At 72.5% G+C, this 114066-nt stretch carries 97 protein-coding genes and 2 riboswitches (2 of these 99 running past the window's edge); of the genes, 41 read left to right on the plus strand and 56 right to left on the minus strand.

Features of this window, described 5'->3' with window-relative positions; genetic code table 11:
• From gatB to ACZ50K_RS07365, 10 genes are all read right to left on the minus strand, one after another.
• Positions 1–638: the beginning of an Asp-tRNA(Asn)/Glu-tRNA(Gln) amidotransferase subunit GatB gene (gene gatB, locus ACZ50K_RS07320; RefSeq protein ID WP_468898633.1), read on the minus strand. 874 nt of this gene lie to the left of the window's left edge; 638 of the gene's 1512 nt are visible here — the first part of the coding sequence; it begins with the start codon at positions 636–638; its stop codon lies off the left edge, out of view.
• A gap of 16 nt (positions 639–654) precedes the next feature.
• Positions 655–894: a hypothetical protein gene (locus tag ACZ50K_RS07325; protein ID WP_468898635.1), complete on the minus strand. Its 240-nt coding sequence runs from the start codon at positions 892–894 to the stop codon at positions 655–657.
• The gene (gene gatA / locus ACZ50K_RS07330) at positions 891–2384 is read right to left on the minus strand and encodes an Asp-tRNA(Asn)/Glu-tRNA(Gln) amidotransferase subunit GatA (protein ID WP_468898638.1); all 1494 of its coding nucleotides are present in this window, start codon (positions 2382–2384) and stop codon (positions 891–893) included. The genes ACZ50K_RS07325 and gatA overlap by 4 nt, the downstream gene beginning before the upstream one ends.
• 5 nt (positions 2385–2389) lie before the next feature.
• A complete protein-coding gene (gatC, locus tag ACZ50K_RS07335; RefSeq protein ID WP_468898643.1) occupies positions 2390–2686 on the minus strand; it encodes an Asp-tRNA(Asn)/Glu-tRNA(Gln) amidotransferase subunit GatC in 297 nt (98 codons plus the stop codon).
• Between the two features lie 119 nt (positions 2687–2805).
• Positions 2806–4980, minus strand: coding sequence for a putative bifunctional diguanylate cyclase/phosphodiesterase (locus ACZ50K_RS07340; RefSeq protein ID WP_468898646.1), 2175 nt, complete (start codon positions 4978–4980; stop codon positions 2806–2808).
• A 388-nt stretch (positions 4981–5368) separates the two neighbouring features.
• On the minus strand, positions 5369–7570 hold the full coding sequence (ligA, locus tag ACZ50K_RS07345; protein ID WP_468898649.1) for an NAD-dependent DNA ligase LigA: 2202 nt from the start codon (positions 7568–7570) through the stop codon (positions 5369–5371).
• A 21-nt stretch (positions 7571–7591) separates the two neighbouring features.
• On the minus strand, positions 7592–8596 hold the full coding sequence (locus ACZ50K_RS07350; protein ID WP_468898651.1) for a methionine synthase: 1005 nt from the start codon (positions 8594–8596) through the stop codon (positions 7592–7594).
• Positions 8593–9282: an SDR family oxidoreductase gene (locus ACZ50K_RS07355; protein WP_468898654.1), complete on the minus strand. Its 690-nt coding sequence runs from the start codon at positions 9280–9282 to the stop codon at positions 8593–8595. Before ACZ50K_RS07355 ends, ACZ50K_RS07350 begins: the two co-directional genes overlap by 4 nt.
• A gap of 106 nt (positions 9283–9388) precedes the next feature.
• Positions 9389–12784, minus strand: a complete 3396-nt coding sequence (locus ACZ50K_RS07360; RefSeq protein ID WP_468898657.1) for a S8 family peptidase — start codon at positions 12782–12784, stop codon at positions 9389–9391.
• 88 nt (positions 12785–12872) lie between these two features.
• Entirely contained in the window at positions 12873–13925 is a 1053-nt protein-coding gene (locus ACZ50K_RS07365) for a GlxA family transcriptional regulator (RefSeq protein WP_468898660.1), read from the minus strand.
• Between the two features lie 125 nt (positions 13926–14050).
• On the opposite strand from ACZ50K_RS07365, the gene ACZ50K_RS07370 reads away from it, so the two are divergent.
• Positions 14051–14974 (plus strand): NADP-dependent oxidoreductase, encoded by a 924-nt coding sequence (locus ACZ50K_RS07370; protein ID WP_468898663.1) that lies wholly within the window; start codon positions 14051–14053, stop codon positions 14972–14974.
• A gap of 37 nt (positions 14975–15011) precedes the next feature.
• On the opposite strand, the gene mnmA is transcribed toward ACZ50K_RS07370, so the two are convergent.
• The gene (mnmA, locus tag ACZ50K_RS07375; RefSeq protein WP_468898666.1) at positions 15012–16148 is read right to left on the minus strand and encodes a tRNA 2-thiouridine(34) synthase MnmA; all 1137 of its coding nucleotides are present in this window, start codon (positions 16146–16148) and stop codon (positions 15012–15014) included.
• A gap of 71 nt (positions 16149–16219) precedes the next feature.
• On the opposite strand from mnmA, the gene ACZ50K_RS07380 reads away from it, so the two are divergent.
• Complete coding sequence (locus ACZ50K_RS07380; protein WP_468898668.1) at positions 16220–16915, plus strand: N-acetylmuramoyl-L-alanine amidase; 696 nt, start codon at positions 16220–16222, stop codon at positions 16913–16915.
• A gap of 6 nt (positions 16916–16921) precedes the next feature.
• On the opposite strand, the gene ACZ50K_RS07385 is transcribed toward ACZ50K_RS07380, so the two are convergent.
• The 11 genes from ACZ50K_RS07385 to ACZ50K_RS07435 form a co-directional block, all read right to left on the minus strand.
• Positions 16922–18085, minus strand: coding sequence for a cysteine desulfurase family protein (locus ACZ50K_RS07385; protein WP_468898671.1), 1164 nt, complete (start codon positions 18083–18085; stop codon positions 16922–16924).
• A gap of 81 nt (positions 18086–18166) precedes the next feature.
• Positions 18167–19024, minus strand: coding sequence for a thioesterase family protein (locus ACZ50K_RS07390; RefSeq protein ID WP_468898674.1), 858 nt, complete (start codon positions 19022–19024; stop codon positions 18167–18169).
• A gap of 54 nt (positions 19025–19078) precedes the next feature.
• Entirely contained in the window at positions 19079–19744 is a 666-nt protein-coding gene (locus ACZ50K_RS07395; protein ID WP_468899855.1) for a trimeric intracellular cation channel family protein, read from the minus strand.
• Between the two features lie 104 nt (positions 19745–19848).
• Positions 19849–20946: an ABC transporter ATP-binding protein gene (locus ACZ50K_RS07400; RefSeq protein ID WP_468898677.1), complete on the minus strand. Its 1098-nt coding sequence runs from the start codon at positions 20944–20946 to the stop codon at positions 19849–19851.
• Complete coding sequence (locus ACZ50K_RS07405; protein WP_468898679.1) at positions 20943–22028, minus strand: ABC transporter ATP-binding protein; 1086 nt, start codon at positions 22026–22028, stop codon at positions 20943–20945. The genes ACZ50K_RS07400 and ACZ50K_RS07405 overlap by 4 nt, the downstream gene beginning before the upstream one ends.
• Positions 22025–23026 (minus strand): ABC transporter permease, encoded by a 1002-nt coding sequence (locus ACZ50K_RS07410; protein ID WP_468898681.1) that lies wholly within the window; start codon positions 23024–23026, stop codon positions 22025–22027. Before ACZ50K_RS07410 ends, ACZ50K_RS07405 begins: the two co-directional genes overlap by 4 nt.
• Positions 23027–23143: 117 nt before the next feature.
• Positions 23144–24913 (minus strand): ABC transporter substrate-binding protein, encoded by a 1770-nt coding sequence (locus tag ACZ50K_RS07415; protein ID WP_468898684.1) that lies wholly within the window; start codon positions 24911–24913, stop codon positions 23144–23146.
• 42 nt (positions 24914–24955) lie between these two features.
• The gene (locus ACZ50K_RS07420; RefSeq protein WP_468898686.1) at positions 24956–25951 is read right to left on the minus strand and encodes an ABC transporter permease; all 996 of its coding nucleotides are present in this window, start codon (positions 25949–25951) and stop codon (positions 24956–24958) included.
• A 401-nt stretch (positions 25952–26352) separates the two neighbouring features.
• A complete protein-coding gene (locus tag ACZ50K_RS07425) occupies positions 26353–27093 on the minus strand; it encodes an enhanced serine sensitivity protein SseB C-terminal domain-containing protein (protein ID WP_468898688.1) in 741 nt (246 codons plus the stop codon).
• Between the two features lie 100 nt (positions 27094–27193).
• Complete coding sequence (locus ACZ50K_RS07430) at positions 27194–27928, minus strand: enhanced serine sensitivity protein SseB (protein ID WP_468898690.1); 735 nt, start codon at positions 27926–27928, stop codon at positions 27194–27196.
• Between the two features lie 120 nt (positions 27929–28048).
• Positions 28049–28666, minus strand: coding sequence for an AAA family ATPase (locus ACZ50K_RS07435; RefSeq protein ID WP_468899857.1), 618 nt, complete (start codon positions 28664–28666; stop codon positions 28049–28051).
• Between the two features lie 349 nt (positions 28667–29015).
• Positions 29016–29121, plus strand: a riboswitch (glycine riboswitch).
• A gap of 186 nt (positions 29122–29307) precedes the next feature.
• On the opposite strand from ACZ50K_RS07435, the gene gcvT reads away from it, so the two are divergent.
• The 8 genes from gcvT (at position 29308) to ACZ50K_RS07475 (ending at position 37035) form a co-directional block, all read left to right on the plus strand.
• The gene (gene gcvT, locus ACZ50K_RS07440; RefSeq protein ID WP_468898693.1) at positions 29308–30423 is read left to right on the plus strand and encodes a glycine cleavage system aminomethyltransferase GcvT; all 1116 of its coding nucleotides are present in this window, start codon (positions 29308–29310) and stop codon (positions 30421–30423) included.
• A 79-nt stretch (positions 30424–30502) separates the two neighbouring features.
• A complete protein-coding gene (gene gcvH / locus ACZ50K_RS07445; protein ID WP_468898695.1) occupies positions 30503–30880 on the plus strand; it encodes a glycine cleavage system protein GcvH in 378 nt (125 codons plus the stop codon).
• 35 nt (positions 30881–30915) lie between these two features.
• Positions 30916–32172 carry a serine hydroxymethyltransferase gene (gene glyA, locus ACZ50K_RS07450; RefSeq protein ID WP_468898697.1) on the plus strand — a complete coding sequence of 419 codons (1257 nt, stop codon included), beginning with the start codon at positions 30916–30918 and terminating at the stop codon, positions 32170–32172.
• Between the two features lie 168 nt (positions 32173–32340).
• Positions 32341–34020, plus strand: a complete 1680-nt coding sequence (locus tag ACZ50K_RS07455; protein WP_468898700.1) for an APC family permease — start codon at positions 32341–32343, stop codon at positions 34018–34020.
• Between the two features lie 137 nt (positions 34021–34157).
• Entirely contained in the window at positions 34158–35540 is a 1383-nt protein-coding gene (locus ACZ50K_RS07460; RefSeq protein WP_468898703.1) for an L-serine ammonia-lyase, read from the plus strand.
• Between the two features lie 140 nt (positions 35541–35680).
• Positions 35681–36091 carry an SsgA family sporulation/cell division regulator gene (locus ACZ50K_RS07465; protein ID WP_468898705.1) on the plus strand — a complete coding sequence of 137 codons (411 nt, stop codon included), beginning with the start codon at positions 35681–35683 and terminating at the stop codon, positions 36089–36091.
• Positions 36092–36214: 123 nt separating this feature from the next.
• Positions 36215–36745: an AMIN-like domain-containing (lipo)protein gene (locus ACZ50K_RS07470; protein WP_468899860.1), complete on the plus strand. Its 531-nt coding sequence runs from the start codon at positions 36215–36217 to the stop codon at positions 36743–36745.
• Between the two features lie 32 nt (positions 36746–36777).
• Positions 36778–37035: a Scr1 family TA system antitoxin-like transcriptional regulator gene (locus ACZ50K_RS07475; protein WP_468898708.1), complete on the plus strand. Its 258-nt coding sequence runs from the start codon at positions 36778–36780 to the stop codon at positions 37033–37035.
• A 1-nt stretch (position 37036) separates the two neighbouring features.
• Here the strand turns inward: ACZ50K_RS07475 and ACZ50K_RS07480 are convergent, their stop codons facing one another.
• Positions 37037–37606: a DJ-1/PfpI family protein gene (locus ACZ50K_RS07480; RefSeq protein WP_468898711.1), complete on the minus strand. Its 570-nt coding sequence runs from the start codon at positions 37604–37606 to the stop codon at positions 37037–37039.
• 74 nt (positions 37607–37680) lie between these two features.
• Positions 37681–37874: riboswitch (cobalamin riboswitch) on the plus strand.
• 30 nt (positions 37875–37904) lie between these two features.
• Here ACZ50K_RS07480 and ACZ50K_RS07485 point away from each other — a divergent pair.
• The 5 genes from ACZ50K_RS07485 (at position 37905) to ACZ50K_RS07505 (ending at position 41639) form a co-directional block, all read left to right on the plus strand.
• The gene (locus ACZ50K_RS07485; RefSeq protein WP_468898713.1) at positions 37905–38594 is read left to right on the plus strand and encodes an energy-coupling factor ABC transporter permease; all 690 of its coding nucleotides are present in this window, start codon (positions 37905–37907) and stop codon (positions 38592–38594) included.
• Positions 38594–38929, plus strand: coding sequence for an energy-coupling factor ABC transporter substrate-binding protein (locus ACZ50K_RS07490; protein WP_468898716.1), 336 nt, complete (start codon positions 38594–38596; stop codon positions 38927–38929). The genes ACZ50K_RS07485 and ACZ50K_RS07490 overlap by 1 nt, the downstream gene beginning before the upstream one ends.
• 4 nt (positions 38930–38933) lie before the next feature.
• On the plus strand, positions 38934–39695 hold the full coding sequence (gene cbiQ / locus ACZ50K_RS07495; RefSeq protein WP_468898718.1) for a cobalt ECF transporter T component CbiQ: 762 nt from the start codon (positions 38934–38936) through the stop codon (positions 39693–39695).
• Positions 39686–40516 carry an energy-coupling factor ABC transporter ATP-binding protein gene (locus tag ACZ50K_RS07500; RefSeq protein WP_468898729.1) on the plus strand — a complete coding sequence of 277 codons (831 nt, stop codon included), beginning with the start codon at positions 39686–39688 and terminating at the stop codon, positions 40514–40516. The genes cbiQ and ACZ50K_RS07500 overlap by 10 nt, the downstream gene beginning before the upstream one ends.
• Before the next feature lie 496 nt (positions 40517–41012).
• Entirely contained in the window at positions 41013–41639 is a 627-nt protein-coding gene (locus tag ACZ50K_RS07505; RefSeq protein WP_468898732.1) for a PadR family transcriptional regulator, read from the plus strand.
• Between the two features lie 70 nt (positions 41640–41709).
• On the opposite strand, the gene ACZ50K_RS07510 is transcribed toward ACZ50K_RS07505, so the two are convergent.
• The 9 genes from ACZ50K_RS07510 to ACZ50K_RS07550 all read right to left on the minus strand — a co-directional run bounded on the left by ACZ50K_RS07510 (position 41710) and on the right by ACZ50K_RS07550 (position 51223).
• Positions 41710–41919, minus strand: a complete 210-nt coding sequence (locus ACZ50K_RS07510) for an EF-hand domain-containing protein (protein WP_468898734.1) — start codon at positions 41917–41919, stop codon at positions 41710–41712.
• 73 nt (positions 41920–41992) lie between these two features.
• Positions 41993–43183, minus strand: coding sequence for a YVTN family beta-propeller repeat protein (locus tag ACZ50K_RS07515; protein WP_468898737.1), 1191 nt, complete (start codon positions 43181–43183; stop codon positions 41993–41995).
• Positions 43180–43983, minus strand: a complete 804-nt coding sequence (locus ACZ50K_RS07520; protein ID WP_468898739.1) for a polysaccharide deacetylase family protein — start codon at positions 43981–43983, stop codon at positions 43180–43182. Before ACZ50K_RS07520 ends, ACZ50K_RS07515 begins: the two co-directional genes overlap by 4 nt.
• 391 nt (positions 43984–44374) lie before the next feature.
• Positions 44375–44878 (minus strand): ATP-binding protein, encoded by a 504-nt coding sequence (locus tag ACZ50K_RS07525; protein ID WP_468898740.1) that lies wholly within the window; start codon positions 44876–44878, stop codon positions 44375–44377.
• A 116-nt stretch (positions 44879–44994) separates the two neighbouring features.
• Positions 44995–45762, minus strand: a complete 768-nt coding sequence (locus ACZ50K_RS07530; protein ID WP_468898742.1) for an enoyl-CoA hydratase/isomerase family protein — start codon at positions 45760–45762, stop codon at positions 44995–44997.
• 55 nt (positions 45763–45817) lie between these two features.
• Positions 45818–47044 (minus strand): L,D-transpeptidase, encoded by a 1227-nt coding sequence (locus ACZ50K_RS07535; protein WP_468898743.1) that lies wholly within the window; start codon positions 47042–47044, stop codon positions 45818–45820.
• A gap of 140 nt (positions 47045–47184) precedes the next feature.
• On the minus strand, positions 47185–47907 hold the full coding sequence (locus ACZ50K_RS07540) for a L,D-transpeptidase family protein (protein WP_468898744.1): 723 nt from the start codon (positions 47905–47907) through the stop codon (positions 47185–47187).
• Between the two features lie 112 nt (positions 47908–48019).
• Positions 48020–49813, minus strand: a complete 1794-nt coding sequence (locus ACZ50K_RS07545; RefSeq protein ID WP_468898746.1) for a choice-of-anchor A family protein — start codon at positions 49811–49813, stop codon at positions 48020–48022.
• A gap of 153 nt (positions 49814–49966) precedes the next feature.
• Positions 49967–51223 (minus strand): L,D-transpeptidase, encoded by a 1257-nt coding sequence (locus ACZ50K_RS07550; RefSeq protein ID WP_468898748.1) that lies wholly within the window; start codon positions 51221–51223, stop codon positions 49967–49969.
• Positions 51224–51394: 171 nt separating this feature from the next.
• On the opposite strand from ACZ50K_RS07550, the gene glgX reads away from it, so the two are divergent.
• The 3 genes from glgX (at position 51395) to ACZ50K_RS07565 (ending at position 55752) form a co-directional block, all read left to right on the plus strand.
• Positions 51395–53677 (plus strand): glycogen debranching protein GlgX, encoded by a 2283-nt coding sequence (gene glgX / locus ACZ50K_RS07555; RefSeq protein WP_468898751.1) that lies wholly within the window; start codon positions 51395–51397, stop codon positions 53675–53677.
• A gap of 110 nt (positions 53678–53787) precedes the next feature.
• Entirely contained in the window at positions 53788–54984 is a 1197-nt protein-coding gene (locus ACZ50K_RS07560) for an MFS transporter (protein ID WP_468898753.1), read from the plus strand.
• A gap of 45 nt (positions 54985–55029) precedes the next feature.
• Complete coding sequence (locus ACZ50K_RS07565) at positions 55030–55752, plus strand: CDP-alcohol phosphatidyltransferase family protein (protein WP_468898755.1); 723 nt, start codon at positions 55030–55032, stop codon at positions 55750–55752.
• Here ACZ50K_RS07565 and ACZ50K_RS07570 read toward each other — a convergent pair.
• The gene (locus tag ACZ50K_RS07570; protein ID WP_468899863.1) at positions 55733–56212 is read right to left on the minus strand and encodes an FAD synthase family protein; all 480 of its coding nucleotides are present in this window, start codon (positions 56210–56212) and stop codon (positions 55733–55735) included. The genes ACZ50K_RS07565 and ACZ50K_RS07570 overlap by 20 nt on opposite strands.
• A 172-nt stretch (positions 56213–56384) precedes the next feature.
• Here ACZ50K_RS07570 and ACZ50K_RS07575 point away from each other — a divergent pair, with 172 nt between their 5' ends.
• Genes ACZ50K_RS07575 through ACZ50K_RS07585 form a run of 3 tightly spaced genes read left to right on the plus strand, consistent with a single transcriptional unit; the run spans position 56385 to position 60534 of the window.
• On the plus strand, positions 56385–57590 hold the full coding sequence (locus ACZ50K_RS07575; protein WP_468899865.1) for a glycosyltransferase: 1206 nt from the start codon (positions 56385–56387) through the stop codon (positions 57588–57590).
• A complete protein-coding gene (locus tag ACZ50K_RS07580) occupies positions 57587–59305 on the plus strand; it encodes a lipopolysaccharide biosynthesis protein (protein ID WP_468898757.1) in 1719 nt (572 codons plus the stop codon). The genes ACZ50K_RS07575 and ACZ50K_RS07580 overlap by 4 nt, the downstream gene beginning before the upstream one ends.
• Positions 59302–60534 (plus strand): MATE family efflux transporter, encoded by a 1233-nt coding sequence (locus ACZ50K_RS07585; RefSeq protein ID WP_468898760.1) that lies wholly within the window; start codon positions 59302–59304, stop codon positions 60532–60534. The genes ACZ50K_RS07580 and ACZ50K_RS07585 overlap by 4 nt, the downstream gene beginning before the upstream one ends.
• Here ACZ50K_RS07585 and ACZ50K_RS07590 read toward each other — a convergent pair.
• Positions 60501–62021 (minus strand): hypothetical protein, encoded by a 1521-nt coding sequence (locus ACZ50K_RS07590; RefSeq protein ID WP_468898763.1) that lies wholly within the window; start codon positions 62019–62021, stop codon positions 60501–60503. The two genes, ACZ50K_RS07585 and ACZ50K_RS07590, sit on opposite strands and share 34 nt — an antisense overlap.
• Before the next feature lie 106 nt (positions 62022–62127).
• On the opposite strand from ACZ50K_RS07590, the gene ACZ50K_RS07595 reads away from it, so the two are divergent.
• Complete coding sequence (locus ACZ50K_RS07595) at positions 62128–62670, plus strand: WcaF family extracellular polysaccharide biosynthesis acetyltransferase (RefSeq protein ID WP_468898765.1); 543 nt, start codon at positions 62128–62130, stop codon at positions 62668–62670.
• Positions 62667–63776 carry a glycosyltransferase gene (locus ACZ50K_RS07600; protein ID WP_468898767.1) on the plus strand — a complete coding sequence of 370 codons (1110 nt, stop codon included), beginning with the start codon at positions 62667–62669 and terminating at the stop codon, positions 63774–63776. The genes ACZ50K_RS07595 and ACZ50K_RS07600 overlap by 4 nt, the downstream gene beginning before the upstream one ends.
• A gap of 84 nt (positions 63777–63860) precedes the next feature.
• Here the strand turns inward: ACZ50K_RS07600 and ACZ50K_RS07605 are convergent, their stop codons facing one another.
• The 3 genes from ACZ50K_RS07605 to gmd all read right to left on the minus strand — a co-directional run bounded on the left by ACZ50K_RS07605 (position 63861) and on the right by gmd (position 68675).
• A complete protein-coding gene (locus ACZ50K_RS07605; RefSeq protein ID WP_468898770.1) occupies positions 63861–64550 on the minus strand; it encodes a hypothetical protein in 690 nt (229 codons plus the stop codon).
• 91 nt (positions 64551–64641) lie between these two features.
• Complete coding sequence (locus ACZ50K_RS07610; RefSeq protein WP_468898773.1) at positions 64642–67425, minus strand: CBM96 family carbohydrate-binding protein; 2784 nt, start codon at positions 67423–67425, stop codon at positions 64642–64644.
• Positions 67426–67661: 236 nt separating this feature from the next.
• Positions 67662–68675, minus strand: a complete 1014-nt coding sequence (gene gmd, locus ACZ50K_RS07615; protein WP_468898775.1) for a GDP-mannose 4,6-dehydratase — start codon at positions 68673–68675, stop codon at positions 67662–67664.
• Positions 68676–68920: 245 nt separating this feature from the next.
• Between gmd and ACZ50K_RS07620 the strand changes: the two genes are divergently transcribed.
• Entirely contained in the window at positions 68921–69877 is a 957-nt protein-coding gene (locus ACZ50K_RS07620; protein ID WP_468898778.1) for a GDP-L-fucose synthase family protein, read from the plus strand.
• Positions 69878–69914: 37 nt separating this feature from the next.
• Here ACZ50K_RS07620 and ACZ50K_RS07625 read toward each other — a convergent pair whose 3' ends face one another.
• A complete protein-coding gene (locus tag ACZ50K_RS07625) occupies positions 69915–71390 on the minus strand; it encodes a sugar transferase (RefSeq protein ID WP_468898780.1) in 1476 nt (491 codons plus the stop codon).
• 380 nt (positions 71391–71770) lie between these two features.
• On the opposite strand from ACZ50K_RS07625, the gene ACZ50K_RS07630 reads away from it, so the two are divergent.
• Both ACZ50K_RS07630 and ACZ50K_RS07635 read left to right on the plus strand, forming a co-directional pair.
• Positions 71771–74041 carry a M4 family metallopeptidase gene (locus ACZ50K_RS07630; protein ID WP_468898782.1) on the plus strand — a complete coding sequence of 757 codons (2271 nt, stop codon included), beginning with the start codon at positions 71771–71773 and terminating at the stop codon, positions 74039–74041.
• 206 nt (positions 74042–74247) lie between these two features.
• Positions 74248–75699: a beta/alpha barrel domain-containing protein gene (locus tag ACZ50K_RS07635; RefSeq protein WP_468898785.1), complete on the plus strand. Its 1452-nt coding sequence runs from the start codon at positions 74248–74250 to the stop codon at positions 75697–75699.
• 28 nt (positions 75700–75727) lie between these two features.
• Here ACZ50K_RS07635 and ACZ50K_RS07640 read toward each other — a convergent pair whose 3' ends face one another.
• From ACZ50K_RS07640 to glgP, 3 genes are all read right to left on the minus strand, one after another.
• The gene (locus tag ACZ50K_RS07640) at positions 75728–76330 is read right to left on the minus strand and encodes a hypothetical protein (RefSeq protein WP_468898787.1); all 603 of its coding nucleotides are present in this window, start codon (positions 76328–76330) and stop codon (positions 75728–75730) included.
• A 112-nt stretch (positions 76331–76442) separates the two neighbouring features.
• Positions 76443–77969 carry an MFS transporter gene (locus ACZ50K_RS07645; RefSeq protein WP_468898790.1) on the minus strand — a complete coding sequence of 509 codons (1527 nt, stop codon included), beginning with the start codon at positions 77967–77969 and terminating at the stop codon, positions 76443–76445.
• 117 nt (positions 77970–78086) lie between these two features.
• Positions 78087–80738, minus strand: a complete 2652-nt coding sequence (glgP, locus tag ACZ50K_RS07650; RefSeq protein ID WP_468898793.1) for an alpha-glucan family phosphorylase — start codon at positions 80736–80738, stop codon at positions 78087–78089.
• Positions 80739–81326: 588 nt separating this feature from the next.
• Between glgP and ACZ50K_RS07655 the strand changes: the two genes are divergently transcribed.
• From ACZ50K_RS07655 to ACZ50K_RS07675, 5 genes are all read left to right on the plus strand, one after another.
• On the plus strand, positions 81327–83315 hold the full coding sequence (locus ACZ50K_RS07655; protein WP_468898796.1) for an alpha-1,4-glucan--maltose-1-phosphate maltosyltransferase: 1989 nt from the start codon (positions 81327–81329) through the stop codon (positions 83313–83315).
• Positions 83312–85006 (plus strand): maltose alpha-D-glucosyltransferase, encoded by a 1695-nt coding sequence (gene treS / locus ACZ50K_RS07660; RefSeq protein ID WP_468898799.1) that lies wholly within the window; start codon positions 83312–83314, stop codon positions 85004–85006. The genes ACZ50K_RS07655 and treS overlap by 4 nt, the downstream gene beginning before the upstream one ends.
• A gap of 219 nt (positions 85007–85225) precedes the next feature.
• Positions 85226–86671: a maltokinase N-terminal cap-like domain-containing protein gene (locus tag ACZ50K_RS07665; protein ID WP_468898801.1), complete on the plus strand. Its 1446-nt coding sequence runs from the start codon at positions 85226–85228 to the stop codon at positions 86669–86671.
• Complete coding sequence (glgB, locus tag ACZ50K_RS07670; RefSeq protein ID WP_468898803.1) at positions 86668–88956, plus strand: 1,4-alpha-glucan branching enzyme; 2289 nt, start codon at positions 86668–86670, stop codon at positions 88954–88956. Before ACZ50K_RS07665 ends, glgB begins: the two co-directional genes overlap by 4 nt.
• 316 nt (positions 88957–89272) lie before the next feature.
• Positions 89273–89896 carry a helix-turn-helix domain-containing protein gene (locus ACZ50K_RS07675; protein ID WP_468899868.1) on the plus strand — a complete coding sequence of 208 codons (624 nt, stop codon included), beginning with the start codon at positions 89273–89275 and terminating at the stop codon, positions 89894–89896.
• A 149-nt stretch (positions 89897–90045) separates the two neighbouring features.
• On the opposite strand, the gene ACZ50K_RS07680 is transcribed toward ACZ50K_RS07675, so the two are convergent.
• A complete protein-coding gene (locus tag ACZ50K_RS07680; protein ID WP_468898805.1) occupies positions 90046–91071 on the minus strand; it encodes an ATP-dependent 6-phosphofructokinase in 1026 nt (341 codons plus the stop codon).
• A 240-nt stretch (positions 91072–91311) separates the two neighbouring features.
• Between ACZ50K_RS07680 and pta the strand changes: the two genes are divergently transcribed.
• From pta to pyk, 3 genes are all read left to right on the plus strand, one after another.
• Positions 91312–93399, plus strand: coding sequence for a phosphate acetyltransferase (gene pta / locus ACZ50K_RS07685; protein WP_468898808.1), 2088 nt, complete (start codon positions 91312–91314; stop codon positions 93397–93399).
• Between the two features lie 30 nt (positions 93400–93429).
• A complete protein-coding gene (locus tag ACZ50K_RS07690; RefSeq protein WP_468898811.1) occupies positions 93430–94638 on the plus strand; it encodes an acetate kinase in 1209 nt (402 codons plus the stop codon).
• 63 nt (positions 94639–94701) lie between these two features.
• The gene (gene pyk / locus ACZ50K_RS07695) at positions 94702–96132 is read left to right on the plus strand and encodes a pyruvate kinase (protein WP_468898813.1); all 1431 of its coding nucleotides are present in this window, start codon (positions 94702–94704) and stop codon (positions 96130–96132) included.
• Positions 96133–96236: 104 nt separating this feature from the next.
• On the opposite strand, the gene ACZ50K_RS07700 is transcribed toward pyk, so the two are convergent.
• The 4 genes from ACZ50K_RS07700 to ACZ50K_RS07715 form a co-directional block, all read right to left on the minus strand.
• Positions 96237–97619 carry a hypothetical protein gene (locus tag ACZ50K_RS07700; protein WP_468898816.1) on the minus strand — a complete coding sequence of 461 codons (1383 nt, stop codon included), beginning with the start codon at positions 97617–97619 and terminating at the stop codon, positions 96237–96239.
• Complete coding sequence (locus ACZ50K_RS07705) at positions 97609–98157, minus strand: DUF6114 domain-containing protein (RefSeq protein ID WP_468898819.1); 549 nt, start codon at positions 98155–98157, stop codon at positions 97609–97611. Before ACZ50K_RS07705 ends, ACZ50K_RS07700 begins: the two co-directional genes overlap by 11 nt.
• 110 nt (positions 98158–98267) lie before the next feature.
• Positions 98268–98912: a DUF6230 family protein gene (locus ACZ50K_RS07710; protein WP_468898822.1), complete on the minus strand. Its 645-nt coding sequence runs from the start codon at positions 98910–98912 to the stop codon at positions 98268–98270.
• Positions 98913–99494: 582 nt separating this feature from the next.
• Positions 99495–100466 (minus strand): tetratricopeptide repeat protein, encoded by a 972-nt coding sequence (locus ACZ50K_RS07715; protein WP_468898823.1) that lies wholly within the window; start codon positions 100464–100466, stop codon positions 99495–99497.
• A 271-nt stretch (positions 100467–100737) separates the two neighbouring features.
• On the opposite strand from ACZ50K_RS07715, the gene ACZ50K_RS07720 reads away from it, so the two are divergent.
• Positions 100738–101379: a TetR/AcrR family transcriptional regulator gene (locus ACZ50K_RS07720; RefSeq protein ID WP_468898825.1), complete on the plus strand. Its 642-nt coding sequence runs from the start codon at positions 100738–100740 to the stop codon at positions 101377–101379.
• Between the two features lie 24 nt (positions 101380–101403).
• Here ACZ50K_RS07720 and ACZ50K_RS07725 read toward each other — a convergent pair whose 3' ends face one another.
• The 5 genes from ACZ50K_RS07725 to ACZ50K_RS07745 form a co-directional block, all read right to left on the minus strand.
• Complete coding sequence (locus ACZ50K_RS07725; protein ID WP_468898827.1) at positions 101404–103104, minus strand: acyl-CoA mutase large subunit family protein; 1701 nt, start codon at positions 103102–103104, stop codon at positions 101404–101406.
• A 115-nt stretch (positions 103105–103219) separates the two neighbouring features.
• Positions 103220–103555 carry a DUF3817 domain-containing protein gene (locus ACZ50K_RS07730; protein WP_468898830.1) on the minus strand — a complete coding sequence of 112 codons (336 nt, stop codon included), beginning with the start codon at positions 103553–103555 and terminating at the stop codon, positions 103220–103222.
• A gap of 86 nt (positions 103556–103641) precedes the next feature.
• Positions 103642–104154 carry a MarR family winged helix-turn-helix transcriptional regulator gene (locus tag ACZ50K_RS07735; RefSeq protein WP_468898833.1) on the minus strand — a complete coding sequence of 171 codons (513 nt, stop codon included), beginning with the start codon at positions 104152–104154 and terminating at the stop codon, positions 103642–103644.
• 21 nt (positions 104155–104175) lie between these two features.
• Positions 104176–105507 (minus strand): MFS transporter, encoded by a 1332-nt coding sequence (locus ACZ50K_RS07740; protein ID WP_468898836.1) that lies wholly within the window; start codon positions 105505–105507, stop codon positions 104176–104178.
• Positions 105508–105631: 124 nt separating this feature from the next.
• On the minus strand, positions 105632–106387 hold the full coding sequence (locus ACZ50K_RS07745; protein ID WP_468898839.1) for a tyrosine-protein phosphatase: 756 nt from the start codon (positions 106385–106387) through the stop codon (positions 105632–105634).
• Between the two features lie 109 nt (positions 106388–106496).
• Here ACZ50K_RS07745 and ACZ50K_RS07750 point away from each other — a divergent pair, with 109 nt between their 5' ends.
• Both ACZ50K_RS07750 and ACZ50K_RS07755 read left to right on the plus strand, forming a co-directional pair.
• Positions 106497–107495, plus strand: a complete 999-nt coding sequence (locus ACZ50K_RS07750) for an ArsR/SmtB family transcription factor (RefSeq protein WP_468898842.1) — start codon at positions 106497–106499, stop codon at positions 107493–107495.
• A 36-nt stretch (positions 107496–107531) separates the two neighbouring features.
• Entirely contained in the window at positions 107532–108704 is a 1173-nt protein-coding gene (locus tag ACZ50K_RS07755; RefSeq protein ID WP_468898845.1) for a glycoside hydrolase family 6 protein, read from the plus strand.
• Between the two features lie 71 nt (positions 108705–108775).
• Here the strand turns inward: ACZ50K_RS07755 and ACZ50K_RS07760 are convergent, their stop codons facing one another.
• The 5 genes from ACZ50K_RS07760 to ACZ50K_RS07780 form a co-directional block, all read right to left on the minus strand.
• On the minus strand, positions 108776–109408 hold the full coding sequence (locus ACZ50K_RS07760) for a TetR/AcrR family transcriptional regulator (RefSeq protein ID WP_468898848.1): 633 nt from the start codon (positions 109406–109408) through the stop codon (positions 108776–108778).
• The gene (locus tag ACZ50K_RS07765; RefSeq protein ID WP_468898851.1) at positions 109405–110085 is read right to left on the minus strand and encodes a DUF4166 domain-containing protein; all 681 of its coding nucleotides are present in this window, start codon (positions 110083–110085) and stop codon (positions 109405–109407) included. The genes ACZ50K_RS07760 and ACZ50K_RS07765 overlap by 4 nt, the downstream gene beginning before the upstream one ends.
• A complete protein-coding gene (locus tag ACZ50K_RS07770) occupies positions 110082–110807 on the minus strand; it encodes a hypothetical protein (RefSeq protein ID WP_468898853.1) in 726 nt (241 codons plus the stop codon). The genes ACZ50K_RS07765 and ACZ50K_RS07770 overlap by 4 nt, the downstream gene beginning before the upstream one ends.
• 177 nt (positions 110808–110984) lie before the next feature.
• Complete coding sequence (locus ACZ50K_RS07775) at positions 110985–111278, minus strand: MTH1187 family thiamine-binding protein (protein WP_468898856.1); 294 nt, start codon at positions 111276–111278, stop codon at positions 110985–110987.
• The gene (locus ACZ50K_RS07780) at positions 111275–111640 is read right to left on the minus strand and encodes a DUF3817 domain-containing protein (RefSeq protein ID WP_468898859.1); all 366 of its coding nucleotides are present in this window, start codon (positions 111638–111640) and stop codon (positions 111275–111277) included. Before ACZ50K_RS07780 ends, ACZ50K_RS07775 begins: the two co-directional genes overlap by 4 nt.
• A gap of 151 nt (positions 111641–111791) precedes the next feature.
• Between ACZ50K_RS07780 and ACZ50K_RS07785 the strand changes: the two genes are divergently transcribed.
• The 4 genes from ACZ50K_RS07785 to ACZ50K_RS07800 all read left to right on the plus strand — a co-directional run.
• On the plus strand, positions 111792–112430 hold the full coding sequence (locus ACZ50K_RS07785) for an AIM24 family protein (protein ID WP_468898862.1): 639 nt from the start codon (positions 111792–111794) through the stop codon (positions 112428–112430).
• Complete coding sequence (locus ACZ50K_RS07790; protein WP_468898865.1) at positions 112430–113080, plus strand: AIM24 family protein; 651 nt, start codon at positions 112430–112432, stop codon at positions 113078–113080. Before ACZ50K_RS07785 ends, ACZ50K_RS07790 begins: the two co-directional genes overlap by 1 nt.
• A gap of 14 nt (positions 113081–113094) precedes the next feature.
• Complete coding sequence (locus tag ACZ50K_RS07795; RefSeq protein WP_468899871.1) at positions 113095–113901, plus strand: AIM24 family protein; 807 nt, start codon at positions 113095–113097, stop codon at positions 113899–113901.
• Positions 113902–113982: 81 nt separating this feature from the next.
• Positions 113983–114066 carry the beginning of a MarR family winged helix-turn-helix transcriptional regulator gene (locus ACZ50K_RS07800; RefSeq protein ID WP_468899874.1) on the plus strand. It continues 393 nt past the right edge of the window, so 84 of the gene's 477 nt are visible here — the first part of the coding sequence; it begins with the start codon at positions 113983–113985; its stop codon lies beyond the right edge, outside the window.

Raw genomic sequence — 114066 nt, forward strand, 5'->3', positions numbered from 1 at the left:
TTGTCCATCCGGGCCTCGGACACGCCGAGGGCCTTGATGACCTCGCGGAGCTCCGCGACGTACGCCTTGGCGACCTCGGGGGCGCGGGCGCCGGCGCCCTCGATCGGCTTGGTGACGATCTCGATGAGGGGGATGCCGGCCCGGTTGTAGTCGAGCAGCGAGTGGGACGCGCCGTGGATGCGGCCGGTGGCGCCGCCGACGTGCGTCGACTTGCCGGTGTCCTCCTCCATGTGGGCGCGCTCGATCTCCACGCGGAAGACCTCGCCGTCCTCCAGCTGGACGTCCAGGTAGCCGTTGAAGGCGATCGGCTCGTCGTACTGGGAGGTCTGGAAGTTCTTCGGCATGTCCGGGTAGAAGTAGTTCTTCCGGGCGAAGCGGCACCACTGGGCGATCTCGCAGTTCAGCGCGAGACCGATCTTGATCGCGGACTCGATGCCGATGGCGTTGACCACGGGCAGGGAGCCGGGCAGGCCCAGGCAGACCGGGCAGGTCTGCGAGTTGGGCTCGGCGCCCAGTTCGGTCGAGCAGCCGCAGAACATCTTGGTGCGGGTGCCCAGTTCGACGTGGACCTCAAGGCCCATGACGGGGTCGTACGACGCGAGTGCCGCGTCGTAGGACAGCAGTTCGGTGACAGTCACGGTGGAACTTTCCCTCTCAGCCCAGCAGGACGTCGTCGTCGCCGAGGCGCTTCAGCTCGCGGTACAGGATCGCGAGACCGGTGACGATGGCGGCGGCGGATACGACGGCGTCGACCAGCTGGAGCGTGTCGTGCTCCGTGCGGGCCTTGCGGACCTGCTTGATCACGCTGAAGGCACCGAAAGCGGTGGTGCCGATCGACAGGTAGGTGCCGGACTTCGACTTCTTGAAGCCCTTGGCCTTGGTCAGTGCGCTCACAGCGACGGTGCCTCCTCCAGCAGCGGGTGACCCCAGCGGGCGACGAAGGCTGCCTCGACGGCGGCGCCCACCTTGTACAGGCGGTCGTCCTTCATCGCGGGGGCGATGATCTGCAGACCGACCGGCAGGCCGTCCTCCGGGGCCAGGCCGCAGGGCAGCGACATGGCGGAGTTGCCGGCCAGGTTGGTCGGGATGGTGCACAGGTCCGCGAGGTACATCGCCATCGGGTCGTCGGCGCGCTCGCCGATCGGGAAGGCGGTGGTCGGGGTCGTCGGGGAGACGATCACGTCCACGGACTCGAAGGCCTTCTCGAAGTCCTGGGTGATGAGGGTGCGGACCTTCTGGGCGGAGCCGTAGTACGCGTCGTAGTAGCCGGAGCTGAGCGCGTACGTGCCGAGGATGATGCGGCGCTTGACCTCGGGGCCGAAACCGGCCTCGCGGGTCAGGGCGGTGACGTCCTCGGCGGAGCGGGTGCCGTCGTCCCCGACGCGCAGGCCGTAGCGCATGGCGTCGAAGCGGGCCAGGTTCGAGGAGGCCTCGGACGGGGCGATCAGGTAGTACGCGGCGAGCGCCAGGTCGAAGGACGGGCAGTCCAGCTCGACGATCTCGGCGCCCAGCTCCTTGAGGAGCTCCACGGACTCGTTGAACCGCTGGACCACACCGGCCTGGTAGCCCTCACCGGCGAACTGCTTGACCACGCCGACGCGCATCCCGGCGACCGAGCCGTTGCGGGCCGCCTCGACGACCGGCGGGACCGGGGCGTCGATGGAGGTGGAGTCGAGCGGGTCGTGGCCGGCGATGACCTCGTGCAGCAGGGCCGCGTCCAGGACCGTGCGGGCACAGGGGCCGCCCTGGTCGAGGGAGGAGGAGAAGGCCACCATGCCGTAGCGGGAGACCCCGCCGTACGTGGGCTTGACGCCGACGGTGGCGGTGACGGCGGCGGGCTGGCGGATGGAGCCGCCGGTGTCCGTGCCGATCGCCAGCGGTGCCTGGTAGGAGGCCAGGGCGGCGGAGGAGCCGCCGCCGGAGCCGCCGGGGATCCGGGTGAGGTCCCAGGGGTTGCCGGTGGGGCCGTAGGCGCTGTTCTCGGTGGAGGACCCCATGGCGAACTCGTCCATGTTGGTCTTGCCGAGGATGACGACGTCGGCCTCCTTCAGCTTGCGCGTCAGGGTGGCGTCGTACGGCGGGATCCAGCCTTCGAGGATCTTCGAACCGACGGTGGTCGGAACCCCGACGGTGGTGAAGATGTCCTTCAGGGCGAGCGGGACGCCGGCCAGCGGGCCGAGCTTCTCGCCGGCGGCGCGCTTGGCGTCCACGGCGCGGGCCTGGGCCAGCGCGCCCTCGCGGTCGACGTGCAGGAAGGCGTGCACCTTCTCGTCGACGGCCTCGATCCGGGCCAGGTGGGCCTCGGTCACCTCGACGGCCGTGAGCTCGCCGGAGGCGATCTTCTCGGCGGTCTGGGCGGCGGTGAGCTTGACGATCTCGGTCATGATGATTAGTCCTCCCCCAGGATCTGCGGCACCTTGAAACGCTGCTGCTCCTGTGCAGGGGCGCCGGAGAGCGCCTGCTCGGGGGTGAGCGAGGGACGGACCTCGTCCGCGCGCATGACGTTGGTCAGCGGCAGCGGGTGGGAGGTCGGCGGGACGTCTTGGTCGGCGACCTCGGCGACGCGGGCGACCGCGCCGATGATGTCGTCGAGCTGTCCGGCGAAGTGGTCGAGCTCGCCTTCGGCCAGTTCCAGACGGGCCAGACGGGCGAGGTGGGCGACCTCCTCGCGCGTGATGCCAGGCATGCAGCGATCCTCTGGGGGTGGGTGGGTAGGTGGTCCGGCCCCAATCCTATGGGGCCGGGCCCCGGACCCGTGAAACGGATCCGCCACCCCCGGTCCGGGCCCCCGGTCGGGGCCCCCGGTCAGGGGGCCGGGGAGTCCGTCAGTTCGGCCGTGATGTCGGCCGGCCGGCGCCAGCCGCGTTCGCCCCGGGCCAGCAGCCAGGCGGTGGCCTCCTGCGGGGGCATCGCGGCGGCCACCAGCCAGCCCTGGACGGCGTCGCAGCCGAGGTCGCGCAGCCGCTCCCAGGTCTCGTCGTCCTCCACGCCCTCGGCGACGACCAGCAGGCCCAGCGAGTGGGCCAGGTCCACGGTGCAGCGGACGATCTCGGCGTCCTGGGCGTCCACGGCGAGCCGGGCCACGAAGGAGCGGTCGATCTTCAGTTCGCTGACCGGGAGGCGGCGCAGATGGACCAGGGAGGAGTAGCCGGTGCCGAAGTCGTCCAGGGACATCTTCACCCCGTGGCCGGTGAGGCCCGCCATGGTGTCGGCGGCCCGCTGCGGGTCCTCCAGCAGCACGTGCTCCGTTATCTCCAGCTGGAGGGCGCCGGCCGGGACCCCGTGGCGGGCCAGCCGGGCGGCGACGGCGCCCGCGAAGCCGGGGGTGTGCACGTCACGCGGGGAGACGTTCACGGCCACCGGGACCTTCAGTCCCTGGGCGCGCCAGCGGGCGACCTGGGCGAGGGCGGTCTCCAGGACGTACTCGGTGAGGTGCGGCATCAGCCCGGAGGTCTCGGCGATGGCGATGAACTCGTCCGGGGGGACCCGGCCGCGCTCCGGGTGCACCCAGCGGACCAGGGCCTCCAGGCCCGCGACATGGCCGTCGAAGCGGACCTTGGGCTGGTAGTGGAGCTCCACCTCGCCGGCGTCCAGGGCCCGGCGCAGGTCGCCGAGGAGGCCGAGCCGGTCGGGGGTGTTGCTGTCCCGCTTGGACTCGTAGACCTCGACCCCGGTGCGGTCCCGCTTGGCCTGGTACATGGCCACGTCGGCGCGGCGGAGCAGGCCCTCGGCGTCCAGGGCGTGGTCGGGGAAGACGGCGAGTCCGGCGCTGGCCTCCAGGACCAGGGTGAGGCCGTCCAGGTCGAGGGGGGAACCGAGCTCGGCGACCAGGTGGCGGGCGACCCGCTGGGCGCTGGTGGTGGAGTCGGTGGTGGGGAGCAGGACGGCGAACTCGTCGCCGCCGAGCCGGGCGGCCTCGGCCTTCGGCGGGAGGGCCTGGCGGAGGCGTTCGGCGATCTGCAGGAGGAGGCGGTCCCCGGCGAGGTGGCCGAGGGTGTCGTTGACGGCGCGGAAGCGGTCGAGGTCGATGAGGACCAGCGCGGACCGGGTGCCGGAACGTTCGGCCTCGTCCAGGGCGGACCAGGCGCGCTCCAGCAGCCACTGCCGGTTGGGCAGGCCGGTGAGCGGATCCCTGAGCTGCTCCTCGGCGCGGGCGCGGGCGATCCAGAGGGTGGAGTCCAGGGCGATCAGGGGGACCGCGAACAGCGGCAGCAGCACCGGCTGGTGGACGGCGACCACACAGATCAGCGGGGCGATCCCGAGCAGGGCTGCGGCGACTAAGGCCTGCCGGAGCAGGGCGGTCCGGGCGATGGTGGGCAGTCCCCCGTCCCGGGCGGCCAGCGCCAGCCAGAGCAGCACCCGGGTGACGGCCAGATAGCAGACGGCCGCCAGGATCACCTGGGGGACGGCGGAGGCGCCCCATTCTGCGGGGCCCCAGGGGGTGCGCACGCTGGGGGTCCGGCCGAAGGCGTCGAGGACCAGCGCCCCGGCGGCGATGCCGATGATGTCGGCGGAGCCGTGCAGCAGGCCCTGCCGCCAGCGGCGCCGGCGGGCGGCGCCGACCAGCAGGATCACGGAGAGCGAGACCAGTCCGGCGGGCAGCCTGCCGTAGAGGAGGAGGACGCCGAGGGTGAGGGCGGCGCCGGACCCGGTGCCGCCCCACCAGCGGTCCCGGCCGAGGGCGACCAGGTGGGCGACGATGATGCCGGTGAGCAGGGCGAGGGCCCAGCCCGCCGTGCCGCCGGGGAACAGGGGCTGACGGTCGCTCAGGGCGTCGGTGAGGGCGAGCAGGAGGAGCACGCCGGCCAGGCCGACGACGGCGTGCGGCAGGGCGGATCGCCAGCCGCCGGTCGCGGTCCCGGTGTCCGGCGGGCGGCTGCGGGGCGCCCCGGATCCCAGGATGCCGAGCCGGCCCGTCCGTACCGACGGGTGGTTCCCGCCTGATTCAGGTGACGGGTCGGCGCTTTCGGTGGGTTTCATGCCCGTCCCTCTCACAGCCGGCGATGCCGATGCCACGTGATGGCCCCGATGCCATGCCATCACGGCCGGAAAACGCTCCATGGCGGCCGCGCACGACAGGCGCACCCCTCAACAGTAGGACGCGGAAGGCTCCCAGGGGCAGCAGTCTGCGGCGGTTACCCGAATGCGACCCGGCCATCGTCATCAGTACGGTATCCGCCGAACGGGTGAGGATGGACCAGGACCCCCCTGTCACCCGTCCGATGATCCGACAGGTCACCGCCCGGTGGCCAGGCTGCTACCGGCCGTTCGCCCCGCCGGCCGCGCCCGGCGTGCGCCCGCCCGCGGGGGCGGGCGGCGCGCATCCGTTCGCCTTCGCTATCGGAGTGCCCCCCGGCGCCGGTCGGTGCTACTCGGCGGCCGGCTGCTCCTCCACCGGGAGGGCCGCCTCGCGGGCGGCCTCCGGGCCCTGGGTCAGCAGGACTTCGAAGCCCGCGTCGTCCAGGACGGGCAGCTTCAGCTGCATCGCCTTGTCGTACTTGGATCCGGGGTTCTCGCCGACCACCACGAAGGAGGTCTTCTTCGACACCGAGCCGGTCACCTTCGCGCCACGGCTCTGCAGGGCGTCCTTGGCGCCGTCCCGCGTGTGGCTCTGCAAAGTTCCGGTGACGACCACGGTGAGCCCCTCCAGCGGGCGCGGGCCCTGGTCCTCCTCGGAGACCTCGTCCTCCATCCGGACCCCGGCCTCCCGCCACTTGCGGATGATCTCGCGCCGCCAGTCCTCGGCGAACCACTCCTTCACCGAGGCGGCGATGATCTGGCCGACCCCGTCGGTGGCCGCGAGCTCCTCCTCGGTGGCCTGGTCGATGGCGTCGATCGAGCGGAACTCGCGGGCCAGGGCGGCCGCGGCCACCGGGCCGACGTGCCGGATGGAGAGGCCGTTGATGAACCGGGCCAGCGGGCGGCCCTTGGCCTCCTCGATGTTGGCGAGCATGGCCACGGTGTTGGTCTTGGCCTCGCCCTGCTTGTTGGCGAAGAAGGTGACCACCTTGGCCTCGCCGGTCCTGGGGTCGATCTTGGGCTGGCCGGAGTCCTGGTCGCGGACGTAGCTGGTGATGGGCAGCAGCTGTTCCAGGGTGAGGGAGAAGAGGTCGCCCTCGTTCTCCATCGGGGGTTCGGCGGGCTCCAGCGGCTGGGTGAGGGCGGCCGAGGCCACATAGCCGAAGTTCTTGACGTCCAGGCAGGCGCGGCCCACCAGATAGAACAGCCGCTCGCGCAACTGGGCCGGGCAGGTGCGGGCGTTGGGGCAGCGGAGGTCGATGTCGCCCTCCTTCATCGCCTTCAGCTCCGTCCCGCACTCGGGGCAGTGCGAGGGCATCACGAACTCGCGCTCGGTGCCGTCCCGGAGGTCCACCACCGGGCCCAGGATCTCGGGGATCACGTCCCCGGCCTTGCGGAGCACCACGGTGTCGCCGATGAGGACGCCCTTGGCCTTCACCACCTCCTGGTTGTGGAGGGTGGCGAACTCCACCTCGGAGCCGGCCACGGTGACCGGTTCCACCTGGGCGTAGGGGGTGACCCGGCCGGTGCGGCCGACGCCCACCTTGATGTCGACCAGCTTGCTGTTGACCTCTTCGGGGGCGTACTTCCAGGCGATGGCCCAGCGCGGGGCGCGGGCGGTGGAACCGAGCCGGCCCTGGAGCGGGATCTCGTCGAGCTTGACGACCACCCCGTCGATCTCGTGTTCCACCGAGTGCCGGTTCTTCCCGAAGTGCTCGATGAACTCGCGGACTTCGGCGAGGCCGGAGACCACCTTGTTGCGGCCGCCGGTGGGCAGTCCCCAGGCGTGGAGCAGTTCGTAGGCCTGCGACTGGCGGTCGATGGAGAAGCCCTCGCGGGCGCCGATGCCGTGCACCACCATGTGCAGCGGGCGGCTCGCGGTGACCTTGGGGTCCTTCTGGCGGAGCGAACCGGCGGCGGCGTTGCGGGGGTTGGCGAAGGGCTTGTCCCCGGCCGCGACCAGCCGGGCGTTCAGCTCCTCGAACTTCTCCATCGGGAAGTAGACCTCGCCGCGGATCTCGACCAGGTCCGGGACCCGGTCTCCGGAGAGGCGGTCGGGGATGTCGGCGATGGTGCGGACGTTGGGGGTGATGTCCTCGCCGGTGCGGCCGTCGCCGCGGGTGGCGGCGCGGGTCAGCCGGCCCTTCTCGTAGGTGAGGTTGACGGCCAGGCCGTCCACCTTGAGCTCGCACAGGTAGTGGAAGTCGGGGGTGCCGACGTCCCGGGCCACCCGCTCGGCCCAGGCCGCCAGCTCCTCGTCGTCGAAGGCGTTGTCCAGGGAGAGCATCCGCTCGCGGTGCTGCACGGAGGCGAAGTCCGTCTCGTACGCCCCGGCCACCTTCTGGGTGGGCGAGTCGGGGGTGCGGAGCTCCGGATACTGGTCCTCCAGGGCCTCCAGGGAGCGCAGCAGCCGGTCGAACTCGGCATCGCTCACGACCGGCTGGTCGTTCACGTAGTACCGGAAGCGGTGCTCCTCGACCTGCTCGGCGAGGAGGGCGTGCTGTTCGCGTGCCGCGACCGGCACCCCGCTGTCCTGCTGTTCGGCTGCCATGCCCCAGATCCTCCGTATCGCTCACTCAGGGTTGTCGGCGAGCGATCTCGCCGCCCTGACGCAGTGCGCCTGCACCGCACGGGCGTAGGCGGGCGAAGCGCCCGCCAGACCGCACGACGGGGTGACCACCACGGACTCCGCCAGAGTCCCCGGGGCCAGCCCCAGCCTGCGCCAAAGCTTCCTGACACCCATGACGCTACCGCCCGGGTCGGACAACGGGCCGTCGGTGCCGGGCACCACTCCGGCGAAGAGTTTCGTGCCGGCTTCGACGGCCTCCCCGACGGCGTCGTCCTCGCGCTCGGTGAGCAGAGAGAAATCGAACGAGACTCCTGTGGCGCCGGCCCGGCGGAGCAGGCCGAAGGGCACTTCGGGGGCGCAGGAGTGGACCAGGACCGGCCCGTCGGTGACGGCGAACAGCTCCCGCAGGGTGGCCTCGACGACCTGCCGGTCCACCGCCCGGTAGGTGCGGTAGCGGCTGGCGCTGCGGACCCGGCCGAGCAGCACGGCGGTCAGCGAGGGCTCGTCGATCTGGAGGAGGACCTCGGCGCCGGGGATCCGCTTGCGGACGTCGGCGAGGTGCTCGCGCAGGCCCTCGGCGAGGGATCCGGCCAGGTCCCGGACGGCCCCGGGGTCCTGGAGGACGGCCTCGCCGCCGCGGAGTTCCAGGGCGGCGGCGAGGGTCCAGGGGCCGACCGCCTGCACCTTGAGCGGGCCCTGGTGGCCCTGGGTGAACTCCTCCAGGGCGTCCAGGTCCTCGCCCAGCCAGGACCTGGCCCGCCGGGTGTCCCGGCCGGGCCGGTCGCTGATCCGCCAGCCGCTGGGCTCCACGTGCGCGAACAGGTCGACGAGCAGACCCAGGGAGCGGCCGATCATGTCGGCGCCGGGGCCGCGGGCGGGCAGTTCGGGCAGGTAGGGGAAGCCCTCGGAGCCGCCGAAGGTCCCGGTGACCTCCTTGGCGGCCTCCCGGGCGTCCCCGCCGGGCAGCGAGCCGATCCCGGTGGCCCCGTGCGCTCCGTACGGGCTCACCGGCCCGGCCGGACGGTCAGGTCGGGGATCTCGGCGTCGCGCGGCAGGTCCAGGGCGAGCTGCACGGTCGAGGCCACCGACTCGGGGCTGATCCAGTCGGCCGCGTCGTAGTCCTTGCCCTCCTGGGAGTGCACCTTGGCCTGCATGGGGGTGGCGGTGCGGCCCGGGTAGACGGTGCTGACCCGGACCCCGTGCGGGCGCTCCTCGCCGCGCAGGGAGTCGGCGAGGGCCTTGAGGCCGTGCTTGGAGGCGGCGTAGGCGCTCCACTCGGGGTGGGCGTTGAGTCCGGCTCCGGAGTTGACGAACACCACCTGGCCGCGGGCGGCGCGCAGCGAGGGCAGCAGCAGCCGGGTCAGTTCGGCGGGGGCGACCAGGTTGACGTTCAGCTGCTGGTGCCAGGTCTTGGGGCGGAGCTCGCCGACGGGTCCGAGGTCGACGATGCCGGCGCTGTGCACCAGGGAGTCCAGCCGGTCGGGCAGGGCCTGGTGGGAGAAGGCCCAGGAGATGCGCTCGGGCTCGGCGAGGTCGGCGACCAGGGCGCGGGATCCGGGGTAGCGGGCGGTGAGCTCCTTGCCGCGGGCGGCGTCCCGGGCGAGGAGGACGAGCTCGTCGCCCCGGGCGTGCAGGCGGTCGGCGACGGCGGCGCCGATGCCGGAACCGGCACCGGTGATGAGGTGTATGGCCATGGCATCCATGCTCCCACCCCGGCACGGGTGCCGGGGCCGGGCGGGCCCCCGGAGCGGTCTGCTCCGGGGGCCCGTCCCGCCGGACCGGCGGGCGGAGAGGTGCTGGTCAGCCGGCCAGGTAGGCCCGCAGGACGGTCACCTCGGACTTGTTGCCGGCCTTGTCCAGCACGGTGCCGCGGAGCGAGACGTGGCCGTTCTTCGCCGGGTTCTTCACAGCGACCTTGCCCGCGGTGACGGGCAGGGTCTTCCAGGTGTAGCCGTCGTCGTAGGAGACCTGGACGGTGAGCGACTTCAGGTTCCCTCCGGCGGCCGCGCCCTGGACGGTGACGGGCACCTGGACGGTGCGCAGCGCCGGGGAGGTCCCGGTGAGGGACAGTGCCGGGGTGAACCGGACCGCGGACACCGGGAGCGCGGAGACCTTCGCGGTCCGCGCCGAGGTGAACCACCAGGTGGCGGTGACCTTGGAGGAGACCCGGGAGACCGCGGCGGGCTGCTCGGTGCGGGTCACCAGCTTGTACTGGGCGGAGGCGGCGGGGAGGGTGAAGGGGTCGCCCTCGCGGAGGTCGCCGGACCGGGAGCCGAGGACCACGCCGTTGCGGTAGAGCACGGTGTGGCCCTTGGCGAGGAAGGAGGCGCCGTTCTGGCCGAGGCCGTCGGCGAGCAGCGGCACGGAGCCGCCGAGGAGGTCGCCCTCGCGGTAGACCCCGAGTTCGGCGCCGGTGTCCACGGCCGGTCCGAAGACCCCGGTGTTGAACCGCTCGCCGTAGGTCTTGCCGGCCTGGTAGGCGCGGGGGGCGCCGGCCGTGTACCAGTTCTCCTCGACCGGCCAGCCGTCCTGGTCCACGCCTCCGGTCTGGCCGAAGGACAGCTCCCAGCGGGCTCCGCCGACGGCGGACAGGTGCAGGGTGGTGCTGGTCGGCAGGTCGCGCTGGATGCTGAGGCCGGTGGCCGAGCTGGCGCCGGGCAGCCAGCCGTAGGCCGTGACGGCCCCCTTCTTGCCGGGGGCCGGGGCGCCCTGGCCGACCTTGACGGTGGCCAGCTCGGTGGCCTTCAGGTGCCGGGTGTAGCCGGCGGCGAGGCGGGTGACGGGTCCGCCGAGGGTGACGTGGTACTCGTGGTCCGCGCCGTCGAGCCAGTGCCCGTCCCAGGTCTGGACGAGGGTGCCGGGGGCGGCGGCGGGACCGTTGTGGGCGGTGCGCAGCCCCTGGTAGGAGTCGAGGAACCAGCCGAAGGAGAAGCTGTTGGGTCCGGCCTTCACCTCGTAGAAGGGAGCCGCGAACTGGGAGACGGCGGTGCGGGAGGGCACGGTGAGGTCCACCGGGCGGGCGGTGCGGGCGTCGACGGTGACGGTGGTGTCGCCGGTGACGTCCAGGCGGGGCCGGGCGATCCAGTCGACGCCCCGGGTGACGTCCTCGGGGTCGACGAGGATGTTGGCGTCGAGCAGGTAGGAGCCCTTGGGCACGCGGACGGTGGCGGGGCCGGAGCCGTCGGAGAAGGTGTACCGCCTGTCCGCCGTGATGCCGGCGGTGCCGAGGGCGGTGGTCCCGAAGGTGGTGGCCGGCTTGCCGTCGCGGCCGAGGTGCTTGACCGTCAGGTTGTACGACTCGACCTCGCGTTCGGCGGCGATGGCCGTGCGGACGCTCTGGCCGGCGCCGGTGGCGACGGCGTACCCGGAGTAGGTGCCGTCGACCTTGCCGCCGAGCCGGGTGTTCACGGTGAGGTCCACCGAGGCGGTGCCGCCGGCCGGGACGGTCAGCCGGGGCTTGGCGGCGGTGAGGAAGCCGGCCGGGGCGGGCTTGCCGTCGGGGCCGGTGGCGGTGACGGCCAGGTCGAGGGTGACCGGGGCGGTGCCGAGGTTGCGGTAGGAGAGCTTCCTGGTCTGCGGGGTGTCGTCGGTGTGCGGCCAGGGCTGGCCGGCGAAGGCCAGCGAGACCGGTTCGGCGATCACGTTCTGCTTGAGGGCCTGGTCCACGGCGATCCGGCCACTGCCCTGCTGGAACACGGTGTAGGCGCCGGGCTTGGTGGAGGCGGTGAGCACGCCCTTGAGCTGGGCGCCGGTCCACTTGGGGTGCTGCTGCTTGAGGAGGGCGGCGGCGCCGGCGGCGTGCGGGGCGGCCATGGAGGTGCCGGAGATGCTCAGATAGCCGGGCGGGTTCTGGCCGACCTCGCGTTCGATGACGCTGCCGGGGGCGGCGGCCGCGGTGATGTCCACGCCGGGGGCGGTGACATCGGGCTTGACGGCGCCGTCGCCGGTGCGCGGGCCGATGCTGGAGAAGTCGGCGAGGGCGTCCCGGTCGTCGACCGCGCCCACGGTCAGGGCCGCTTCGGCGCTGCCCGGGGAGCCGATGCTGCCGGGTCCGGCGTAGCCGCTGTTGCCGGCCGAGATGGCGAACAGCACGCCCTTGTCGGCGGAGAGCTTGTTGACGGCCGCTTCGAGCGGGTCGAGTTCGGGTCCGTCGGGGCCGCCGAGGCTGAGGTTGACCACCTGGGCGCCCTGGGCGACGGCCCACTCCATGCCGGCCAGGATCCCGGAGTCGTCCCCGGAGCCGCCGTCGTCGAGCACCTTGGCGTTGAGGATCTTCGCTCCGGGGGCGACCCCCTTGAGCCTGCCGCCCGACTTGGCGCCGGTGCCGGCGGCGATGGAGGCGACATGGGTGCCGTGGCCGTAGCGGTCGACGGCGTCCGGGGCGGCGGAGAAGTTCTTCGCGGCCAGCACCTGCCCGGAGAGGTCCGGGTGGGTGGCGTCCACCCCGGTGTCCAGCACGGCGATCTTCACGCCGGTGCCGTCGTAGCCGGCCTGCCAGGCCTTGTCGGCGCCGATCTGCCGGACGCTCTTGTCGAGGTCGGCGGTGCGGACGCCGTCCAGCCACACGGTGGCGATCCCGGCGGCGGCGGTCCGGCCGCCCGGGCCGCCCGCGTCCCGGGTGAGGGCGTCCCAGACGGCGGCGGCCCGGCCCGGTCCCGCGGTGACGGCCTCGGCGCCGAGGAAGGCGTACGTCCGGGTCACCCGGAGTCCGCCGGCGGCCCGCAGGGCGGCCTTGGCGCCGGCCGCGGTCCCGCCCTCGTAGCGGACGATCAGCTGGAGTCCGCCGGCCGCCGAGGAGCCGCGGGCGGTGCGGTACTCGGGGCGGGCGAGCTCGGTGAGGTCGAACAGCCGGGGGTCGAGCCGGCCGGAGTCGATCAGGCGCCGGGCGTCGTAGGGCACCACGCTGGTGTGGCCCCGGACGGTGCGCACCGAGACGGGTATCCTCTCGCGGCCCTCGGCCGGCTCGAATCCGAGCGGGCGGCCCTGGGCGTCGACGGTGACCCGGTCGCCGGTGATCAGGGTGATGCGGGTGGTGCCCTTCGCGGGCCGGTCCTGCTTGGCGGCTGCGAACGGTGTGGAGCCGCCGGCGGCTCCGGGCGCGGCCCCGGCGGGCGTGGTGAGGCCCGCCGCGAGCGCGATGGCGGCGGTGGCGGCCAGAGCGGCCGCCCCCGTCCGCCGGTTGCGGTGTGAACGCACGTCGATTCCCCCTGGATGAGTGCGGAGCGCCCGCGCCACGGATCTCGTGCCGCGGGGCCCGCAGTATCACCCGGGGTCCGAGGTGTGATCAACGGCGGCTCTCGGCCAGGGAGTTGGCCTGATCCGCAGCGGGGTCGGCGGGCCGGAAGGTGTGCCGGTAGGCGATCGGCGAGACCCCGTACGCGGCGCGCATGTGGGCGCGGAGGGAATTCGCGGAACCGAATCCGGCCCGGTGGGCCACCAGATCGACCGGAAGGTCACTGGTCTCCAGCAACTGCCGGGCGAGGTCCAGTCGCTGGGCGGTGAGCCACTGCACGGGGGTCTTGCCGACCTCGTCGCGGAACCGGCGGGTGAAGGTCCGCAGGCTCATCCGGGCGTGGTCGGCGAGCTCGGCCAGCGAGAGCGGTTCGCCGAGCCGCTCCAGCGCCCAGGCGCGGGTGGCGGTGGTGCTGGCGACGGTGGATTCGGGGACCGGGCGGTCGATGTACTGGGCCTGGCCGCCGTCCCGCCAGGGCGGGACCACGCACATCCGGGCGGCCCGGTTGGCGACCGCGCTGCCGTGGTCGCGGCGGATCATGTGGAGGCAGAGGTCCACTCCGGCGGCCACCCCGGCCGAGGTGAGGACGTCCCCGTCGTCCACGAACAGCACCTCCTCGTCGAGCCGGACCCGGGGGTAGGCGCGGCGGAACTCGGGTGCCAGGTTCCAGTGGGTGGTGGCGGGGCGGCCGTCGAGGAGTCCGGCGGCGGCGAGCACGTAGGAGCCGGTGCAGATGGAGACCAGCCGGGTGCCGGGGCGGATGGCGGCGATGGCGGCGGAGACGGCCGCGGGCAGCGGCCCGCCCTCGGTGAGCTCGGGCATGGCGTGGGTGGGCGGCACGATCACGGTGTCGGCGGCGGCGAGGGCCTCGGGGCCGGCCGCGGGCTGGACGTGGAACCCGGCGTCGCTGAGCACCGGGCGGCCGTCGGCGGTGCAGACGGCCACCTCGTAGAACGGCTGTCCGGCCTCGTCCACGGCGCTGCCGAAGACCCGGGAGGGGATGCCCAGCTCGAAGGGCGGGACCCCGGGCAGGGCGAGCACCGCGATCCGGTGCCGCCGGTCGGCCGGCGCGGCCTCCGCCCCCGTACGGTGCGAAATGTCCATGGCCAGATCCTGTCACAGGGTGGCCGGACGGCCAACACCGGAGGCGGGACCGGTCCCGCAGAGTGAGGAACGCGGCGCCGGGAGGTCCGGCGCCCCGGTGATCGAGACGGAATGAGGCGGACGGCATGCGCGCGGTGGTCGTGGAGCAGTGGGGCGGGGCGGAGAACCTGGTCGAGCGGGAGCTGGAGCGCCCCGAGCCCGGTCTCGGCGAGGTCCTGGTCCGGGTCCGGGCGGCCGGGGTCAACCCGGTGGACTGGAAGACCCGGCAGAGCGGCGGGCTGATCGCATGGGGCGCGGTCCCGATGGTGGGCTGGGACGTCTCGGGCACGGTGGAGGCGGCCGGGCCCGGGGTGACGGCCTTCCGGCCCGGTGACGAGGTCTTCGGGATGCCGCTGTTCCCGCGCCAGGCCGGCGGCTACGCCGAGTACGTGGTGGCCCCGGCCCGGCAGCTGGCGGCCAGGCCGGAGTCGCTGACCCACGAGGAGGCCGCGGCGCTGCCGCTGGCCGCCCTCACCGCCTGGCAGGCCCTGGTGGACACGGCCGGGGTCGGGCCCGGGGACCGGGTGCTGGTGCACGCGGCGGCCGGCGGGGTCGGCCACCTCGCGGTGCAGATCGCCAAGGCCCGCGGGGCGTACGTGATCGGCACCGCCAGCGCGGCCAAGCACGACCTCGTCCGCTCGCTGGGCGCGGACGAGGTCGTGGACTACCGGGCGGTGCGGTTCGAGGACGCGGTCACCGGGGTGGACGTGGTGCTGGACGGGCTGGGCGGGGAGACCGCCGAGCGCTCGCTGAAGGTGCTGCGGGACGGCGGCCGGCTCATCACCCTGCCCGGACCGGACGACGTCCCGGCCGAGCCGGGCGCCGTACACGCCGAGTGGATGCTGGTGGAGCCCGACCAGGCGGGTCTGCGGGAGATCGCCGCGCTGGTGGCCGCGGGCCGGCTGAAGCCGGTGGTGGAGACGGTCCTGCCGCTGGCCGAGGCGGCCCGCGCGCACGAGCTCGGCGAGACCGGCCGCACCACCGGCAAGATCGTCCTGACGGTGGCCTGACGGGCGGACCCGCGGCCGCCGCCGTGACCGCCGCCGGTCAGACGGCGGCGGTCCGGGCCCGGGTGGTGGTGGCGATGGTGGCGGAGCCGACCACCCGGGTGCCGTCGTAGAGGACGATCGCCTGGCCCGGGGCGACCCCGCGCACCGGCTCGGCGAAGACCACCCGCAGCTCGCCGTCGACCAGCTCCGCCGACACCTCGGTCTCGCCGCCGTGGGCGCGCAGCTGGGCGGTGTAGCCGGCCGGGCCGTCGGCGGGCGGGTTGCCGCACCAGCGGGGGCGGATCGCGGTGAGCGCGGTGACGTCCAGGGCCTCCACCGGGCCCACGGTCACGGTGTTGTCCACCGGGGAGATGTCCAGCACGTAGCGCGGCTTGCCGTCGGCGGCCGGGTGGCCGATCCGCAGGCCCTTGCGCTGGCCGATGGTGAAGCCGAAGGCGCCCTCGTGGGTGCCCACCTTCGTGCCGGCCTCGTCCACGATGTCGCCCTCGGCCTTGCCGAGGCGGCCGGCCAGGAAGCCCTGGGTGTCGCCGTCGGCGATGAAGCAGATGTCGTGGCTGTCGGGCTTCTTGGCCACGGCCAGCCCGCGGCGCTCGGCCTCGGCCCGGATCTCGTCCTTGGTGGTGACCGTGTCGCCGAGCGGGAACAGGGCGTGGGCCAGCTGCCGGTCGTCGAGCACGCCCAGCACGTACGACTGGTCCTTGGCCATGTCGGAGGCGCGGTGCAGCTCCCGGGAGCCGTCCTCGTTGAGCACCACCGTGGCGTAGTGGCCGGTGCAGACGGCGTCGAAGCCGAGGGCCAGGGCCTTGTCGAGCAGCGCCGCGAACTTGATCTTCTCGTTGCAGCGCAGGCAGGGGTTCGGGGTGCGGCCGGCCTCGTACTCGGCGATGAAGTCCTCGACCACGTCCTCGCGGAAGCGTTCGGCCAGGTCCCAGCAGTAGAAGGGGATCCCGATGACGTCGGCGGCCCGCCGGGCGTCCCGGGAGTCCTCGATGGTGCAGCAGCCGCGGGCCCCGGTCCGGAAGGACTGCGGGTTCGCGGAGAGCGCGAGGTGGACGCCGGTCACCTCGTGCCCGGCTTCGACGGCGCGGGCGGCGGCGACGGCGGAGTCCACACCGCCGGACATGGCGGCCAGGACGCGCAGCGGACGGGAGCGGGGCGGCAGGTTCTCAGTCATAGCACCGTCCAGGGTACGGGGAACCGCGCGGGGGTCCCAGCGCGTTCCTCCGGAGGACGGGGGTGGTGGGCGTGGACCGCAGGGCCGGCAGGGACGGCAAGGACGCCAAGGACCGCACGGGGTCGCGGACGACCAGGCGTGTGGTGCTGCTGGGCGGGCTGGGGCTGCTGGGTGCGGCGGCGCTGGCGAAGCGGGAGGAGATCGAGCGCGGTTACTGGCTGCTGCCCGGGGTGTCCAAACCGCGCAAGGAGGGCGAGCTCGACCACGCGGGCGCGGGGTGGACGGCCGCCTCCCCGGCGAACTGGCGGCTGGCGGACCGCCCCGACGACTACCGGGTGGACCGGATCGTGGTGCATGTCACCCAGGGCGGCTTCAAGTCCTCGGTGGACGCCTTCCGGAACCCCTGGCACAAGGCGTCGGCGCACTACATCGTGCGCGGGGACGGCCATGTGGAGCAGATGGTGCGCGAGCTGGACGTGGCCTTCCACGCGGGCAACCGCTCGATGAACGAGCGCAGCGTGGGCATCGAGCACGTCGGCTTCGTGCACCGCCCCAAGGACTTCACCACCGCGATGTACGCGGCCTCGGCGCGGCTGGCCGCGGACATCTGCCGGCGGTACGACTTCCCGGCGGACCGGAAGCACATCGTGGGCCATTCCGAGGTGCCGGGCGCCGACCACACCGACCCCGGCCCGCACTGGGACTGGGACCGCTATCTGGCCCTGGTCCGCGCCGAGCTCGCCAAGCCGCCGACGGCGGCCGGCTGATCCGGCCTAGCTGAGGCCGGCGGTGCGGGCCCGGGCGACGGCCGGGCCGATGGCGGCGGCCAGCGCGGCCACGTCCTCCGCGGTGGAGGTGTGGCCCAGCGAGAAGCGGAGGGTGCCGCGGGCCAGGTCCGGATCGGTGCCGGTGGCCAGCAGGACATGGCTGGGCTGGGCGATGCCCGCGGTGCAGGCGGAGCCGGTGGAGCAGGCGATGCCCTGGGCGTCGAGCAGCAGCAGCAGGGAGTCGCCCTCGCAGCCGGGGAAGCTGAAGTGCGCGTTGGCGGGCAGCCGGTCCACCGGGTCGCCGCCGAGGACGGCGTCCGGGACGGCCGCGCGGACCGCGGCCACCAGGGTGTCGCGGAGGGCGCCGACCTCCCGGGCGAAGGCCTCCCGGCGCTCCGCGGCGAGGGTGGCGGCGACCGCGAAGGCGGCGATGGCGGGCACGTCCAGGGTGCCGGAGCGGACGTGCCGTTCCTGGCCGCCGCCGTGCAGTACGGGCACGGGGGTCTGGTCGCGGCCGAGCAGCAGGGCGCCGATGCCGTAGGGGCCGCCGATCTTGTGGCCGCTGAGGGTCATCGCGGCGAGCCCGCTGTCCCCGAACCGGACGTCGAGCTGGCCGACGGCCTGGACGGCGTCGGAGTGCAGCGGGATGCCGAACTCCCGGGCCACCCCGGCGAGGGCGGCGACCGGGAGGACCGTGCCGATCTCGTTGTTGGCCCACATCACGGTCGCCAGGGCGACATCGTCCGGGTTGCGTTCGACGGCGTCCCGGAAGACCTCCGGGGAGACCCGGCCGTGGGCGTCCACGGGCAGGTACTCGACGGTGGCGCCCTCGTGCTCGGCGAGCCAGTGCACCGCGTCGAGCACCGCGTGGTGCTCGACCGGGCTGGCCAGCACCCGGGTGCGGGCCGGATCGGCGTCCCGCCGGGCCCAGTAGAGGCCCTTGACGGCGAGGTTGTCGGCCTCGGTGCCGCCGGCGGTGAACACCACCTCGCTGGGCCGGGCGCCGAGGGCTTCGGCGAGTGCCTCGCGGGCCTCCTCGACGGTCCGGCGGGCCCGGCGGCCGGCGGCGTGCAGGGCGGAGGCGTTGCCGGTGATGCCGAACTGGGCGGTCATCGCGGCGGCCGCCTCCGGCAGCATCGGGGTGGTCGCGGCGTGGTCGAGGTAGGCCATGATCCCCCGATTCTACGGTCGCGCCCGGCGGGCCCGTACCCCGCCGGGGCTTCGTCCCACGACCCGGTACGGGCCGGGCCCTCAGGTGCGCGGGGCGCGCGCCAGTTGGCGGGACTGGGCGACCAGCCGGTCGGCGGAGTCCCACACCTCGGCGTCCTCCTCCAGGAAGCCGCCGGCCAGGTTGCGGGTGGTGATGGAGACCCGCAGCGGGCCGGGGGCGGGCCGGCAGCGGACGTGGGTGGTGAGCTCCACGGTCGGGGTCCAGCCGAGCAGGCCCAGGTCGAAGGAGGTGGGCGGCAGGGCGTCGACCACCAGCAGCAGGGACACCGGGTCCGCGTCCCGGCCGTCGGCGAGCTCGAACCAGGCCCGCATCTCGCCCTTGCCGGAGGGGGCGCCGACGGCCCAGCCGGCGGTGGCCGGGTCCAGCCGGAGCCGCAGCCGGTCCACGATGTCGGAGCTGCCGGGGATCGGGGCCGGGCCGGCCTCCGCGCCGAGGCAGTCGGCGTACGGGGGGATGGCCGGCGGGCGGGCGGTGGTGCGGACCTCCTCGGACAGGGAGTCGAGGTCCCCGTAGGAGGCGAGGACCCGGATCCGCTCGATCTCGGCGCCGGTGGCCGGGTCGTACTGGAACAGCGAGGCCTGGCCGGTGGAGAGGGTGCGGCCGGCCCGGACCAGCTCGGTGCGGATCACCGCGGGGCCGGGCACGGAGGCGCTCAGGTAGTGCGCGGAGACGGTGAAGGGGTCGGGGTGCGGCAGCGCGTGCGACAGGGCGCGGCCGAGCAGGGCCAGCAGGTATCCGCCGTTGACCGCGGTGATGATCGTCCATCCGGCGGAGAGCTCCGCGTCGTAGACCCCGGGCGTCCCCGGACGGGGGGTGACGGTGGTGTCGCGGTCGAACTCGCTGTCGCCGATGGATGCCTGGGCCGCTGCGTATGACATGTCTAGGAAGGTACACCCGGGTGCTACTAAGCGGTAGCTTTTCCCGTCGGCCGGCTAGGGAACCTCCTGGGATTCGGAGACCGAGGAGCGGCGGTTCCAGGCCAGCGGGGCGCGCCAGTGCCAGTGGATGGCCATCAGCCGCAGCACGAAGGTGAGCACGATCGCGAAACCGCTGGTGAGGGCGTTGAGGGTGTCGTACTTGATGCACAGCGCGACCACGGTGGCGCCGACCAGGGCGGGCACCGCGTACATCTCCCGGTCCCGGAGCAGCGAGGGCACCTCGTTGACCAGCACGTCCCGCAGCACACCGCCGCCCACGGCGGTCATCACCCCGAGCGCGGCGGAGGCGGTCAGGCCGAGCCCGTACTCGTAGGCCTTGGTGGTGCCGGTCACGCAGAACAGGCCGAGGCCGGCCGCGTCGAACACGTTGATGGCCCGGTTGATCCGCTTCACCTCGGGGTGGAGGAAGAAGACCAGCCCGGCGGCGACCAGCGGGGTGACGAAGAAGCTCAGCTCGCCGAAGGCGGCCGGCGGGACCGCGCCGATGACCAGGTCCCGGAACAGCCCGCCGCCCAGCGCGGTGACCAGGGCGAGCACCGCGATCCCGAAGACGTCGAAGTTCTTGCGGACGGCGAGCAGGGCGCCGGCGGTGGCGAAGACGAAGATGCCCGCGAGGTCCAGTGCGTGCTGGACGCCGGGCGGGAAGAGATCGTGGAACAGCACCGGCCCATTGTGCCTTTCGCCTGGCGGCGGGCCGGGCGACGGCCACCGGGCGCCCGCGCCCGGGCCCCCGGTCGGGGGTCCGGGCGCGGGCGCGGGACCGCCTACGCGTCGGCCGGGGGCTCCGGGGTGCCCGCGAGGGGCGGGTCCGAGGGGACCTGGTCGGGGCCGTTCTCCGGGTGGTGGCAGGCCACCTGGTGGCCCGTCTTCAGGGCGATCAGCGGGGGCTCCTGGGTGGTGCAGACCTGGGTGGCCTTCCAGCACCGGGTGTGGAACCGGCAGCCGCTCGGCGGGGCGATCGGCGAGGGCACGTCGCCCTTGAGCAGGATGCGGCCGCTCTTGGCGCCGCGCCGGCGCGGGTCCGGGACCGGCACCGCCGACAGCAGCGCCTTGGTGTACGGGTGCATCGGCGCCTCGTACAGGGACTTGCGGTCGGTCAGCTCGACGATCTTGCCGAGGTACATCACCGCGATCCGGTCCGACACGTGCCGGATCACCGACAGGTCGTGCGCGATGATCACATAGGTGAGGCCGAGCTCGTCCTGGAGGTCGTCCAGCAGGTTCACCACCTGCGCCTGGATCGACACGTCCAGCGCGGACACCGGCTCGTCGGCCACCACCAGCTTGGGCTTGAGCGCCAGCGCCCGGGCGATCCCGATGCGCTGCCGCTGACCGCCGGAGAACTCGTGCGGGTAGCGGTTGTAGTGCTCGGGGTTCAGGCCCACCAGGGACAGCAGCCGCTGCACCTCGGCCTTGATCCCGCCCTCCGGGGTGACCCCCTGGAGCCTGAAGGGGGCGGAGACGATCGCACCGACCGTGTGGCGCGGGTTCAGCGAGCCGTACGGGTCCTGGAAGATCATCTGCACGTCGCGGCGCAGCGGCCGCATCCCGGAGACCCCGAGGTGGGTGATGTCCCGGCCCTCGAACTCCACGGTGCCGCCGGTGGGCTCCAGCAGCCGGGTGATCAGCCGGCCCATGGTGGACTTGCCGCAGCCGGACTCGCCGACCACTCCGAGGGTCTCCCCGCGGCGCACGTCGAAGTCGATCCCGTCGACCGCCTTGACGGCACCGACCTGCCGGCGGAGCAGCCCCTTGTTGATGGGGAAGTGCTTGACCAGGCCGGTGACCCTCAGCAGGGTGTCCGGGGCCGCCGAGGCCTCCTCCGGAAGCGTGGGCGCGCCCGCTTTCTTGATGTCGGTCACAGCTTCGGCGCAATCTCTTCGGTCCAGATCCGGGTCCGCTCCTCCTGCGTCATGTGGCAGGCGGACCAGTGCCGTTCACCGTCGGCGGTGGCGAGCTCCGGACGGACGGTCCGGGTCAGGTTGTCCTTGGGGACGTCGGCGAACGGGCAGCGCGGGTGGAAGGCGCAGCCGCTCGGGATGTTGATCAGGCTGGGCGGGGAGCCCTTGACCGGGATCAGCCGCTCGGTCTGGTCGCGGTCGATGCGCGGCATGGAGCCGAGCAGTCCCCAGGTGTAGGGGTGGCGGGGCTCGTAGAAGACCTTCTCGGCGGTGCCGCGCTCGACGCACCGGCCGCCGTACATCACCAGGATGTCGTCGGCCATCTCGGCGACCACGCCGAGGTCGTGGGTGATCATGATGACCGCGGAGCCGAACTCCTTCTGGAGGTCGCGGATCAGGTCCAGGATCTGCGCCTGGACGGTGACGTCCAGGGCGGTCGTCGGCTCGTCCGCGATCAGCAGCTCGGGGTTGTTGACCAGGGCCATCGCGATCATGGCGCGCTGGCGCATACCGCCGGAGAACTCGTGCGGGTAGGCGTCGACCCGCCGGTGCGGTTCGGGGATGCCGACCCGGTCGAGCATCTCGACGGCCCGGGTGCGGGCCGTCTTCTTGTCGACGTCGTGGTGGGTGCGGTAGGCCTCGACGATCTGCTTGCCGACCGTGTAGTACGGGTGCATGGCGCTGAGCGGGTCCTGGAAGACCATGGCCATCTTGCGGCCGCGCAGCCGGCGCACCTCGTCCGCTCCGGCGCGCAGCAGTTCCTCGCCGTCGAGCCAGACCTCGCCCTCGATGGCGGGGCGGCTGCGGGAGTGCCCGGTGCGGTGCAGGCCCATGAGGGCCAGCGAGGTGACGGACTTGCCGGAGCCGGACTCGCCGACGATGCCGAGGGTCTTGCCCCGCTCCAGGTCGAAGGAGAGCCCGTCGACGGACTTGACGATGCCGTCGTCGGTCGGGAAGTGCACCTTGAGGTCGCGGACGGAGAGGAAGGCCTCGCCGCGCGGGCCCGACTGCTGGGGCACCAGGGGGGTGGGGGTCTCGGTCACGTCAGCCTCACGCGCGGGTCGATGACGACGTACAGCATGTCCACGACCAGGTTCGCCAGGACCACGAACAGTGCCGCGATCAGGGTCACGCCCATGATCACGGGCAGGTCGCCGTCCCGGATGGCGCCGACGGCCGCCGTGCCGAGGCCCTGGAAGTTGAAGGTGGTCTCGGTCAGCACCGCGCCGCCGAGCAGGCCGCCGAAGTCCAGGCCGAACATGGTGACCAGCGGGGTGAGGGTGGAGCGCAGGGCGTGCTTGCGGATGACCACGCGCTCGGTGAGTCCCTTGGCGCGGGCGGTGCGGATGTAGTCCTCGCCCATCACTTCGAGCATGGTGGCCCGGGTGATGCGGGCGTAGGTGGCGGCGAAGAGGAAGGCCAGGGTGACCCAGGGCAGGATCATGCTGTTCAGCCAGGCCCCGGGATCCTCGGTCAGCGGTTTGTAGTTGGAGACGTCCAGCCAGCCCAGCCCGTAGACCAGGATGGCCGGGGCGAGCATGCCGGTGAAGAAGATCGGCAGGGACACCCCGGCGAGGGCACCCACCATCACGGTCCGGTCGACGGCGGTGCGTCTCTTGAGCGCCGAGACCACACCGGTGAGCACACCGGCCACCACCCAGATCACGGCGGCGCCCAGTGCGAGCGAGACCGTGACCGGGATCCGGTCCAGCATCATGTCGAAGACCGGGGTCTCGCTCTTGAAGGAGTAGCCGAAGCACGGGGCCGGGCAGTGCGTCATCTCGGTGCCGGCGTCGTAGTCGCGGCCCGCGACGATGCCCTTGAGGAAGAGCAAGTACTGCTCGGAGATCGGCTTGTCGAAGCCCATCTTCACGCGGATGCCCGCCAGGGCGGTCTCATTGGTCTCGCGGCCGGCGTACATCAGCGCGGGATCGGACCCGGTGATCTTCGGCACCGCGAAGAAGATGCCGAAGGTGACCACGGAGACCACCAGCAGCGTGGCGACGACGTTGAACAGTCGCCGGATGAGGTAGACGAGCACTGCAGTCGGCCGCCAGGGCCGGCGGCCGCCGCCCCTTGTGGGGACGGCAGCCGCCGCCTGCGGCCTTCACCTGCCCTTCGGACTAGCGCATGTGCGGTGAAGGCACGTAGCTGACTGTTACTTGACGACGCCCACCGTGGCGAGGTCGATCTTGCCCATGGACTCGTTGAAGTAGACGTTCGTCAGACGCGGGTTGTGGTAGACGAAGGCCTTGTCGAAGTTGATGGGGAGGTACAGGGCCTTCTCCATCACCTTCTTGTTGATGTCCGTGTAGAACGGCGCCGCCTCTTCGGGGGTCTTCGCCGCGGCGGCGTCGTCGAAGAGCTTGTTGATCTCGGCGTCGTTCAGCTCGGCGTAGTTGTTGTTGCCGTTCGGGAGGATGAACGAGCCGTCCACCAGCGGCTGGAGGAAGCCGGAACCGGAGTTGTAGTCGGCGCCCCAGCCCATGACGATGATGCCGTAGCCCTTCTTCTTCACGTTCTCGGGCGAACCGATCGTGGAGGAGGAGAGCTTGCCGTCGTACTGGTCGATCTTGGCCTTGATGCCGACCTTGGAGAGGGCTTCCTGGAGCGACTCGGCGGTCTTGACCTCGGCGGCGCGGTTGTTGCGGACCGCGATGGTGGTCTCGAACCCGTCGGGCTTGCCACAGGCCTGGAGGGCCGCCTTGGCCTTGTCGATCTGCGGCTTGCCGCCGGTCAGACCGAACGGGTCGTAGGACTTGTCGGAGCCGGGGATGCCGGGCGGCAGCATGTTGGCGCCGAGGTCACCGCTGGTCGGGCCGCCGCGGGCGGTCTGGAGGGACTTCGGGTCGGCCGCGTAGATGACGGCCTTGCGGCACTCGATGTTGTCGAAGGGGGCGACCTTCTGCGGGAACACCATGTAGCGGATGTAGCCCGTGAACGGGTTGTCCGCGTTCGCCTTGAGCTTGGAGTCCTTGAGGACCTTGTTCTTCGCGGCCTGGAGCAGACCGGTGCCGTCGACCGCGAGGTCGATGTCACCGTTGAGCAGGCGCTGGTCCATGTCCTCGGCGTTGGTGGTCACCGTGAAGGAGACCTTGTCCGGCAGACCCTTGCGGATCGTGTCGGTCTTCGGGTCCCAGTGCTCGTTCCGGACGAAGGTGGCGCCCTTGCCGGCGGTGAAGCTCTCCACCTTGTACGGGCCCGTGGAGAACGGCTTGTTGGTGTACTTGGCGCCGGTGTCCTTGCCCGCCGGGACCGGCGAGGAGGACGGCATCGCCAGCAGGTAGCTGAAGTCCGAGTTGGCGGAGGCCAGGTTGAAGACGATCGTCTTGTCGTCCGGCGTCTGGACCGACTTCAGACCCATCTTGTTGGGGTCGGTGTCCTTGTACGGGCCGGGGTACTTCTGGCCCTGGTCGAGGATGTCGATCAGGTAGGTCGGACCGCCGGACAGCACGTCCTGCGCGAAGACGCGCTCGATGCCGTACTTGATGTCCTTGGAGGTGACGGGGGTGCCGTCCTCGAACTTCACGCCGTCCTTGAGCTTCAGCGTGTAGGTCTTGCCGTCGTTGCTGATGACCGGCAGGGCCTCGGCGAGGTCCGGGACCAGCTTGGTGCCGTCCTTGCCCGGCTTGCTGTCGTAGGCCAGCAGCTGGCGCACGTACAGGCGCTGCATGTTCCACACGAAGCCGTAGTAGGCGCGCGCCGGGTCGAGGTAGTCGACGTCCTGCGGGGACCAGAGCTTGAGCTCCCCGCCCTTCTTGTCGGACGCGTTGACGACACCCTTGGTCGCGGCGTCGAAACCGGCGCCGCCCGGAGCGCTGCTCTCCGAGCCGCTCTTGTCCTTGCCGTCGTCGCCCCCGCACGCGGCGGTCAGCGACAGGGCGGCGATCACGGCGGTGATCGCGAGGGCCTGCTTTCTGCGGATCACGATGTGTCCAACCTCCAGGAATGGGTGAATCGTTGAAGCGGTTCAGCTGCCCTTGGGGTCGAGTGCGTCGCGCAGCCCGTCCCCGAAGAGGTTGAACGCCAGGACAGTGATGAAGATCGCGAGACCGGGGACGACCATGAACATCGGTGCGTCCTGGTAGATGGGGACGGCGTCGGACAGCATCTTTCCCCAGGACGCCGTGGGCGGTTTCACGCCGGCGCCGAGGAAGCTGAGCGCCGCCTCCGTCAGGATGTTGGTCGGGATGATCAGGGTCGCGTAGACCAGGATCGGGGCGATCAGGTTGGGCAGCAGCTCCTTGATCAGGATGTAGCCGCGGCCCGCTCCGAGGCTGCGCGCCGCCTCCACGTACTCGCGCTCCCGCATCGAGATCGTCTGGCCCCGGACGATGCGTCCGATGTACGGCCAGCCGAAGAAGCCGATGACGAGGACGAGTACGCCCATCCGGACCCCGGTGCCCTCGAACCCCCAGACGGAGTTCGGGACCACCGAGACCAGGGCGATGGTGAACAGCAGCTGCGGGAAGGCCAGCAGCAGGTCCATCAGGCGGCTGATCAGCGCGTCGACCCAGCCGCCGAGGAAGCCCGCCAGGGCGCCCAGCAGGCTGCCGATGACCACGGAGACGAAGGCCGCGAGGAAGGCCACGGTCAGCGAGATCCGGGCGCCGTAGACGATCCGGCTGAACACGTCGCGCCCGTTGGTGGGTTCGACGCCCAGCAGGAAGTCGGAGCTCATCCCGCCGAACGAACCGACCGGCGTCCCGAACTCCGGGTCCAGCATGTCCTCGTGGAACTCGTTGGGCGGGTGGCCCAGCAGGCTCACGATCTGCGGGGCGAACACCGCGACCAGGATCAGGAGGATCACGACGATGCCGCCGGTCAGCGCGATCTTGTCGCGCTTCAGGCGCATCCAGGCGATCTGGCCCGGAGAGCGGCCTTCGATGGCCTTCGCGGGGACGTCGGCTACGGCAACGGCCGCGGGGGCTTGTTCCGCGCTCGTGTCGTGCAGTGGTGCCGTCATCGTGGTGGGGACCCCTCTCGGCCGACGGGTGGGCCGGCCCATGCCCGCCGCTGTGGCGGCGTTGGTGCGGAGTGGCGCTGAGAAATTCCTTTGACGAGCCGGAGATCGGGAGGACTGATCGGCTCTTGGTGGGGGAGTCTTCATCGGCCGCTCGATCAGCCGCCAGACCCGCAGATGAAAGGATGCGCAACCGTGATGTGACGGTCCGATTCCCGTTATCCGGACTTCGCTCACGTCTGAGCGGAGCAAGACCGTCCGTTCGGTACGCAATCGGACATCAGCCCCAACAGCCCCTTCCGGTGCGCTACTTGGGCATGCGGCACCGGCCAAATCCGGACAAGGGCCGAGGCATGGCAAAGGCCGCACAGAACGGTCTGTTCCGTGCGGCCCGGCGGGATGTCTCAGTAGGTGGGCGCGTGCGCCTCACGGTCGTAGAAGGGCCGGGCACGGGCCCTCAGCCACATGGCGACCGGGTCGTGTTCGTCGGCCAGCGCCACCGTGCACACCGGCACGCCCTCGGGGACCGCCCCGACGGACTGGCGCATCATCTCGCGCACCGACTCCAGCGCGGTCGGGGAGGCGTCGTAGAGGTCGAGCCCCACCGCGAGGTACGGCAGTCCCAGCGCGGGCTGCACCCAGGCGCGGCGGAGCGAGCGGACGGCCGGGGTGCGGTGCGCGTGCTGGGTCAGCAGCCCGTAGAACTGCGGAAGCTCCAGCGCGGGCTCGGAGAGCCGCAGCGGGCCGGCCGGCATCCGGTCCAGCCCGGTGGCCACCCGGCGCAGGTCCGCCCAGGGGATGCCGAGGCCGCCGCCGGTCTCGTGCGGATTCAGCCACAGGCCCCAGCGGTCGGGGTAGAGGGCCCGGGCGACATCGCGGCCGGTGACCACCTCGTAGCCGCGGTTCCAGCCGCTGGCGGCCAGCTCCTGCGGGGAGGTGACACAGGGCGCGTAGCCGAGCCCGTCGACCTCCATGCCGCCGTACTGGCCGTCCGGTGATCCGGGCTGCCCCTGCCAGAGCAGCATCCAGACGCGGCCCTCGGCGAGGGCGCGCAGCAGTGACTCGTAGCCGTCGTAGCGCCCGGGAGCCACCTGCCGCAGCATGTGCTCGACCTGCCCGGCCGCGGCCGTGCCTGACGCACTCACCCGGTACCCCTCTTTTCGTCCGCCCGTCGTCCGGCCCGGACGCTCCGCCCGGAAATGAAAACAGCTTACGGGGCGCCCGGCCCGGTCCGTGAGACCCGCCCTAGCCCACGTAGAACGGGTGCACGCGCTCACGGATGTGGTCGGCCACGGGATCGTCGGTGGCGTCCAGCAGGATCAGGTGGACGGGCCAGGGCGGCTGGACCCGGTTGAGGGCGCGGGCCAGGGCGTCCATCGGGGCGTCCCGGTGCTCGGTCAGCTGTCCCAGCAGGCGGACACCGATCCACAGCTCGGGGGCCCCGCCCTCCACGCTGGCCAGGCAGCGGTGCGCGGCGGCGACCACGCCGATGGCGCGGAACTCCTCGGCGGCGGCGGTCAGGAAGTCCACCGGGTCGTCCTGCCAGTCCGGCTCGAAGAGCCGGACCCGGCCGCCGGAGGCCGGGCCGTCGAGTTCGCTGCCGCCGGACCGGCACAGTTCGGCCACGGCGGGCGGCGGCAGCGGGACGCCGACGGCGCCCTCCGGGTTCACGGCGACCCCGATCTGCGGGGGGAGCCCGCGGGCGAACTCCACGGCGGGGACCACGGCGAAGTCCATGCCGGGGCCGACGCAGGCCAGGAACTGGGCCTCGGAGCTGTAGACCGGGACGTAGGCGTCGCCGCCGATCTCCATGGTGGGCAGCCGGAGGGAGGCGCTGTCGGGGGCGCCGCCCTCGGGCAGCGGGACCCAGAGCTCGCTGCGGGCCAGTGTCCGGAGGATGCGGCCGCCGGCCTCGGGGTGGCCGAGGAAGGCGCCGAGCACCCGCTCCAGCTCGTTGGCGGGCCAGCCGTTGCCCTGCATCTCGCACGTCTCCTTAGGTGTTCTGCGCCGCGTGTCCGCGCGCTGCGCCGCGTTTCCGCGCGTCCGCGATCTCCGCGCGCGTGTCCGCGTACCCGCGTCCGCGCCCGAGCGTAGTGGGGGCTATCGGCCGAAGGTGATCCGGGTCAGCCGGTTGGCGGCGGGCCGGTCCAGCAGGGTGGCCGTGGTGCAGCCGGCCGGGAGCCGCCCGGCCTCGGCCCCGCGCAGCAGCCGGGTCACGGCGGCCCGGTGCCGGGCGAAGGCGTAGGCCGAGACCCCGCGGCCGCGGGCCGCCTGCCCGGACAGGGCCTCCGCCGGGCTGGCGTCCAGCAGCAGCAGGTGCAGGGCCCGGCCGCGGCGGCGGGCGGCGCGGGCCAGCAGGCCGCGGACCCAGCTCTGGGTGCCGCAGTCGTGGACCACCACCGAGCGGCCGGACCGCAGGGCCCGCGCCAGCCCGGCGTAGTGCGCCACCCGGACCAGCGGGCGGTAGACGGCGTACGGCAGCCGGGCGGGCATCATCGCCTCCCAGCGCTCGCGGACGTCCTGGGAGTCGATCCCGCCGTCCTCGACGGTCCGCTTGATCAGGGTGCTCTTGCCGCCGCCGGGCAGGCCGGAGACCACCACGACGTCCCCGTCGGCGAACCGCAGCTCCGCCGGAGGGCGGCCGCCGCCGCGCAGGTCGCGCACGTATCCGGGGACGGCGCCCTCGACGGCGGCCGCCGCGCCCGCCAAGCCCGCCACGGCCGGCCGGAGCGCCTCGGGGCCGCGCGCGCCCGGCTGCGCCGGGACCGCCGCCACCGCCGCAGCCGGTCCCCCGACCCCGCCGCGTCCGCCCAATCCGCTCAGCCCGCCCAGCCCGCTCGATCCATCAGGTCCGTCCGGTCTCCGCACAGTGATCGCCTCCCCCGCCTCGGGTCACCAGGACCCTTCCCACCGAGTGTAAAGAGACGGTAATCCGGTGGACATGGTTCCGGTCCGGGACGGGCCGGAACCACCGTCCGACCGGTCGGCTTTCGGGCCCGCCCGCCCATCTGCCCCCGGGCCGTGCAATGATGTGCGCCATCTGGACACCAACTGCATACCGGCCGCTTGAATCCGCGCGGGAGAGTCCCGGAAGCCGTCGCCGTGCGACGGACCGGGCGCCGAAGGAGCAAGAACTCCCTTGAATCTCTCAGGCCCCGTACCGCGTGGATGAGGCAGATCTGAAAAGCGAGCCGCCCGCGGCGGCTCCACCCAAGGTGCAAGCCGAGATCCGTTCCCCACACCGGCATGATCCGTCATGTTCAGGAACTCTCGGCGAACCTCTCAGGTTCCGATGACAGATGGGGAGGATCGTCCTCGCCATGCCTTTGTCGACGCCCTGGGACCTGGGAGCCGTACCCATGAGCAATGCCCCCCGCCTGACCGCCCTCGATGCGCTGCACCGCTCGCTCGGTGCGACCATGACCGACTTCGCGGGCTGGGACATGCCGCTGCGCTACGGCAGCGAGCGCGACGAGCACAACGCCGTCCGCACCCGGGCCGGTCTGTTCGACCTGTCCCACATGGGCGAGATCACCCTGACCGGCCCGGAGGCCGTGAAGGTCCTCGACTACGCGCTGGTCGGCAACATCTCCACGGTCGGCGTCGGCCGCGCCCGCTACACGCACATCTGCGTGGAGGACGGCGGCATCCTCGACGACCTGATCGTCTACCGCCTCGGCGAGACCGAGTTCATGGTGGTGGCGAACGCCTCCAACGCCCAGGTGGTGCTGGACGCGATCACCGAGCGCGCCGCCGGGTTCGACGCCGAGGTCCGCGACGACCGCGACGCGTACGCGCTGATCGCGGTGCAGGGCCCGGAGTCCCCCGGCATCCTGAAGTCGCTGACCGACGCCGATCTGGACGGTCTGAAGTACTACGCCGGGCTGCCCGGCACGGTGGCCGGGGTGCCCGCGCTGATCGCCCGCACCGGCTACACCGGCGAGGACGGCTTCGAGCTGTTCGTGAAGCCGGAGCACGCCGTGGAGCTGTGGCAGGCGCTGACCGAGGCCGGTCAGGGCGTGGGCCTGGTGCCGGCGGGCCTGTCCTGCCGCGACACCCTGCGCCTGGAGGCGGGCATGCCGCTGTACGGGCACGAGCTGACCACCGACCTGACGCCGTTCGACGCGGGTCTGGGCCGGGTCGTGAAGTTCGAGAAGGAGGGCGACTTCGTGGGCCGGGCCGCCCTGGAGGCCGCCGCCGAGCGGGCCGCCTCGCAGGCCCCCCGCAAGCTGGTCGGCCTGATCGCCGAGGGCCGCCGGGTGCCGCGCGCCGGGTTCCCCGTGGTGGCCGACGGCAAGGTCATCGGCGAGGTCACCTCCGGTGCGCCCTCCCCCACCCTGGGCAAGCCGATCGCCATGGCGTACGTGGACGCCTCGCACGCCGCGCCCGGCACCTCCGGCGTCGGCGTGGACATTCGCGGTACCCATGAGCCGTACGAGGTCGTGGCGCTGCCGTTCTACAAGCGGCAGAAGTGACGGTTCCCCGTACCGGGACCCGTCTCACCATTCAAGACCAACGTTCATCCGCACTCGCCCCATCCAGGAGAATCAGGCCATGAGCAACCCCACGCAGCTGCGATACACCAAGGAACACGAGTGGGTCACCGCGGTCGACGCGGACGGCGTCGCCACGGTCGGCATCACCGAGTTCGCGGCCAACGCGCTCGGTGACGTCGTCTTCGCCCAGCTGCCCGAGGTGGGTGACACCGTCACCGCCGGGGAGACCTGCGGCGAGCTGGAGTCGACCAAGTCGGTCAGCGACCTGTACGCCCCCGTGACCGGTGAGATCGTCGAGGCCAACCAGGACGTCGTGGACGACCCCGCGCTGGTCAACACCGCCCCGTTCGAGGGTGGCTGGCTGTTCAAGGTGAAGATCACGGACGAGCCGGCCGACCTGCTCTCCGCCGACGAGTACACCGACTTCGCGGGCTGAGCCACCGGCCGGTCGTACGAGACCTAGGGAACCTGATGTCTGTACTGAACACCCCTCTGCACGAGCTCGACCCGGACGTCGCCGCCGCCGTCGACGCCGAACTCGTGCGCCAGCAGTCGACCCTGGAAATGATCGCCTCGGAGAACTTCGCTCCGGTGGCCGTCATGGAGGCCCAGGGTTCGGTCCTGACCAACAAGTACGCCGAGGGCTACCCGGGCCGCCGTTACTACGGCGGCTGCGAGCACGTGGACGTGGTCGAGCAGATCGCGATCGACCGGATCAAGGCGCTGTTCGGCGCCGAGGCCGCGAACGTGCAGCCGCACTCCGGTGCGCAGGCCAACGCGGCCGCGATGTTCGCGCTGCTGAAGCCGGGCGACACGATCATGGGCCTGAACCTGGCCCACGGCGGTCACCTGACCCACGGCATGAAGATCAACTTCTCCGGCAAGCTCTACAACGTGGTGCCGTACCACGTCGGCGAGGACGGCCAGGTCGACATGGCCGAGGTCGAGCGCCTCGCCAAGGAGTCCAAGCCGCAGCTGATCGTGGCCGGCTGGTCCGCCTACCCGCGCCAGCTGGACTTCGCCGCGTTCCGCCGGATCGCGGACGAGGTCGGCGCCTACCTGATGGTGGACATGGCGCACTTCGCCGGTCTGGTCGCCGCGGGCCTGCACCCGAACCCGGTGCCGCACGCCCACGTGGTCACCACCACCACCCACAAGACCCTCGGCGGTCCGCGCGGCGGGGTCATCCTGTCCACGCAGGAACTGGCGAAGAAGATCAACTCCGCGGTCTTCCCGGGTCAGCAGGGCGGCCCGCTGGAGCACGTGATCGCCGCCAAGGCGGTCTCCTTCAAGGTCGCGGCCTCGGCCGACTTCAAGGAGCGCCAGGAGCGCACCCTGGAGGGCGCGAAGATCCTCGCCGCCCGCCTGGTGCAGGAGGACGTCAAGGCGGTGGGCGTGGACGTGCTCACCGGCGGCACCGACGTGCACCTGGTCCTGGTCGACCTGCGGAACTCCGAGCTGGACGGCCAGCAGGCCGAGGACCTCCTGCACGCGCTGGGGATCACGGTCAACCGGAACGCCATCCCGAACGACCCGCGGCCCCCGATGGTCACCTCGGGCCTGCGGATCGGCACCCCGGCGCTGGCCACCCGCGGCTTCGGCGCGGAGGACTTCACCGAGGTCGCCGACATCATCGCCGAGGCGCTGAAGCCGGGCTACGACGCCGAGTCGCTGAAGGCCCGTGTCTCGGCCCTCGCCGCGAAGCACCCGCTGTACCCCTCGCTGTAACGGCGCCCGAGGGCCCGGCCGTGTGTTTTCCACAGGGCCGGGCCCTCGTTCATGACCTATGTCCCAGGTGGATGCCCCCTATCGCCTCTGAAACATCCAAAAAATGGCAAATAGGCTCCGAATAAGCAGACAACGCTTGTACGGCATCCCCTCAGGACGGACACCACCATGGACATGAGCGCGGCGAACAGGAAGGGACTCAGTCTCTTCGCGCTGATCATGATCGGCATCGGTTCGATCTTCGGCTCCGGCTGGCTCTTCGGGGCCGGCACCGCCGCCCAGGTCGCGGGCCCGGCGGCGCTGGTCGCCTGGGTCATCGGCGCCGTGTTCATCGGCATGATCGCCATGTCCTACGCCGAGGTCGGCGCGGCCTACCCGATCCCCGGCGGCATGGCCCGCTACGGCTCCATCTCGCACGGCCCGGTGCTCGGCTTCATCACCGGCTGGGCGGTGTGGATCGCGGTGGCCTCGCTGATCCCGATCGAGTCCATCGCCGCCACCCAGTACATGTCCTCCTGGAGCTTCGGCTGGGCCAAGGACCTGGTCGACCCCGGCTCCCACCAGCTGACCGGCTTCGGCATGGCGGTCGCGCTGCTGCTGACCGTACTGCTGTGGCTGTCCTGCTACTGGTCGGTCCAGCTGCTCGCCAAGATCAACTCCATGCTGACCCTGGTCAAGTTCGCCATCCCGGTGCTCGCCGTGATCGCCCTGATCGCCTCCGGCTTCCACGGCGAGAACTTCAGCGCGCACGGCGGCTTCGCCCCCAACGGCTGGACCGCCGTCCTGACCGCCGTCACCACCTCCGGCGTGGTCTTCGCCTTCAACGGCTTCCAGGCCGTGGTCAACCTCGGCGGGGCCGCCAAGAACCCGGGCCGCGCCATCCCGATCGCCCTGGTCGGCGCGCTCTCCCTGGGCCTGGTCATCTACCTGGCCCTGCAGACCGCCTTCCTCGGCGCCGTCCCGCCGGAGCACCTCGCCCAGGCCGGCGGCTGGTCCGGGGTCAACTTCAACTCGCCGTTCGCCGAGCTCGCCAAGCTGCTGATGATCCACTGGGTGGTGGTCATGCTCCAGTTCGGCGCCTTCATCTCCCCCGCAGGCTCCAACATCGCCAACGTGGCCTCGGCCGCCTACATGGTCCAGAACCTCTCCGAGACCGGCTTCTTCCCGAAGAGGCTCAAGGAGACCCACCCGGTCTACGGCACCGCCCGCCCGGCCATGTGGATGAACCTCGGCTTCTCGGTGCTGCTGCTGGTCACCGTGGGCCACAGCTGGAAGACCCTGGCCCCGATCATCTCCGCCGCGATGGTCATCTCGTACCTGATCGGCCCGGTCGCGGTCGGTGTCTTCCGCCGCACCAAGCCCGAACTCCCCCGCCCCTTCACCCTGCCCTTCGCCCGTGTCCTGTGCCCGCTGACCTTCGTCTTCGCCGCCTGCGCGCTGTACTGGTCGAAGTGGCCGAACACCGGCATCGTCACCGCCCTCACCCTGCTGGCCGCCCCGATCGCCGCCCTGGTGCTCTCCCGCAAGGGCGAGCGCGACCTGCTCCGGCAGTTCGCCCCGGCCTGGTGGATCGTCTTCTTCCTCGGCGCCCTGTCCCTGCTCTCCTACCTGGGCAGCACGGACTTCGGCGGCCGCGGCACCATCCCCGGCGGGGTGGACATCGCCCTGGTAGCGGCGATGGCCCTGGGCACCTACTACTGGGCCGTACAGGCCGGCCTCCGGGCCCACCTGGCCGGGCTGCCCGGCCCGGACCCGGTCCTGGACGGCGAGGCCGGCGCCGCCGCCCGCATCCCGGAACCGGGCACCGGACCCGACCAGGACCACGAGCGTGAGTTGACTCACGCCTGACCGTCACCGCCCCGACCCGTCCGGCAGACGACTCGTTCACACGACCGCGATACGCTCGTCTGCCGGACAAAATCCGCCGAATCGCCCCGCACCGCACCTGCCCCCGCACCCCACGAGCAGACAAGGGAGTCTCCCCCGTGGCCATCTCCGTCTTCGATCTCTTCTCGATCGGCATCGGTCCCTCCTCCTCCCACACCGTCGGCCCCATGCGCGCGGCCCGGATGTTCGTCACCCGGCTCAAGAAGGACGGCCTGCTCGCCCAGACCGCCTCCGTCCGCGCCGAGCTGTACGGCTCGCTGGGCGCCACCGGCCACGGCCACGGCACCCCGAAGGCGGTCCTGCTGGGCCTGGAGGGCCACTCCCCGCGCACCGTGAACGTGGAGACCGCCGACGACGAGGTGGAGCGGATCCGGCAGACCGGCAGACTGCGGCTGCTCGGCACCGAGATAGACGACGCCCACGAGATCCCCTTCGACGAGCCGAACCAGCTGATCCTGCACCGCCGCCGCTCCCTGCCGTACCACGCCAACGGGATGACCCTGTTCGCCTACGACGCGGCCGGCGCCCCGCTGCTGGAGAAGACCTACTACTCGGTCGGCGGCGGGTTCGTCGTGGACGAGGACGCGGTGGGCGAGGACCGGATCAAGCTCGACGACACCGTGCTGAAGTACCCCTTCCGCTCCGGTGACGAGATGCTCCGGCTGGCCAAGGAGACCGGGCTGTCGATCTCCTCGCTGATGCTGGAGAACGAGAAGGCCTGGCGCACCGAGGAGGAGATCCGCGAGGGCCTGCTGGAGATCTGGCGGGTCATGCAGGCCTGCGTCTCCCGCGGCATGTCCCGCGAGGGCATCCTGCCGGGCGGCCTCCGGGTCCGGCGGCGGGCCGCCTCCACCGCCCGCCAGCTGCGCACCGAGGGCGACCCGATGATGCACCGCAGCGAGTGGACCACCATCTACGCGATGGCGGTCAACGAGGAGAACGCGGCCGGCGGCCGGGTGGTCACCGCCCCCACGAACGGCGCGGCCGGGGTGCTCCCCGCCGTCCTGCACTACTACACCAACTTCGTGCCCGGCGCGGACGAGGACGGGGTGGTCCGCTTCCTGCTCGCGGCCGGCGCGATCGGCATGCTCTTCAAGGAGAACGCCTCCATCTCCGGCGCCGAGGTCGGCTGCCAGGGCGAGGTCGGCTCGGCCTGCTCGATGGCGGCCGGCGCCCTCGCCGAGGTGCTCGGCGGCACCCCGGAGCAGGTGGAGAACGCGGCCGAGATCGGCATGGAGCACAACCTCGGTCTGACCTGCGACCCGGTGGGCGGTCTGGTGCAGATCCCGTGCATCGAGCGGAACGGCATGGCCGCGGTCAAGGCCGTCACCGCCGCCAAGATGGCGATGCGCGGCGACGGCAGCCACAAGGTCTCCCTGGACAAGGTCATCAAGACCATGAAGGAGACCGGCGCCGACATGAAGATCAAGTACAAGGAGACGGCGCGCGGCGGCCTCGCGGTCAACGTCATCGAGTGCTGATCCGCTCACGGCTCCCCCGAACCCCCGGGCCCCTCGGCCCGGGGGTTCGGGACTTTCGGCCGCCCGATCCCGGCGGGAGTCCGGGTTAGCGTGCCGGGGGACGCGTTCTTCGGGAACGTCCGGGGAACGGAGGACCCGCCATGGCCACGACCGAGCACCGTGAGATACCGCTGCTGCTGGAGGACGGCGGGATCGGCCCGGTCCCGCTGACCGGCCGGTTCGGCTACCGGCCGGACCGGCCGTACGAGGTGTCCGTGGACTTCCACGGCGCCGGCACCCACCTGGCGCACTGGGTGTTCGCCCGCGACCTGCTGCTGGACGGACTGCTCCGGCCGGCCGGCGAGGGCGACGTCCGGGTCCGCCCGGACGCCCGGGGCGGGGAGCCACGGGTGCGGCTCCGGTTCACCAACGGTCCGGCCGACTGCGTGCTCACGGCCCGGGCCCGGGACCTGCGCCGGCTCTGCCGCCGGATGACGGACCTGGTGCCGCGCGGGCTGGAGGACCGGCAGTACGACCTGGACGCCGAACTGAGCTGCCTGCTGTCACGCTGACGCGGCCGCGCCGTGGCGGTGATGTCGCGGCGGGGGAACCGTACGGCGAGGATGGATGTCTTCGTGGATGACAGCATTTCCCCCATCCCGGCCCGCCGGGATCCTGAGAAATCGGGGGACGCCATGTTCCATGCGCGTCGTCAGCGGCTCGTGGCCCTCGCCACGGGCGTCCTTCTCACCGCCGGACTGGCCCTCGCCGCCCCGGCCGCGGCCGCGACACCGGCCGCCACCACCGGGCCCGCGGCGGCCCGCACCCAGACCCCGCAGGTGGTCAACGCCCGCTGGGGAACCCACTGCACCTTCGACCGGCTCGTCGTCGACATCAAGGGCTACGTGCCCCAGGCCACCGTCCGCCGCGTCTCCAAGCTCGTCTACGACGGCTCCGGAAAGCCCGTCCCGCTGCCCGGCACGCACTTCCTGGAGATCCGCCTGAACCCGGCCGCCGCCCACAACGACGCCGGCCAGTCCGTCTACAAGGGACCCAAGCTCAAGAAGCTCCAGCTGCCCAAGCTGAAGGGCATCGCCCTGACCGGCGACTACGAGGGCTACGTGACCTTCGGCGCCGCCTTCACCACCAGGCCCGAGTACACGTCGTTCACCCTGCACTCCCCCGAACGCTTCGTCCTGGACATCAAGCACCCGAACACCTGCTGAACCGTGGCCAGCGCCGCGACGATGCGCATGCCGTGGCCGTGCTCCAGGAGATGGGCCGGCCGGATCTCGGGCTGCCGCTGGTACACGTGGTGATGGACGAGAGCGCCATCCGTCGGCCGATGGGCGGTGCGGACGCCATGGACCGCCAGTTGGCGCACCTGGCGGCCATGGCCGCACGTCCTGAGGTGACCATCCAGATCGCCCCGTTCACCCTGGCCGCGCTCGTCTTCCCGGACGCCGCCTTCGCCGCCTTCGTCGCCTTCGTCGCGGGCGCCAAGGCCGCGCGCTGACCTAGCCGCCGAGCGGAGCCTTGGCGCGGAGGACGGTGAGGAACTCCCGCATCCAGGCCGAGTGGTCGGGCCAGGCGCGGGACGAGACCAGGGTGCCGTCGACCACGGCCTCGGAGTCCTCGAAGGCGGCCCCGGCCCCCTTCATATCGGGCTCCAGGGCCGGGTAGGCGGTCACCCGGCGGCCGTCCAGGCCCCCGGCGGCCGCGGTGATCAGCGGGCCGTGGCAGATCTGCGCCAGCGGCTTGTCCGCCCCGGTGAAGGCGGCGACGATCCGCCGCACCTCCGGGTCGTTGCGCAGGTACTCGGGGGCCCGGCCGCCGGGGATCACCAGGGCGGCGTACTGCCCGGGGTCCACATCGGCGAAGGCCACGTCGGCCGGCCAGGTGTAGCCGGGCTTCTCCGTGTAGGTGTCGAAGCCCTCCTCGAAGTCGTGGACGACGAAGCGGAGCTTCTTCACGGAGGGTGCCGCGATGTGCACCTCGTACCCTTCCTCGCGCAACCGCTGGTAGGGGTAGAGGACTTCGAGCGACTCCGCCGCATCGCCGGTGACGATGAGGATCTTCGCTGCCATGGGCTGCTCCCGGTCGGCTGCTGGGGGGGTTCGGGCGAAGTCGACCCTGCCCGCGAGGGCCGCGGACAAACCGACTAGGGTCGGCTGGCCTTGGTGTTCGGGAAACCGGTGGGAAACCGGTGCGGCCCTCGCCACTGTGATCGGGAAGTCCGGCTCCACTCCTGCGGGAAGCCACTGGGCGGCCGCGGGGGACCGTGAGCCGCCCGGGAAGGCGGAGTCAGGGCGGCAACCCGTGAGCCAGGAGACCGGCCGGGGCGCGTTGTCCATCCACGAGGTGTTGGAGAGGTCTCCCCCACTCATGCATATAGCCGAGGGCTTCCTGCCCCCCTTGCACGCGGTCGCCTGGGGCGCCGCGTCCGCTCCGTTCGTCGTCCACGGCGTTCGCGCGCTGACCCGTGAGGTCAAGGCGAACCCGGAGAGCACCCTGCTGCTCGGGGCGTCCGGAGCGTTCACTTTCGTCCTGTCCGCCCTGAAGATCCCTTCGGTGACGGGCAGTTGCTCGCATCCCACCGGGACCGGGCTGGGCGCGATCCTGTTCCGGCCGCCGATCATGGCGGTGCTGGGCACGATCACCCTGCTCTTCCAGGCGCTGCTGCTGGCCCACGGCGGACTGACCACCCTGGGCGCCAACGTCTTCTCCATGGCCATTGCCGGACCGTGGGCGGGCTACGCCGTCTACCGGCTGCTGCGCAGGACCGACGCCCCGCTGATGGTGTCGGTGCTCTTCGGCGCCTTCTTCGCCGATCTGGTCACCTACTGCGTGACCAGCGTGCAGCTGGCGATGGCCTTCCCGGACCCGGGAAGCGGCTTCGCCGGGGCGCTCGCCAAGTTCGGCGGGATCTTCGCGGTCACCCAGATCCCCCTCGCGGTCAGCGAGGGCCTGCTGACCGTGCTGGTGATGCGGCTGCTGATGCAGTCCAGCAAGTCCGACCTGGTCCGGTTGGGCGTGGCCCGGATCACCGGGTCCAAGACGGAGGCGGCGGTCTGATGTCGAAGAACGCGAAGATCAACACGCTGCTGCTGCTCCTGGTGGCGGCGCTGGCCGTGCTCCCGCTCGCGCTGGGAATGGGCGACCACAAGGAGGAGCCGTTCGCCGGGGCGGACGCCCAGGCGGAGGCGGCGATCACCGAGCTGAAGCCGGACTACGAGCCCTGGTTCTCGCCGCTGTACGAACCGCCGTCCGGGGAGGTCGAGTCGGCGCTGTTCGCCTTGCAGGCGGCGCTCGGCGCGGGGGTGCTCGCGTACTACTTCGGTGTGCGCAAGGGCCGCCGCCAGGCCGCGGCGGCGGCAGCGGCGGCCCCGGCGGACCGCGCGGAGGCCTGAGTCCGTGCTGCCGATCGACGCGGCGGCGCACCGCAGCCGCTGGCGGCACCGCCATCCGGCGGAGAAGGCCCTGCTGGGGCTGGGGCTGACGGTCACCGCCGTGTGCCTGCCGCCCTGGCCCGGCGGGCCGCTGGTGGCCGCGGCCACCCTGGCGGTCCTGCTGGGTCCCGCCGGGGTGCCCGGCCGACAGCTGTGGCGGGCCTTCCGGATCCCGCTGGGTTTCTGTGTGACCGGGGCGCTGCCGCTGCTGTTCGCGGTGGGCGGCCCCGCCGGCTGGGTCGGGCTCGCCCCGGACGGGCCCCGGCACGCGGTGGAGCTGCTGCTGCGGACCTCGGCGGCCTCGCTCGGAGTGCTGCTGTTCGCGTTCACCACCCCGGTCTCGGACGTGCTGCCGCGTCTGGTGCGGGCCGGGGTGCCGGCGCCGGTGGTGGACGTGGCCCTGGTGATGTACCGGATCGGTTTCCTGCTGCTGGACTCGGTGGCGCGGATCCGGCAGGCGCAGGCGGCCCGGCTGGGGCACACCGGCCGGGCCGCGGCCTGGCGTTCGCTGGCCGGGCTGGCCGCGACCGCCTTCGTCCGGGCCTTCGACCGGGCGGGCCGGCTCCAGGCCGGGCTGGCCGGGCGCGGCTACGACGGCACCCTGCGGGTGCTGGTGCCCGAGGCCCGGGTGTCCTGGCGGTTCCTGGCCGCGTCGGCGGGGCTGCTGACGGCGGTGGTGGTGCCGGCCCTGGTGCTCGGCCCGTATCTGGAAGGGATGTGGCCGTGAGGCCGTTGGTGGAACTGTCGGGCGCGGGCTACGCGTACGAGGACGGGCCGCGGGTGCTGTCCGGGGTGGACTTCGGTATCGCCGAGGGCCGTTCGCTGGCCCTGCTGGGCCGCAACGGCAGCGGCAAGACCACGCTGATGCGGCTGCTGAGCGGCGGTCTGCGGCCGGACGCCGGTGAGCTCCGGCTGGACGGGGTCCCGGTCCGCCACGACCGGGCGGGGCTGACCCGGCTGCGGAGCGCGGTGCAGCTGGTGGTGCAGGATCCGGACGACCAGCTGTTCGCCGCCTCGGTGGAGCAGGACGTGTCCTTCGGCCCGCTGAACCTGGGGCTGCCGGACGCGGAGGTCCGGGCGCGGGTGGACGAGGCGCTGGCCGCCCTGGACATCACCGCGCTCCGGGACCGGCCGACCCATCTGCTGTCGTACGGGCAGCGGAAGCGGGCGGCGATCGCCGGGGCGGTGGCCATGCGGCCCCGGGTGCTGATCCTGGACGAGCCCACGGCCGGGCTGGACCCGGACGGGCAGGAGCGGTTGCTCGCGGTGCTGGCCGGGCTGGCCGCCACCACGGTGGTGATGGCCACCCATGACGTGGACCTGGCGGTGCGCTGGGCGGACGAGGCGGCGGTGCTGACCCCGGAGGGGATCCGGGTGGGCCCGGCCACGGCCCTGCTGGCCGATCCCGCGCTGCTGGCGTCGGCGGGCCTCCGGCAGGCCTGGGCCCCGGCGGCGGCCGCCCTGCTCCGACGGGCCGGCCTCCTCCCCCCGGACACCCCCGCCCCCCTCACCCCGGAAGCCCTGTCCACCTGGCCCACACCCTCCTGACCGCCATGCCCGGGCCCGGGCCGGAGCGGGGCCGGGGCCGGGGCCGGGGCCGGGCCAAGGCGAAGGCCGGGGCCGGGGCGCGGGGCAGCGCCCGAAGGCCCGAGGCCGAGGCCGGGGCCGGGGCCAGGGCCAGGGCCGGGGCCGGGGCCGGGGCCGGGGCCGGGCCAAGGCGAAGGCCGAGGCCGGGGCGAGGGGCAGCGCCCGAAGGCCCGGGGCCAGGCCGAGGCCGGCCTGCGCCCGAGGGCCACGAGCCCGAGACCCGGGGCCAGGGCCGGGGTCGGGGCCAGGGCCGTGGTCGGGGCCAGGGCCGGGCCAAGGCGAAGGCCGGGGCGCGGGGCAGCGCTCGAAGGCCCGAGGCCGGGGCCGGGGCCGGGGCCCCATGCCGGGGCCGGCCTGCGCCCGGGCCCCGTGGTTGTGGCCCGGGGCTCGGCGCCGACGGCCGGGGCCGGGCCGGGCCGGAGGCCGGGGGCTTGGTGGGATCCGGCAGGATGGCCGTATGTCGCTGCCGCACGCCATTCTGACCGCGCTGTTGGAGAAGCCCTCGTCGGGGCTGGAGCTGACCCGCCGGTTCGACAAGTCGATCGGCTACTTCTGGTCGGCGACCCACCAGCAGATCTACCGGGAGCTCGGCCGGCTGGAGGAGGCCGGGCTGATCCGGGCGCTGCCCAGCGCGCAGCCGGCGCGCGGGCAGAAGAAGGAGTTCGAGGTGCTGGCGGCCGGGTCGGCGGAGCTGGCCCGCTGGGTCGGCGAGAGCCAGGATCCGAAGGCGATCCGGGATCCGCTGCTGCTGCGGGTGCGGGCGGCCGGTGTGGTGGGGCCGGGCGGTCTGGCGGCCGAGCTGCGGCGCCATCTGGAGCTGCACCGGGCGCAGCTGGCGCTGTACGGGCGCTACGAGGAGCGGGACTACCCGCCGGACCGGCGGCTCGGCGAGGAGGACCGGCTGCGGCGGCTGGTGCTGCGCGGCGGGATCGGTCTGGAGACCTGGTGGACGGGCTGGCTGGAGGAGGCCCTCGCCGAGGTCGAGGAGATGGGCGGGCCCGGCGAGGGCGGCGAGCCCGGCGGCCCCCCACACCTCACCGGGTCCGACGGCCCCGACGGCCCGGCCGACGGCGCCGGCGGCTGATCGCGCGGCCCCCGGGAACGACGGAGCCCGGCCGCTGCCCCCTGGGGCGCGGCCGGGCTCCGGACCGGGGCTACTTGTTGCGGGCGGCCCAGAACTCCTCGAAGCTCATGCGGCCGTCGCCGTCGGAGTCCTTCGCGGCGATCACGGCCTCCGCGCCGGGACCGGCGAACGCGTCGCCCATCGCGGCCATGGCCTGCTTGAACTCCGCGGCCGTGACGAAGCCGTCGCCGTCCACGTCGAACTTGTCGAACGTCTCGCGCGCGCTTTCGATGTCCGCCACTGGGATCCACCCCTTCTTGGTGCTTGTTGACCGGCTCAGGGTAGCGGCAGGCCCGGCGCGGCGGATGTGCGGGTCAGCGGAAGATGCCGGTGTGCCCGAGGGAGTAGCGGCCGGGCTGCGGGTAGACGGCCAGGCCGTGCGGGCCGCTGCCGACCGGGATCCGGGCCAGCTGCTTGCCGGTGGCGGTGTCGAGGGCGTAGACCTCGCCGTCGTACCTGCCGGAGAGCCACAGCACCTTGCCGTCGGCGGACACCCCTCCCATGTCGGGGCTGCCGCCGTCGGGCAGGGTCCACTTCTTGGTGAGGCGGCTCTGCGGGAAGTCGAAGACCGAGACGGTGCCCTCGCCGCGGTTGGAGACGTACATCTCCTTGGAGTCGCGGCTGACGTAGAGGCCGTGGCAGCCCTTGCCGGTGGGCAGCAGCTTGGGGGTGGTGAACTTCTCGCCGTCCAGCACCCACATGCCGTGGGCCATCATGTCGGCGATGTAGAAGGTCTTGCCGTCCGGGGAGATCTTGACGTCCTGGGGCATGGCGCCCTCGAAGGGGATCTTCTGCTGTCCGACGACCTCCATCTTCTCGGTGTCGACCTTGAGGAGTTCGCCGGAGAACTCGCAGGAGACGATGAAGTAGCGGCCGTCGGCGGAGAAGTCGGCGTGGTTGACCCCGTAGCAGCTGACCGGGACGGTCTTGACCCGGTCCATGGTGTGCGGGTCGCGGAAGACCAGCTCGCGGTCCATCGATGCCATGACGACGGCGTACTTGCCGTTGGGGGTGAAGTACAGGTTGTACGGGTCGTGCACCTCGACCGGTTTGCCGGCCTCGCCGGTGGCCGGGTTGATCGGGGTGAGGGTGTGGCCGCGGTTGTTGTTGACCCAGAGGGTCTTCAGGTCCCAGGAGGGCACCACGTGCTGGGGCTGGACCCCGACCGGGATGGTGTCGATCACCTTGTAGGTGGCGGGGTCGATGACGGAGACGGTGTTGGAGCTGGTGTTGGGGACGTAGATCCGGGACGGGAAGTCCTTGACCACCGGGGAGAGCCTGTTCGGGCGGTCGGCCGCGTAGACGTCCTTCGGGTCCAGCAGGGGCGGCATGCCGGGGAGTCCGGGCGGGGCGGCCGGGACGGCCGCCTTGGCGGGGCGGCCCATGCCCTTGGTGCCGGCCGCCTCGGGGGTGCCCTGGTCGCCGGCTCCGCAGCCGGCCAGGGCGGCGAGGGCCAGTCCGGCGAGCAGCGCGGTGGCCTTCCGGGGAAGGCGGGTGGTGGTCATGGGGTCAGCAGCTCCGTGGTGGTCACGGCGCGCAGTCCGCGGCGCGCGAGTTCTTCGAGGAGGGGCGGCATCGCGTCGACCGTGTCCGCGTAGCCGAAGTGCAGGCTCACCACCGATCCGGCACGGACCGTCCCGGTGACGTTGCGGATCACGGCCGCGGCGCCGGGGGAGGTGAAGTCGAGGGAGTCCACGTCGTAGGAGAGGACGTGCGGATAGCCGGCCCGGCGGGCCTGGCGGAGGACGGCCGGGGTGGCGTACTGGGCCTGGGAGGGGCGGAACCAGCTGCCGATGGAGCCGGTGAGGCGGCGCAGCCGTCGGGCGCAGTCGGTGATCTCGGTGTAGGCCTCGGCCTCGGTCATGGTGTTGACGGCGAGGTGGCGCTGGGTGTGGTTGCCGAGTTCGTGGCCGCCGTCCAGGATCCGGCGGGCGAGTTCGGGGTGGGCGTCCAGCCATTCGCCGACGGCGAGTACGGTCACCCGGGCGCCGGCCCGTTCGGCCTCGGCGAGGACCGCGCGGGCGGTGGCGGGGTCGCCGTTGCCGTGGAAGGTGAGGGCCACCCGGGGGCGGCCGCCGGCCGGACCGTGGTCGATCTGGTCGGGCAGGCCGCGGAAGGCGCGGGGGGCGGCGGCCCGGACCGGGGTGGGGACGGCGGCGGGGGCCGGTCCGGCGCCCCGGGAGGGGGCGGACGGGTCCGGTCCGGGTCCGGGTCCGCCGGGCGATCCGCAGCCGGCGGCGAGGGCCCCGGCGGCCGCCGCGGCGGCGGTGCGGAGGGTGGTGCGGCGGTCCGGGTATCTGGGCACCCGCCCATTTAAGGGCCGAGCAGCGTCAAAGATAACGATTGACCCAATTTGGGACCTTCGGCCAAGGCCACCCGTTTGCCGCCCTGTCCACTATGTGATCAACGAATTACACGCCGGAGTCGATAAGTATTCACTAAATGCGAGGTGAGTGGCCCACCTCACCTAGGATTTAGCTAGAAACTCTTACTATCTGCACACTTATGTCCGGATTGGGACTTTTGGCATTCGCGCCACTCTCTGCCATAGTCGGTCGTGCGCCTTCCCATTGACCCGAGCGAAGACGCCCACGCCGAGGATCACACCCCCTTCGATCCTCGGCGGACCCATGGAGCTCCCGTACCGCCCACCAGGCGACAGGGAGCTTCTGGCGTTCCGGGGGGCTTCCGGCGTCTCAGCGGTCCGCCACCCGCATCTCGAACCAGGTGATCTTGCCCCGGGGCAGCAGGTCCGCCCCCCACCGGTCGGACAGCTTGTCCACCAGGAACAGCCCGCGCCCGGTGGTGTCCAGCTCGTGCACCGGCATCAGACAGGGCAGACCGCGCGAGGGATCGCGCACCTCCACCCGGATCCAGCCCCGGCGGCGCAGCAGCCGCAGCCCGAAGGACCGGGCACCGGTGTGCCGGACCGCGTTGCCGACCAGCTCCGAGACCAGCAGTACCACGTGCTCGGCCACCTGCGGGGACAGCCCCCACATCCGCACCACCACGTACTGGGTGAGCCGGCGGGCGGTGCTCGCCGACTCCGGGCGGGACGGCAGGGTCACCTCGGACTCGGCCGGGTTCCCGTGCGACTCCACTGCCTTCAGGCCCAGTTCGTCCTCAAGTGCCGCCGACAGCCGCACACCGGGAGCGCCCTCGCGCTGCCGCGGTTGTTCCACACCCTCCAGGCCCGCCATGCCCCCATCATGGAGGGCGGAGGCTCCGCTCCGGGGCGTTCCGCGGGAAAACCCCCCGCGGAAGCGAAGCTCCCACGGGGGCAACCACACATGTTTAAGGCTGCCTTGAGGCCTGGCTAAAGGAACTTGGCCTTGCCGGGGCCCTCGGCCACGAAGCTGTTCATCCCGCGCTCCCGGTCCTCGGTCGCGAACAGCCCGGCGAACCAGCTGCGTTCGATGGCCAGACCGGTGTCGATGTCGGCCTCCAGCCCGCCGTCCACGCACTCCTTGGCCGCCCGCAGCGCGATGGCCGGACCCTGGGCCAGCTTCGCCGCCCAGGCGTGCGCCTGCTCGTACACCTCGGCGGCCGGCACCACCCGGTCGACCAGGCCCAGCGAGAGCGCCTCGTCGGCCTTCACCATCCGGCCGGTGAAGATCAGGTCCTTGGCCCGGGAGGGGCCGATCAGCCGGGACAGCCGCTGGGTGCCGCCGGCCCCCGGGATCAGCCCGAGCAGGATCTCCGGCTGCCCGAGCTTGGCGTTGGCGGCGGCGATCCGGTAGTCCGCGCAGAGCGCCAGCTCGCAGCCGCCGCCCAGGGCGTAGCCGGTGACCGCCGCCACCACCGGCTTGGGGATCCGGGCCACCGCGGTGAAGGAGTCCTGCAGGGCCCGGGACCGCGCGACCATCGCCGCGTGGTCCATCGCCTGCATCTCCTTGATGTCCGCGCCGGCCGCGAACACCTTCTCGCCGCCGTAGAGCACGACCGCGCGGACGTCGGCCCGCTCGCCGGCCTCCACGGCCAGCTCGCGCAGCCGGTCCTGGGTGGCGATGTCCAGGGCGTTCATCGGGGGCCGGTCCAGCAGGATGGTGCCGACGCCTTCGGAGACTTCGAGAGAGATGGTCATACGGGCACGTTAGTACCCGTTAACCGTCCGGCGGCAGAGGGGGACCCCAGCCCGGCTACGCGGTCCACTCGCTCCAGGACATGTTCCAGCCGTTGAGGCCGTTCTCCGGGGCGATCTGCTTGTCCGCGGAGTTCTTCACGATCACCACGTCGCCGATCAGGGAGTTGTCCCAGAACCAGGCTGCCGGAGCCTCGGGGTCGCCGGCCCCGCGCACATCGCGCAGACCGACGCAGCCGTGGCTGACGTTCGCGGAGCCGAAGGTGCTGGCCGCGGCCCAGTAGTTGCCGTGCACGAAGGTGCCGGAGTTGGACAGGCGCATCGCGTGCGGCACGTCCTTGATGTCGTACTCGCCGCCGAAGCCCACGGTGGCCCCGTTCATCCGGGTCACCTTGAACTTCTCGCTGATCACCATCTGGCCGTTGTAGGTGGTGGAGGAGGGCGCTCCGGCGGTGATCGGCAGGTTCTTGAAGACCTGGCCGTCACGGACCACCTGCATCTGGTGGCTGCGCGCGTCGACCGTGGAGACCTGCGAGCGGCCGATCTTGAAGGAGACGGTGCGGGTCTGCTTGCCGTAGACCCCCGGGCGTCCCTCGACCCCGTCCAGGTTCAGCTTCACGGTCACCTTGGTGCCGGGCGCCCAGTACTTCTCCGGGCGGAAGTCCAGCCGGTCGTTGCCGAACCAGTGGCCCTCGATCGGGACGGAGGGCTCGGCGGTCACGCTGATCGCCTTCTCCACGGCCTCGGGGGCGGTGATGCCCCGGGTGAAGTTGATCGACACCGGCATGCCCACGCCGACGGTGGTGCCGTCCTCGGGGGTGTAGTGGCCGATGAAGGTGTTCTTCGGGGTGAGGGTGGTGAAGGTGACGTCCTTGGCGGACTCCCGGCCGGCGGTGTCCTTGGCCACCGCGTGCACCTTGTACTCGGTGGCCGAGCCCAGGTGCCGGGAGGGCTCCCAGGTGGAGCCGTCGGCGGCCAGCCTGCCCTCCACCGGATTGCCCTTGGTGTCGGCGACCGTGACCGTGGCCAGCTTGCCGCCGGTGGCGGATATCTTCAGGACGCCGCTGGTCGCGACCTCCTTGGCGCCGTCCTCCGGCTTGATGGTGACGACCGCCTGCGAGGCCTCGGTGCCGGTCTTCCCGCCGCCCCCGCCCTTGCCGTTGTCGCCGCCGCTACCGCTGTCGTCGCCACCGCCGCCGCATGCCGAGGTGAGCAGCAGCGCCGCCCCCAGCAGCAGGGCCGACAGAGCACGTGTCGGCTGCAGGTTCACTCTTCTTCTCCCCATGTCCCCCGGCCGCGGGCACTTCTCGCGGACCTGGCGACAGGTAACCACAGGGGAGGATCACGAACAGCCACGGAGTTGTCACCGTTCCGTCCCAACTGGGCCGGAGCGGAACTCGGTTTTCGGTACTCAGTCCTCGGTGCTCAGTCCTCGGTGCCGGGCTTGGTGCCCCAGACGTAGACGGCGTCGCCCTCGGTGAGCAGGTCCCAGAGCCGGGCGGCGTCCGGCACCGTGAGGTTCACGCAGCCGGCCGAGCCGCCGTGGGCGTAGAGGTCGCCGGGGCGGCCGTGGATGGCCTGGCCCCCGTCGAAGAACTGGGAGTACGGCATGGGGGCGTCGTAGAGGGTGGAGACGTGGTCCCGGCTGCGCCAGTACACCTCGTGCCAGCCGGGGCGGGTCTCCTGGTCGTCCCGGCCGGTGCGGATCGGCACCGGGGCGAAGACCACCCGGCTGTCCCGCTGCACCCACAGCAGTTGGCGGTCCAGGTCCACGCAGGTCACCCGGTACCGGCGGACGGGGCAGGCGCCGGACGCGTTGGGGTTCTGCCGGGCCTGCACGGCGACCATGGTCCGGTAGGTGGCGGTTCCGGCGTAGCCCTCGGCCGGGGTGATCCGCCGGGCCTTCTGGAACTCCCGTACGGCCGCGCAGTCCTCGGGGCTCTGCACCCCGTCCACCGGGCGCTTCAGGTGCTCCTCCAGCTCCCGCTGATAGGGGCCGGTGCCGGCGGTACAGGCCTCGGCCGCCGGTCCGGGGGCCTGCCCGGCCGCGGCGGGCGGGCAGGCCAGGGTCAGCAGGGCCGTCAGGGCCGCCACGGCCGCCACGGCGCCGCTCGCCGCTGTCGCTCCGGCCGCCGTGCCGTTCCGCATGCCGGTCTCCTCACCTCGGGGATCCCAGCCTCGCGGGGCGGAGCGGGGCGCGCGCCCCGGGTGCGCCGATCCGGTGAGCGGGCCACCTGATCGGCGCACGTGCGGGGCGGGGTCAGGCCTTGGGGCCCTTGCCGCCCTTGCCGTGGTCGTCGCGCTTGTTGACGAGCTTGACGGCCACCGTGTGGTCGGGGGTCCGCTCGCCCAGCGTCAGCGGCCCGGTGACCGGGTCCTTGGGCAGCACGTAGCCCTCGGGCACATCGGTCTCGCGGAGGTAGTAGTGGCCGGCGTCGAGGTGCCGGAAGGTGCAGATGCCGGAGCGGTCGGTGGCGCAGCCCGGGCTGACCCGGCGGTCCGGGTTGATGCCCCGCACCTGGAGGCCGCGGGTGGCGTTGGTCTCCTTCCACAGCTCGAAGACCGCGCCGCGCAGCGGCTTGCCGGTCTTCGCGTCCTTCTTCAGGACCTTGATGGTGCCGTCGTAGGGCGACTTGAGGTTGTTGATCTCGGCGGTGACCCCCTGCGCGGGGGTGTTCGCGTCGACCACCAGTGCCTGGCTGACCGGGTTCCTGGGGAGCTCGTAGCCGTTCGGGGCGCTGGTCTCCTTCCAGTAGTAGGTGCCGAAGGGCACGGTGGCCCCGCAGCGGCCGTCGGTCTCGGTGCGGCAGTTGCCGGCCACCAGGGTGTCCGGGGTGGTGCCGGTGGACTGGAGGCCGGGGGTGCCGTTGGTCTCGCGCCACAGCTGGAAGCGGGCGCCGGGCAGCGGGGCGCCGGTCTCCCGGTCGGTCTTGCGGATCCAGATGCTGCCGGTGGTCGGGTTCGGCGGGTTGGGGTCGTCGGAGCAGTCGGGCAGGTCGCCGTTGAAGGGGTAGGCGTGGAACTCCTGGCCGAAGCCGCCGGTGTCGGAGGCGCCGGTGTGGGTGAGTCCGCCGGCCGTGAAGAAGCGGCCGTCGAAGCCGGGCACCTGGACGGTGGCCTCGGACTCGGGCTCGGCGATCAGGGCGGAGCCCTGGAACTGGGCGCCGCCGTTGACCCGGACGGTGAGGGCGTCGGGGAAGTTCCACAGCAGGCGCTCGCGGAGCCCGGCCGGGAAGCTGCCGTTGTTCATGGAGATCAGCGGGTTCTGGCCCAGCACGTTGACCAGCACGGTGGCGCCGGCCGGGATGTTCTGGAAGCGGACGAACTGCTGGGCGCCCATGGTGCCGGCCAGGTCGAAGTCCACGTTGAAGACCTGGAGGGCGGAGGTGTTGTCGCCGGTGAAGACGGTCTCGGAGGCGCTCCACACGGCGGTGCCGGTGGCGGTGCGGGGCTGGCCGTCGACCCGGGCGTAGCACTTGCTCGCGGTGGTGAGGTTCGCGCGGAGCGCGGTGTACGGGGCGGCCGCCGCGGCGTCCTGGGTCAGGGTGCCGGTGACGGTTCCGGTGAGGGTGCCGGCGTACCGGACCACTCCCCCGTCGGCGAGCAGCCGCTGTCCGGTGGCGACCCTGATGTCCCCGCCGACGGTCAGGAAGTCGGCGCCGTCCGGCGGCGGGACCTGGGAGCCGGCGCCGACGATGCCCACGTTGTAGATGTCGCTGGTGGTCGGCGATCCCAGCTTCTGCATGTCGAAGTCGTCGAGGACGACGATGCGGCCCTCGGCCTCGGCGGCGCCCCGGCGGACCAGGTAGTCGTCGCCGACGAAGATGTTGATGCCGTTGTCCCGGCCGGCGAACGGCGGGCCGATGTGCACCTCGGGGTAGACCGCCGGGCAGTCCCCCGGTACGCACGGTCCCAGCCCGCCCGGCAGCGGGGCCCGCAGGCTGCGGGTCGCTCCGGCGTCCGGGTGGTCGGCCGCCGCGGCGTACGCGGGGACCGCCGGGGCCAGTACGGCCACCGTCGCCAGGCCCGCCAGGGCCAGCTTCCTGACTCTCATGTGACTCCGTCCATTGCTGCCACTGGTGCTCTGGACAAGCTGGGCGCAGGGCGGGACGGGGGTGCGGGAGGACACTCGCCCGCTACGGCAAAGCGATCACACGAATCACCCTTCCGGGGGGCGGTGCGGGGCGGTGCGGTGCGGTGCGGGGGCTCAGGTGATCGCGGAGCCGGCGATCCAGTCCACCCAGGAGAGGTTCCAGCCGCCCAGTCCGTTGTCGGCGGCGACGGTCTTGTCCTGGGAGTTGACCACCTCGACCACGTCCCCGACCAGCGTCCGGTCGAAGAACCAGCCGGCCGGGGTGTCGGAGCCGCCGCCCTTGCTGTCGCGCAGGCCCACGCAGCCGTGGCTGGTGTTGAGGGAGCCGAAGGTGTCGGGGCTGGCCCAGTAGTTCCCGTGCAGGAAGGTGCCGGAGGCGGTGAGCCGCATGGCGTGCGGGACGTCCGGGATGTCGTACTCCCCCTTGCCGTCCTCGCTGGTGAAGCCGACGGTGGCGCCGTTCATGCGGGTGACGTCGAACATCTCCATCACCACCATCTTGCCGTTGTAGGTGGTGGTCTTGGGCGCCCCGGCGCTGATCGGGACGGTGGAGAGGACCTCGCCGTCGCGGCGGACGGTCATGGTGTGCTCGGCGGCGTCCACGGTGGAGACCTGGTGGCGGCCCACGGTGAAGCGGACGGTCTTGTCCTGGATGCCGTAGGAGCCGCGGGCGCCCTCGACGTCGCGGAGGTCCATCCGGACGGTGACCTGGGTGCCGGGCTTCCAGTACTGCTTGGGGCGGAAGTCGAGCCGGTCGTCGCCGAACCAGTGGCCGACGACCTCGGTGGCCGGGCGGGCGGTGACGGTGATGGCGCGTTCCACCTCGGCCCGGTTCTCGATGGACCGGTTGAAGCGGAAGGAGACGATCATGCCGGTGCCGACGGTGGAGCGGTTCTCGGGCTTGAAGTAGCCGATGAACCGCTCCTCGGGGACATAGGTGGTGAAGGTGGTGTGCCGGGCCTGGCGGCGGTCGTGGCCGTCGACGGCCACGGCGTCCACGGTGTACTTGGCGGCCAGCGCGAGCTTGCCGTACTCCGGGTCGGGGCTCCAGCTGAGCCCGTCCTCGGCGATGGCCCCCGGCACCCGCTCCTCCTGGGCGTCCTCCACCTTGGTGACCACCACCCGCTCCAGCCGGCCCTCCGGCACGCTGACGTTCAGCGGGCCGTCGGCGGGGACGGCCTTGGCGTTGTCGGCCGGGGTGATCCGGATGGCCTCCTCCGGGGACCGGGGTTTGCCGGGCAGCTGGATCTCCACCGGGGACCGGCCGTCCGCGGTGCAGCCGGCCAGCCCTCCGAGCAGCCCCGCCCACGCCACCACGGCGGCCACGCCCGCCGCTGCCCGCTTCGCCCGTTCGGACGTCAGAAGTCTCACGGACCGTCCAACGACCGGGCCCTGTCGGGGAAACGTGGGCGCGGCGCACGTTCCGGGTCGAGCAGTCCGGGCAGAACAGGGGGAAGGACCAGACGGGGCGGGCCCTGGCCGGGACGCCGGGGCCGCTTACCCGCCGCCGTCGTGGCCTTCGCAAGCCGTGGAGGCGGGCAGGTGTCGAGCGCAGCCGAGCAAGAGGTGGCCGAGGGCGGTCAGGCGGGGGCCGTGCCCCGGCAGCAGGATTCCGTGCGGGCGGCCGCCCGGCCGGGGCCCGGGGCGGGGCCCGCGGCCGGGCCGGCGGTGTGGCCCGGTTCCTCACATCCGCTGGGGGCCCGCTACAGGGCCGGTCCCGACGGGGTCGTGGGAACCAACTTCGCGCTGTGGGCGCCGGGCGCGGAGGCGGTGGAGCTGTGCCTGTTCGAGGACCGGGACGGGCCGGGCGCGGAGACCCGCTGCGCGCTGACCGAGCTGACCCACGAGATCTGGCACGGCTTCCTGCCGGGGGTGGGTCCGGGGCAGCGGTACGGGTTCCGGGTGCACGGCCGCTGGGACCCCTGGACGGGGTCCCGGTTCAATCCGGCGAAGCTGTTGCTGGATCCGTACGCGCGTGCGGTGGACGGGGACTTCCGGCTGCCGCCGGAGGTGTACGGGCACGTCCGGGACTGGCCGCAGCAGTACATCGCGGACACGGTGCGGGACGACCGGGACTCGGCGCCGTTCGTGCCCAAGGGGGTGGTGGTGCACGACGACGACGACTGGGCGGACGACGTCCGGCCGAAGACCCCCTGGTCGGACACGGTGATCTACGAGCTGCACGTGCGCGGGTTCACCATGCGGCACCCGGGGATCCCGGAGGAGCTGCGGGGCACCTACGCGGGGCTGGCGCACCCGGCGGCGATCGAGCACCTGACCTCGCTGGGGGTGACGGCGGTGGAGCTGCTGCCGGTGCACCAGTTCGCGCACGAGGACCATCTGCTGCGGCGCGGGCTGAGGAACCACTGGGGCTACAACTCCATCGGCTACTTCGCCCCGCACGCCGGCTACTCCTCCTCGGGGACGGCCGGCCAGCAGGTCGGCGAGTTCAAGCGGATGGTGCGGGCGCTGCACGCGGCCGGGATCGAGGTGATCCTCGACGTGGTCTACAACCACACGGCGGAGGCCGGGGAGCTCGGTCCGACGCTGTCGCTGCGCGGGATCGACAACCGGGGCTACTACCGGCTGCCGTCCGACCAGCGGCGCTACGCCGACTACACGGGCTGCGGCAACACCCTGCACGCGGGCCGCCCGCACGTGCTGCGGCTGATCACGGACTCGCTGCGGTACTGGGTGACGGAGATGGGGGTGGACGGCTTCCGCTTCGACCTGGCGGCCGCGCTGGCCCGCTCCATGCACGACGTGGACATGCTGTCGCCGTTCCTGGCGGTGATCGCCCAGGATCCGGTGCTGCGGCGGGTGAAGCTGATCGCCGAGCCCTGGGACGTGGGCTCGGGGGGCTACCAGGTGGGGTCCTTCCCGCCGATGTGGACGGAGTGGAACGACCGGTACCGGGACTCGGTGCGGGACTTCTGGCGGGGCGCGCTGCCGGACGTACGGGACCTGGGGTACCGGCTGTCCGGGTCCAGCGACCTCTACGCCTGGGGCGGCCGGCGGCCGTACGCCTCGGTGAACTTCGTGACCGCGCACGACGGTTTCACCCTGCGGGACCTGGTGAGCTACGAGCGCAAGCACAACGAGGCGAACGGGGAGGAGAACCGGGACGGCACCAACGACAACCGGTCCTGGAACTGCGGGGTGGAGGGGGATCCGCCGGGCGGGGCGGAGCCCCGGATCCAGGCGCTGCGGCGGCGGCAGCTGCGGAACCTGCTGACCACCCTGCTGCTGTCGACCGGGGTGCCGATGCTGGTGGCGGGGGACGAGTTCGGCCGCACCCAGGGCGGCAACAACAACGCCTACTGCCAGGACAACGAGACCGGCTGGGTGGACTGGTCGCTGCTGGAGGAGCCGGCCTGGCTGAACCTGTTCACGCTGGCCAGACGGCTGCTGGAGCTGCGCCGCCGTCATCCGGTGCTGCGGCGGCGGGCGTTCTTCTCCGGGCAGGCGCAGGGGGCGGACGGGCTGCGGGACCTGGCCTGGTTCACTCCGGCGGGCACCGAGATGACGGAGCGGGACTGGTACGCGCCGGCGGCCGGGCTGGGCCTCTACCTGTCGGGGCGGGACATCCCGGGCCGGGACGAGCGGGGGCGGCAGGTGACGGACGACAGCTTCCTGGCGCTGCTGCACTCCGGGGACCGGCCGGTGTCGTGGACCCCACCGGGTCCGCCGTGGGCATCCTCCTACGAGGTGGTGCTGGACACCTCGCGGGAGGACCAGTCGGCGGGGCCGGGGGTCCGGTGCCGGGGCGGGGTGCCGATCACCGTGCCGGCCCGTTCGGTGCTGCTGCTGAAGGTGGTGGACTGAGCGCGAGCGGCCCGGCGGGGTCGGGGCGGCGCCCGACGGCCGCCGGGCCGGGCGGGACCCGCTCCCGGGGGGCCATGGTTTCGGGACCGGTGCCGAAATAGCCTGCGGGGATGACCCCGAAGATCTGGCGACTGCTCGCGGGCCGCACCTTCGCCGCGTTCGCCACCGCACTGATCCCCACCACCCTCACCCTGGCGGTGGTCCGCACCGGATCGGCCGGTGACCTCGGCCTGGTGCTCGCCTGCGAGATGGTCCCGATGCTGCTCCTGCTGCCCGTCGCCGGAGTGGTCGCCGACCGGTTCCCGCCCCGCCGGGTGGTGCTCGCCGCCGACCTGGTCAGGGCGGCCGCCCAACTCGCCATCGGCACCCTGCTGCTCACCGGACCGGTCCGGATCCCGGAGCTGGCCGCGCTCTCGGCGGTGACCGGGGCCGCCGTCGCCTTCGGGAACCCCTCCGCCCGGACCCTGGTGGCCGCCGTGGTCGCCGGACCGGAGCGGCTGCGCGCCAACTCCCGGCTGATGGTGGCCCAGGGGCTCGCCACGGTGGCCGGGCCCGGCGCGGCCGGGGCCCTGATGCTCGCCGTCGGGCCCGGCTGGTCCTCGCTGCTGACCGGGGCGCTGTTCGCGCTCTCCGCCGTCACCCTCGGCGGGCTGCGGACCGAGCGGCCGGCCGCCGCCGAGCCCGCCGGATTCCTGGCCGAGCTCCGCGAGGGATGGGCCGAGACCCGGCGCCACCCGTGGTTCCTGGCCAATGTGCTCGGCCACGGGGTCTGGCACCTGACGGCCGGACTGCTGCTCGCCCTCGGCCCGGTGATCGCCGTCGAGTCGCTCGGCGGGGCCTCCTCCTGGGTGGTGATCGCCCAGTCCGGGACGGCCGGTCTGCTCGCCGGGGCCTGGGCGGCCGGCCGGCTGCCGGTGCGGCGCCCGCTGGTCTGGGTGGCGGTGGCCTCCGCCGCCTCCGCGCTGACGCTGGCCGCGCTGGGGCTGCGGCTGCCCGTGCCGGTGGTCGCCGCGGCGTACTTCATCGGGCTCGGCGGGGTGGGCCTGCTCAGCCCGCTCTGGGAGACGGTGCTCCAGCAGCGGGTGCCGGCCGAGGCCCTGGGCCGGGTCGGCTCCTTCGACACCCTGATCTCCTTCGCCGCCCGGCCGCTGGGCCTGGCGGTGGCGGCCCCGCTGGCCGCCGCGGCCGGCACCACCGTCCCGCTGCTGGTGGGCGCGGGCCTGGTGGCGGCCGCGAACCTGGGCGTACTTCTCGTTCCGGACGTGCGGGAACATCCGTCCCGGGGGCATTCATTCGTCCTGCGATGATGTGTGCGATCGGGGGCCGGTGCGGGGACGAGGGGTGTGTGTGCGATGGCGACGGTAGGGACGGCGCTGAGAGAGCTGCGGGGCGCGCAGAAATCGGCGAAGGGCGTGTCGCTGTACTCGCGCTACGTGAACCGCCCGGCCGGCCGGTACCTGGCCGCCGTGAGCCACGCGATGGGACTCACCCCGAACCAGGTGACCCTGATCAGCGCCGGTTTCAGCTTCGCGGCGGCGGCCGCGGTCGCCCTGTGCGCGCCCTCGTGGGGGCTGGGCGCGGCGGTCTGGGCGGCGCTGGCCGTCGGGTTCGCCTTCGATTCGGCGGACGGCCAGCTGGCCCGGCTGCGGGGCGGCGGCAGCGCCGCGGGCGAGTGGCTGGACCACGTGGTGGACTGCGCCAAGCTCACCGCGCTGCACAGCTGTGTGCTGATCGCGTTCTACCGGTTCCCGGAGGAGTACGGGCTCTCCGGCGAGGGCTGGCTGCTGGTGCCCCTCGGCTTCCAGCTCGCCTCGGTGGTGACCTTCTTCGGCGGGCTGCTCACCGAGAAGCTGAAGCCGAAGCCCGCCCCCGGCGAGGCCCCCGCCGCGCCGTCGACCCTGCGCGCCGTGGCCCTGCTGCCGGTGGACTACGGGGTGTTCTGCCTGGTGTTCCTGCTGCTGGGCGGGGCCGAGGTGTTCGCCTGGGCGTACGCGGGCCTGGGGGCGGTGGCCGCCCTGTTCCTGGCGGCCTTCCTCACCAAGTGGTTCCGGGAGCTCAGCGCAGTTCGGCGGTGAGCTCCGGCTGCGGGCCGGCGAGCGCGTCCAGTGCCCGGCGCAGCTGGGTGCTGGAGGTGTGCACGGTGTACGGGAAGTAGACGACGTCCACCCCGACCTCGGCGAAGTCCGCCTCCAGCCTGTCCCCCTTGGGGGTGCCCCGCCAGTCGTCGCCCTTGAAGATCACGTCGAAGCGGACCTGCTTCCAGGTCTCGACCTTGTCGGGAACCGTCTCGACGAAGGCGGCGTCGACGTACTTGACGCTGCGGACGATCTCCAGACGTTCGACCAGCGGGATCATCGGGCGGCGCCCCTTGGCGCGCTCGGCCATCTCGTCGGAGACCACTCCGGCCACCAGGTAGTCGCACTGACTCCGGGCGTGCCGAAGGATATTGAGATGTCCTATATGGAACAGATCGTATGCTCCCGGCGCGTAGCCCACGCGGTAGGGCCTGCGCGCGGGCGCGCCAAGGTCGGACATGTCCTGCTCCGTCATCTGTTACCCCCCAGGGACCGCACTCCCCAGTGCGGTGGATTAGCAGACAATAGCGTGCACGTTCCGCACCGTGCGGGTGAACGATTAGGGTGGCGTGCGCATCGATCAGCGGGGAAGGGGACCTTCAGTGTCCACATCCGGTCACCGGCGCCTGCTGCTGGTTTCCACCAATTACGCTCCCGAACACGCGGGAATCGGGCCGTACGCGACCCAGATCGCCGAACATTGGGCGAATTCCGGCCATGAGGCGCATGTGTTCGCCGGTATGCCGCACTATCCCGCGTGGTCGCTTGAGCCGGAGTACAAGGGTGCGCTCCGGCGCACCGAGGAGCGCGCGGGGGTGACCGTGCACCGGCGCGCGCACACCGTTCCGGCGCGGCAGACCGCCGTGAAGCGGGCCCTGTTCGAAGGATCGATCCTGCTGCACGGTGCGGTCGCCCCGCCCCGGATGCCCAGGCCGGACGCGATCCTCGCCCAGATGCCCAGCCTGGCCGGCGGGGTGCTGGCCGCCCGGCTGGCCGCCCGCTGGAAGGTGCCGTACGTCCCGGTGGTCCAGGACCTGATGGGCGCGGCCGCGGCACAGAGCGGGATCAGCGGCGGCGACAAGGCGGCCGCGGTGGCCGGCCGGGCGGAGGCCTACGCGCTGAAGCGGGCCACCCTGGTCGGTGTGATCCACGAGACCTTCGTGGACCGGGTCGTCGGCATGGGCGTGGACCCGGCGAAGATACGCCTGGTGCCCAACTGGTCCCATGTGCCCTCCCCCACCAAGCCGCGCGGGGAGACCCGCCGCCACCTGGGCTGGGCCCCCGGCCAGACCGTGGTCCTGCACTCCGGGAACATGGGCCTCAAGCAGGGCCTCGAAGTCCTGGTGGGCGCCGCCCGACTGGACCCGGACGTCCGTTTCGTCCTGATGGGCGACGGCAGTCAGCGCGCCGCGCTGGCCGAGCTGTCGGCGGATGTACCGAACCTTGACATCATCCCCCCTGCCGCCGACGGCGCCTTCCCGGATATCCTCGCTGCGGCGGACGTGCTCGCGGTCACGCAGCACGCGGCCGTCCTGGACATGAGCGTGCCCTCGAAGCTCACCTCCTACTTCGCGGCCGGCCGGCCCGTGGTCGCCTCCGTGGCGGCCGAGGGCGGCACCGCCCAGGAGGTCGAGCGTTCGGGCGCCGGGGTGCTCGTACCGCCGGAGGACCCGCAGGCGCTGCTGAAGGCCGTGCGGTCACTGGCGGAGGACCCGGGCCACGCGGACGCACTGCGAGCGGCCGGTCCCCGGCACGTCGCGGCACACCTGAGCCGCGAGGCGGGACTGGCCCGCATCGACGCACTGATCGACGAAGTACTTGGGGGAACCCGGCCGTGACCGAGACGCACCGCCCGGCGGCGACACCGGCCGAGGACGAACCCGATCTCCTCAGGGACCAGTTCCGGCAGCTCACCCGCTACCGCAAGCTCATCGGGGCCGGCATCGGCGTGGGCCTGCTGGGCGGTGTCTACCTCGGCATATCGACGGCGGACACCTACGTGGCCACCTCGGAGGTCTTCCTGCGGGCCCCGAGCATGGACCCGTTCAACCCCTCCATCGCCGCCGACAAGGCGATCAACGTGGGCTCGGAACGCCAGACGGCCCTGAGCCGCTCGGTGGCCTCGCTCGCCGCGAAGGAACTGGGCGTCCCGGACTCCGGGGTGCAGGCGCTGCGGACCGGACTCCAGGTCACCAACCCGCCGCAGAGCCTCATCCTGCGGTTCACGTACACCTCGACGGACCGGGTGGAGGCCGCGAAGCGCGCCAACGCGCTCACCGAGGCCTATCTGAAGAAGAAGCAGCTCGACAACGACGCCACCCGCGACGCGATGGTGAAGAACAACCAGGAGCTGCTGAACCCGATCGCCAAGCGGCACGACGAGACCGACAAGGACATCAAGCGGCTCCCCGACGGTCCGGCCCGCGACTCCCTGTTCACCACCAAGGCCGACCTGCTGTCCCGGATCAACAAGATCAGCAGTGAGATATCCAGCCTGAAGTCCCTCGACATGACGGCCGGCCGGGTCAACAGCACCGCCACCCCGCCGGGCCACGCCGACGGACCGGGCCTCCCGCTGTCCCTGGCCATGGGCGGAGCCGTCGGACTGGCCCTCGGCCTGCTCGCCGCCTGGGTGCGGCTGGTGTTCGACCCCTCGCCCCGCTCCGACGGCGACGTCTCCCGCGCCCTGCGCGCCCCCGTGCTCGGCACCCTGCCCCGGGACAAGACCGGCGGCGGACCGCTGCTGGCGGCCGGCGAGGCCGACCCCCGGCTCGCCGAGGAGTACCGCTCGGTGGCCTTCCGGCTGGCCTACGACTCCCGGTTCGCCGACCGGCGCCGCCTGCTGGTCGTCGCCCCCCGCGGCTCCAGCGAGACCGCCGCCGCGGTGGCCGTGAACCTGGCCGCCTCCTTCGCCGAGACCGGCAAGGACGTCCTGCTGATCGAGGCCGACCTGCGGACCCCGGTGCTGGCCAGCCAGCTGCGCACCGACGCCGGCGGGCGGCCCCGGTGGAGCCAGATGGGCAACCCCGGCTCGGCCGAGCCCGACTGGCCGGACGGCCGGCAGCTCGCCGTGGACGCCGGGGAGTCCGGCTCCTTCGACCTGATCCCCGGCGAACGCGTCCGCAACGTGCCCCGCGCCCTGACCTCGCCCCGGGCCAGCCGGCTCATCTCCGAGGCCGACTCCCCCAACTCCACCGTGGTGGTACTGGCCCCGCCGGTGCTCTCCTACGCCGACGCCCTCGCCCTCGTCGACCGGGTCGACGGGGTCCTGGTGGTCTGCGACCCGCGGGCCGTGCACCGCACCGACCTGGCCCGGATCCGCGAACTGATCAGCGGGGCCGGCGGCACCGTGCTCGGCGCGGTGCTGCACGGGCCGCTGCCCGGCGAGAAGCGCGGCAAGGGCCTGCGCCGCCCGGCCCTGCCCACCGCCCCGGCGGCCGCCGCGGCCCCGGCCCCGCCGGCCGCCGCCCGGACCCTGCCGCCCGAGCAGCACATCCCGGGGGACGGCACGGACACGGTGGCGCTGCGCACGGTGCGTACGGGCCAGCGGTGAGCCGGCGGGGGCTCGCCGCCGTCGCCTCCGTGCTGGACCAGGCCGCGTCCAGCGCCACCAACATCCTGGTGCTGGTGCTGGCCGCCCGGCTGTCCTCGGCCTCCGGGTTCGCCGCCTTCTCGATGGTCTACGTGGCCTTCAGCGTGCTGCTGGGCCTCAACATGGCCTATGTGGGCCAGACCGTGGTGCTGGAGAAGGCCGCCGAACGCCTGGCCCCGGTCTGCCGGTCCGCCCTCCTCTTCACCGGCGCGGCCTCGGCCGCCGCCGGACTGGTCCTGGCGGCCGTCGGCGCGGCCCTGCCCGGACCGACCGGGGCGGCCTTCCTCGCCCTCGGCCTGGTCCTCCCGCTCGTCCTCCTCCAGGACGGGCTGCGGTACTGCTTCTCCGCGCTCCGGCTGCCCCAGCGGGCCCTGGCAGCCGACTCGCTGCGGCTGCTGTGCGTGGTCGCCGCCCTCGCCGGACAGCCCGAAGGGGCCTCCGCGGCCCGGCTGGTGCTGGTGTGGGGGATCTCCGCGCTGCCCGCCCTGCTGCTGGGCATCGCACTGCTGCGCCCGTACGTCGCGGGGGCCCGCGCCGATCTGCGGCCCTATCTGCGCCGCGGGCACCTGGGACAGCGGTTCGTCGTCGAGTTCGCGGTGGGCAACGGCTCCAGCCAGCTCGCCGTCCTCGGCCTGGGCGCCTTCGGCAACCCGCTCGCCGTCGGTGCGCTGCGCGGCGCCACCACCCTGTTCGGGCCGCTGAACGTGCTGTTCAACTCGGCGAACGCGTTCGCCCCGCCGTTCCTCGGCCGGCTGTCCGGCAAACGGGCCGTGGTCCGGGCCACCCTGGCCCTGGGCCTGGCCCTCGGCACCCTCGGCGCCGGGGTCGCCGCCCTGCTGTACGCCCTGCCCGACTCCTGGGGCCGCCGGCTCCTCGGCGACACCTGGCCGGCCGCCTCCGCGCTGCTCCCCGCCACCGGCGCCCAGTACGCGGTGATGGGACTGGGCACCTGCGCCCTGCTGACCCTGCGGGTGCTGGCGCCGAAGGCCACCCTCTCCCTCCAGGTGGTCTTCTCCCTGCTGTCGGTGGCCTTCCTGCTGGGCGGCTACGCGGCCTGGGGCGTCACCGGAGCCGCCTGGGGCCTGGCCCTCGGCTCGGCCCTCAAGGCGGCCGCCGCCTGGTGGCGGGTCTCCCGGCTGCCCGCCGTACCGGACGATCAGCGCAGCGTGGTGGACTTGTCCGTGCGGTAGGTGGCCACCAGGGCCAGGCAGAGGGCGGCGATGGCCACGCGTCCCGAGGCCTGGAGCAGTGGTCCGCGCAGCAGGATGAAGGAATAGCCGGCCACCAGCGGGACCACCACCGAGATCAGCGATCCCGAAGGGGTCCGCCGGGTGGCGCGCTTGGCGTAGCGGCGGTCCACCCGGGCCGCCGCGTAGCCCATGGCCATCAGGCCGCCGCCCATGCCGACCGGCCCGAAGTCGATCCACAGCTCGGCCCAGATCGGCGAGGACAGGTTGGTGTTGACGGTGCCCATCCACTGGCCGACCATCACCCCGGTGTCCCTGGGCTTGCCCGGCCACACCGAGCGCGGCACCGCGAAGAACACCGAGCCGGCCATCTGCCGGCCGTAGAAGTGGCCCGGGCCCGACTCGGCGAAGGTGATGGTGTTGGCGAACATGCCGACCTGGTCGTAGTCCTTCAGCGCCATCGGCTCCAGGAAGGAGGTGGTCTCCACCGGCTTGTAGTTCTTCTCGTCGTACCGGAAGCGGTCCGCGAACGGGAAGACCAGCAGGGCGATCACCACGGCCATCGACAGTGCCACCCGGTACATCGCCGCGCTCACCGGGAAGACGGTGAACAGCAGCGCGAACATCACGGTGAGGAACCAGTAGCGCGGGTTGGAGATCGGGTTGTTCACGACCAGGTTGAGGGCCGCCAGCGCCGCCCAGGTGGCGATCACCATCGGCTTGCGGCGGGCGTAGGTCGAGGTGACCAGCCAGCGGGTGTACAGCAGCAGGGCCAGCAGCGCGGGGACGGTGCCGAAGCCGCGCAGGAAGGCCTGCCCGGCCTGGCCGTCGCCGTTGGAGACCCCGGCCTCCTCGATCCCGGCGATGATCTCCTGCCGGCTGCTGAAGAAGACCGCCGGACCGCCCAGCTTCATCACGAACACGGCGCTGCACAGGAACGCGAACACGGTCAGCAGCTGGAGCCGCCGCCGGTGGGTCATCACCGGGCGGGGTTCCTTCTGCGAGCCGCCGGCCCGGCCGGCCGGCCGGTGCCGGGCCAGCAGCACCCCGACGTCGAAGAGGATGCAGCCGATCATGATCAGGGCGATCGCCCAGGTGAGGTCGGACCGGGGGCCGACCACCGGGGTGGGCACCTGGCCCAGGACGGCCTGCGCGAGCGGGGCCACCCCCATGGCCATGTACACGAACAGCCAGAACGAGCCCTGGAGGAGCTTGCGGCGGCTGGTCAGCACCATCGCCGAGAGCCGGGCCCCCGCGTACATGGCGAGGGCCAGCTGGAGCCAGAACGCGGCGTCCCGGACGCCCGCGCCGGGCTGGACCGCCACGAACGCCGGCAGGAACACGGTGAAACCGAGGGCCAGCGGCACCGAGAGGGCGCGGGAGAGCAGGGTGCGCGGGGTGGTGACCCGGCCCCAGCTGCTCTCGTCCCCGGCCGGATGCCGGCCGGGGGGGACGGGTGCCGTCCGGGGCTTGCGTATGTCCGTTGCCACCGTGACCCCACCCACCCCTGTACCAGTACCGGGCGCAGTCTAGTCTGAGCGCGCGGCACCTGGGGAGGCGCCGGCTCGGGGGGCGATCGGATGGGGATGCGCATTCATGGCACGTGATCTTCCTGCCTTCACGCTGGCCGGATACGACAAGGGGCGCGGGTTCCTGACCCAGGCGCTGTGGTTCGCCGTGCTGAACACGGTGTTCATGGCCTGGTTCTGCCCGGCCAGGCTGCGGGTGGCCCTGCTGCGGGCCTTCGGGGCGAAGGTCGGCGAGGGCGTCTTCATCCGCCACAAGGTGCGGGTGCTGTGGCCGTGGAAGCTGAGCATCGGCGACCACAGCTGGATAGGCGAGGGCGCCTGGCTGCTGAACCTGGAGCCGGTCACCATCGGGGCGAACGTGTGCGTCTCCCAGGAGGCGCTGCTGTGCACCGGCTCGCACGACCACCGGGCCGCCGACTTCCGCTACCGCAACGCGCCGATCACCGTCGAGGACGGCGCCTGGGTGGCGGTCCGGGCGACCGTGCTGGCCGGGGTGACGGTGGGCCGGCACGCGGTGGCCGGAGCCGGGGCCGTGGTCCACAAGGACCTGCCCGAACTGACCCTGCAGACCGCGGACGGCAGCCGCCGCCCGGTGGAGGAGCCCAAGTGAGAGTCCTGCACGCGGTCACCCTGCACTCCCCGCGCAACGCCTTCGGCGGGCCGGTCCGGGTGGCGCTGAACCTGGCCTCCGGGCTGCGGGCGCGCGGCCACCGGGCCTCCCTGCTCGCCCTCGGCGAGGACTTCGATCCCTGGCCCACCGAGGTCGAGGGGGTCCCGGCGAGGCTGTACCCGGCCCGCCGGCTGCTGCCGCTGGGCTTCAGCGGGATGACCTCGCCGGCCCTGCTCGCCGCCGCCGGGCGGCTGGTCCGGGAGGCCGACCTGGTCCATGTGCACCTGGCCCGGGACCTGGTGACCCTGCCGGTGGCGCTGGCCGCCCTGCGGGCGGGCCGGCCGCTGGTCCTCCAGACCCACGGCATGGTCGACCCCAGTGGCAAGGCCCTGGCGAAGGTGCTGGACGGGCTGGCGGTGCGCCGGCTGCTGCGCGGGGCGGGCGCGGTGCTGTACCTGACCCCGCACGAGCGGACCGGGCTGGACGCGGTGGCCGGCTCCCCGCTGGCCAACACGGTCCGGCTGGTGAACGGGGTCCCGGCGCAGACGGAGCGGCCTTCGCCGGCCGGCCCGCCGCGGATCCTCTACGCGGCGCGCCTGCAGTCCCGGAAGCGGCCGGTGGACTTCGTGGACGCGGCGCCGGCCGTGCTGGCGGCGCATCCGGACGCCGAGTTCGTGGTGGCCGGCCCCGACGAGGGGGAGCTGCCGGCGGTCCGGGCCCGGATCGCGGCCCTGGGGCTGGGCGACCGGTTCACCGTCACCGGCGGCCTGCCGGCCGACGGGGTGCTGGCGGAGCTGCGGCGGGCGCACGTGTACGTGCTGCCCTCGGTGGACGAGCCGTTCCCGATGTCCGTGCTGGAGGCGCTCGCGGTGGGGGTGCCCGCGGTGGTCACCCACTCCAACGGGCTGGCCCGGGACATCGCCGCGGCCGGGGCCGGCCGGGCCGTGGACCCGGGCCCCGAGGGGGTCGCCGCCGCCGTCCTGGACCTCCTGGACCCGGCGTCCAACACCGAGGCCGCCACCGCCGCCCGCACCCTGGCCGCGGACTCCTTCTCCATGGACTCCGTCCTGGACACCCTCCTGGACGTCTACGACGGCCTCCGCTAGCGCCCCGCCCTTCCCCGGACGGAAGAGCCCCCCGGTCGCGGTCGCGGCCGGGGGGCTCGTTCGTGGTGCGGGGTGCGGGGTGGGTCAGGCGGGGAGCCAGGCGTAGCAGCCGGTGGAGGTGAACTCCCGGGTGCCGGACGGGATCTTCGCGGTGATCGGGGAGCCCGGTTCGGCGCCGAGGGCCGGGCCGGAGGCCAGGATCTTGCCGGAGGAGCCCTTGGCCTGCCAGGTGCAGGCCGGGGTGGGGTTGACGGCCCGGTAGGTGCCGGTGCGCGGCGACTTGCGGGTGCCGTCGCCGAAGCCCTTCTCGGCCGCGGCCAGGATCGGCTTCTGCTCCGGGCACAGGTGGTTGATGGCGGCCGCGGCGCCCTGGATCTCGCCGGAGGCCACGGAGGCGGTCGCCGCGTCCTTGTCCCGCTTGGCGGTCCGCGCGATCCGCTGGCAGGCCTCCTGGCCGGTCTGGAGGACCGCCGCGGGGTCCGTCTTCTCCGGCACCCGGCCCTTCAGGTACTCCTTCTCGTTCGCCTTGAAGCTGCCGGTGACCGGCTTCAGCTTCGCGTCCGGGAGCACCGGCCCGGTCGGTTTGGCGTCCGGGGAGGGCGCGGCGGAGGACGGCGGCGGGGTGGAGTCCGCCGGGTCGGGCACCGAGGAGGCGGCCGGCGGCTTCGCCTCGGCCTGCTCGTCTTTCTTGTCCCCGTCCGAGCTGCATCCGCTCAGGGTGAGGGTGAGGGCGGTGGCCAGCAGGACAGCAGCCGCTGCCGGGCGTCGGTACATCACAGGGCTCCCGTGGTACTGGGTGGTACTGGATGGAGCGCGGGGCCCGGCTGGTCGGCCGGGCCCCGCGTTCAGCTGCGTACGGCCGTGGTTACTGCGGGCCGAAGGTGAGGATCAGCTGCGGGGTTCCCTCCGCCGCCGTGGCCTCGGAGGACCAGATCCACAGCGGGTCGGTGCCCGTGCTCGTCAGGCCCAGGCTGTAGCCGCTGCCCAGGACCGCGGAGACCGCCGCGGTGTCCAGGTCCACGTTGTGGATGGCGGAGCCGTCCGCGACGCCGGTGATCGAGCCGAGCTCGGTGGTGCCGAGGGTCGGCTTGGTCTTGAAGGTGGTGCCGGCACCGCTCCAGCTGCCGGTGACCGGGACCACGGAGACCTTGTCGGCCGTGCCGGCACCCGCCTGGGTGGTGGTCTTGATCTGGAGGGTGGCCGCCTTCAGGACCTGGCCGGCGGGGGCCGCCGGGAGGTTGAAGCGCAGGTACGTCTCGTAGGCCGAGGTGCCGCGCACCGCCAGCGAGGTGGACGTGCCGTAGGCCGTGCTGGGGGCACCCTGGTTGATGTAGGTGTCCTCGGCCGCGGAGACCTCGGTGACCGTCTCGGTGGGCGCCTTGGCCAGGTCGTAGTGCTTCTTGATCTGGGCCTGGGTCAGGGCGCTGGGGTAGACGGCCGTCTCGTCGATCTGTCCGGCGAAGAAGTTGCTCGTCGGACGGTTCGGCCAGCTGGCCAGGTTGTCGCCGCCCACGTGCCAGTAGCCCGCGTAGGACTGGTGGGTGGTGCGGTTGAGGGTGCCCTCGTTCTTGCCGTCCACGTACAGGGCCATGCCGGACGGCCCCTGGGTGGCGACCACGTGGTGCCACTTGTTGTCGTTGTACGTGTCGAACAGACCGGTGGTGATGGTGCGGGTGGAGCCGTCATACACGCCGAACGCGAGGCGACCCGAGTTCGTCATGTAGATCTGCTTGTCGTAGGACCCGCTGTTCCGGCTGGTGTTGTTGCCGAAGCCGATCAGCTTGCCACCGCGGTTGGTGCTGGTCTTGAACCAGGTCTCCAGGGTGTACGCGGTGCCCACGGTCTGCCGGCGGTCGCTGTGGACCTGCTCGTCGGTGCCGTTGAAGGCGACGGCGGTGCTGGAGCCGGTGATGGCTCCCGGGCTCTGGCGCAGGGCCGGGGCGTTGATCTGCACGCCGCTGGTGTTGCCGGAGACCGAGGAGTCGGCGGTGTACGGGCTGACGGTGTCGTCGTAGCGCCAGTACAGCTCGGCGCCGTCGGCGCGGACCTGGTTCGGGTAGGCCTGGACGGTGGCCGGGACGGTCACCGAGGCGGTGGCCGACAGGGCGCTGGTGTTGCCCGCGGCGTCGGTGGCGGTCACCCGGTAGGTGTACGACTGGCCGGCCTTCACCGTGGTGTCGGTCCAGGAGGCCTGCGGGCGCTCCCACTCCAGCGAGCTGGCGACGACCGAGGCGATCGGGGTCGCGGCGCCGTTCCGGTAGATCCGGTACGTCAGCTTGCTGTCGTCCTTGTCGTAGCTGGTGCGCCAGCGGACCTGGGCCTCGCCGGGCTTGACGCTGCCCGCGCTGGCCACCGGGGTGGTCGGGGCGCCGACGTCGCCGGTGGAGGCGAAGCGGGTCAGGCCCTGCTGCGGGGCGCCGTTGATGAGGGTGAACTCACCGCCGACCCACAGGTACTTGACCGCGTCCTTCTCGGAGACGGCCATGACGCGCGGGCCGATGCCCTCGCCGATGCCGTCGTTGGCGTCGGGGTGCCAGCCGAGCTTGCCGGGGCCGCGGACGAAGCCGTCGACCGGGGCCGGGGCGGTGCCGGTGTGGTTGGTCGGCTGGGCGAGCAGGAAGTTCCGCTTGCCGTCGGGGAACTCCAGCTCGGTGGAGCAGTCGTGCGCGTGCGAGGAGCTGTAGAGGACCCCGTCGTAGGGCAGCACGAACTGGGTGGCGCCCAGGCAGCGGTCCCGCCACTTCTCGGAGAAGTCGCTGAGGTTGAGGCCGATGCGGCCGTCGAAGACGCCACCGCCGGAGCCCTCGTTGCCGGTGTAGAAGCCGCCCTCGCCGTCGGTGGATATGTCCTTGACGACGGAGTTGCTCGGGATGTTGCCGTACGTCTTCTTCACCGCGCCGGTGGTGGCGTCGACCACCGCGAGGGCGTGCGAGTTCGCGTTGTTGACGGTGAAGAAGTCGCCGCCGAGGAGCACGTTCTTGCCGTCGGGGGTGACCTCGACGGCACGGCCGGGCTCGTCGGCGTGGGCGGTGAAGGGCTTGACCGCGCCGGTGGTGGCGTCGACCGCGGCGAACCGCTGGCGGTCCTGGCCCTCGACGGTGTTGAAGTCGCCGCCGGCGTACAGGGTGTCGTCGGTGACGGCGAGCGCCCGCACGGTGGCCGGGAAGCCGGGGTGGAAGGCGGCCTTCGGGGCGCAGGTGGCGATGTCGATCGCGGCGACGCTGCTGACCGGAGTGCCGTTGACGGCGCCGAAGTAGCCGCCGGCGTACAGGGTCTTGCCGTCCTTGGAGACGACCAGGGCCCGCACGGTGGCGGAGCCCTCACCGATGGTGAAGGAGAGCTTGCACGAGGTGGGGGCTCCGGTCGCGGCGTCCAGCGCCACGAAGTTCACGGCGTCCTGCTCGGTTCCGCTTCCGGCCGCGTCGGGCGGGCGGACGGTGGAGAAGGTGCCGCCGGCGAACACGGTGCCGTTGTGCTCGGCCATGGCGAACACGATGCCGTTGGGCTGCCAGGTCGGCAGCTCGTCGGCGGTGAAGGCCACCGGCGAGGTGATGGCCGACGCCTCGGGCATCAGCACGAGGCCCAGGCCGGTACCGGCACCGGCGAGTGACAGGGCGAGGGCAGCAGTCAGCCCTCTGGATCTACGCATGAGCCCCCCAGGGCTTCGCCCGGTTGAATGGCTGGAACTATCCGAACAGCCATATGTACTGGCGCAGACTAGGGCCGGTATGAGGGCCCGGTCACCACACTTGACCCATTGCATACCAAGTTGGAATGTACGGGGTTCGGCGGGGAAGGCGCGCTGCGGACATACGGCGGATATGTCCTGGTCATCCCCTGTAGGGGGTGACCAGGACACGGCAATCGTAAGGTATGGAACCAGCCTTAACGGTCGATGCGGACCGTCACGCCGGCGAGCTGGTCGGCGACCTGGCGGATGTCCGCGTCCACCATGATTCGCGCCAACTCCTCCACCAGCACCGTCGGCTTCCAGCCGAGCAGTTCATGGGCCTTGCCGGCGTCGCCGATGAGGGCGTCGACCTCGCTGGGGCGCTCGTACTTGGGGTCGTAGCGCACGTGGTCGTTCCAGTCGAGCCCGGCGTGCGCGAAGGAGGCCTCCACGAACTCGCGGACGGTCGCGGCCACACCGGTGGCCACCACGTAGTCGGTGGGCTCGTCCTGCTGGAGCATCCGCCACATGGCGTCCACGTACTCCGGGGCGTAGCCCCAGTCGCGGACGGCGTCGAGGTTGCCGAGGTAGAGCTTCTCCTGGAGACCGGCCTGGATCCGGGCCACCGCGCGGGTGATCTTGCGGGTCACGAAGGTCTCGCCGCGGCGCGGGGACTCGTGGTTGAAGAGGATGCCGTTCACCGCGAACATGTCGTACGCCTCGCGGTAGTTCACCGTGGTCCAGTAGGCGAACACCTTCGCGGCGCCGTACGGGCTGCGCGGGTGGAAGGGGGTCCCCTCGTTCTGCGGCGGCGGGGTGGCGCCGAACATCTCGGAGGACGAGGCCTGGTAGATCCGGGTGTCCACCCCGCTGGCCCGGATGGCCTCCAGCAGGCGGAGCGCGCCGAGGCCGGTGACGTCACCGGTGTAGAGGGGCGCGTCGAAGGAGACCCGGACATGGGACTGGGCGCCCAGGTTGTAGACCTCGTCGGGGCGTATGTCGCGGAGCAGGTTCACCAGGGCCACGCCGTCGGAGAGGTCCGCGTGGTGCAGGACGAAGGACCGGTTGGCGGTCTGCGGGTCCTGGTAGATGTGGTCGATCCGCTCCGTGTTGAAGCTGGACGAGCGCCGCACGAGCCCGTGCACCGTGTAGCCCTTGGAGAGCAGCAGCTCGGCCAGGTAGGAGCCGTCCTGGCCGGTGACTCCGGTGATCAGCGCGGTCTTGCTCATGCGGGTTCCCCCCGGGGGTTGTCGTGTTCGTGGTGTGGTCCGGGGCAGCGCCCCGGGCTGGTGGTGCGGGGTGTCCCGCCCGTGCGGCGGCCCGCCGGTCCCGTCCGGTCGGACCGGTTCCGTATACGGGTGCTGGCATCGTACGCGCGCTCGGGAGCCGTTCCGGCCGGGGCGGCCCGGCGGGGGCGTCCGCCGGGGGTGGACCCGGCTGCGGACGGCCCGGGCGCGATGGCATCATCGCCGGTATGACAAATCCGCAGTCGTACCTGCCGCCGCACGCCCGCATCTTCGTCGCGGGCCACCGCGGCCTCGTGGGGTCCGCGGTCGTCCGGCGGCTGACCGCCGACGGCCACGAGGTGATCACCCGGAGCCGCCAGGAGCTCGACCTCCGGGACGAGGCGGCGACCGCGGCGTTCCTGGCGGAGGTCCGCCCGGACGCCGTGGTGCTGGCCGCGGCCAAGGTCGGCGGGATCATGGCGAACAGCACCTATCCGGTGCAGTTCCTGGAGGAGAACCTGCGGATCCAGCTCAGCGTGATCGGCGGCGCGCACGCCGCCGGGGTGGGCCGGCTGCTGTTCCTCGGCTCCTCCTGCATCTACCCCAAGCTGGCCCCGCAGCCGATCCGCGAGGAGTCGCTGCTGACCGGCCCGCTGGAGCCGACGAACGAGGCGTACGCGCTGGCGAAGATCGCCGGCATCGTACAGGTGCAGTCCTACCGGAAGCAGTACGGGGCCTCGTACATCTCGGCCATGCCGACCAATCTGTACGGGCCGGGCGACAACTTCGACCTGGAGAGCTCGCACGTCCTGCCGGCCCTGGTGCGCCGCTTCCACGAGGCCGCGGCCGAGGGCCGCGAGGAGGTCGTGCTCTGGGGTTCGGGCACCCCTCGCCGGGAGTTCCTGCACGTGGACGACCTGGCGGCGGCCTGCGCGGTGCTGCTGGAGCGCTACGACGGGGACGAGCCGGTGAACATCGGCTGCGGGGACGACCTCACCATCAAGGAGCTCGCCGAGACCGTCGCCGAGGTCACCGGGTTCCGCGGCCGGCTGGCCTGGGACACCACCAAGCCGGACGGGACCCCGCGCAAGCTGCTCGACGTGAGCCGGCTGACCTCCCTGGGCTGGAAGCCGGGGATCGGGCTGCGCGAGGGCATCGCGGCCACCTACCGCTGGTGGCTGGACACGGCGGAGCAGGCCCGCTGATCTCGGGTGCGTGAGGGACCTCTGCTGCATGAGGGGCTCAGTACGCTCCGCGTCCGTCGACCACGGCGCGGAGCGTGCGGCCCATCACGTCGACGTCGCTGGTGAAGGACCAGTTGTCCACGTACTGCAGGTCGAGCTGGATGGTCTCGTCCCAGGAGAGGTCGGACCGGCCGCTGATCTGCCACAGCCCGGTCATCCCGGGGCGCACGGACAGCCGGCGCAGCTCCACCTCGTCGTAGCGGGCCACCTCCTCGGGCAGCGGCGGCCGCGGCCCGACCAGGGACATGTGTCCGCTCACCACGTTCAGCAGCTGCGGGAGCTCGTCCAGCGAGGTGCGGCGCAGCAGCCGGCCCACCCGGGTCACCCGGGGGTCGCGGCGCATCTTGAACATCAGCCCGTCGTTCTCGTTGGCGCTCGCCAGATCGGCCTTGAGGCTGTCCGCGTCGACCACCATGGTGCGGAACTTCCACATCACGAAGGGCACCCCGTCGCGTCCTATCCGGCGCTGCCGGTAGAAGGCGGGTCCCCTGCTGCCCAGCCGGATCGCCGTGACGATGCCGAGGAACACCGGGGCCAGCACCAGCAGTCCGAGGCCGGCGCCGCCGCGGTCCAGCACCGACTTCAGCAGCGGCTGCAGCCCGTGGCGGACCGGGGGCGCGACCCGCAGCACGGCGAGCCCGCCGGCCGAGACGGTCTCCAGCCGCTTGACCGAGACCTCGACCAGGCCGGGGAAGACGGCGAGCTCCAGCCCGGCGTCGTGCAGGGCCCAGGCGACCCGGCGCAGCCGGTCGCCGGAGATCCGGCGACCGGGGGCGACCAGGACCAGGTCGGCGTGGTGGCTGGCGACCGCGCCCAGCACGGTGTCCGCGTCCCCGGCCGGGCCGGGGGGCATCGCCTCGGCGAGCCGTCCGGCCACCGGCACTCCCCCGGTGAGGGGTTCGGCGCCGACCGGGACCACCCCGACCACCACGTACGGGTGGTCGGTGCGGGCGGCCAGGTGCGCGATGACCTCGTCGGCGGCGCCGGGTTCGCCGACCACCAGCACCCGGCTGACGGCCTGGGCCTCGCGGCGGGCGGCCGACAGGTGCCGGTAGGTGAGCTTGTGGCAGGCGACGGTGATCAGCAGGGCGGGCAGCAGGGCCCCCAGGGCGGCCAGCCGCGGGGTGCTCTCGTCCAGCGCGGCCCGTGCCACGGCCAGGACGCCGATGAGAATCAGCCAGTCGTGTACGACCGGGAGCACTCCGCGCGATTCGCCGAGGGCGCGCGCGGCGTAGCGGCGGCGGAGCGTCTGCACCGCCGTCCAGGCGAGTGCCGCGCCGGCCGCGCAGAAGAGCGGGCGGTCCTGTCCGGCGGCCTCGAAGACCAGGCCGACGGGGATCCCGGCGCCGAGGACGTCGGCGGTCAGCGCCGCGGGCAGGTACCACCGGGCCTTGTCGCCGAGGCGCCGGGACGGCACAGTCTCCCCCGAGGAAGTTCCGGCCACTCGCCGCACAGGAATACGGACATGCCTCATGGGCCCCCCTGGCACGTGGTCTATGACGAAGGCGAGTGTCCGCGGCTTCCCCAAACGACGGACAACTGTCGCACCGGGAAACAGTACGACAAACACCCGTACGGTAAATGCCGTTTGCCTGAACGTAGCCTCTTGTTGCCCGTTCGTTAGCATCCGGACCATCAGATTCCGGATAGCGGACCCGCAGCTTCCACCACCTCGGTGAACGGTTCGTATATCGAACCTGTCACTTCGGACAACGAACGATTTCCGGCCAACCTTTTGACGCGACCCTGACAGCGCGCGCCGTAGCTGGCACTCTTCGATCCGTTCTTCGCACAGCACGTTCTGCCCGGAAGCCCACCCAGCCTCCGGAACCCCCCTTGCAGAAGGAGTCTGCGTTGAGTCCCACCCCCCAGCGGCGTGCCACCGCGGCCGGCGCCCTCATTGCCGCGGCGGCCCTGCTCGCCGTAGGCGTGCAGGCCACCACCGCCTCCGCCGACGCCACCGCGTCGCAGGCCCGTCAGGCCGTCTCGTCCAACCCGGGCGCGGCCGCCGTCAAGCTCAGCCCCTCCGAGCGTGCGACGCTCATAGCCGGCGCGAACTCCACCACCTCCGCGACCGCACAGGCCCTCGGCCTCGGCGGCCAGGAGAAGCTGGTCGTCCGCGATGTCGTCAAGGACGCCGACGGCACCACCCACACCACCTACGAGCGGACCTACGCGGGTCTGCCCGTGCTCGGCGGCGACCTCACGGTCCACGCCAAGGGCGGTGTCACCAAGAGCGTGACCAAGGCGTCCAACCACGAGATCAAGGTGGCCACCACCACCGCGGCCGTCACCCCGGCGGCCGCCGAGAAGCAGGCGCTCACCGCGGCCAAGGCCGAGGGCTCCAAGGAGACCAAGGCCTCCCGGAACGCCCGCAAGGTGATCTGGGCCGCCTCCGGCGCCCCGGTCCTCGCGTTCGAGACGGTCGTCGGCGGCTTCCAGCACGACGGCACCCCGAACGAGCTGCACGTGGTGACCGACGCCAAGACGGGCGCCAAGCTCGGCGAGTGGCAGGCCGTCAAGGACGGCACCGGCAACACCATGTACAGCGGCCAGGTCACCCTGGGCACCACCCAGACGGGCAGCACCTGGAACCTGACCGACGGTGCCCGCGGCAACCACAAGACCTACAACCTCAACCGCGGCTCCTCCGGCACCGGGACCCTGTTCTCCGGCCCGGACGACGTCTGGGGCAACGGCCTGCCGGCCAACCTGGAGACGGCCGCCGCGGACGCCCACTACGGCGCCGCGGTCACCTGGGACTACTACAAGAACGTGCACGGCCGCAACGGCCTGCGCAACGACGGCGTGGCCCCGTACACCCGGGTCCACTACGGCAACGCGTACATCAACGCGTTCTGGCAGGACTCCTGCTTCTGCATGACCTACGGCGACGGCGCGGGCAACAACAAGCCGCTGACCTCCACCGACGTGGCCGCGCACGAGATGACCCACGGCCTCACCTCGGTCACCGGCAACATGACCTACAGCGGTGAGCCCGGCGGTCTGAACGAGGCGACCTCGGACATCATGGCCGCGGCCGTGGAGTTCTACGCCAACAACCCGACCGATGTCGGCGACTACCTGGTCGGCGAGAAGATCGACATCAACGGCAACGGCACCCCGCTGCGCTACATGGACAAGCCGAGCAAGGACGGCTCGTCCAAGGACGCCTGGTACTCGGGCCTCGGCAGCATCGACGTCCACTACTCCTCGGGCCCGGCCAACCACTGGTACTACCTGGCCTCCGAGGGCTCGGGCGCCAAGGTCGTCAACGGCGTGAGCTACGACTCGCCGACCTCCGACGGCCTGCCGGTCACGGCCATCGGCCGGGACGCCGCCTCCAAGATCTGGTTCCGCGCCCTGACGGCGGGCTACTTCAAGTCGAACACCAACTACGCGGCGGCCCGTACGGCCACCCTGCTGGCCGCAGCCGACCTCTACGGCCAGGGCTCCACCACCTACAACAACGCGGCGAACGCCTGGGCGGCCATCAACGTCGGCGCGCGCATCGTCTCCGGCGTCTCGGTCACCCCGATCGCCAACCAGAACACCCAGGTCAACGGCACGGTGAGCCTTCAGGTCCAGGCCACCAGCACCAACCCGGGTGCGCTGAGCTACGCGGCGACCGGCCTGCCGGCCGGCCTGTCGATCAACTCCTCCACCGGTCTGATCTCGGGCACGGCCACCACCGCGGGCACGTCCAACGTGACCGTCACGGTGACCGACTCGGCCGCCAAGACCGGCACCGCCTCGTTCACCTGGACGGTCGGCACCTCGCAGCCGAGCGTCTTCGAGAACACGGCCGACTACACGATCTCGGACAACGCCACGGTGGAGTCCCCGATCACCGTCTCGGGCCGCACGGGCAACGCGTCGAGCGCCCTCAAGGTGGAAGTCAACATCGTCCACACCTACGTCGGTGACCTCGTGGTCGACCTCGTCGCCCCCGACGGCAGCGTCTACAACCTGCGCAACCGCACCGGCGGCAGCGCGGACAACATCGTCCAGCAGTTCACCGTGAACGCCTCCTCCGAGGTCGCCAACGGTGTCTGGAAGCTGCGGGTGCGCGACGCCGCCAGCGCGGACGTCGGCTACATCAACAGCTGGAAGCTCACCTTCTGATCCGGGTGACCTGCCACTAGCGCGGAGCGCGCGGCACCACAGGGACGCGGAGCGGCTCGGGGACTCACACCTCCCCGGGCCGTTCTGCCTGTGCGGAGGGCCCGTGCGGACGGGACCTTCGCCGGATACCGGGCCGGGCCCCCGGCGGGACACTGGAACCAGGAACCTACGGAACCGTAGGTTCGGGTGACCCGAGGACGTGCCGCATGACCCAGACCCAGGAGACCCCCGGAACCCGCCCCCTGCCCTGGCTGATCCAGGGCGGCATGGGGGTCGGGGTCTCCGGCTGGCGGCTGGCCCAGGCGGTGTCCCGGGCCGGACAGCTCGGCGTGGTGTCCGGCACCGCCCTGGACGTGGTCCTGGCCCGGGTGCTGCAGACCGGCGACCCCGGCGGGCACGCCCGCCGCGCACTCGCCGCGTTCCCCCTGCCGGAGCTGGCCCAGTCCGCCCTGGACTGCTACTTCCGGCCCGAGGGGCTCGGCCCGGACACCCCCATGCGCACCACCCCCCGGCTGCGCGCCACCGGCGGCGCACCGGCCGAAGTCCTCACCGTCCTCGGCAACTTCGCCGAGGTCTGGCTGGCAAAGGAGGGACACGATGGCCTCGTCGGCGTCAACTACCTGGAGAAGATCCAGCTGGCCACCGCCCCCGCGATGTTCGGCGCGATCCTGGCAGGCGTCGACCACGTCCTGGTCGGCGCCGGCGTCCCCGGTCAGATCCCGGCCCTCGCCGACCGGCTGGCGCGCTACCAGCGCTGTCTGACGAAGATCACCGTGGAGGGCGACGAGGAACCCCTCGACCAGCTCTTCGACCCGGCGGCCCTGCTCGCCGGACACCTCCCCGGCCCGCTGCGCCGGCCCCGGGTGCTGGCCATCGTCTCGCTGCCGGTGCTGGCGACCTATCTGGCCCGGGACCCGGCCACCCGTCCCGACGGGTTCGTGATCGAGACCAGCGGGGCCGGCGGACACAGCGCCCCGCCGCGCGGACCGATGCGGCTGGACGAGCACGGGGAACCCGTATACGGTCCGCGCGACCACCCCGACCTGGCCCGGATGGCCGCCCTCGGACTGCCGTTCTGGCTGGCCGGCGGACAGGCCGGCCCGCGGGCCCTGGCCGAGGCCCGGGCGGCCGGCGCGGCCGGGGTCCAGGTGGGCAGCGCGTTCGCGCTCTGTGAGGAGTCCGGGATGACCCGGGAGCTCCGCGAGGAGCTGGTGGCCCGGGAGCGGGCCGGCACCCTGACCGTCCGCAACGACCCGGACGCCTCCCCCACCGCCTTCCCGTTCAAGGTGGCGGAGCTGCCCGGCACGGTCTCCGACCCGGAGGTCGCCGCGGCCCGCCGCCGGGTCTGCGACCTCGGCTTCCTGCGGACCCCGGTGCGCGGCCCGCGCGGTCTGGTGTACCGGTGCGCGGCCGAGCCGGTCGCGGCGTACGCGCGCAAGGGCGGCGATCCGGAGCGGGCGGCGGGCCGGCACTGCCTGTGCAACGGGCTGCTGGCGACGATCGGGCTGGCCCAGCGGCGGCCCGGCGGCCGGGTGGAGCCCCCGCTGGTGACCATCGGCAAGGACCTGTCGTTCCTGCCGGAGCTGTCCCCGGACGGGAGCCCCTACACGGCCGCGGACGTGGTGTCCTGGATGTCCTCCGGCACCGGCCGCCGCTGACCGGGGGCGGTGCCGGCCGGTCCCCGGGTCAGGGGATCCGGCGGAAGACGGTGTCGAGGAGGCCCTTGGCCTCGGCGGCCGCGCGGGCCCGGGCGCCGGACCGCTCCCCGGCCGGGACCTCGTCGTCGTAGACCGGGCCCTCGTCCCCGTTGTCGATCAGGTCGGCCGGGTCCTGCCAGTCGACCTGCTCCTCGCCCCGGCCGTCGCCGGCCTCCTCGCGGTCCTCGTCCATGGCGTCCTCGCGGTCCTCACGGTCCTCGCGGTCGCCCCGCGGCGGGCGCTCCTTGTCGCGCGGCCGCTCGAAGCGGACCGCGACGGCCTCGAACCCGTCCGCCCCCTCGTGCGGTTCGGCCACCGCCACCGGGTCGCCCACGCACGCGTCGTTGTCGAAGAGCAGCGCCGCCCGGTCCGTCCTGTTGTACGCCTCCACCGCCGGGTGCCGGCGGGAGGTGCCGTTCAGCAGGTAGCAGGTGCTGTCCCCGGCCGGCCGGAGCTGGCCGCGGTGCTCGCGGCCGTCCTTGAGGTACGTGTAGTTCAGCGCGTCCCCGCCGTCGGCCAGGGCCTGGCCCGACACGGGGAGGAGGAGCGCGAGGGCGCCGGCGAGGGCGACCGCGGTGGTGCGAAGACGCATGGGGGTTCCGTTCTTCCGCGAAGTGGGTGCCGGGTCCGGTGGGCATCCAGGACGGAGCGTAGGAGCGGAACGGTTCAGCGAAACGTTTCTCCTCGCAGGGGCGTTCGGAGGTTCACCCGGAGAGTCCCGACCGGCGCGGCCCCGCCGCCGCCTTCGCCGGCGCACCCCGCCCGACCGGCGGACCACCCGCCGCGGGCACCGCCCGGACGAGCAGCAGCACGGCCGCCGCCCCCAGCAGTCCCAGCACCCCCGACACCAGGAACACCGACCGCAGCCCGCTCGCGAAGGCCTGGTCCACCACCCCCGGCGGCATCCCGCCCGCACCGCCGGAGGCCAGCACGTGCGCCCCGTCCCGGGCGTCCGGGGCGCCCGCCCCGGAGAGCCCGCGCGCCAGACCCGCCTGGAAGGCGGCCCCCAGCACCGCGATCCCCAGCGCGTTGCCCAGCTGCCGCGCGGTGTTCAGGGCCCCGCCGGCCATCCCCGCCCGGGCCGGGGAGACCGCCGCCATCGCGGTGGAGGCCAGCACCGGCGCGGCCATCCCGGCCCCCAGCCCGGCCACCACCAGCCCGGGCAGCAGCACCGGCCAGCCGTCCCCCGGGTCCAGCATCAGCGCCTCCAGCAGCGCCCCGGCCCCGATCAGCAGCATCCCGCCGCCCACCGTGAACCGGGGCGGCAGCCCGTGCAGCGGCCGCCCGCCGAACGCGGACACCGCGAAGGCCGCCAGGCTCAGCGGCACCAGCACCAGCCCGGCCGCCACCGGCCGCATCCCCTCGGCCGACTGGAGCCAGAGCGAGACGTGCATCAGGGAGGAGAAGGCCGCGACCGACAGCAGCAGCGCCCCCAGCATGATCCCGGTGAAGGTCCGGTCCCGGAACAGCGAGAGGTCCAGCATCGGGTGGGCGCCGCGCAGTTCGACCGCCAGGAACACCACCAGGGCCACGGCCGACAGGGCGAACAGCCCCAGCACCGCGGGCTCCGTCCAGCCGTGCTCCCCGGCCCGGATCAGCGCGTAGGCGAGGGCTCCCGCGCAGCCGGTGAAGGCGGCCGTACCGGGCAGGTCCAGACCCCGGTCACGGCCCTGCGGGTTCCGGGACTCGGCGACCGCCCGGCAGGTCACCCAGACCGCGAGCGCGCACACCGGCAGGTTGATCAGGAAGATCCAGCGCCAGCCCAGGTGCTCGGTGAGCAGCCCCCCGACCAGGGGACCCGCGGCGGCCGCGGCACCGTTGACCGCCCCCCACACCCCGAAGGCCACGCCCCGGTCCCGCCCCTGGTACGAGGAGCTCAGCAGGGCCATGGTGGTGGCGAACATGGCGGCGCCGCCCGCGCCCTGCACCGCCCGGAAGGCGATCAGCTGCCCGGATCCGGCGGCCAGTCCGCAGGCCAGCGAGGCGGCGGCGAAGAGGACCAGCCCGCCCAGGTACACCCGGCGCCGGCCGATCCGGTCGGCCAGCGCGCCCGCGCCCAGCAGCAGCGCGGCCAGCGCGAGCGCGTAGACGTCCATCACCCATTGCAGGCCGGCGAAGGTGCCGTCCAGGTCGGCGGCCATCTCCGGCAGCGCCACGGTCACGATGGTGACGTCCACCAGCAGCATGAACGCCCCGAGACAGACCGCGGTCAACGGCAGCCATCTGCGCACGGCGGGCTCCTTCGGGGTACCGGGCTGTGCGCCCAGTACCCCATCGGGAGGTCGAGCCCCGCCTCAGTCCGCCTCGCGGCCCGGCGGGCCGGGTGCCGCGAGGCGGACGCGGAGGGGTCAGCGCAGCGGTACCCCGCCGCCGCCGGTGGCCGCCGCGGTCTCCGGCGGTGCCGCGAGCAGGCCCAGCTCGGCCGGGGTGTCCAGCAGGGGATGGGCCGGCAGGATCCGGACGGTGTAGCCGAACGGTCCGGTGCGGTCGAGGGCGAGCGGGCCCTCGTACAGCCAGCGGCCCTCCAGGTCCGGGCCGGCGGCCGGCTTGAGCGGGAAGGTGCGGGCGTCGCGGATCACGTCCTGGGCGTCCACCCGGCCGGCCACCGCCTGTACCTCCACCTCCTCCGGGGTGAGCGAGTCCAGCGCGACCTGCACCCGCAGGGTCAGGGTGGCGCCGAGCTCGGCGGTGCCGTTGACCGGTGTGGTGGCGAGGGCCTCCACATGGCCCACGGCCACCCGGGGCCACACCTCCCGCACCCGCCCCTTCCAGCCCGCCAGTTCGCGGGCGGTGTCGGGGGTCAGGGCCCGGTGGGCCAGCGCGGCGGGCGCGTAGAGCCGCTCGACGTACTCGCGGACCATCCGCCCGGCGAGCACCCGGGGACCGAGCGAGACCAGGGTCCGGCGGACCATCTCGATCCAGCGGGCCGGCAGCCGGCCGGGGCCGGACCGGTCGTAGAACCGGGGTGCCACCCGGCGCTCGATCAGCTCGTAGAGGGCCACCGCCTCCAGGTCGTCGCGCCGCTCCTCGTCGGTGCCGTCGTCGGCGGTCGGGATGGCCCAGCCGAAGTCCGGCTCGAACCACTCGTCCCACCAGCCGTCCAGCACGGACAGGTTCAGGCAGCCGTTGAGGGCCGCCTTCATCCCGCTGGTGCCGCAGGCCTCCAGCGGGCGCAGCGGGTTGTTCAGCCAGACGTCGCAGCCCGGGTAGAGCTTCTGGGCCATGGCCATGCCGTAGTCGGGCAGGAACACGATCCGGTGCCGGACCCGGGGGTCGTCGGCGAACCGGACCAGTTCCTGGACCAGGCGCTTGCCGCCGTCGTCGGCGGGGTGCGCCTTGCCGGCCACCACGATCTGCACCGGCCGCTCCGGGTCGAGCAGCAGCCGGCGCAGCCGCTCGGGGTCGCGGAGCATCAGGGTGAGCCGCTTGTAGGAGGGCACCCGGCGGGCGAAGCCGATGGTGAGCACGTCCGGGTCGAGGACGGAGTCCACCCAGCCGAGCTCGGCGTCGGCGGCCCCGCGCTGCCGCCAGGAGGCCCGCAGCCGGTCCCGGACCTCCTGGACGAGCTGTTCGCGGAGCACCCGGCGGAGGTCCCAGACGTCCTGGTCGGGGATCTCGGCGACGGCGTCCCAGCGGGGGGAGCCGCCGACGGACAGGGCGTCCTCGGTGCGGCCGGCCCCGATCTGCCGGGCGCCGAGCCGGACCACCTCGGGGGCCACCCAGGTCGGGGCGTGCACCCCGTTGGTGACGGAGGTGATGGGGACGTCGGCGGGGTCGAATCCCGGCCACAGTCCGGCGAACATCTCCCGGGACACCGCCCCGTGGAGGGTGGAGACCCCGTTGGCCCGCTGGGCGAGCCGCAGGCCCATCACGGCCATGTTGAACACCCCGGGGTCGCCGCCCGGGTAGCTCTCGGCGCCCAGCCCCAGGATCCGGTCCACCGGGACCCCGGGCAGTTCGCCGCCGTCCCCGAAGTGCCTGGCCACCAGACCGCGTTCGAACCGGTCGATGCCGGCGGGGACGGGGGTGTGGGTGGTGAAGACGGTACCGGCGCGGACCGCTTCCACGGCCGCGTCGAAACCGAGCTCCTGCTCCCCGGCGAGTTCCCTTATGCGTTCGAGGCCGAGGAACCCGGCGTGCCCCTCGTTGGTGTGGAACACCTCGGGGGCCGGGTGGCCGGTGATCCGGCAGTAGGTGCGGACGGCCCGGACCCCGCCGATGCCGAGCAGCATCTCCTGGAGGAGGCGGTGGTCGCTGCCGCCGCCGTAGAGCCGGTCGGTCACCTCGCGGGCGGCGGCGTCGTTGTCCTCGACGTCGGAGTCGAGGAGCAGCAGCGGGACGCGGCCGACGCGGGCCTGCCAGATGTGGGCGTGCAGGGCGCGGCCGCCGGGCAGGGTGAGCGAGACCCGGGCGGGGGTGCCGGCGGTGTCCCGCAGCAGGTCGACGGGGAGTTCGTTGGGGTCGAGGACGGGATAGTGCTCCTGCTGCCAGCCCTCCCGGGAGAGGGACTGGCGGAAGTAGCCGTGGCGGTAGAGCAGGCCGACGCCGATCAGCGGGACGCCGAGGTCGCTGGCGGCCTTGAGGTGGTCCCCGGCGAGGATGCCGAGGCCGCCGGAGTACTGCGGGAGGGCGGCGGTGATGCCGAACTCGGGGGAGAAGTAGGCGACGGCGGCGGGCAGCTCCCCGGCGGCCCGGCGGGGCTGCTGGGACTGGTACCAGCGTTCGCCGCCGAGGTAGTCGTCGAGGTCGGCGGCCGCGACGGCGAGCCGCCGCAGGAACCTCCGGTCCCCGGCGAGTTCCTGGAGTCGTTGGTCGGATACGGCTCCCAGCAGGCGTACCGGATCCCCGCCGGCGGCCTGCCAGCCCTCCGGGTCGACGCTGTGGAAGAGTTCTCTGGTCTCGGCATGCCAGGACCAGCGCAGGTTGCGGGCGAGCGAGGCGAGCGGAAGCAATGCTTCCGGGAGGACGGGGCGCACGGTGAACCGACGGATAGCCTTCACACGTTCCACCTTCGCAGGCGATTACGGATCGAAGCGGACGCACCACGCTGTGCACCCGGTCATCACCCCGGGAAGGCTATCGCCGCCACCGCCCCCCGGCCATGGCGCCTCCGCGCCACCGGTAGGGAAATCGCACAGCCCGCCCCTCGCGGGCCCCGCCCCGAGGGCGCTCAACGACCTTCCGGGGAGGCCCCGTTGGGGACTCGGCGGCGAGGTGCGGTCGCATACGTCGGGCAGGGGCGGGTACGCGCGCCGTGACGGGGGCGTCACTTGACGGAACGGCAGCGGGATCCGGGGTCCGCCGATGACCTTGCGCGAGTGGCCGGATACGAGTAGTTAACCAACCGCGAAGATTGCGGGGCACGAGAGTGGGAAGGGCTCCCCGGGTACATAGCACGGCGCACCCGCACCCCACCTCTCCCCGCCACCCGAGTGAACGCGGACAGGAGCGGCCATGCCCGCAGCCCAGCCGCCGACGGAGCGGCTAGAAACAGAGCGAACAGAGCGTGCACAACCTGCTGTCCCGCCGGCCGGACCGGCGGAGCTGTTGTCACCGAGCCCTGCGAACCTCCCCCAGGTGATCACATCATGATCGGTCGCATTCCCGTTCTGGACGTCCGCCCCGCCGTCGACTGCGGTGCCAGAGCCGCCAAGGCGGTCGTGGACGAGGTATTCGAGATCTCCGCCACCGTCTTCCGCGAGGGCCACGACGCGGTCGCCGCCCATGTGGTGCTGCGCGACCCCAAGGGGCGGCTGCGCGCCCCCGTCCCGATGGCCGAACTGGCCCCCGGCACCGACCGGTGGGGCGCGAGGGTCAGCGCCGACACCGAGGGGAGGTGGACCTATACCGTCGAGGCCTGGAGCGATCCGCTCGCCACCTGGCGGGCACATGCGCTGATCAAGGTGCCGGCCGGCATCGACTCCGAGCTGATGCTGATGGAGGGCGCCGAGCTGTACGAGCGGGCGGCCGCCCGGATCCCCAAGAAGGACGGCCGGGAGTTCGTGCTCGCGGCCGCCGACGCGATGCGCGGGGAGGGCGACCCCGGCCGGCGGCTGGGCGCCGCGCTGGACGAGCGGGTGTCCGGGGCGCTGGCCCGCCGCCCCTACCGGGAGCTGGTCTCGTCCGCCAAGCCGGTGGCCGTGCTGGTGGAGCGCCGTCGGGCGCTCTTCGGCTCCTGGTACGAGATGTTCCCCCGGTCCGAGGGGGCGGTGGTCGAGGAGGGGAAGCGGCCGGTCAGCGGCACCTTCAGGACCGCCGCGCAGCGGCTGCCGGCGATCGCCGCCATGGGCTTCGACGTGGTCTACCTGCCGCCGATCCACCCGATCGGCACGACCCACCGCAAGGGGGCCAACAACTCGCTGTCCGCCGACAGTTGGGATCCGGGGGTGCCCTGGGCCATCGGCTCCCCGGAGGGCGGCCACGACGCCGTGCACCCGGAGCTGGGCACCCTGGAGGACTTCGACGAGTTCGTCCGGCAGGCCCGTGAGCTGCGGCTGGAGATCGCCCTGGACTTCGCCCTCCAGTGCTCGCCGGACCACCCGTGGGTGGAGAAGCACCCGGAGTGGTTCCGGACCCGGGCCGACGGCACCATCGCGTACGCCGAGAACCCGCCGAAGAAGTACCAGGACATCTTCCCGGTGCACTTCGACACCGACATGGCCGGGATCGTCGCGGAGACCGTCCGGGTGCTGCGGCACTGGATGGACCACGGGGTGCGCATCTTCCGGGTGGACAACCCGCACACCAAGCCGGTGGTGTTCTGGGAGAAGGTCATCGGGGAGATCGGCAAGACCGACCCGGACGTGATCTTCCTGGCGGAGGCCTTCACCCGGCCGGCCATGATGCGGGCGCTGGCCTCGGTCGGCTTCCAGCAGTCGTACACGTACTTCACCTGGCGCAACACCAAGGCCGAGCTCACCGACTACCTGGGCGAGCTGTCGGGTGAATCCGCTTCGGTCATGCGGCCCAACCTGTTCGTCAACACGCCCGACATCCTGCACGAGTACCTGCAGACCGGCGGGCGCCCCGCCTTCGAGGCGCGGGCCGTGCTCGCCGCCACCCTGTCCCCCACCTGGGGGGTGTACGCGGGCTACGAGCTCTGTGAGGGCACCCCGCTGCACGAGGGCTCCGAGGAGTACCTGGATTCGGAGAAGTACCAGTTCAGGCCGCGTGACTGGGCCGCCGCCGAGCGCGAGGGGCGGAGCATCGCCCCGCTGATCTCGGCCCTCAACCGGATCCGCCGCCGCAACCCCGCGTTCCAGCAGCTGCGCGACCTCCACTTCCACCCGACCGACAACGAACAGGTGATCGCCTATTCGAAGCACTCCGGCGCCAATTCCGCACTGGTGGTCGTCAACCTCGATCCGCACCACACCCAGGAGGCGACGGTCTCGTTGGACATGCCGGTACTCGGCCTCGACTGGCACGGGTCCCTCGCGGTGCGCGACGAGCTCACCGGCGAGACCTACCACTGGGGCAGGGCGAACTACGTGCGTCTGGAGCCGGGCCGTGTGCCCGCGCATGTGCTGACCGTCCTGCGACCGTCCCCGCCCACCGGAGGGTCACCCACCACATGATGATCAACGATCCCGTCCACGACCTCTTCGAGGACACCCCCGCCAAGGACCGCGACCCCGACTGGTTCAAGCGGGCGGTCTTCTACGAGGTCCTCGTCCGATCCTTCCACGACAGCAACGGGGACGGGGTGGGCGACCTCAAGGGGCTCACCGCCAAACTCGACTACCTCCAATGGCTCGGGGTGGACTGCCTCTGGCTGCCCCCGTTCTTCGCCTCACCCCTGCGGGACGGCGGCTACGACGTCTCCGACTACACCTCCGTGCTGCCCGAGTTCGGGGACCTCGCCGACTTCGTCGAGTTCGTCGACGCGGCGCACCAGCGCGGCATGCGGGTGATCATCGACTTCGTGATGAACCACACGAGCGACCAGCACGAGTGGTTCCAGCAGTCCCGCAGCGACCCCGACGGGCCGTACGGCGACTACTACATGTGGGCCGACGACGACAAGCAGTACCAGGACGCCCGGATCATCTTCGTGGACACGGAGACCTCGAACTGGACGTACGACCCGGTCCGCAAGCAGTACTACTGGCACCGGTTCTTCTCGCACCAGCCGGACCTCAACTACGAGAACCCGGCCGTGGTCGAGGAGATCGTCTCGGCCCTGCGGTTCTGGCTGGACCTCGGCATCGACGGGTTCCGGCTGGACGCGGTCCCCTACCTCTACGCCGAGGAGGGCACCAACTGCGAGAACCTGCCGCGCACCCACACCCTCCTCAAGCGGGTCCGGGCCGAGATCGACGCGCACTACCCGGACACGGTGCTGCTCGCCGAGGCCAACCAGTGGCCCGAGGACGTGGTCGACTACTTCGGGGACTACGCCAAGGGCGGGGACGAGTGCCACATGGCGTTCCACTTCCCCGTGATGCCGCGGATCTTCATGGCGGTCCGCCGGGAGAGCCGCTACCCGGTCTCCGAGATCCTCGCCAAGACCCCGGCGATCCCGGCCAGCTGCCAGTGGGGCATCTTCCTCCGCAACCACGACGAGCTCACCCTCGAAATGGTCACGGACGAGGAACGCGACTACATGTACTCCGAGTACGCCAAGGACCCGCGGATGCGGGCCAACATCGGCATCCGGCGCCGGCTCGCCCCGCTGCTCGACAACGACCGGCACCAGATCGAGCTGTTCACCGCCCTGCTGCTGTCCCTGCCCGGTTCGCCGATCCTCTACTACGGCGACGAGATCGGGATGGGCGACAACATCTGGCTGGGCGACCGCGACGGGGTCCGCACCCCGATGCAGTGGACCCCGGACCGCAACGCCGGTTTCTCCTCCTGCGATCCGGGCAGGCTCAACCTGCCGGTCATCATGGACCCGGTCTACGGGTACCAGGTCACCAACGTCGAGGCCGCGATGTCCTCGCCCTCCTCGCTGCTGCACTGGACCCGTCGGCTGATCGAGGTCCGCAAGGCCAACCCGGCCTTCGGCCTCGGTTCGTACACCGAACTGCCGTCCTCCAACCCGGCGGTGCTCGCCTTCCTCCGCGAGTACGGGGACGACCTCGTGCTGTGCGTGCACAACTTCTCGCGCTTCGCGCAGCCGACCGAACTGGATCTGCGGTCCTTCAACGGACGGATCCCGGTGGAGCTCACGGGTGACGTGCGCTTCCCGCCGATCGGCGAATGGCCGTACCTGCTGACCCTGGCGGGACACGGTTTCTACTGGTTCCGGCTGCACGGCGAATAGGCCCGGACCCGCACCTCCGGGCGGTGCCGGCACCCGCCGGCGCCGGCACCGCCCGAGCACACCCCGCACGGCCGTGGGCGGCGAACGGGTCAATCGCCGTCCCTATACGGACCTATACGGACCCTTTCGACCCGACACTCGCCCATCGCCGGACAACAATTGCCGCGATCCGGGAAAATCTGCGCATTCTGTGACGGCCCGGGGAAAGGACGCGACGCCATGTCAGAGGCAGCATCCGCCCGGAGCAGCCGCCCGAGCGGCCACGGCCGACTCGCGGCGGACCGGCTCGGCCCACTGGAACCCATGCTCCGCGCCTGGCTGCCACGGCAGCGCTGGTTCGCCGGGAAGGGCCGCCGGATCGGCCGGCTCGACCTGGTCTCGGCGGCCGACCTGCTGCCGCCCCGGGTGGTCCCCGGCCTCCTCCACCTGCTCATCGACGTGGACGGGGACTGCTACCAGCTGCTCCTGGGCGTCCGCCCCGCCCTCCCGCCGGCCCTGGGCCCCGCCCTGATCGGCCGGGCCGAGGAGGGCCCACACGCGGGCCAGTTCGTGTACGAGGGCCTCGGCGACCCACGGCTCGCCTCGCTGCTGCTGGAGCGCCTGCGCTCCCCCGGCCGGCTCGGCCCGCTGCGCTTCGACCGCGACCAGAGCGCCCTCATCCCGGCCGCCCTGGCCCCCCGCCCGCTCTCCGGCGAACAGACCAACTCCTCGCTGATCTACGGGGATTCGTACATCCTCAAGGTGTTCCGCCGGGTCGGCCCCGGGGTCAACCCCGACCTGGAGCTCCCCCGCGCCCTGGCCGACGCCGGCTGCGTCCGGGTGCCCGCCCCGGTCGCCTGGTACGAGGCCGAGCTGCCCGGCGCCGAACCCCTCACCCTCGGCGTCCTCCAGCCCTATCTGCGCGGCTCCGCCGACGGCTGGCAGCTGGCCCTGCGCCGGCTCGCCGCGGGCGCCGACTTCACCCCCGAGGCGCACGCCCTGGGCCGCGCCACCGCCGAGGTGCACAGCGCCCTGGCCGACGCCCTGCCCACCGTCGCCCTGGACCCGGAGCGGACCGCCCGGCTGGCCGCCGGGATGACCGCCCGGCTGGCCGCCACCGTCCGCGAGGTGCCCGCGCTGCTCCCCTTCGAACCGGGGCTGCGGAACGCCTTCGACGCCCTGGGGGCCTCCCGCGGCCTTGCCGTGCCGGCCCAGCGGATCCACGGCGACCTGCACCTGGGCCAGACCCTGCGGACCGCCGACGGCAGCTGGTCCCTGATCGACTTCGAGGGCGAACCGGCCCGGCCGCTGGCCGAGCGCCGCCGCCCCGAACCGGCCGTCCGCGACGTCGCCGGGATGCTCCGCAGCTTCGACTACGCCGCCCGCTCCCACCAGCCCTTCGCCCCGTCCTGGTCGGACGGCTGCCGGGCCGCCTTCTGCGAGGGCTACGCCCGCACCACCGGCCGCGACCCCCGCGAGGACCACGTCCTGCTGCGCGCCTACGAGACGGACAAGGCCGTCTACGAGGCCCGCTACGAATCCCGCCACCGGCCGGACTGGCTGCACGTTCCCATGGCCGCCATCCGCCGGCTCGCGGACCGCGACCGCCCGCCCGCCAAGCGGGCGACCGCCCCCTCCCCCGCACCGCCCACCCGCCCGCAGCCACCCAGGAGGCCGCACACGTGAGCGCCGCCCGTCAGCCGTCGCCGCCGTCCCCGCCCGCCGCCGAGCAGGCCCCCGCCCGCAAGACCCGTACCCCACGCGCCCGCCGGGCGCCCTCCCAGGGGGTGCGGCCCGCACCCCCGCTGGGTGCGGAGGAGCGGGCCCGGCTCCTCGAAGGCCGGCACCACGACCCGCACTCCCTGCTGGGCGCCCGCCCGCTGCGCGGCGGAGTGGCGTTCCGGGCGCTGCGTCCGCACGCCAAGGCGGTGACCGTACTCGCCAAGGGGCTGCGGGCCGAGCTGCAGGACGACGGGGACGGGCTGTTCTCCGGGCTGCTCCCGATCCTGGAGGTGCCGGACTACCGGCTGCTGGTGGCCTACGAGCAGGACGAGATCGAGGTCCACGACCCCTACCGGTTCCTGCCCGCCCTCGGCGAACTGGACCTGCACCTGATCAGTGAGGGCCGGCACGAGGAGCTGTGGACCGCCCTGGGCTCCGAGCCGATGGAGCACCAGGGGGTGCGGGGCACCCGCTTCACCGTGTGGGCGCCCAACGCCCAGGGCGTCCGGGTGACCGGCGACTTCTGCTACTGGGACCGGGTCGCGCACCCGATGCGGTCGCTGGGCGGCAGCGGGGTCTGGGAGCTGTTCCTGCCGGGGGTCGGCTCCGGCGCCCTCTACAAGTACGAGATCACCCGCCCGGACGGCAGCCACACCCTGCGGGCCGACCCGATGGCCCGGCACACCGAAGTGCCCCCCGCGACCGCCTCGGTGGTGACCGAGAGCGGCTACGTCTGGGAGGACGAGGAGTGGATGCGGGGGCGCGGGAAGCTGCCGCACCACCAGGCCCCCTTCTCGGTGTACGAGGTGCACCTGGCCTCCTGGCGCCCGGGCCTGGACTACCGGCAGCTCGCCCAGCAGCTGCCCGCCTACGTCAAGGAGCTCGGCTTCACCCACGTCGAGCTGATGCCGGTGGCCGAGCACCCCTTCGGCGGCTCCTGGGGCTACCAGGTGACCGGCTTCTACGCGCCGACCTCCCGGATGGGCGGCCCGGACGACTTCCGCTTCCTGGTGGACTCGCTGCACCGGGCGGGCATCGGGGTGATCGTCGACTGGGTGCCGGCGCACTTCCCGCGGGACGAGTGGGCGCTCGCCGAGTTCGACGGACGGCCGCTGTACGAGCACCACGACCCCCGGCGGGCCGCGCACCCGGACTGGGGCACCCTGGAGTTCGACTACGGCCGCAAGGAGGTCCGCAACTTCCTGGTGGCCAACGCCGTGTACTGGTGCCAGGAGTTCCACATCGACGGCCTGCGGGTCGACGCGGTGGCCTCGATGCTCTACCTGGACTACTCGCGGAACGAGGGCGAGTGGGAGCCCAACGAGCACGGCGGCCGGGACAACCCGGACGCGGTGGCCTTCCTCCAGGAGATGAACGCCACCGTCTACCGGCGCTGCCCGGGGGTGGTGACCATCGCCGAGGAGTCCACCGCCTGGCCGGGGGTCACCAGCCCCACCGACGGCGGAGGCCTGGGCTTCGGCCTCAAGTGGAACATGGGCTGGATGCACGACACCCTGCGCTACGTGTCGAAGGAGCCGGTGCACCGCAAGTACCACCACCACGACATGACCTTCGGGATGGTCTACGCCTACAGCGAGAACTACGTGCTGCCGATCTCGCACGACGAGGTGGTGCACGGCAAGCAGGCGCTGGTGTCGAAGATGCCCGGGGACTGGTGGCAGCAGCGGGCCGGGCACCGGGCCTACCTGGGCTTCATGTGGGCCCACCCCGGCAAGCAACTGCTCTTCATGGGGCAGGAGTTCGCCCAGGGTTCCGAATGGTCGGAGGCGCACGGCCCGGACTGGTGGCTGCTGGACTCCTCCTCCGGGGCGGCCCCCGACCACCGCGGGGTGCGGACCCTGGTCGGTGACCTGAACCGGGAGTACACGGCGGCTCCGGCACTGTGGGAGCGGGACACCGTGCCCCAGGGGTTCGCCTGGGTGGCCGGGGACGCGGCGGAGGACAACGTCTTCGCCTTCCTGCGGTTCGCGGCGGACGGCTCCCCGCTGCTGGCCGTCTGCAACTTCTCCCCGGTGGTCCGGGAGGACTACCGGATCGGCGTCCCGGCGGACTTCCCGGTCTGGCGGGAGGTGCTCAACACCGACCACCAGCGCTACGGGGGCGGCGGGGTGCGCTGCGGCGGCTCGGCCCGGACCGGACTGCGGGCCGAGCCCACCCCGGCGCACGGCCGGCCGGCCAGCCTGCGGATGACGCTGCCGCCACTGGCCACGGTGTGGCTGCGGCCCTGACCGGACCCGCACACCCACGGAAGCCCTCGATGTGACCCGGGTCACGTAGTACGTATCGCGTACAGTGTGGCTTGAAACATCGGGGGCCTCCGCCCCGCCCGCATCCCCCGGGTGGATGTTCCACCGAAACCCATTACCGGGCGGTCACGGGGAAAACGGACCAAAGCACCGGACGCCGTAGGAGATTCCTACGAGTTGTGAGCTTGGTCGAACAACCCGTAGTCGGCGAGGCCCGGCCACTTCTACCGTATGCCTCGTGCATTCGAGCCCCCCCTTCAACGCCCTTGCCGCCCGCCGCCTCCGCGCCGCGCTCGGCATGGCGCCCGGCCACGTCGCCTACGGCCTGCGCGCCCAGTACGGGATCCTCGTCGAGCCCGAGACCGTGACCGCCTGGGAGACGGGTGAGATATCGCCGTCCGCGGCGGAACTGACCGCGCTCTCCGGGGTGCTGTGGTGTTCACCGGCCGAGCTGCTGGCCGAGCCGGTCACCCTGCGGGAGCACCGGATGGCCCGCGGCCTGTCCGCCGAGGACCTGGCCCGGCGGGTCGGGGTGGAGGCGGGGGCGTACCAGAAGATGGAGGACGCCGGCCGCTGGAAGGGCAACGAGCGGCAGTCCACCGCGCTGGCCCAGGCGCTCGGTCTGTCCCTGCCCCAGTTCGTGACCGCCACCGGCAAGGAGGGGGAGCTGGCGGAGCTGCTGCGCAGTGCGGTCACCACCCGCTGGCAGGGCTATGTGAAGCCGCTGGCCAAGCTGCTGCCGGTGCCCAAGGAGCAGTTGGAGGCGGTGGTGGAGCGGCTGCACGCCGACTACCAGTCGCGGATGGTGGCCACCTTGAGCTGGGGCGGCGCCGGCCGGGACGCGGGCAGCGGGGATTCGGGCCGGGAGTTCCTGGCGGAGATCGTGGACCGGTTCTGGACGCTGGCCCGCGGTGCGGAATAGGTCACTTCCGGGCCGCGGTCCGGTGGATGCGGGACGGCCCCGGCCGGTCCTCGCGGGGACCGGGCCGGGGCCGTTCGGCGTTCAGATGGGGGCGGGGGGCCCGGGCGGACGGGCCGGAGGACCTTGCGGGTCCCGGCCGTCCGGCTCTGTCAGAAGACCGACTCGGCCTCGTACATGCGGCTCTCCGGGACGGTCTTCAGTTCGGTGACCGCGTGGGCCAGCGGGGCCATCACGATGTCGGTGCCGCGCAGGGCGGTCATGTTGCCGAACTCGCCGCGGTGCACGGCCTCGACGGCGTGCCAGCCGAAGCGGGTGGCGAGCACCCGGTCGTAGGCGGTGGGGACGCCGCCGCGCTGGACGTGGCCGAGGATGACCGGGCGGGCCTCCTTGCCGAGGCGCCGTTCCAGCTCCACGGCCAGCCGGTTGCCGATGCCCGCGAAGCGCTCGTGGCCGTACTGGTCGATGGCGCCCTTCTCGTAGGGCATGGAGCCCTCGGCCGGGTGCGCGCCCTCGGCCACGCAGATGACGGCGAACTTCTTGCCCCGGGCGAATCGTTCCTCCACCATCTTGACCAGGTCGTCCACCTCGAAGTGACGCTCCGGCAGGCAGATGCCGTGGGCACCGCCGGCCATCCCGGACTCCAGGGCGATCCAGCCGGCGTGCCGGCCCATGACCTCGACCACCATCACGCGCTGGTGCGACTCGGCGGTGGTCTTCAGCCGGTCGATGGCCTCGGTGGCCACCATCACGGCGGTGTCGAAGCCGAAGGTCCGGTCGGTGGAGGAGATGTCGTTGTCGATGGTCTTCGGGACCCCGACCACCGGCATGCCCGCGTCGGACAGCATCCGGGCGGCCGTCAGGGTGCCCTCGCCGCCGATCGGGATGAGGGCGTCCAGGCCGTAGCGCTTGGCCAGCTCCCGCGCGTTCTCGGCGGCTTCGCTCAGCCGGGCGCGCTCCATCCGGGCGGAACCCAGGATTGTGCCGCCGCGGGCCAGGATGCCGCTGACCGCGTTGATGTCGAGAGGACGGTAGTGGCCGTCGAGCAGCCCCTTGAACCCGTCCTCGAAACCGATGACTTCGTCACCGTGCCCGACCAGGGCGCGGTGCACGACAGAACGGATGACGGCGTTCAGCCCGGGACAGTCGCCGCCTGCGGTGAGAACTCCGATACGCATCGTGCTGTGTCTCCTGCTCCTGATGAGGCCGTAATGGCGAGGCCTGTCCGATTGTTCCACGGGAGGACGGGGAGACGCTCTCTGTACTGCTCCGCCTGCAGACGGCCTGCAGGGGCTTTGGACCCCCGCTCGAAGGCCTTTCTTCCGGCGGGCGCCCTATCCATCGCCAGAGGTATTGTCAATAGGTCAAGACCACCTTAACGGGGATATTCGACTCGTCAGCATGGACGGAGAGCACGCGTGACGCGCAGCGTGTACGTGACCGGGATCGACCGGGGGGACGGCCGGCAGGTCGTCGAGCTGGGAATCATGGAACTGCTGACCCGCCAGACCGGCCGGGTCGGCGTCTACCGCCCCCTGCTGCACGACGGGCCCGACCGCCTGTTCGACCTGCTGAAGGCCCGGTACCGGCTGGACCAGGACGCCTCGACGGCCTTCGGCATGGAGTACCACGAGGCCTCGGCGATCCTGGCCGAGCGGGGCACCGACGAGCTGGTCTCCCGGCTGGTCGACCGCTTCCACCGGGCCGCCCGCGACTACGAGGTCATGCTGGTCCTGGGCACCGACTACGCCGACACCAACCTCCCCGACGAGCTCGCCCTGAACGCCCGGCTCGCCAACGAGCTGGGCGCGGTGGTGGTGCCCGTGGTGGGCGGCACCCGGCAGACCGCGGAATCGGTCCGCGCCGAGGCCCGCAACGCCTACCGGGCCTACGAGGGCCTGGGCTGCCACGTGGTGGCCCTGGTGGTCAACCGGGTCGCCGCCGAGGACCGCGAGGTGATAGCCGAGCGCCTGGCCGCCCGGCTCCCGGTGCCCGCGTACGTCCTGCCGGACGACAAGTCCCTGTCCGCCCCGACGGTCGCCCAGATCACCCGGGCGCTCGGCGGCGAGGTGCTGCTGGGCGACGAGGCGGGGCTGGCCAGGGACGCGGTGGACTTCGTCTTCGGCGGCGCGCACCTGCCGAACTTCCTGAACGCCCTGACCCCCGGCTGTCTGGTGGTCACCCCCGGGGACCGGTCCGACCTGGTGGTCGGCGCGCTCGCCGCGCACACCTCCGGCACCCCGCCGATCGCCGGCGTGCTGCTGACCCTGAACGAGCGGCCCAGCCAGGACATCCTCACCCTGGCCTCCAAGCTGGCCCCCGGCACCCCGGTGGTCTCGGTGGCCGGCAACAGCTTCCCGACCGCCGCCGAACTCTTCTCCCTGCAGAGCCGGTTGAACTCCGCGACCCCGCGCAAGCTGGAGACCGCGCTGGGGCTCTTCGAACGGCACGTGGACACCGGCGAGCTCCGCGACCTGCTGTCCGTGGCCCGCTCCGAGCGGGTCACCCCGATGATGTTCGAGCACGAGCTGCTGGAGCGGGCCCGGGCCGAGCGGCGCCGGGTGGTGCTGCCGGAGGGCACCGAGGACCGGGTGCTGCGGGCCGCGGACGTGGTGCTGCGCCGCGGGGTCTGCGACCTCACCCTGCTGGGCGAGACCCAGGCGGTCCTCAAGAAGGCCGCCGACCTGGGCATCGACATCAGCGGCGCGGAGATCGTCGACCCGGCGACCTCCCCCCTGCGGGAACGGTTCGCCGAGTACTACGCCCAGGTCCGCGCCCACAAGGGCATGACCGTGGAGCTGGCCCACGACGTGGTCACCGACGTCAACTACTTCGGCACCCTGATGGTGCAGGAGGGGCTGGCCGACGGCATGGTGTCCGGCTCGGTGCACTCCACGGCCGCCACCATCCGGCCGGCCTTCGAGATCATCAAGACCAAGCCGGACGCCTCGATCGTGTCCTCGGTGTTCTTCATGTGCCTGGCCGACAAGGTGCTGGTCTACGGCGACTGCGCGGTGAACCCGGACCCGGGCGCCGAGCAGCTGGCGGACATCGCCGTCCAGTCGGCCGCCACCGCCGCCGCGTTCGGGGTCCAGCCCCGGATCGCGATGCTGTCGTACTCCACCGGCACCTCCGGCTCCGGCGCCGACGTGGACAAGGTCCGCAAGGCCACCGAGATCGTCCGCGAGCAGCAGCCCGGGCTGCTGATCGAGGGTCCGATCCAGTACGACGCGGCCGTGGACGCCGACGTGGCGGCCACCAAGCTGCCCGGGTCCGAGGTGGCCGGCCGGGCGACCGTGCTGATCTTCCCCGATCTGAACACCGGCAACAACACCTACAAGGCCGTGCAGCGCTCGGCCGGCGCCGTGGCCGTCGGGCCCGTCCTCCAGGGCCTGCGCAAGCCGGTCAACGACCTCTCGCGCGGCGCCCTGGTCCAGGACATCGTCACCACCGTGGCGATCACCGCGATCCAGGCGCAGTCCCAGCCCCGGCCGCAGGCCCGCTGACCCTCCCCCCACCGAAGGAACACCGTCACCGTGACCGCATCGCGCGTACTCGTCCTGAACTCCGGCTCCTCCTCGCTCAAGTACCAGCTGCTCGACATGGCGGACCGGTCCCGGCTGGCCGTCGGCCTGGTGGAGCGGATCGGCGAGGAGACCTCCCGGCTGGCGCACGAGCCGCTGACCGGGCCCCGCCCGGGCAGGCGCGAGCGGCTCGGCCCGATCCCGGACCACCAGGCCGCCCTGGAGGCGGTGGCCGAGGAGCTGGCCGCCGACGGGCTGGGGCTGGACTCCCCCGAGCTCGCGGCCGTGGGCCACCGGGTGGTGCACGGCGGCACCCGGTTCACCGCGCCCACCGTGATCGACGACGAGGTGCTGGCCGAGATCCGCAGCCTGATCCCGCTGGCCCCGCTGCACAACCCGGCCAACGTCACCGGCATCGAGGTGGCCCGGGCGCTGCGCCCGGACCTCCCCCAGGTGGCGGTGTTCGACACCGCCTTCCACGCGACGATGCCGGAGTACGCGGCCCGGTACGCGATCGACGCGGCCACCGCGGACAAGTACGCCATCCGCCGGTACGGGTTCCACGGCACCTCGCACGCCTACGTGTCCCGGGCGGCGGCCGCGCTGCTGGGCAAGGAGCCCTCCGAGGTCAACGTGATCGTGCTGCACCTGGGCAACGGGGCCTCCGCCTCGGCGGTGCGGGGCGGGGTGTGCGTGGACACCTCGATGGGGCTGACCCCGCTGGAGGGCCTGGTCATGGGCACCCGCTCGGGCGACCTGGACCCGGCGGTGATCTTCCACCTGGCGCGGGTGGGCGGGCTCTCGGTGGACGAGATCGACTCGCTGCTGAACAAGAAGAGCGGTCTGCTGGGGCTGTGCGGCGACAACGACATGCGCGAGGTGCTGCGGCGGGCGGGCGAGGGCGACGAGGCGGCCCGGACCGCCTTCGCGACGTACATCCACCGGCTGAAGAAGTACATCGGCGCCTACTCGGCGGTGCTCGGCCGGGTGGATGCAGTGGTTTTCACGGCCGGGGTCGGCGAGAACTCAGGCGAGGTGCGGGAAGCTGCCGTGGACGGCCTGGCCGAGCTGGGGCTCGCCCTGGACCTCCAGGCGAACTCCGTGCGGTCGCCCGAGCCGCGGCTGGTCTCCGCGGAGTACTCCCGGGTGGCCGTCGCCGTGGTCCCGACCGACGAGGAGCTGGAGATCGCCGAACAGAGCCACCTGCTGGTTACTCAGTAGTCACTTGGACTTTCCACCAGACGGAATATTCCGCTACGAAACAAACCGGATAGGATCCGCTTCATGCGCCGTTCCAAAATCGTCTGCACGCTGGGCCCCGCCGTCGACTCGTATGAGCAGCTGAAAGCGCTCATCGAGGCAGGCATGAACGTGGCCCGATTCAACTTCAGCCACGGATCCCAGGCAGAACACCAGGAGCGGTACGACCGCGTCCGGAAGGCCTCCGAGGACACCGGACGCGCCGTGGGCGTGCTCGCCGACCTCCAGGGCCCCAAGATCCGTCTCGAAACCTTCGCCGAGGGCCCGGTCGAGCTGGTGCGCGGTGACGAGTTCACCATCACCATCGAGGACGTCCCGGGCGACAAGTCCATCTGCGGCACCACCTACAAGGGCCTCCCGGGCGACGTGTCCAAGGGCGACCAGGTCCTGATCAACGACGGCAACGTCGAGCTCCGGGTGACCGAGGTCGACGGCCCCCGGGTCAAGACCATCGTCATCGAGGGCGGTGTCATCTCGGACCACAAGGGCATCAACCTGCCCGGTGCCGCCGTGAACGTGCCGGCCCTGTCCGAGAAGGACAAGGAGGACCTCCGGTTCGCCCTGCGGATGGGCTGCGACATGGTCGCCCTGTCCTTCGTCCGCGACGCCAACGACGTCAAGGACGTCCACAAGGTGATGGACGAGGAGGGCCGCCGGGTCCCGGTCATCGCCAAGGTGGAGAAGCCGCAGGCGGTGGAGAACATGGAGGCCGTGGTCGACGCGTTCGACGCGGTCATGGTGGCCCGCGGCGACCTGGCCGTGGAGTACCCGCTCGAAAAGGTCCCGATGGTCCAGAAGCGGCTCATCGAGATGTGCCGCCGCAACGCCAAGCCGGTGATCGTCGCGACCCAGATGATGGAGTCGATGATCACCAACTCCCGGCCGACCCGCGCCGAGGCCTCCGACGTGGCCAACGCCATCCTGGACGGCGCGGACGCGGTCATGCTGTCCGCCGAGTCCTCGGTCGGCGCCTACCCGATCGAGACCGTCAAGACGATGTCGAAGATCGTCACGGCGGCCGAGCAGGAGCTGCTCTCCAAGGGCCTCCAGCCCCTGGTCCCGGGCAAGAAGCCGCGCACCCAGGGCGGCTCCGTGGCCCGCGCGGCCTGCGAGATCGCCGACTTCCTGGACGGCAAGGCGCTGGTCGCCTTCACCCAGTCCGGTGACACCGCCCGCCGGCTGTCCCGCTACCGGGTGGCCCAGCCGATCCTGGCCTTCACCACCGACCCGGGCACCCGCAACCAGCTCTCGCTGAGCTGGGGCGTCGAGTCCTACGTGGTCCCCCACGTGGACAACACCGACGCCATGGTCGACCTGGTGGACGCCGAGCTGCTCAAGCTCAAGCGCTACAACAAGGGCGACACCATGGTGATCACGGCCGGCTCGCCCCCCGGCGTCCCGGGCACCACCAACATGGTCCGGGTCCACCACCTCGGCGGGGACCCGCAGAACTGACCCGCGCCGCACCGCTGCCGCACAGCGCCCGAGGCCCGCTCCCCCGTCGGTGAAGACCGGGGGTGCGGGCCTCGGGCGTGGCGCGAGGTCGGCCGGCGCGCGGACTACTCCGCCGGGCCGATGTAGTTCTTCAGCCCCGGAACCGTCAGGGTGCCGCCGAACTGGCCGGCCTGGACGACCTTCACCTTCGAGAAGAAGGCGAACGGGACGTTGAGCGGGGGCGGGGTCTCCGGGCTGAACTCGATCGGGATGATCCCGAACAGGTTGCCCTTCAGCGACTCCGTGTACATGGTCACGGTGGCACCCCGGATCTTCGAGGTGGAACCGGGCCGGGACTTCAGATGGGCGATGTTCCCCGACTTCCCGACCGTCTGGTAGAGGTCCTTGATGTCCAGGGAGTCCGCGGTGAACTTCAGGACCTTCTTGATCTTGCCGCTGGCCGTCTTCACCTCGACGATGCCGTGGTAGTCCAGGCCGTAGAGGGTCAGCAGCGAGCTGTCCAGGTACCAGGGCTCGTCGGGCAGCAGCGGGATGCCCGGCTCCAGTTCGGCGTCGGCCAGGGCCTTGGCGTCCCTGGTCGGGCACGGGAACGGCTCCTTGCCGTCCGCGTCCTTGCCGTCCTCGGCGTCCTTTCCGTCCTCGGCGTCCTTCTCCTCCGTGGGCTTCAGGTCGGCCGGGGGCTTCTTCCCGGTCTCGTCCTTCGGCGAGGTCCGGGTGTCCTTGACCTCGTCGGAGAGCTCGCTGATCTTGAGGCCGTGCCGGCGGGCGACGTCCCGGATCCGCTCCTCCGTCGGGTCGGCGGCCTCGGTGGACTCCTTCGCCTCGGGAGCCTTCGGAGCCTCGGAGGACTTCGCGGCCGGGGCCGTGATCTCCTCCCCCTTGCCCTGGTCGGTCTCCTTGGCGGTCTCCTTGGCCGGCTGCTTGCCGGCCAGGCCGTCGAGCAGCTCCGTGATCTTGTCGCCGACCCCCAGCGGGTCCAGCGGGTTCACGGTCTTCCCGGCCTCCGGCACCGCGGTCGGGGCCGTCTCACGGGCCGTCGGCTTCAGCGAGGGCTTCGACGTGGCCTTGGCCGAACCGCTGGGCGACGCGCTCGGCGTGACGCCCGGGGACAGGCTCGGCGTGGCGCTCGGCGACGCACTCGGGGAAGCGCTCGGGGACGCACCCGGCGAAGGCGGCTTCGACGCGGACTTCGACGCCTCCGGAGACGGGGACGCGGACTTGCCCTCCTCGTCTTTCGGCTCGTCGGAGCGCGTCACGCACGGACCGGGCGCGAAGGGTATGTCCTTGTCGTCGGCCAGGGCCAGCTTCGGCGCCATGCCCATTCCGACGAACACCGCCGTGGGCATCGCGGCGAGCGCCATGGTCTTGCCGACGGGTATCTGGAGCTTGGTCAGCAGCGACTTCCTGGGCGCCGCGTGTCGCGGGCCCTTCCTCTCACGGGACTCTGCGCCAGGGGCCACCGCCCGCTGCGTCTCGTCACCCCGCACTGTTCCTCCCGCCATCGGCGTGGGCAGTCGTCTCGGTCGCGCGCTCCGCATCCGTCTCGTGGTAGCCGGGGAAGGACATCGCCATCGGCGGCTGCTCCCCCTTCACCGTCCCGGCCGCGGCCGCCTCCTCGGCGGGTACGCCCGGTGCCCAGGACAGCGCCAGACAGCCGCCGACCAGGGCGAAGAGGAAGCCGATGAAGAAGCCGCCGAGGTTGGAGACCGGCAGGGACACCAGGCCCAGCAGGATGGAGGCGACGCCGGCGAAGATCCGGATGTTCTCCTGGAACCACAGGGCCAGACCCAGGGTGACCAGCAGGACACCGATGATCAGTGCGCCCGCGCCGCCGGGGGTCCCCATGGCGATGGCGACATTGCCCAGCCGGGTGTCGGCGTACGGGAAGTACGCGATCGGCAGGCCTGCCACCAGGGTGAACAGCCCGGCCCAGAACGGCCGCCGGCCACTCCAGGCGTGGAAGTGGTAGTACACCACGGTGAGCCAGTGGTCGTCTGCGGCGTTAACCGGGGCCTGGGGGTTCATGGACAACAGCTCCCTGGAAACGGTGGTACGGAGATCTACGTGGAGCCCGGACAGGCGGACTTCAGCAGCCGAAGCCGCCGCCCGCCCGTCCGGTCAAGCACCGGGACCGACTACTTCTCGTCCTGGTAGCACGGCTGGTCGCCGGCGAGCAGGCGGAGCTTGAGGTCGGGCAGCGTGAAGGTGCCCGCCGTCGTCGCCCACGCCTTCTGCCGCACGTTCGTCAGCGTCGCCTTCTTGGCGCGCTGGGAGAACGCGAACGGGCTCGACACCGTGCCCGGCTGGGCCGGGGTCGCGTGCGACTTGTCGCCGACCGCGACACCGATGTCCAGCTGCTCGAACGAGGCGTCCGCGTCGAGCTCGGCCACATCCAGGTAGATGTTGTCCGCGACCGCCGGGCGCCCGGGCTTGGTGCCCGTCTGCAGCTTGAGCGTGATGTTGCCGATCCCGGGCACCGGAGTGACCAGGGACTGGCACATGTTGGTGATGGTGGCCTTCTTGAACCCGGAAATGGTGACCGGGTGCGCCGCCGGGTTGCCGTGCAGGTCGTTGCCCTTGGCAATGCCGCCGTACTGGATCAGGTCGTCACCGACGAGCGAGTCGGCGCGCACCTTGAAGTCCTGGCCGGAGACGCTGAAGGACGCCGCCAGGACGCCCTGCGCGAGACCCACACCCACCGCGGCCGTGGCCGCGATGCTCGGCACCATGACGAGAGCGAAGCGCTTCCATCTGGTCCCGCCACGAACCTGGGAATTCATATCGTTTCCTCCTTCTCGGACGTACATCTCCGGTCCGGGCCCTGCCCGTCCTGGGATGGGAGAAGTGCTACGTCCTCGGGAAGGAGCGCAGGAGTCCATGACGCGGTCCGCGTCCGGTACTCCGGCGATCACCCCCGAGCGACAACCACTGGGCCACGCGTCCGCGCAACCTGGAGGACAGGCCCTGCCGGATGGCGGGGACCCCCCTGTCCTTGGGCCGGTGCCACTGCCACCGGTCCACTCGGTGGGGACCCATCACCGCACTCCGTGGTGAGCGGCTCTGCGGGATGGACCGAGCGTGGCCGATCGTGGTCCATTCGGGGGCGCCGCACAAGGGGGTTCGTTACTGGCGGGTAACGGCTGGATAACCGGGGTTCGACCCGGAGCCGTCGGGCGGGCACTCAGGGTGTCAGCCAAGGCCACGACAGAACCCCCGAATCCAGCCGCAAGCGGACAGATTCGGGGGTTCGACTTACTGCGAGTAACAGCCGCCCGGATTACCAAGTTTTGGTAAAGGGCGATCGTTGTTCAACCCAGCGCCGGGACGACACGGGTGGACTCCGGCAACTCTCCGGCGACCGGCTAGAAGAGCACCCGGGCCAGCGCGGTGCGGGCCGCGGTCACCCGCGGGTCGTCCCCGCCGATCACCTCGAACAGCTCCAGCAGCCGCAGCCGGACCGCGTCGCGGTCCTCGCCGAAGGTGACCCGGACGGTGTCCACCAGCCGCCCGAAGGCGTCCTCGACATGCCCGCCGATCAGGTCCAGATCGGCCGCCGCGATCTGCGCCGCCGGATCCTTGGGGGATGCCGCGGCCGCCTCCCGCACCTTCTGCGGGTCCATGTCCCGCACCCGGAGCAGCAGTTCGGCCTGGGCGAGGCCGAGCTTGGCCTCCGGGTGGGCCGGGTCCGCGGCCAGCACCTCGCGGTACGCCTGCACCGCGCCGCCCAGGTCCCCGGCGTCGAGGGCGCTCATCGCCGCTTCCAGCAGGGCGTCGTACGGTCCGGCCGGGACGACGGCCTCGGGGGCGCCGGGCCCCTCCGCACCGGAGTCCACGGTGATCCCGGTCAGTCCGAAGCGCTCCTCGGCCACCTGGATCAGCTGGGCCAGGGTCTCCCGGATCTGCGCCTCGGGGGCCGCGCCCTGGAACAGCGGCAGGGCCTGGCCGGCCACCACCGCGAAGACGGCCGGAATGCCCTGGATGCCGAACTGCTGCATCAGCATCTGGTTGGCGTCGACGTCGATCTTGGCGAGGACGAAACGGCCGTCGGCCTCCAGGGCCAGCCGCTCCAGCAGCGGGCCGAGCTGCTTGCAGGGCTCGCACCACTCGGCCCAGAAGTCGATGACGACCGGGACCTCGGCGGAACGCTGGATCACATCGTGTTCGAATCCGGCCTCGTCTACGTCGATGACGAGCGCGGACGGCGGCACCGCGGCCGTGCCGCCCTGACGGGCGGCCTCCGCACGTGCCTGATCGGCCTTCGCCTTGGCCTCGCCGGCCGCCTTCACCGCGGCGAGGTCGACGACGCCGCTCATGGACATGTTTCTGGGCTGCATGCGTACATCCTCCCCCGAGTGCGCGCACCGACGTAAAAGATCGGCCGAACCGGCCCGGAGACCGGGCCGGCGGTCATTCCTGAAATGACGCGGCGCCGGGTCCCCACCTGGCGCCAGTGGTTGTCGCGCGGTGCCGCCATCCCGGCGGCTCTTACGCTACGAGCCGTAGCGTAACTCCCCCGGGCGGTCCGTGCCGCGTGATGTCAACCACACACCGGCCGGAGTGACGGGGCTCACGGCGGTTCTGCTACCGGCGGGTATGGTCCTCGCCATGCACTCGCCAGACCTGCCTTCCGGATCCAGCCGCACCGGGCGCCCCCGCAGCGCCGCGGCGGATGCCGCGATCCTCGCCGCGACCCGGGACGCCCTGTGCGAACTGGGCTGGTCCAAGGTGTCCATGGGTGATGTGGCGGCCCGCGCGGGCGTCGCCAAGACCACCCTCTACCGGCGCTGGGCGGGCAAGAACGAGCTGGTCGTGGACGCGGTCGCGGAGCTCTTCGATGCCCTGGAGCTGCCCGACCGGGGCTCCCTGGAGGCGGACGTGGAGTACGTGGTGCTCCGGTTCGCGGAACTGCTGCGGCGCCCGGAGGCCCGTACCGCGCTGATGGCGGTGGTGGCCGAGTCCACCCGGGACGAGGCCCTCCAGGACCGGATCCGGTTCGCGATCGTGGACCGGCAGAAACGTCTCGTCGTACTGGGCCGCGAACGCGCGCAGGCCCGCGGCGAACTCCCGTACGAGGAGGACGAGACCCTCGCCGGGCACACCACGGACCTGATCTTCGACGTGATCGCGGGCACCGTGGTGCACCGCGCGCTGGTCAGCTCGGAGCCGGTGGACGAGCTGTGGGTGGCCACCTTCACCGCGCTGCTGATGAACGGCCTGCGGGGCGGCATCGCCGCCCCGCAGCCCTGACCCCCGGGGCGGGGGCGGCACCCCCTAGAAGCCGGGGGGCTCGGTGTAGGTGCCCCACTCGTCCCGGAGGGCGTTGCAGATCTCGCCGAGGGTGGCCTCGGCCCGGACCGCGTCCAGCATGGCCGGGATCATGTTGGAGCCGTCCCGGGCGGCGGCCAGCATCCGCTCCAGCGCCTGGGTGACCCTCTCCTCCTCGCGCCGGGCCTTGCGCTCGCCCAGCACCTTGACCTGTTCCCGCTCCACCTCGTGGCTGACCCGCAGGATCTCCAGGTCCCCGGTGACCGAGCCGTGGTGGACGTTGACCCCGACCACCCGCTTGTCGCCCTTCTCCAGCGACCGCTGGTACTGGAAGGCCGACTCGGCGATCTCCCCGGTGAACCAGCCGTCCTCGATCCCGCGCAGGATCCCCGAGGTGATCGGGCCGATGGGGTGCCGGCCGTCCGGGTGGGCGCGCAGTCCACGCTCCCGGATCTGCTCGAAGATCTTCTCGGCGTCCGCCTCGATCCGGTCGGTGAGCTGCTCCACGTACCAGGAACCGCCCAGCGGGTCGGCCACGTTGGCCACCCCGGTCTCCTCCATCAGCACCTGCTGGGTGCGCAGGGCGATCTCGGCGGCCTGCTCGCTGGGGAGTGCGAGGGTCTCGTCGAGGGCGTTGGTGTGGAGGGAGTTGGTGCCGCCGAGGACGGCGGCGAGGGCCTCCACGGCGGTGCGGACCACGTTGTTGTAGGGCTGCTGGGCGGTCAGCGAGACCCCGGCGGTCTGGGTGTGGAAGCGCAGCCACATCGCCTTGTCGCTCTTCGCCGCGTACACCTCCTTCATCCAGCGGGCCCAGATCCGGCGGGCGGCGCGGAACTTGGCGATCTCCTCGAAGAAGTCCAGGTGGGCGTCGAAGAAGAAGGAGAGGCCGGAGGCGAAGTGGTCCACGTCCAGACCGCGGGAGAGGCCCAGTTCCACGTACCCGAAGCCGTCGGCCAGGGTGTAGGCGAGCTCCTGGGCGGCCGTGGCCCCGGCCTCCCGGATGTGGTAGCCGGAGACGGAGAGCGGCTTGTAGGCGGGGATGCCGGCCGCGCAGTACTCCATGAGGTCGCCGATGAGCCTCAGGTGCGGCTCGGGCTCGAAGAGCCACTCCTTCTGGGCGATGTACTCCTTGAAGATGTCCGTCTGGAGGGTGCCGTTGAGGACGGCCGGGTCCACGCCCTGCCGTTCGGCGGCGACCAGGTACATGCAGAAGACCGGCACGGCGGGACCGGAGATGGTCATGGAGGTGGTGACGTCGCCGAGCGGGATGTCCTTGAACAGGACCTCCATGTCGGCGGCGGAGTCGATGGCCACCCCGCAGTGCCCGACCTCGCCCAGGGCGCGCGGGTCGTCGGAGTCGCGGCCCATCAGGGTGGGCATGTCGAAGGCCACCGAGAGCCCGCCGCCGCCGGCGGCCAGGATCATCTTGTAGCGCTCGTTGGTCTGCTCGGCGTTGCCGAACCCGGCGAACTGCCGGATGGTCCAGGTCCGGCCGCGGTAGCCGGTGGGGTGCAGTCCGCGGGTGAAGGGGTACTCGCCGGGCCAGCCGATCCGCTCGAAGCCCTCGTAGGTGTCGCCCGGGCGCGGCCCGTAGACCGGTTCGACGGCATCTCCGGAGAGCGTGCTGAAGTCGGCGTCCCGCTTGCGGGCCTTGTCATAGCGGGCCTGCCAGCGGCGGCGGCCCTCCTCGATGGCGTCAGCGTCCATACCGCGAATTTACTAGGACGTCCTAGTAAATGTCGATGGCAAACCCCCGGCGACTCGCGGCGGGGGTGGTCCGCTCCAGCCGCGCGCGAGTTCCGGCGCGCGGCGGAGGAAGCGGTCAGGCCTTGGCGGGGGCGGGCACCGGGGCGCCCTGGAGCAGCGGCTCGACCTCGGCGCGGACCTTCCGCTCCACGAAGAAGGCGGCCAGCGGAATGGTCCCGCTCACCAGCACCCACAGCAGCTTGCCGAAGGACCACTTGGCCTTGGAGCCCAGGTCGAAGGCGAAGACCAGGTAGATCATGAAGAGCAGACCGTGCGCCTGGGAGACCGCGAAGGTCAGGTCGGCGCCGGTGTCGAAGCCGTACTTGGCCACCATGCAGGCGCAGAGGATCAGGAGCATGACCGCGGTCACGTAGGCCATGACGCGGTAGCGGGTCAGCACGCTTCGTTTCATGGACACGAGCCTAACCGGAGGGGGACCGGCCGCGGACCGGGCCCCCGGACCGCCGGGGTCGGCCGAGGTCGCCGGGGTCGGCCGGGTCAGCCGCGCTCGTCGAAGTCGGCGGCGGAGATCCGCAGCGGCCGGAGCATCGCGAAGATCTCGGCGCACTCCTCGGCGTCGTAGGCGCCGAGCCCGAACTCCATGCCCATCAGGTCGCGGGTGGCCGCCTCCACCACCTCGCGGCCCTTGTCGGTGATGGAGGCCAGGGTGCCGCGGCCGTCGTTCGGGTTGGGCCGCTTGTCCACCAGACCGGACCGCACCAGCCGGTCCACGGTGTTGGTGACGGAGGTCGGATGCACCATCAGCCGCTCGCCGATCTTGGACATCGGCAGCTCCCCGGCCTTGGAGAAGGTCAGCAGCACCAGCGCCTCGTACCGGGCGAAGGTCAGCCCGTACGGCTTGACCACCGCGTCCACCTCGCCGAGCAGGATCTGGTGCGCCCGCATGATCGAGGTGATCGCGGCCATCGAGGGCACCGGGCCCCAGCGCTGCTGCCAGAGTTCGTCGGCGCGGGCGATGGGATCGAAGGGAAGGCTGAGCGGCTTGGGCACGCACCCGACCTTACCGGCCGGTCATTTGGGGGACAGCCCCGTCTCATCCCTCGACCGGGACAGCTCGGCGAGCAGCGCCCCCACGCACAGGGCGCCGAGCGCACCGGCCCCGGCCACCACCCAGTGGACCGGCAGGAACTCGGCGGCCAGCCCGGCTCCGGCCATGCCCAGCCCCTGGGTGGTCATCAGTCCGGTGCCGAGCAGGGTCATCGCCCGGCCGCGCGCCTCCTCGGGGACGGCCGCCACGAACCAGGCGTCCAGGCCGAGGGTGTACGCGTGGGCCAGCCCGGCGAGCAGCAGCAGGACCAGGGTGGCGGCGAAGCCGGGGTGGACGGCGTAGCCGAGCAGCGGCAGCGGCGCGGCCACGGCGAGCGGGGCGGCGATCCGGGAGCGGGTGCGGGGGGCCAGCGCCGAGCCGGCCCACAGCTCGCCCGCGATGGTGCCGGCCGGCAGGGCGCACATCAGCAGGCCGAGGGCCGCGGTGCCCAGGCCCAGCCGGTCGGCGTAGGGGGCCATCAGGGCCTCGGGGACGACCACGAACAGCGGCGGCAGCCAGCTGAGCAGGGTGAGCGCGCGCAGCCGCCGGTCCCGGAGCAGCAGCCCGGGACCGGCGGCGGCCGTACGGACGGAAGTGCCGGCGGCCGTACCGGCCGGGGTGCGGGCGGGGCGGGCCCTGGTGCCGAGGCGGAGCAGCAGGGCGGAGCCGGCGAACCCGGCGGCGGTCACCGCGATGGCCGCGCGCGGGGAGACCGCCGCGAGCAGCAGCCCGCCGAGGCCGAACCCGGTGAGCAGGGCGCTCTGCGCGATGATCCGGAGCACCGAGCGGCCGAGCACGAAGGCGTCGCCGACTCCGAGGATGTCGGCCAGGGAGGCGGCCCGGGTGCCCTGGAAGAGCGGGGCGACGGCGGCCATCGCGCAGCGCAGGGCGAGCAGGACGGGCACCGGGGTCCCCGGCAGCACCATGGCGGCGGCGCAGACGGCGCAGAGCAGGTCGCAGCCGACGAGCACCCGGCGGGCGGGCAGCCGGTCGGCGAGTCCGGCCAGCAGGGTGCCGCCGAGGGCGTGCGGCAGGAAGCCGAGGGCGAAGGTGAGGGCGCTGAGCAGCGGGGAGCCGGTGAGCCGGAACACCAGGACGGTCAGGGCGATCTCGGCGACGACCACCCCGAGCACGGACAGCAGGTGCGCGGCGAACACGGCCCGGAACTCGCGGACCCGGAACAGCTCCCGGTAGCCCCCGGCGCGGTGGTCCTCGTGCGGGTGGTCCACGTCGCGGCCGGGGTGGTCCGGGGCCGGGGTGCCGGCCGGTGTCGCGGCCGGTGTCTCGGCCGGGACGGCCGGATCTGTCGCGGTCATGGGGCGACCCTGCCGGGCGGCGGGCGGCACCGGCAGTGATTCGGCCGTGGCCGAATCACCGACCGCCCGCCGGCCCGGCGGAGACGGGGGCGGGGGGTCAGGGCGGTCAGGGCGGTCAGACGGGTCAGGGTCCGGCGGGCTCCAGGAGGCGGTCGCGGAGGCGGTCGACCAGGGTGTCCTCGATGCCGAGGTGGCCGGTGGCGTAGCCGTGGACCGAGCCGTGGCGGGCCCGCAGGTCGGCGAGGAAGAGCCGGATGACCGTCTCGGGGGCCCGGCCGTAGGCGGGCCAGCCCAGGGTGCGGCCGGGGTGGGCCGCGTGCCAGTCCGCGACCAGCCGGGCGGTGGCCAGTTCGGTGAGCGCGAAGTCCTCGGCCACCGTGTCCTCGGGAACTCCCAGCAGGGAGAGGACCAGCGCGGCGAGCAGTCCGGTGCGGTCCTTGCCGGAGGCGCAGTGGAAGACCTGCGGGCCGTCCTCGGCGGCGATGGCCTCCAGGGCCTCCCGGAGTTCGGCGCGGCCGTCCTCGGCGACCTCGGCGAACCGGTCGGCGAGATAGCGCCAGGGGTCCAGCTCCGGGTCGATGGCGGCCTGGTCGTAGGGCCGGTGCTCGATGCTCAGGTTGCGGTACTCGTAGGCGGGTCCGTCCTGCTCGGGGACCCGGCCCCGGGCCTCGATCTCCCAGGGGTAGCGGAGGTCGATGACGGTCCGTACGCCCAAGGCCCGGAACCTCTCCAGATCGGCTGCCGCGGCCGGCCCGGCGAGCTTGCCGAGGGAGTCGGAGCGGTACAGCCTCCCCCACCGGACCGTCCGGCCGTCCCCGGTCCGATAGCCGCCCAGATCACGGAAGTTGTGCAGGTGCTCGAAGTCCACATGGCGATCCATGACGATCACCCTAGGCGGACGGTCCGGGACCGCGTCCCGGGCGGCGTCCCGCACCCCGGCCCCGGCCGCGGCTTGCCGGGTGGGCGGTGCCCGGCGCAGGGTGGCCCGCATGTCCTTCCACTTGCGCTTCGGGCCGGCGGACCTGCTCCGCTGCCGGTTCGCCTTCTCCCCCCGGTGGGAGACCCAGGAGGCGGTACGGGTGCTGGCCCGGCCCGCCCGGCACGGGTACCACCGGCCCTGGCTGGAGCGGGTCCGGGCGGCGGCCGCCGGGCTGGACCTGCGTCCGCTGTGGCTGCTGATGCCCCGGCGCGGGCACAGCCCGGACTTCCTGTGGCCGCCGCCGGCCGGGCCCGGCGCCTCCTTCGAGGAGGAGTCGGCGGTGGTCCGGCGGACCGATCCGGCGGTCGCGCGGGCGGACCTGTACCGCTCGCTGGTGTGCACGCCCGGGGCCGTGGACAGTGCGGTCGGGCGGGCCATGCTGGAGGATCCGGCGCGCGCGGTCGGGGAGCTGGCGGACCTGGCGGAGGCGGCCTGGCGGGCGCTGGTGGAGCCGGAGTGGCCCCGGCTGCGGGCCCTGCTGGAGGCCGACATCCTCTTCCATTCGCGCCGGCTCGCGGCGGGCGGGCTGGCCGGGCTGTTCGACGGGCTGCATCCGGACCTCCGCTGGGAGGAGGGCGCGGACACTCTGACCCTGCGCCGGCCCGGACACCACGACCGGCTGCTGGGCGGGCAGGGGCTGGTGCTGATGCCCAGCGCGTTCGTCTGGCCGGAGGTGGTCGGGGGGTTCGACCCGCCCTGGCAGCCGACGGTGGTGTATCCGGCGCGCGGGATCGGGGCTCTGTGGGGCGAGGACCCGGGGGTGACCCCGGCGGCGCTGGCCGGGCTGCTGGGCCGGGGCCGGGCGGACGTGCTCTGCGCGCTGCCCGAGCCGGCGTCCACCACGGCGCTGGCCCGCCGGCTGGGACTGGCGCCCTCCTCGGTCTCGGCGCATCTGAAGGCGCTGTACGCGGCCGGGCTGCTGACCCGTCACCGGCACGGCCACCAGGTGCGGTACGAGCGGACCCCGCTCGGCATCGCCCTCGCCACCGGTTCGGCCCCGGTGTCGTAGACCTGACCGATTCATCCCTCATGTCACGATATTGCGATGTTCCGACCCGTCGCTTGCCGCCGACGCCGACGCCGGTCCCGGCGCTCCGCCCCTCCCGTCGCCGCCCTGGCTCCGGCCCTGGCACTGACCCTGGCCCTGACCACCGGCTGCACCTCCGGGGACCCGCTGCCCCCGGGCGGCGGCCCGGCCGGCGCGGCGGGTCCGGCGGGCGCGGCCGGGCCGGGCGGGGTCCGGGCCGAGGAGGAGGAGACCGCGACGGAATCGCCGTTCTGGGTGGACCCGCAGAGTCCGGCCGCCCGGCAGGTGGCCGCCTGGGAGGCGCAGGGCCGGCACGGTGACGCCCAGGTGCTGCGGCGGATCTCGGAACGGCCGGTCGCCCTGTGGGCCCCGGCGGGCGATCCCGCGCCGGAGGTCCGCCGGGCCGCCCGCGGCGCCCTCGCGGCCCACCGGACCCTGCTGCTGGTCGCCGACAACCTGCCGCACCGGGAGTGCGCCACCCGCCCGTCGGACGAGGAGAAGGACGGGGCGAAGGACGGGCCGGGGGACGGCGCGAAGGAGCGGGCGCGGAAGGGGGCTCCCGGCGGGGCGCCGGACGGGGCGGCCTACCGGCGGTGGATCGGCGCCCTCGCGGACGCGGTCGGCAAGTCCCGCGCCCTGGTGGTCCTGGAGCCGGGCGCCATCGCCCGGACCGTGGACGGCTGCCTCCCGGCGGACCGCCGGGAGGAGCGGCTGCGGCTGCTGTCGGCGGCGGTGGACCGGCTGAAGCGGAACCCGGAGACCGAGGTCTATCTGGACGCGGGGAACCCGGCCTGGATCCGGGACTCCGCCGATCTGGTCGACCCGCTCTACCGGGCCGGACTCGGCCGGGCCGACGGCTTCGCCCTCAACGTGGGCGACTTCCGGTCCGACGAGGCGGGCCGGGCGTACGGTGCGGAGCTCTCCCGGCGGACCGGCGGCCGGCACTTCGTCCTGGACACCGGCCGCAACGGGAACGGACCCCCGTCCGGCGACGGGGAGTCGGCCCGCTGCAACCCGCCCGGCCGCGCCCTCGGGGCCGTGCCCACGGACCGGACCGGGGACCCGCTGGTCGACGCCCATCTGTGGATCCGGCCGCCCGGGGCCTCGGACGGCGACTGCCGGGGCGGCCCGGCGGCCGGCACCTGGTGGCCGGACTACGCCCTGGGCCTGGCCCGCCGCGCCCGCGGCTGACCCGCGCGCCGCACGGCCGTACCGCCCGCCCCGGACGCCCGCCCGGCCGCCCGGCCGCCCGGCCGGTCCGGTCAGGGGCGGGTGCCGCGCCGCAGGGTGTGCCGGACGGCGCGCTGGCTGATCGGGCCGAGGCCCTCCAGCACCTGGACGATCCCGGCCAGTTGCTCCAGCGCGTCCAGCGCCCGGCCGGCCCCGGCCGGGTCCACCCCCTCGTAGAGCTCGATCCCGACGAAGGAGGCCGCCGCGGCCCGGGCCAGCCCGGCCGGGTCGGCGAACTCGCCCAGCGGGGTCGCGGCCAGCAGCCGGGCCAGTACGGTCTCCAGCTCGGCCACCCACAGGGCCAGTCCGGCGGCGGTGGCCGCCGCCAGGGCCGGCTGGGTCTGCCCGGCGGCGAGCAGCTGGCCGAGCATGGCCACATGGCCGCCGGCCCGCTCCTCCTCGTGCATCTCCCGCGCGAAATGCAGGAGTTCGGCGAGGGATCCGAGCTCGGCCATCCGGTCCCGGTAGCGGGCCACCCGCTGCTCGGCGCCGAACCGGCAGGCCTGGCCGAGAAGTTCGTCCACCGAGCCGAAGTGGTAGAAGATCAGACCCTGGTTGACCCCGGCGGTGGCCGCGACGCTGCGGGCCGAGGTCTTGCCGATGCCCTGTTCGGAGAGCGTGCGCAGGGCGCCGGCCAGCAGCTTTTCCTTGGTCGTGGCGCTCATGCGCGGACCTCCTCCCGGACCGGCCGCAGATCCCCGCGGATCCGGTGCCCGGCCATGTCGACGTATGCGGCGGTGAAGGACCCCTCGTACCCGAAGAGCGGGCCGAACCGCCGGTTCACCACCCGGACCCGGATCCGGAACCGGCCGGTGCGCTCGTCGAAGGACTCCCGCACCTCGGCGTCGGCGCCGATCAGGTCGGGCACCCGCACGTCGAGGGGGCCTTCCCGGAACCGGTGCTCGCCGGATCGGATGAGCAGCGAGCCGTCGGGTTCGGCGCTCATGTGCAGATCGCTGGCCAGGTGCTGGTGGGTCCCCAGGTAGTCGAGCACGCAGTTCCGTTCCGCGCTGTGGACCATGGTCGCATCGAACCGGCGCGGCCCGTCCGGCAGCTCGAAGGTGCGGACGAAGGTGACGGTCTCCCGGCCGAAGGAGTCGGCGTACGGGAGGTTCTCGATGACGAACGGGACGTTCCGGCCCTCCCGGGGGACCAGGATGTTGCGCAGCCCGCCGAGCCGCAGGAAGGGCTTCACACAGGCGGGGCCGTGCCAGATCCGGTCCATGACCCCGCGTCCGACACAGCCCTCGCCGGAGTCCAGGCCGACGGAGAAGCGGCGCCGGAGCTGCGGGTGCAGCCGCTGGAAGTCGGCGCCCATATGGGTCTCGAAGATGGAGGTCATCGCTGCTCCAGGGTGGCGAGCAGACGGGGGGCGGTGGCGGGGGTCCGGCCGGGCGGGGTCCGCAGGCAGCGGCGGGCGGCCGGGGTGCCCGGCAGCGGCGGCAGCAGGACGGCGGCCGCGACGAGCAGCAGCGCGGCCACGGGCACCACCGGCCCCGGCGGGCCGGCCGGCAGCAGCGCGGACAGGGACAGCAGACAGACCAGCGCCCGGAGCACGGTCTCGGCCAGCGCCCGGGCCAGCCCGGCCGCCGGGCCGGTCCCGCGTTCGCACCAGAGCCGGAGCCGGTCGAAGGACCAGGCGGTGGCCCAGCCCATCAGCGGCCGGAAGACCAGCCGGTCGAAGAGGGTGCCGAAGCGGCCCCAGCGCGGCCGGTAGTCGTAGCCGGTGAGGAAGCGGATGCCGTCGGGGCCGGGGACGTAGCGCCAGTAGCCGCTGCCGGAGGCGATCGGGGAGAGCGGGTGCCCGGAGGCGAACCGCAGGGCGGAGACCCGGCTGCCGTCGGGGCGGTGCGCCTCGCCGGAGCTGATCCCGGTGCCGCCGACGGAGAGGAAGGGCAGCACCCGGGTCGCGTAGCGGAAGCGCTGCGGCTCGTCCCCGGTGCGCGGCAGATAGGTGATCGAGCCGAACCGCAGATCCCAGCGCTGGTGCTGGGCCGGGTCCTGGCTGCGCTCCCACAGCTCCGCCATCCCGGTCCGCACCACCGTCTCCACGTACAGCCCCATGCCGCACTCCCCCGTCCACACCGTGTTGAGCGCTCGCTCAAAACTGACCCTAGACGGGTTTGAGCACTCGCTCAATACCTTCGGGCGGGGAATCTTGAGCACCCGCTCAAGACACCCGCAACACGGCGACCCCCGGCCGCGGGGCCGGGGGTCGCCGAAGGAAGGGGATGCCGGGGGTCAGCCCGCGAGGTGCCGCTCCACCGTGTCGATCTTCGAGGTGATGCCGTCCGTCACACCGGGGCGGATGTCGGCCTTGAGGATGAACGAGACCCTGGGGGCGCGGGCCTCGACGGCCGCGACGGCCCGCCGGACCACGTCCATGACCTCGTCCCACTCGCCCTCGACGGTGGTGAACATGGCGTCGGTGCGGTTGGGCAGACCCGACTCGCGGACCACCCGGACCGCCTCGGCCACGTACTCGCCGACCTCTTCACCGACCCCCAGCGGGGTCACCGAGAACGCGATGATCATGCCGCCGCGCCTTCCTTGCCGGCGACGGCCTCGCCGCGCATCCGGGCGGCCAGCACGCTGTCGGCCTCGTCCCGCTTGAGGATCCGGTCACCGAAGAGCCCGCCGAACGGCAGCAGCGCCAGCACGAAGAACAGGGCCACCTTCTTCAGCGGCCACTTCGCCCGGTTCCACACGTCCAGCAGGAAGACCGCGTAGACCACGAAGAGGAAGCCGTGCAGGATGCCCAGCGGCATCATCAGGAAGTCGATGTCGGAGACCCGGCTCAGCAGCGAGCCGAAGATCAGCAGCGCCGGGAACGACAGCGCCTCCGGAACGGAGATGAGGCGCAGCCGGTGCAGGGCGGAAGCGGTCTTGATGTCCACAGTGAACCTTCGGAGGTGGCGGCCGGGGGGCCGTCCCAGTGTCTCAGCCGCTTTGCACGATCTTGACCGGACCCCCGGCCGCCGGGACGGTCCGTGCGATATCGGCCACGAAGCCCTGTTCCGCTCCGCCCGCTGCCGATACCTTCGTCCCGTGGCTCAGTTCCGACTCCAAGGCAGCAAGGTGCTGGCCGTCGACCTGACCGGAGACGCCGTCAAAGCGAAGAACGGCTCGATGGTCGCCTACGACGGGCAGATGGCCTTCAAGAAGATGTCCGGCGGCGGTGAAGGCCTCCGGGGCATGGTCACCCGGCGGCTCACCGGCGAACAGATGACGATGATGGAAGTGCAGGGGCAGGGCACCTGCTTCTTCGCCGACCGCGCGAGTGAGATCAATCTGGTCGATCTGCGGGGCGAGAAGCTCTACGTGGAGTCCAGCAACCTGCTCTGCACCGACGCCGGGCTGCGCACCGGCACCACCTTCACCGGGCTGCGCGGCGGGGCGACCGGCAACGGCCTCTTCACCACCACGGTCGAGGGCAACGGGCAGGCGGCGATCATGTCCGACGGCCCGGCGGTGGTGCTGCGCGTCAGCGCCCAGTACCCGCTGTCCGTGGACCCGGGGGCGTACATCGCGCACACCGGCAACCTCCAGCAGCACTTCCAGTCCGGGGTGACCTTCCGGACCCTGATGGGCGAGGGCTCCGGGGAGGCGTTCCAGATCCGCTTCGAGGGCGAGGGGCTGGTCTACGTGCAGCCCAGCGAGCGCAACACCATCGGGGGCGACGTCTGATGCCGTTCCGCGAGATCAACTCCAAGATGATCGAGGCCCAGGTGATCCCCGGGCAGCGGATCTACAGCCAGCGCGGCGCCATGCTGGCGTACCGCGGCGAGGTCTCCTTCACCCCCGACCTGACCGGCGGCCAGGGCGGGGTCATGGGCATGATCGGGCGCCGGGTGGCGAACGAGCAGACCCCGCTGATGACCGTCGAGGGCAGCGGCACCGTGATGTTCGGCCACGGCGGCCACCACATCCAGGTGATCAACCTGACCGGCGAGACCCTCTACGTGGAGGCGGACCGGCTGCTCGCCTTCGACGGCACCCTCCAGCAGGGCACCATGTTCATGGGCTCCCAGGGCGGGGTGATGGGCATGGTGCGCGGCCAGGTGAGCGGCCAGGGCCTGTTCACCACCACCCTCAAGGGGCACGGCGCGGTCGCCGTGATGGCCCACGGCGGGGTGATCGAACTGCCGATCACGCCGCAGCGCCCGATCCACGTGGACCCGCAGGCGTACGTGGCCCACCACGGGGACGTCCGCAACAAGCTGTCCACGGCGCTGGGCTGGCGGGACATGGTCGGCCGCGGCTCCGGCGAGGCCTTCCAGCTCGAACTGTCCGGCCAGGGTGCGGTGTACGTACAGGCCTCGGAGGAGAAACTGTGAACTTCGGTCCCGTGATGGCCGGCCCCGGTGGCCCGACCGTCTTCGACCCGTACACCCTGCCCTCGGACGACAACGTCAACTCGTACACCTTCTGCGTGGAGCTCAAGGGGAGCCAGTGGTTCCTGCAGAAGGGCAAGATGATCGCCTACTACGGGCGGATCGAGTTCAACGGCATCGGCCACGGGCGCTTCGACCGGCTGCTGCGGACCAGCTTCCACTCCCCGCTGCACGCCGGCGACTGGGTGGTGGCGGAGGGCCAGGGCAAGATGCTGCTGGCCGACCGGGCCTTCGACGTGAACAGCTACGACCTGGAGGAGGGCAACCTCACCATCCGGTCCGGGAACCTGCTCGCCTACCAGCCCTCGCTGGCCCTGAAGCAGTCGATCGTGCCGGGGTTCCTCACGCTGATCGGCACCGGGAAGTTCGTGGCGGCCTCCAACGGGCCGGTGGTCTTCATGGAGCCCCCGCTGCGGGTGGACCCGCAGGCGCTGGTGGGCTGGGCGGACTGCCCCTCGCCCTGCCACCACTACGACCACGGCTACATGTCCGGGGTGATGGGCGGGCTGCGGCAGCTGGCCGGGATCGGCGGGGCCTCCGGCGAGGAGCACCAGTTCGAGTTCGTGGGCGCGGGCACGGTGCTGCTCCAGTCCTCCGAGATGCTGATGGCGGAGCAGCCGGTCGGCATGGTGGGCGCCGGCGCCCAGCCGGGCGTGCCGGGCGCGGGCCACGGGGTGCCGGGCCAGCACGGGCAGCACGGGCAGTCGGGGGTGCCGCGGATGCCGGGGCAGCTGGGTGACCTCCAGCGCCGCTTCGGGCTGTGAACCGCCGGACCGCCCACTGGACCGCTCGTCCTATTTTTGTACGTAATTCAACTTCTTAGGTAGAGTTCCTTCATGGAGACCATCGAGACCGACAAGGCCACCCGCTGGCTGACCGAGGCCGAGCAGTGCGCCTGGCGCACCCACCTGGACGTCAGCCGGCTGCTG

The organism is Streptomyces sp. NPDC033845 (assembly GCF_055576225.1).

Coding starts and splice junctions, on each gene's coding strand:
- ACZ50K_RS07765 (WP_468898851.1), bottom strand. CDS start 110,085: ATGACCTCCATCTTCGAGACCCATATGGGCGCCGACTTCCAGCGGCTG.
- ACZ50K_RS07680 (WP_468898805.1), bottom strand. CDS start 91,071: ATGCGTATCGGAGTTCTCACCGCAGGCGGCGACTGTCCCGGGCTGAAC.
- ACZ50K_RS07750 (WP_468898842.1), top strand. CDS start 106,497: ATGTCCTTCCACTTGCGCTTCGGGCCGGCGGACCTGCTCCGCTGCCGG.
- ACZ50K_RS07610 (WP_468898773.1), bottom strand. CDS start 67,425: ATGCGTAGATCCAGAGGGCTGACTGCTGCCCTCGCCCTGTCACTCGCC.
- ACZ50K_RS07535 (WP_468898743.1), bottom strand. CDS start 47,044: ATGGGGAGAAGAAGAGTGAACCTGCAGCCGACACGTGCTCTGTCGGCC.
- ACZ50K_RS07620 (WP_468898778.1), top strand. CDS start 68,921: ATGACAAATCCGCAGTCGTACCTGCCGCCGCACGCCCGCATCTTCGTC.
- ACZ50K_RS07745 (WP_468898839.1), bottom strand. CDS start 106,387: ATGGATCGCCATGTGGACTTCGAGCACCTGCACAACTTCCGTGATCTG.
- ACZ50K_RS07340 (WP_468898646.1), bottom strand. CDS start 4,980: ATGAAACCCACCGAAAGCGCCGACCCGTCACCTGAATCAGGCGGGAAC.
- ACZ50K_RS07470 (WP_468899860.1), top strand. CDS start 36,215: ATGTTCCATGCGCGTCGTCAGCGGCTCGTGGCCCTCGCCACGGGCGTC.
- ACZ50K_RS07515 (WP_468898737.1), bottom strand. CDS start 43,183: ATGACCACCACCCGCCTTCCCCGGAAGGCCACCGCGCTGCTCGCCGGA.
- ACZ50K_RS07370 (WP_468898663.1), top strand. CDS start 14,051: ATGCGCGCGGTGGTCGTGGAGCAGTGGGGCGGGGCGGAGAACCTGGTC.
- ACZ50K_RS07525 (WP_468898740.1), bottom strand. CDS start 44,878: ATGGCGGGCCTGGAGGGTGTGGAACAACCGCGGCAGCGCGAGGGCGCT.
- ACZ50K_RS07540 (WP_468898744.1), bottom strand. CDS start 47,907: ATGCGGAACGGCACGGCGGCCGGAGCGACAGCGGCGAGCGGCGCCGTG.
- gmd (WP_468898775.1), bottom strand. CDS start 68,675: ATGAGCAAGACCGCGCTGATCACCGGAGTCACCGGCCAGGACGGCTCC.
- ACZ50K_RS07595 (WP_468898765.1), top strand. CDS start 62,128: ATGGCACGTGATCTTCCTGCCTTCACGCTGGCCGGATACGACAAGGGG.
- treS (WP_468898799.1), top strand. CDS start 83,312: ATGATGATCAACGATCCCGTCCACGACCTCTTCGAGGACACCCCCGCC.
- ACZ50K_RS07790 (WP_468898865.1), top strand. CDS start 112,430: ATGCCGTTCCGCGAGATCAACTCCAAGATGATCGAGGCCCAGGTGATC.
- ACZ50K_RS07430 (WP_468898690.1), bottom strand. CDS start 27,928: ATGCAGGGCAACGGCTGGCCCGCCAACGAGCTGGAGCGGGTGCTCGGC.
- ACZ50K_RS07640 (WP_468898787.1), bottom strand. CDS start 76,330: ATGCGTCTTCGCACCACCGCGGTCGCCCTCGCCGGCGCCCTCGCGCTC.
- gcvT (WP_468898693.1), top strand. CDS start 29,308: ATGAGCAATGCCCCCCGCCTGACCGCCCTCGATGCGCTGCACCGCTCG.
- ACZ50K_RS07795 (WP_468899871.1), top strand. CDS start 113,095: ATGGCCGGCCCCGGTGGCCCGACCGTCTTCGACCCGTACACCCTGCCC.
- ACZ50K_RS07605 (WP_468898770.1), bottom strand. CDS start 64,550: ATGTACCGACGCCCGGCAGCGGCTGCTGTCCTGCTGGCCACCGCCCTC.
- ACZ50K_RS07530 (WP_468898742.1), bottom strand. CDS start 45,762: ATGACCATCTCTCTCGAAGTCTCCGAAGGCGTCGGCACCATCCTGCTG.
- ACZ50K_RS07710 (WP_468898822.1), bottom strand. CDS start 98,912: ATGAATTCCCAGGTTCGTGGCGGGACCAGATGGAAGCGCTTCGCTCTC.
- ACZ50K_RS07725 (WP_468898827.1), bottom strand. CDS start 103,104: ATGGACGCTGACGCCATCGAGGAGGGCCGCCGCCGCTGGCAGGCCCGC.
- pyk (WP_468898813.1), top strand. CDS start 94,702: ATGCGCCGTTCCAAAATCGTCTGCACGCTGGGCCCCGCCGTCGACTCG.
- gcvH (WP_468898695.1), top strand. CDS start 30,503: ATGAGCAACCCCACGCAGCTGCGATACACCAAGGAACACGAGTGGGTC.
- ACZ50K_RS07675 (WP_468899868.1), top strand. CDS start 89,273: ATGGCGCCCGGCCACGTCGCCTACGGCCTGCGCGCCCAGTACGGGATC.
- ACZ50K_RS07485 (WP_468898713.1), top strand. CDS start 37,905: ATGCATATAGCCGAGGGCTTCCTGCCCCCCTTGCACGCGGTCGCCTGG.
- ACZ50K_RS07665 (WP_468898801.1), top strand. CDS start 85,226: ATGTCAGAGGCAGCATCCGCCCGGAGCAGCCGCCCGAGCGGCCACGGC.
- ACZ50K_RS07655 (WP_468898796.1), top strand. CDS start 81,327: ATGATCGGTCGCATTCCCGTTCTGGACGTCCGCCCCGCCGTCGACTGC.
- ACZ50K_RS07760 (WP_468898848.1), bottom strand. CDS start 109,408: ATGAGCGCCACGACCAAGGAAAAGCTGCTGGCCGGCGCCCTGCGCACG.
- ACZ50K_RS07770 (WP_468898853.1), bottom strand. CDS start 110,807: ATGGGGCTGTACGTGGAGACGGTGGTGCGGACCGGGATGGCGGAGCTG.
- ACZ50K_RS07490 (WP_468898716.1), top strand. CDS start 38,594: ATGTCGAAGAACGCGAAGATCAACACGCTGCTGCTGCTCCTGGTGGCG.
- ACZ50K_RS07545 (WP_468898746.1), bottom strand. CDS start 49,813: ATGAGAGTCAGGAAGCTGGCCCTGGCGGGCCTGGCGACGGTGGCCGTA.
- ACZ50K_RS07720 (WP_468898825.1), top strand. CDS start 100,738: ATGCACTCGCCAGACCTGCCTTCCGGATCCAGCCGCACCGGGCGCCCC.
- ligA (WP_468898649.1), bottom strand. CDS start 7,570: ATGGCAGCCGAACAGCAGGACAGCGGGGTGCCGGTCGCGGCACGCGAA.
- ACZ50K_RS07465 (WP_468898705.1), top strand. CDS start 35,681: ATGGCCACGACCGAGCACCGTGAGATACCGCTGCTGCTGGAGGACGGC.
- ACZ50K_RS07355 (WP_468898654.1), bottom strand. CDS start 9,282: ATGGCCATACACCTCATCACCGGTGCCGGTTCCGGCATCGGCGCCGCC.
- ACZ50K_RS07420 (WP_468898686.1), bottom strand. CDS start 25,951: ATGACGGCACCACTGCACGACACGAGCGCGGAACAAGCCCCCGCGGCC.
- ACZ50K_RS07390 (WP_468898674.1), bottom strand. CDS start 19,024: ATGTCATACGCAGCGGCCCAGGCATCCATCGGCGACAGCGAGTTCGAC.
- ACZ50K_RS07625 (WP_468898780.1), bottom strand. CDS start 71,390: ATGAGGCATGTCCGTATTCCTGTGCGGCGAGTGGCCGGAACTTCCTCG.
- gatA (WP_468898638.1), bottom strand. CDS start 2,384: ATGACCGAGATCGTCAAGCTCACCGCCGCCCAGACCGCCGAGAAGATC.
- ACZ50K_RS07505 (WP_468898732.1), top strand. CDS start 41,013: ATGTCGCTGCCGCACGCCATTCTGACCGCGCTGTTGGAGAAGCCCTCG.
- ACZ50K_RS07775 (WP_468898856.1), bottom strand. CDS start 111,278: ATGATCATCGCGTTCTCGGTGACCCCGCTGGGGGTCGGTGAAGAGGTC.
- ACZ50K_RS07635 (WP_468898785.1), top strand. CDS start 74,248: ATGACCCAGACCCAGGAGACCCCCGGAACCCGCCCCCTGCCCTGGCTG.
- ACZ50K_RS07570 (WP_468899863.1), bottom strand. CDS start 56,212: ATGTCCGACCTTGGCGCGCCCGCGCGCAGGCCCTACCGCGTGGGCTAC.
- ACZ50K_RS07730 (WP_468898830.1), bottom strand. CDS start 103,555: ATGAAACGAAGCGTGCTGACCCGCTACCGCGTCATGGCCTACGTGACC.
- ACZ50K_RS07385 (WP_468898671.1), bottom strand. CDS start 18,085: ATGGCCTACCTCGACCACGCCGCGACCACCCCGATGCTGCCGGAGGCG.
- ACZ50K_RS07715 (WP_468898823.1), bottom strand. CDS start 100,466: ATGCAGCCCAGAAACATGTCCATGAGCGGCGTCGTCGACCTCGCCGCG.
- ACZ50K_RS07365 (WP_468898660.1), bottom strand. CDS start 13,925: ATGGACATTTCGCACCGTACGGGGGCGGAGGCCGCGCCGGCCGACCGG.
- ACZ50K_RS07565 (WP_468898755.1), top strand. CDS start 55,030: ATGGCGACGGTAGGGACGGCGCTGAGAGAGCTGCGGGGCGCGCAGAAA.
- ACZ50K_RS07755 (WP_468898845.1), top strand. CDS start 107,532: ATGTTCCGACCCGTCGCTTGCCGCCGACGCCGACGCCGGTCCCGGCGC.
- ACZ50K_RS07455 (WP_468898700.1), top strand. CDS start 32,341: ATGGACATGAGCGCGGCGAACAGGAAGGGACTCAGTCTCTTCGCGCTG.
- ACZ50K_RS07560 (WP_468898753.1), top strand. CDS start 53,788: ATGACCCCGAAGATCTGGCGACTGCTCGCGGGCCGCACCTTCGCCGCG.
- ACZ50K_RS07480 (WP_468898711.1), bottom strand. CDS start 37,606: ATGGCAGCGAAGATCCTCATCGTCACCGGCGATGCGGCGGAGTCGCTC.
- mnmA (WP_468898666.1), bottom strand. CDS start 16,148: ATGACTGAGAACCTGCCGCCCCGCTCCCGTCCGCTGCGCGTCCTGGCC.
- glyA (WP_468898697.1), top strand. CDS start 30,916: ATGTCTGTACTGAACACCCCTCTGCACGAGCTCGACCCGGACGTCGCC.
- gatC (WP_468898643.1), bottom strand. CDS start 2,686: ATGCCTGGCATCACGCGCGAGGAGGTCGCCCACCTCGCCCGTCTGGCC.
- ACZ50K_RS07705 (WP_468898819.1), bottom strand. CDS start 98,157: ATGAACCCCCAGGCCCCGGTTAACGCCGCAGACGACCACTGGCTCACC.
- ACZ50K_RS07740 (WP_468898836.1), bottom strand. CDS start 105,507: ATGACCGCGACAGATCCGGCCGTCCCGGCCGAGACACCGGCCGCGACA.